The organism is Streptomyces sp. NBC_00122 (assembly GCF_045160845.1).
Classification (GTDB): Bacteria; Actinomycetota; Actinomycetes; order Streptomycetales; family Streptomycetaceae; genus Streptomyces.
Map to the genome: position 1 here is coordinate 2,208,892 of NZ_CP108191.1, position 101,109 is coordinate 2,310,000.

The following is a 101,109-nucleotide window of genomic DNA, read 5'->3' on the forward strand; positions in this document are numbered from 1 at the left end:
ACGCCGCCCGCGCCGGCTTCGCCACCCGCGTACTGCTCGACTTGACGGCCGCCGTGGCCCCGCACACCACCGAGAGGGCGCTGGAGGAGCTCCGGGCGGCCGGAGTGACCCTGATCGGCGGCACGGCCTCCTAGGTACCCAGCAGGGCCCGGATGGGGTGCCACAGCTCCTGCGCGCGGTCGGGTGCGCCGCGCCACAGGAGGCCGTCCGGGTGGTGCAGGACGGCGGTGACCTCGTCGGGGGTCGGCGGCTGCGCGTTGCCGCGCAGGTACACCGCACGCATGCCGAGGTTCCGCAGCCTGGTCAGGGCGCGGGCCCGGTTCGCGGCGTGCACGAGGACGCGGACGTTTCCGCTGTCGTCGCCGTCACCGGGTGACGGCCTCGGCAGTGTGAGCGCGACCACCACACTGCCGCCCGGCAATCTGACGAAACCTCCACCTGGCATGGATGTCATCTCCCCCGTCAATAAGAAACTCGTACCGCGCATCTAAACGCGATCGGCCGCCGCCCGCTAGGGGGCGACGGCCGATCATGCTTTGACCTGCGGTTTTACCGAATTACTTCGAGGAGGAGCCAACCTCGACGGTCATGACCTCACCGTCGTAGGTCTCCTTCAGGATCTTGATCTTGGTGTTGGTGTCAGTGACCTTCACCGATCCGGTCGGGTTCTCGTCGTAGTAGTACTTGCCCTTGTGGTCGTCGAAGACCAGCTGGGCGGGCTTCGGCTTCAGGAACAGCGCCTCACCGTTCTTGTGCAGGGTGAACGCGTCCGTCGAGTACGCGCTGAACGCGGCGTCGTACGGCTGGATCTTGTTCCGCAGCAGGGTGCCGTCCGCCCACTTCATGGGCTTGGCGTTGGCGTCGATCGGAAGGATCAGACCCTGGCCCGGGTGCTGGCTGGTGTTGTTGTCCTTCTGGGAGGTGTCCCACTGCCAGATGAGCAGGCCGTCCTGGTACGGGTAGTGCTCGACCCAGCCCGGCTTGGTGTTGCCGAAGCCGAAGTTGTACGGGCCGACCTGGAGGGTCTTGTCGTACGAGACGTAGCGACGGTTCTCGGCCAGGTAGTACTGCGCGTACTCCTTGGTGAAGCCGGCGCCGATGCGCGAGAAGCCCTTGCCGGTCCAGCCGTTGTCGCCGTTCTCGGCGCCGTCGGTGAACAGCGCGGAGCCGTCCGCGGTCAGGGTGACGGCGTCGGCCGTGAAGCCCTTGCCGCCCGCGCCGCCGTCCGTCTGGTAGCGGAAGCGGAGGTCGACCTTCTTGCCCGCGTAGGCGTCGAGCGGGAAGTTCAGCGACTTCCAGGCGCCGGAGACACCGGTGAGCGACGGGCTGCCGGAGGCGTCGGCCGGGATGGCCGTGCCGTCGGCGGTGCCGGCGAGGGCGGTCCAGGTGGCGCCGCCGTCCGTGGACACCTCGGTGTAGAGGAAGTCGTAGTCGGCCTCGATGTCCCACCAGCCCTTGAGGGACAGCGCGGCGGACGTCTTGCCCGTCAGGTCGACCGACCGGGTGAGGGTGTTCTTGAGGTCGTCACCCATGTTGCTCCACCACTGCGAGGAGCCCTCGGCGGGAGCGACGACGTCGGTCTTGACCTGCTTCTTCGGCAGCTCGACGACCAGCGCCTGCTTGTCCTTGGTGTTGTACTCCGAAACGCCCAGCTTGTGGGTGGACTTCGTCGCGGCCTTGGCCTTGTCGTAGTTCAGCCAGCCCAGCTGGAGCTTGTCCCAGGCGGTCATGTCGCCCGGGAGGTCGCCTATGGAGTCCTTGCCGGAGCCGAGCCAGGAGCCGGCCGACATCAGGGACCAGAAGCCGACCGAGTTCTCGCCGCCACCGGAGGTGTCGTAGAGGTCCGGCAGACCGAGGTCGTGGCCGTACTCGTGCGCGAAGACGCCGAGGCCGCCGTTCTCCGGCTGCATCGTGTAGTCGCCGACCCAGATGCCGGTGTCGCCGATCTGGGTGCCGCCGGCCTTGTTGTTCGCCGGGCCGGTCTTGCCCACGTCGGTGCCGTAGGCGTACCAGCGGTGCGCCCACAGCGCGGTCGTGCCCTGCACGCCGCCGCCGGCCGACTCGTCCTCGCCCGCGTGGACGATCTGGAAGTGGTCGATGTAGCCGTCGGGCTCGTTGAAGTTGCCGTCGCCGTCGAAGTCGTTGCGGTCCCACTGGTCGTACTGGGCCAGCGTGGCCTTGATCTCGGCGTCGGTCTTGCCGGCCTTCTTCTGGGCCGCGGTCCACGCGGTGACGCCGTCCTTGACGGTGTCCCACACGTTGGAGCAGTTGGTCTGGCCGCAGTAGTTCGAGCCGTAACGGCCCTCGTTGTACGGGACCTTGACCCAGTCGGCGACCTCGCCCTCGACCGAGTAACGGCCCGAGGAGGTCTTCTCGTAGTAGGTCTTCAGCGAGTCCTTGCCCTCACCGGTACCGAAGTACAGGTCCTGGAAGTAGTCGCGGCTGAAGTCCTTGCGCCAGGCGGTGCTGTTGTTGTTCGCGCGGTCGGGCTGCGCGATCGTGTTGTGCAGCGGACCGGGGGTGCCGCCGTACTTCGGGACCGCCGGCTTCGGGCCGGGGCCGTCCGGGTCGAACGTGGTCGTGTTGTCGACCTGGTCGCCGAACTCGACGAGGATCGTGAAGATCTTGTCGGTCTTCTCGCGGCCGAGCTCGACGTACTTCTTGTCGTCGAGCTTGACGACCTTGGAGGCGCCGCGCTGCTCGACGTCCTTCTTGCCGCTCAGCACCTGTTCCAGGGCGGCCTTGCGCTGCTGCGCCTGCTGCTCGCTGAACGGGCCCTTCAGGTCATGCTCGACGACCTTGGCAGGAGCGGTCGGGTCCTGCCGGTCGGCCGCGGGCACTGCGGCGGCACCGGGATTGGCCTGGGCCGCGGTGACGGTGAAGAAGGTGGCGCTGGTCGCACAGGCGGCCATGGTCACGGTGACGGCGGCAGCGCGGAGCGCACGCCGACGGGCGGAATTGCTGGTCACTTGATGTCGTTCCCCTCCCGCGGCCGCAACGTAGGTCGGAACGTCTCCATAGGAGCGGGGGGTTCCGCGCGGCGCGCGTCTCAAGTGACGACATTTGACCGGAGAGTCGAGAGAAAAGACAGACCTTGACTTGTTCCTTACAACTGCACTATGCGGTCAGCGAGTTCCGCTATTCGGACGTTCGGCTGCCATTCGGGGCGAAGGGTGCTTCCCGGCCGTCCATCACGTGCTTCCAGGGCGGCATTTCGGGCATGCCGCGGCGCAAGACGTGACCCCCGTGCGCCCCCCGTGCTGCGGCACCGTGGGTTAGGTCACGCTTACCGGCGGTTCCGCTCGGGCATTCCCCCTCGTAGAGTCACTTGACGCGCGACCTAGTTGAGCCGACTCCCCCTCCCCTCCCTGAGGACGGATATCGCCATGCCGCGTCCGACTGTCGCACAGCTCGCCTACGGGTCCGCCACCGTCGTCATGTCGACGATCGCCATGCTGCTGCTCTCACGGACGAGTACGGGGTTCGGGATCGCGGTCATCTCCGCGGCCGCCCTCGGGCTCGGTCTGCTCGTCGCCGTCACCGTGCCCCACCCGAGGCGCCGCGGCCGCCACGCGGCCCGTACGGGCGCTCCCGCGGCCGCCGCGGCCCCTGTCCCGGTCTCCGCCCCGGCCCCGTCGCCGACGCCGGCCCACGTCCCGTACGCGGACGCGGACGCGCCGACGGCCGCCCGGGTACCGGAACCCCGAACGGCCGCCGCGGAACACCCCGTTCACCACTGAGCCCCTGCGGGCGTCAGGCCGTCTGGACGACCACGGTCCTGGCGACCTTGTCGTGCAGGCCCTGCTTGTACGGCTTGTCGACGAGGATGGAGATCATCAGCGCGATCGGCCAGAGGCAGAAGCAGCAGAGCAGCGTCGGCAGCCACAGGACGGCGGCGCGGGAGAGGGCCGCGTTCGACTGCGGGACGCTGCCGTCGTTGAGCATCGCGACGCGCAGGCCCAGCGCCTTCTTGCCGACGGTCTGCCCGCTCTTCTTGGTGAACCACCAGTCGTAGCCGACGTACGCGACGATCGAGATCAGCGTCATGACCAGGCCGCTGCCGCTGTAGGACTTGGTGATGACCTCGGTGACGTCCTCGCCCTTGCTCGTCTCGACGGTGTACCGGTTCGGGCCGAAGGCCAGCTGGATGAGGAACAGCGGCACGGCGATGATCACCACGTCGATGATGCGGGCGGCGAGCCGCTTGCCGAAGTCGGCGAGCGGGGGCATCCCGGCGAGCGGATCGGGCATGCCGTAGCCGCCGCTGCCTCCGTACGGGTCGCGGCCCGCGTCGTACGGGGGCGGAGGTGGCGGATATCCGCCACCTCCGCCCCCGCCTCCGCTGCCGGGTGGCGGTGAGTCGTACGGCGAACCGCCCGACGGAGGCGTCGGTCCCCGGGGCTTCTTGAGGAACGGGTCTTCCTCGGGCGGCTCGCCGGGCGGCGGCTGATCGGTACTCATGGCCCGAGTCGAACCCGGCTCCGTCAACCCCGCAACGTGAGGGCGTCCGATCGGGGGCCCGGGCCGGGCTCAGCCGGGCTCAGCGGGCCACGTACGTCCCGGCCGCCTTGTCGTGCCAGGCCTGGCGCCGCGGGCGGTCCACGAGGCACCAGAGGCTGCCGGGGACGCCGAGAAGGGCGAACACCAGCCAGCGGCGTAGGGCCGCGCCGAAGGTGGGCGGGCGCAGGGTGGCGGCCGCCAGCACCCGGACGCCGAGCAGCTTCTTGCCCGGGGTCCGGCCCCAACGGGCGGTGGGCAGGGCCTCGTAGAAGACGCCGACCAGCAGGACCGCGCCGAGGACCAGGCCGAGCTGGCCGGCGATGGTGCCGTCCAGCAGCCAGACGGTGGTGGTGCGGCCGGTGGTCCGGGCGGCGTCCACCTTGCCCTGGACGTGGGCGGTGGCGGCGGGCAGGAGGGGCCAGGCGGCGGCCGCGGCGACCGCCGCGAGGACGAGGGTGTCCAGGGCGCGGGCCACGGCCCGGCGCACCAGCCCGGCGGGGCGTACGGCCCGGTCGGCCATCCGCTCGAACACGGCTCGGGGCGTACGGGTCCCCTCGGACCGCGGTTCGGACCGGGGCTCGGACCGGGGCTCGGACTGGGGTTCGGGCCGGGGTTCGGCCGGGGCCGCCGTCCCGCTCGCCGGAAGCTTGGGACGGGCTCCGCCGGTCCGGGGCTGCCAGGGTTCGAAGCGGGACTCCTCGGCGGGCGGGGCCTCGGCGGGGCGCCGCCAGGACGGGGAAGGGGCAGGGGCCGGGATCGGGGAGCGGCGTACGGGCGCTTGCCGCGGGGATGGCTCGGCCGGGGCGGCGGGCGCGGCGCCCGCCGTGCGCGGCCGTGCCGGGGCTGCCTCCGCCTCGGGCCAGGAGGAGGTCAGGCCGGAGCCGCCGGAGCCGCTGCCGCCGGGGGCGTCGGGCCATGCCGGAGCCGGGGCGGGCTCGGGGACCGGCTCGGGAGCCGGGGCCGGGACAGGGGCCGGGGCGGAGGCGGGGGTCGGAGCCGGAGACGGGGCCGCCGCCGGGGAGCGCGCCGACAGGATCCCGGCCGCCGACTGGGCCGGGAACCGCGGGGCCGGTGCGGCCGCCGCCGCGGCGGACGGCGTACGGGCCAGGGAGATCCCGGGGCCCGTGGCCGCCGGGGGCTCCGCCGGGCTGCCCCACGAGACGCGGTGGTCGCGCGGCCCGCCGAAGCCGGCCTGGTGAAGGGGATCGGCCTGCCACACCGCCTGCTCGGCCGCCCGCTCGGTGCCACGCTCGGCGAGCGGGACGACCGCCCGGAGCACCGGCTCCGGCTCCCGTGCCGCCTCCGGTTCCGGTTCCGGTTCGGGCTCCGCCAGCGCCTCGGTCACCGAGGTCCGGTCCAGGAACACCGGCCCCGTCTCCTCGACCGGCGCGGCGGGGGCAGGGGCGGGGGCAGGGCGGCTCGTACCCGGAACCCAGGCGGCACCGTTCCAGTACCGGACGTACCCAGGGATGGAGGGATCCGGGTAGTAGCCCTCGCGGGCCGCGTGCTCGCCGTCACCAGGGGAGGCCGTCAATGTCCCCAACTCCGATCGTGGCTTGAGGCATGTGCAGGGGAGGACCATAGCCAAGAACCGCCCCCCGCCAGGTCCGGTAACGGGAGATTGTCAACCTTCGAGCGAAACTGGTGTATGCGGCTATTTCCGGTCACCCGACAGAATTCGGCCAACCTTCGGTTCCTCGCCCGAAGTCGCGTCATACCCGGGTACACCGGAGCTCTCTCCGGTTGTGGGGCGCTATCGGCCCCACGCACCGAACCGAAGTGAGGCCGTCATGCACCACCCCGTCATCGAGCGTGAGCTGGAACTGAAGCTGGTCCTGTCCCCCGAGCGCAGCATCCCCGTACCGGCCCGGCTCCTCTACCTCACCGACGACCCGTACGCCGTCCACATCACCTTCCACACCGGCTCCAGCGCCCCGGTCAACTGGACCTTCGCCCGCGAGCTGCTGGTCGAGGGCGTGTTCCGCCCGTCCGGCAACGGCGACGTCCGGATCTGGCCCACCAAGATCGACAACAAGGCCGTGCTCTGCATGGCCCTCAGCTCACCCGACGGCGACGCCCTGCTGGAGCTCCCCGCCGCCTCCGTGTCGGCCTGGCTGGAGCGCACGCTGCGCATCGTCCCGCCCGGCACCGAGGCCGAGCGGCTCGGCCTGGACGCGGCCCTGGCCGAGCTGCTCGCCCCGACCCCGGCGGACGACCTGTGGCTGCGCGACCCCTGGCCGTCGGACGAATCGGCGGACGGGGAGCTGTGATGCCGTCAGAAGAGCTTGCCGGGATTGAGCAGCCCCAGCGGGTCGAAGGCCTGCTTGACGGCGCGCTGCATCTCCAGGCCCACCGGCCCGAGTTCGCGGGCCAGCCACTCCTTCTTCAGGACCCCGACGCCGTGTTCGCCGGTGATCGTGCCGCCCAGTTCCAGCCCGAGCGCCATGATCTCGTCGAAGGACTCGCGGGCCCGCCGCGTCTCGTCCTCGTCGGCCGGGTCGAAGCAGACCACGGGGTGGGTGTTGCCGTCGCCGGCGTGCGCGCAGACCCCGATGAGCAGGCCGTACGAGCGGGCGACGGCGGCCGTCCCGTCCAGCATCTCGGCGAGCCGGGAGCGCGGTACGCAGACGTCGTCGATCATCGTGGCGGGCCGGAGCGTCTCCAGCGCGGTCAGCGACATCCGGCGGGCCTGGAGCAGCAGTTCGGACTCCGCCTCGTCGTCGGCGGGCACCACGGCGGTGGCCCCGGCGGCCGAGCACAGCTCTCCCACGGCCGCGAGGTCCGCGGGGGCGTCCGGGGTGTCGAAGGCGGCGAGCAGCAGGGCCTCGGTGGTCTCGGGCAGTCCCATCTTGCCGAGCGCGTTGACGGCCCGCACGGTCGTACGGTCCATCAGTTCCAGCAGGGAGGGCGTCAGTCCGGCCTCCATGACGGCGCAGACGGCCGCGCAGGCGGCCGCGGCGGAGGGGAACTCGGCGGCCAGCGCGAGCCGGCGTGGCGGCGCGGGCCGCAGGGCGAGGACGGCCTGGACGACGACGCCGAGGCTGCCTTCGGAGCCGACGAAGAGCCGGGTGAGGTCGTATCCGGCGACGCCCTTGGCGGTACGCCGGCCCGTGCGCAGCAGCCGCCCGTCGGCCAGGACCACGTCGAGGCCGAGGACGTACTCGGCGGTGACCCCGTACTTGACGCAGCACAGCCCGCCGGAGGCGGTGCCTATGTTCCCGCCGATGGTGCACTGCTCCCAGCTGGAGGGGTCGGGCGGGTAGTACAGGCCCTGTTCGGCGACGGTCCGCGAGAGCACGGCGTTGACGACGCCGGGTTCGACGACGGCTATCCGGTCGACGGCGGAGATCTCCAGGATCCGGTCCATCGTGAGGAGCGAGAGCACGATGCAGCCGTCGGAGGCGTTGGCGGCGCCCGACAGGCCCGTTCGGGCGCCCTGCGGGACCACGGGGACCCGTAGGGCGGTGGCGGTGCGCATCACGTGCTGGACCTGTTCGACGGTCCGGGGCAGGACGACGGCGGCCGGGGCGCCGGCGGCGCAGAAGCTGGCCATGTCGGTGGCGTAGGAGGCGGTTACCTGAGGATCGGTGAGCAGGGCCTCGGCGGGGAGTCCTTGCAGCAGGCGTGCGCGCAGACGTGCGAAGAGATCGTCATCCATGGAGCCAGCGTGACAGCGGGGGCCATGCGTGTGAACACGGCCGCGACCGGCTTCGGACATCTCGGCGAGCTCTTCATATTGACGCACAGTGAGCCCATGGACCGTATCGACCGATTCGACGAGGCATCGCAGACCCCGGCACCGCCCGTGACCTTCACCGGCCGAAAGACCCTCGTGGCGGCCGCGATCGCGGTGGTCCTGATCGCGGGGGCCCTGCTGATCCGGCCCGCCCGCGGCGGTGACGACGCCCGCCCGCCGGGACCGAGCGAGCGGGCCGCGGCGGCGGTCGGCATGGGCGCGCCCGCGGCCGCGGTGGACCTGGCGGCGCTGGTCGCGGACCGGGAGAAGTGGGTCGCCGCGCACCCGGACGACGAGGCCTCGTGGGCCGTCCTGGGCGCCGCGTACGTGGAACGGGCGCGGCGCTCGGCGGACTCGGGCTGGTTCCCCAAGGCGGAGAAGGCGCTGAAGCGTTCGCTGGAGGCCCGTCCGGCGGAGAAGGGCAACCTCGACGCGATGACCGGCATGGGCGCGCTGGCCAACGCCCGGCGGGACTTCGGGACCGGGAAGAAGTGGGGCGAGCTCGTACGGGCGCAGTCGCCGAAGCGGTGGGCGGCGTACCCGGTGCTCGTCGACGCGTACACGGGCCTGGGCGACTACAAGGCCGCGCAGAAGGCGATGGAGGAGCTGATGGAGCTCCGGCCGGGCCTGGCGGCGTACGTCAGGGCCTCGCAGATCTACCGGGACCGCGGCTGGCGCGAGGACGCGGCGATGTCGATGGAGCACGCGGCGGGCGCGGCCAAGGCCCCGGCGGAGAAGGCGTACGCGCTGTTCCGGCTCGGGGAGCTGTCCTGGGAGCGGGGCGACCCGGCGGAGGCGCTGGGGCAGTACGAGGGCTCGCTGCGGACGGATCCGGCGCAGGCGGAGGCGCTGGGCGGCCGGGCCAGGGCGCTGGCGGCGCTGGGGCGGACCGGGGAGGCGGTGCGCGACTACCGGCTGGCGCTGGGGCGGACGCCGGCGCCGCAGCTGGCGAGGGAGCTGGGCGAGCTGCTGGAGTCGCTGGGGCGGGATCAGGAAGCGCGCGTGCCGTACGACATGCTGGGCGCGCTGGCGGCGCGGGACAACACCAACGGCGTGGACGACGACGTGGTCCTCGGCCTGTACGAGGCGGACCACGGGAATCCGGCGGCGGCGGTGCGGCGGCTGGAGGAGGAGTGGTCGCGGCACAAGAGCATGCCGGTCGCCGACGCGCTGGGCTGGGCTCTGCACAAGGCGGGCGAGGACGAGGCGGCGCTGGAGTACGCGAAGAAGGCGACGGAACCGGGGCTGCGCAGCGGGGAGTTCGCCTATCACCGGGCGATGATCGAGCGCGGCATCGGCGACGAGGCGGCGACCCGGCGCCATCTGCAGGAGGCGATGCGCACGAACCCGTACTTCTCGCCGCTGCGGGCGCCGCTGGCGAAGGAGGCCCTGGCGGCGATCGGCCAGCCGCCTCCGGGCGGCCCGGAGCACCTGCAGCCGACCGCTCCGTGGGTGGCCCCGGAACTCCCGAAGGCCGCCAAGCCGAAGCCGGCGGCCCCACCGGCCGATCCGAAGCCGAAGCCGTCCGCGTCGGCCGCGTGACGGGCCGGCCCCCGGCGGGAGCCGAGGGGCCGGCCGTGGCGTCCTACAGGTTGCCGCGCTTCTCCTGCTCGCGCTCGATCGCCTCGAACAGGGCCTTGAAGTTGCCCTTGCCGAAGCCCATGGAGCCGTGCCGCTCGATCATCTCGAAGAAGACCGTCGGCCGGTCCTGCACCGGCTTGGTGAAGATCTGCAGCAGGTAGCCGTCCTCGTCTCGGTCGACGAGGATCTTCAGCTCGCGCAGGGTCTCGACGGGGACGCGGGTCTCGCCGGCCCACTCGCCGAGGGTGTCGTAGTACGAGTCGGGGGTGTCCAGGAAGGCCACGCCCGCCGCGCGCATGGAGCGGACGGTCGCGACGATGTCGTTCGTGGCCAGCGCGATGTGCTGGACGCCCGCGCCGCCGTAGAACTCCAGGTACTCGTCGATCTGCGACTTCTTCTTCGCGATCGCCGGCTCGTTGATCGGGAACTTGACCTTGAGGGTGCCGTCCGCGACCACCTTGGACATCAGCGCCGAGTACTCGGTCGCGATGTCGTCGCCCACGAACTCCTTCATGTTCGTGAAGCCCATGACCTTGTTGTAGAAGGCGACCCACTCGTTCATGCGGCCGAGCTCGACGTTGCCGACGCAGTGGTCGATGGCCTGGAAGGTGCGCTTGGCCGGCGGCTCGACGATCGGGTCGGCGGCGACGAAGCCCGGCAGGTACGGGCCGGTGTAGTCCCCGCGCTGGACCAGCGTGTGGCGGGTCTGGCCGTAGGTGGCGATCGCGGCCAGCACGACCGTGCCGTGCTCGTCCTTGACCTCGTACGGCTCGTCCAGGCCGCGCGCGCCGTGCTCCACGGCGTACGCGTAGGCCGCCCGCACGTCGGGGACCTCGATGGCCAGGTCGATCACGCCGTCGCCGTGCTCGGCAACGTGCTCGGCGAGGAAGCGGCCGTGGTCGGTCGTCGCCTTGATGACGGAGGTCAGCACGAAGCGCGCGCCGCCGTTGGTCAGGACGTAGCTGGCGGTCTCGCGGGTGCCGTTCTCCGGTCCGGAGTAGGCCACGAGCTTCATGCCGAAGGCGGTCGAGTAGTAGTGCGCGGCCTGCTTGGCGTTGCCGACGGCGAAGACGACCGCGTCCATGCCCTTCACCGGGAAGGGGTCTGCCTCACGCGCGGTGTGCGGGGTGGTGTCGAGGGTCTCAGTCATGAGCGCAGAGTCCCGCCGATCCACAAGCTGCGCAATAGTTTCCTATTTGACTGTACAAACTGCCCAGCTCCGCCGGAGCATGGTTGAAACATCTGTGCACTATGACCACCTCTGAGGACCCCGGAGCGTACTCATGGGAATCGACGACCTCGACGGCCGGCTGATCGTCCTGCTCGCCCGCGAGCCCCGGATCGGGGTGCTGGAGGCCTCGCGCCGCCTGGGGGTGGCGCGCGGGACCGTGCAGGCCCGTCTGGACCGGCTCCAGTCGAACGGGGTCATCCGCGGTTTCGGCCCGCAGGTCGATCCGACGGCCCTCGGGTACCCGGTGACCGCCTTTGCCACGCTGGAGATCAAACAGGGGCAGGGGGCCGACGTACGGGCCCACCTGGACGGGGTGCCGGAGGTGCTGGAGCTGCACACCACCACGGGGCACGGGGACATGCTGTGCCGGCTCGTGGCCCGGTCCAACGCGGATCTCCAGCGGGTGATCGACCTCGTCGTCGGCTTCGACGGCATCGTGCGAGCCTCGACGGCGATCGTCATGGAAAATCCCGTACCCCTGCGGATCATCCCGCTGGTCGAACAGGCCGCCGAGGACGACAACCGCTAGAAGGCTGATGAAAATGTTGGGTTCTGGCCCCGCCGCGGGAGCGGCGGGGCAGACTCGTTTTCGTGGTTCAAGGGGAGTGGGTCGGGGAGACGGTCGGGCCGGATGTGTGGGCTACGTGCCGGGAGTTAATCCCGGTCGGGAGCGTGTTCGCGTTCCTGGCCGAGCACCGTGGGCAGCTATTTCCCGCGGTGATGTTCGAGGACATGTATCCGTCGGCGAACGGCCGTCCGTCAATGCCTCCGCAGGTTCTGGCCGCGGCGATCACTTTGCAGGCCCTGCATGGGATGTCGGACTTCGAGACGGTCCAGGAATTACGCTGTGACCTGCGGTGGAAGGCCGCGTGTGGGCTCGGCTTGCACGATATGGCGTTCGATCCTTCGCTGCTGGCCTACTTCCGCCGCCGCCTGGCCCGCTCGGCCCGCCCGAACCGGGTCTTCGAGGCGGTGCGCGAGGTCGTGAAGGCCACCGGCGTGCTGAAGGGAAAGCACCGGCGGGCACTGGACTCCACCGTCCTCGACGATGCGGTGGCCACCCAGGACACCGTCACCCAGCTGATTTCCGCCGTGCGGGCAGTGATCCGTGAGGTCCCCGGCGCCGGACCTGTCGCGGCCGTGCAGTGCACCGCCCACGACTACGGCGACCCGGGCAAACCGAGGATCGCCTGGAACGACCAGCAGGCCAGGGCGGATCTGGTGGACGCCCTCGTTGGTGACGCGCTGCGGCTGCTGGGCCACCTGCCCGAACAAGAACTCGGCGAGAAGGCCGCGAACGCGGCCGGCCTGCTGGCCCTGGTCGCAGGCCAGGACGTCGAACCGGCCCAGGAGTCCGACGGCCGTGACGGACGCTGGCGCATCACCCGGGGGACCGCACCCGACCGCGTGGTGTCCACGATTGATCCCGAGGCCCGGCACATCCACAAGAACCGAACCCGCCATCAGGAGGGCTTCCGTGCGCATGCCGTGTTCGAGCCCGAGGCGGGACTGTTCACCGAGGTCGCTCTCACCGCCGGCAGCGGAGCCGACAACCACGAGGCCGCCGTCGCCCCAGACCTCCTCGCCGACGAGGACCAGGAACTGACCGTCCTCGGCGACACGGCCTACGGCACCGGCGACCTCCGCCAGAGCCTCGAAGCCGACGGCCACACCCTGGTGATCAAGCCGCCGCCACTGCGGCAGGCAGTCCCCGGCGGATTCAGCACGGACGATTTCCAGGCCGATACCCAGGCCGGGACCGTCACCTGCCCGGCCGGCCACACCAAGCCCCTCGGCCGCCCCCTCGCAGGAGGCAACCGCCAGGCCCAGTTCAAGAAGCTCTGCCTCGATTGCCCTTTGCGCGACCGCTGCACCAGGTCCAAGACCGGACGCGTCTTCAGTGTCCATCCCCAGTACGACCTCCTCAAAGCCGCCCGGGACCAGGCCGCCACCAGCCAGGAATGGCAGGACGAATACCGCCGCTGGCGACCACCCGTCGAACGCGCCATCGCCTGGCTCGTCGCCAGAGGCAACCGCCGCGTCCCCTACCGCGGCGTCCTCAAGAACAACACCTGGCTCCACAATCGGGCAGCCGCCCTAAACCTCCGCCGCCTCATCAACCTCGGACTCACCCACACCGGCACCACCTGGGCCCTCACCCCCGCCACCACATAGACCCAGGGGCCACCCGGCCTACGGCCGGACAGCCCCACAACAAGATCTTCATCAGCCTTCTAGGGCGGGGCGACCCGGAACCGGAGTTACAAAGAAGACGTTGCAAACAAACCGTTGCAGAGACTTCTTTGCAACTCTAGGCTCGGGGCATGTCCGAGACGAACGCAGCGTCCCCCGACCCCTCCGAACCCAACGCACGGGTACTCGACGCCCGCTCCCTGCGGGGCCTCGCCCACCCGCTGCGCATCCGCATGCTGGCCACCCTGCGCCACGACGGGCCGGCCACCGCCTCCCAACTCGCCCAGCGGCTGGGCGAATCCAGCGGGTCCACCAGCTACCACCTGCGCCAGCTCGCCGCGCACGGGTTCGTCGAGGACGCACCCGAGCACGGCAAGGGCCGCGAGCGGTGGTGGAAGGCCACCCACGACGGCACCGTCTTCGACGAGAAGCTGGTCTACGACGAGGACCCGGCCACGCGGGGCGCGGCCGACCTCTTCCGGCACGAGATCGCGACGATCCACACCCAGGAGGTGAGCACCTGGCTCGGCAACGCCCACACCTGGTCGCAGGAGTGGCGGCGCGGCGCGGACATGAGCGACTTCACCCTGCGCCTGACGGCCGCGCAGAGCCTCGAACTGATCCACAGGATGCACGAGCTGGTCAACAGCTACCGCGATCTGCCGACGGAGGAGGGCACGGAGCAGGTCCGCATCCACACCCACGTCCTCCCGCGCGGGGGCGAGACCGCATGAGCCGTCGGCCCCTGACGGCGGTCCTGGCCGCCAACACGATCTCCATAGCCGGAAGTTCGCTCACCCTCATCGGCGTCCCGTGGTTCGTGCTCCAGACCACGGGCAGCGCCGCGCGGGCCGGGGTCGTCGCCTTCTGCGCCACCCTGCCCGTGATCGTGGCGGCCCTCGCCGGCGGGCCCGTCATCGACCGGATCGGCCGCCGCCGGGTCTCCGCAGCCTCCGACCTGATCTGCGCCCTGTCCGTCGGCGCGATCCCGCTGCTGCACCACGCGGGCGTGCTGGAGTTCTGGATGCTGTGCGCGCTGATGGCCGTCGGCGGCCTCGTCCATACCCCGGGCCTGACCGCACGCGCCGTCCTGCTGCCGCACCTCGCCGAGCACGCCGGCACCACGGTGCTGCGGGCCGCCAGCCTCTACGACGCGGTCTCGCGCGGAGCCCGGATGCTCGGGGCCGCGGTGGCCGGCGTACTGATCGCGGCCTTCGGCGCCGAGACGGTACTGCTGCTGGACGCGGCGACCTTCGGGGCGTCGGCCCTGCTGGTCACCGCCTTCCTGCGCGGCATCGCGGCCGCCGAGCCGCAACGCGCGGCGGGGAAGGTGTCGTTCGCGGCCTACCGGGCCGAACTGGCCGAGGGCTGGGCCTTCTTGAGGCGCACGCCGCTGCTGCTGGGCATCACCCTGATGGTGATGATGACCAACGGGCTGGACCAGGGCTGGTCCTCGGTGCTGCTGCCCGTGCACGGCCGGGAGGCCCTCGGCGGCCCCGCGGCGCTCGGCCTGATGATCTCGCTCTTCGGCGGCTTCGCGCTGCTGGGCGCCCTGCTGTACGGGGCGTGGGGCGAGCGCTTCCCGCGCAGGGCGGTCTTCGCGGCCGCGTTCCTGATCACCGGGGCGCCCCGCTACGTGACGGCCGCCGTCACGGACACGCCGCTGCCGCTCGCGGTGACGATGGCCCTGTCCGGGCTGGGCGCGGGCATGCTCAACCCGGTCCTGACCACGGTGATCTACGAGCACGTACCGGAGGAGCTGCGCACCCGCGTCTCGGGCGTGACCACGGCGGGCTGTGAGCTGACCATGCCGCTGGGCGGGCTCGCGGCGGGCCTGCTCGTCGACGGGTTCGGCGTGTCGAAGGCGCTGCTGCTGTTCGGCGGCACGTACCTGCTGACCACTCTGTCGCCGCTGGTGTTCCCGGCATGGCGCGGCATGGACCGCGCTCCGTCCGTCAGCACGACGGAGCGGGCTCTCCCCGGTTCAGCGCACGAAGGGCGTTCACCGCATCCGTCAGCGAGGTGACGGGGACCAGCCGGAGCCCCTCGGGGAGTTCCGACCGCGCGTCCGAGCACTCGGCCTTCGGTACGAGGAACACGCTCGCCCCGTCGCGCCGCGCGGCCTGGGTCTTCAGGGCCACCCCGCCGACCGCGCCGACCTTGCCGTCCGCGTCGATGGTGCCCGTACCGGCGATGGTGCGTCCGCCGGTGAGGTCGCCGCCGCTGCCGTCGCCGTCGAGCTTGTCGACGATGCCGAGGGAGAAGAGGAGCCCGGCGCTGGGACCGCCGACGTCGGCGAGGTTCAGGTCGACCTTCACGTCCTTGGGGTCCTTGTGGAGGTAGCCGAGCGCGGCCTGCGCGGCCGCCGACTGGGATTTGGCCATCTCCTCCAGGTTGTGCTCCTCGATCTCCTTGTCGGTTCCGCCCGAGGAGTAGACGGCCTCCTTGGGCAGGACGGCCCGGGAGGTGTCGAACCAGTTGTCGAGGAGTTCGGGGAGGTTCACCGTCGCGGAGGGGCCGGTGGCCTGGATCGTGGTCATGCGGAGCTGGCCCGTGGTCTGCCGGGCCGGGGCGCCGGTGACCTCGATGACGGCCTTGCCGTCCCGCTCGCCCAGCACGTCGGCCGTGAGCCCGGGCTGGGCGATCACGAAGGGCAGAGGCGCGAAGACCGCGACGGCGAACAGCGCGACCACGGGCGCGGCGCAGACGGCCAGGGCGGCGGGACGCGGCAGACGTGTGAGACGAGAGAGCACCCGCCCAATCTAGCTGGCCGCCCCGCGGCGCCACTCAGCCCCGCCGGGCAGTGCGGCCCGGCCGGCCCGGGGCAACGGCTCCCGGCAGCGGCTCCCTGCGACGGCTCCCGCAACGGCGACGCACCCGACGCCGCGCCGGCATCGGGTGACCCGGCCGGGCCCGCGGCTCAGCGAAGGGCGTCCGCGACCTCGCGCGCCGCGTCGACCACCCGCGGACCGACCCGCTCGGGCACGGCGTCGGCCAGCATCACGACCCCGACGCTGCCCTCCAGCCCGGTGATCCCCACGAGCGGCGCGGCGGCGCCACTGGCTCCCGCCTCCAGCTCCCCGTGGGTCAGCGTGTACCCCGGCTCGATCAGCGCGCCCTGACGGGCGGCCAGGATGGCCCGCCCGGCGGCCCCGCGGTCCAGCGGGTGGCGGAAGCCGGCCCGGTAGGCCACGTGGTAGTCCGTCCAGGTCGGCTCGACGACGGCGACGGCGAGCGCCTCGGTGCCGTCGACGAGGGTCAGGTGCGCGGTGGCGCCTATGTCCTCGGCGAGGGACCGCAGCGCGGGCAGGGCGGCCTCGCGTACGAGCGGGTGCACCTGCCGGCCCAGCCTCAGCACTCCGAGCCCGACCCGGGCCCGGCCGCCGAGGTCACGGCGGACCAAGGCGTGCTGCTCCAGGGTGGCGAGAAGCCGGTAGACCACGGTGCGGTTGACACCGAGGCGGTTGGAGAGCTCGGTGACGGTCAGACCGTGGTCGGTGTCGGCGAGCAGTTTGAGGACTCTGAGCCCTCTGTCGAGAGTCTGGGAGGTTTCCGCGGTCACGACGCCTCTCCCTCTTTCGGTGAGCGGCGGTGACTCTCTTGGCGGCACGCCGCCGGTCCCACGGCGGCGCACGGAGAGGCCGCCGGTAGCGGCCATTGCACCGGCTGCGCTCCCGCGGCGGCGCTGCCACGGTGCGTTCGATGCGGGGACATTAGCGAGCAGGTCCGCTCAGCGGAAGGGCTCGTCCAGAATCCGGGCGCACACTACCCCTTTATGCCGTTTCCTGACCGCCCTTGGCGTCGTTTCGTGACCTCGGATCTCCGAGGGGGGGCGTACGAAGCTCCGTACGCCCCCCGGCTCACGCCTGTGGGAACAGATCACCGCATACGGGTGGCCCACTCCTGCACCTTCTTGATCCGCTCGCGCAGCTGGCCCGCCGTCGCCTCCGCGCTCGGCGGCCCGCCGCACACCCGGCGCAGCTCCGTGTGGATGACGCCGTGCGGCTTGCCGCTCTGGTGGACGTACGCGCCCACCATCGTGTTCAGCGACTTGCGCAGCTCCAGCAGTTCCTTGTGCGAGACCACGGGCCGCCGGTCGGCCGGCAGCTCCAGCAGGTCCGCGTCCGCGTCGGGCTTGCGCCGGCTGTGCGCGATCTGCCGCGACTGGCGCTTCTGCAGCAGCATCTGCACCTGGTCCGGCTCCAGCAGCCCGGGGATGCCGAGGTAGTCCTGCTCCTCCTCGCTGCCCGGGTGCGCCTGCATGCCGAATTCGGCGCCGTCGTAGAGGACCCGGTCGAAGACCGCGTCGGACTCCAGCGCCTCGAAGGACATCTGCTCGTCCTCGCCGGTGTCCTCGTCCTCCTGCCGGTTCGCCTCGTCCATCTCCTTCTCGGACTCGGCGTACGGGTCCTCCTCGCCCTGCTTCTTCGGCTTGTCGAGGACGTGGTCGCGCTCGACCTCCATCTCGTTCGCGAAGCCAAGGAGGTAGGGGATGGTCGGAAGGAACACGGACGCGGTCTCGCCACGTCTGCGGGATCGCACGAAGCGCCCGACGGCCTGGGCGAAGAACAGCGGGGTCGAAATGGTCGTGGCGTACACCCCGACGGCCAGTCTGGGCACGTCGACGCCCTCGGACACCATCCGGACCGCGACCATCCAGCGGCTGCCGTCCGCGCTGAACTCGTCGATCCGCTTGGACGCGCCGGTGTCGTCGGAGAGCACCACGGTCGCCTTGCTGCCCGTGATCTCCCTCAGCAGCTTGGCGTACGCGCGCGCCGAGTCCTGGTCGGAGGCGATGACGAGGCCGCCCGCGTCCGGGATGCCCTTCCTGACCTCCGTCAGCCGCTGGTCGGCGGCGCGCAGCACGTTCGGCATCCAGTCGCCGCGCGGGTCCAGGGCCGTACGCCAGGCCTGCGAGATGGCGTCCTTGGTCATCGGCTCGCCGAGCCGGGCGGCGATCTCGTCGCCCGCCTTCGTCCGCCAGCGCATGTTCCCGCTGTAGGAGAGGAAGATGACGGGCCGGACGACTCCGTCGCCGAGCGCGTTCCCGTACCCGTAGGTGTAGTCGGCGGACGACCGCCGGATCCCGTCGTTGCCCTCTTCGTAGGTCACGAAGGGAATGGGGTTGGTGTCGGACCGGAAGGGCGTGCCCGTCAGGGCCAGGCGCCGGGTCGCCGGGTCGAAGGCCTCCAGGCAGGCCTCGCCCCAGGACTTCGAGTCGCCGGCGTGGTGGATCTCGTCGAGGATCACCAGGGTCTTGCGCTGCTCGCAGCGGTTGCGGTGCAGCATGGGCCGCACGCCGACACCCGCGTACGTGACGGCGACGCCGTGGTAGTCCTTGCTGAGCGGCCCGGCGGAGTACTCGGGATCCAGCCGGATGCCTATCCGTGCCGCCGCCTCCGCCCACTGCTTCTTCAGGTGCTCGGTCGGTGCGACCACCGTCACCTGCTGGACGACGTGGTGGTGCAGCAGCCAGGACGCGAGGGTCAGCGCGAAGGTGGTCTTTCCGGCGCCGGGCGTGGCGACCGCGAGGAAGTCCCGCGGCTGGGTCTGGATGTAGCGGTCCAGCGCCCCCTGCTGCCAGGCACGCAGCGCGCTGGCGGTACCCCAGGGGGCACGGCCGGGGAAGGCGGGTGAGAGGTGGTGGGAGGCGGTAGTAGTCACGGTCTCCGGTTCGGGCTCTCGGCGTACTCGCGTACTGGTACGGGCAGTCGTACGTAGGACAACCGGGCCACCTTACCGGGACGGGCCCGCCCCTCGCGGAGGGACAGGCCCGTGACCTCGGCGGGTGCGGCGAGCGTCACATCGCTTCGTGGAGTTCCCGCAATCTCCGCGCGATCTGCGCCACGTCCTCCAGGCTGCCGACGGCCACCTCGATCACCAGCTTGTACGACTCGTCCTGATCGACGTCGACCATTTCGGTCCCGTTGAAGTCGAGGAACACGACCGTGCACATCCACGCCATGCGCTTGTTGCCGTCCACCAGCGGATGGTTCACCGCGAGGGACTGGAGCAGCGCGCCGGCCTTCTCGAACAGGTCCGTGTACGCCTCGACGCCGAACATCTGGGACTGCGGCCGGTGCGCGGCGGAGCTGAGCAGGCCCAGATCGCGCACCGCGACCTGCTGTCCGCCCATGGCAAGCTCCGCCAGGTCAAGGGCTTCCTGGACGGTCAGGTACTTCACTTACTCCCCCAGGCGGCGCAGCAGGTCGGCGTGGCTCTTCGCGTACTTCTCACCCAGCCGGCGGACGGTCTCGCGGTCCGCCTCCTGTTCGAGGTAGCGGTCGATCGCCTGGAGCACGATGGCGTGCATGCTGCGACCCTCCTCCTCGGCACGGAGCTTGAGGGCCTCTTGCTGGTCGTCGCGGAGACGCAGGTTCATCGCCATACCAAAACGGTACCACTCGGATGGGGTCACTGTGGTACTACTTTCCGACCGGGCCGTCCAGCCGGGTCGCCACCCACGCCCCCACCAGCGCCACGCAGGCCATCGGCAGGAACACCACCACGAACGCGGCCGGGTGCGAGGCGGCCGCCCCGTCCGCGGCGACAGTGTGCGCCGCCCCCACCGCGCCCCCGCCCAGCGCGGCGAACGCCGCCCCGCCACCGGCCAGCAGCACCACGTTGGCCAGCGCGTCCGAGATCTGCAGCGCGGCGGAGTTCGCCCCCGCCTCCTCCGGCGCCGACAGCTTCAGCAGCAGCACGCTCGTCGAGCCGATGACGAGCCCCATCCCCAGGCACCCCACGGCCCAGGCCAGAGCCAGCGTCCACACCGGCACCGATTCGATCAGCACGGCCGGCGCGGCCGCGATGGCGACGGCCACCATCACCATCCCGCCGACCATCAGCCGCTCCCGGTACGGAGCCATCCGCCCCTTCGACTGCACCCACGAGCCGCCCGCCCAGGTCAGCCCGCCCAGCGCGAGCGAGAAGCCGGCCAGCGTCGGGCTCAGCCCCCTCTGGGTGACCAGCATCAGCGGCACGAAGCTCTCCGCCGCGATGAACGACCCCGCGGCCACCCCGCGCAGCAGCACCACCGACGGCAGCCCGCGCCGCGCCAGGTAGGTGCCGCGCGGCAGCAGTCCCAGCACGGCGGGCACCAGCAGGGCCACGCCCGCCGCGCCCGGGAGCAGCGACAGCCACCGCAGGTCCTGGGCGGCGTACTGCAGCAGCCCGGCGCCGACGGAGATACCGAGGGCCAGCCGGATCCGGCGCCGGTCGAACGCCACCGGCGGCGCGCCCGGGTCCACCGGCCCCGACGCGGTCCGCCGTATCGCGGGCAGCGCGATGACGAGCGGTACGACGACGAGGGCGGGTATCCCGAGGAAGACCCACCGCCACCCGAGGTGTTCGGTGACCGTGCCGGAGGCGAGCGGGCCGACGATGGAGGGGACCACCCAGCTGGCGGCGAAGGCCGCCATGATCGCGGGGCGCAGCTGCTCCTCGTAGGCGCGGCTGACGACCACGTACAGGGCGACGATGACGAGCCCGCCGCCGAAGCCCTGTATCGCCCGGCCGAGGACGAAGACCCACATGGTGCCGGCGGTTCCGGCGACCACGAGCCCCGTGGCGAACGAGGCGATCCCGACGGTCAGCGGCCGCAGCGGCCCCTGACGGTCGGCCCACTGGCCGGACAGGACCATGCCGAAGAGGCTGGTCGTGAAGTAGGCGGAGAAGGCGAAGGCGTAGAGCCCGATCCCGTCCAGCTCCCGCGCGGCGACGGGCATGGCCGTGCCCACGGCGGTGGCCTCGAAGGCGATCAGGAAGATGACGGAGATGATCCCGATGCTGAGCGTCCGGTACGCGGGTCCGAGGATGCCGGCGCGCGACGGTGGCGGGGGGACGGGTGCGGTCTTCTCGGGCACGCGGGGTTCGAGGGCGCTCATCGCCCCAGAGTAAGAGGCGTCCCCCGGTTTGGTCCCTGTCAATTCGGCGGATCCCGCCTCGGCCGCCGGACCTAGGTCCATGAACGCGGCATGGCAGTCGTGTTGCGGCCGCCGCGCAGCCCTTCCGGGGCCCCGCGGCCCCCCGTACGGTCGTGCACATCACCACCCCACAGCCGTGTGCCCGAGTGGTTGAGGGACTCGCCTGCAAAGCGGGTTACGCGGGTTCGATTCCCGCCACGGCTTCGAGGCGAAGGCCGCTCAGGACTCTCCTGAGCGGCCTTCGCGTCTTGTCCGTATGTCAGGACGGGCAGTTGAGCTGTTTGCGGGTGGAGTCCTGGAAGTCCTTGATCAGCTGGGTGTTGAGCGCCTTGGCCTTGGCGCTGTCCATGGACGCCGGGCCGTTGTCGATCCTCAGCTCCAGTTCGAAGGAATCCGTGGGAGTCCGGCACGTGTACAGGAGCGCAGCTCCGCCGTCCCACACCAGGCCCTTGCGCCCCATGTCGAGCTTGTCCGGGTGCAGCGAGTCGTATCCCTGCCAGAACGCGTCGCTGCCCAGCGGTTTGCGCTGGGCAAACGCGGTCATCACCGTCGCCCCGTCCAGCTGAACGCGGCAGGTGATCTTGTCCAGATCGGCTGCCAAGGAGAATGCGTCCCGTGTGTCCTCCGTGATCTTCTTTCCGCTGCCCAACAGGGGAGCCACGGTCTTGGCGTCGAAGGCCCCCCAGCACAACCTCTCCGGCATCTCGGAAGCTGTGGTGGCCTTCTCCTTCTCGTCCGAACAGCCGGCCACCAGGATGCCGGCGGCCAGCACGGCGGCGACGGCTCGCGTCGACCTCGCCACGATCATCAGGACCCCCCCTTCGAGCTGTCCACCAGGCCGCGGCCGACCGAGTGGGCGACCGAGGACTCCTTGGAGGCCGTACCGGCCAGCGTGTCGATGTCCCTCTGGGACAGGCCCGAGCCGATAGCCGCGTTGCGCACCGCGTTCTCTGCCGCGCTGCTGGTGCTGATATCCGCCTTGGAGTACATGGACGCCACGGCCTTCTCGGTGTCGGCGGTCTTCTCCTTGCCCTTCTCCTTGGCGTCCTCGACGAAGTACTCGGTGACGTCCTCCTGGACCCATTCCACGATGTCACCGGCCACCGGCACCAATTCCAGGTACTTTCCGCCGGCGGCGGTGATGCCGCGGTTAATCCACTTCGCCCCGTCCTCGACGCCCTTCACGTACTCCTCGTTCGTGTGGGCGGTCTCGGCGTGCATGCCCTGCGCGCGGGCCTCCGTCATCATGCCCGCGATCTGGCCACCGGGCTGTACGGCGTTCTCCACCGCTTCTCCCAGCAGGGTGTACTGGCCGTGGTGCTGGACGACGTCGTTGACCAGCACCGCCGTGAACGCCTGGTTGGCGTTGGTGATCGCACCGTAGGCGCCGGGGTCCTGGGCGACCGCCCCGAGAAAGCGGGACACCGTCGCCTCCTCGAACTTGGCCATCGTCCCGTTGGCCTTGATCTGGTCCCCGCCGTTCTCGGCGGCGGCCTGGAGGTCCGGGATGTATTCCGCCGCCATGTTGCCGAGGTGCCCGGCCATGGGGCCCAGACGCGGCTTCTTGTCCTCGTCTTCCGGGTCCTGCGCCACCAGCGACGGGTCGTCGCCGACCTTCTGGACGACGTCTTCCATGATCGCCGCCATTTCCTTGGTGTGCGGAACGGGCTTCGCGTCCTCGTCGCCCGGCACCCGGCCCGAGACGGCCGCCTCGAGCGCGCCGCCGAGCGCCTCCTGGGCCGGCAGCGCGTCGCCGTACGGGTGGCCGGGTGCCTGGTCGAAGGCGTCGGCCCACGACTCCTTGTCCAGCATGTAGTCGACCATGCCCCGGGCCTTGCCGTGCTCTCCGTCCACCACCTTGTCGGCCAGGGTGACGATGCCGTCGCCGTTGCTGTCCTGGCGGACCGGCTCGGTGAAGAAGGCCGTCGCCGCGTCCGGGTTGTGGGACATCGCGTCCATCAGGCCCGTCAGCGGGTAGAAGCCCCGGCTGCCGTCCTTGCCCTGGCTGAGCACCGTCTTCGGGTCGTACGGGGACCCGTGCTCCCAGGCCTTGGGGTTCTCGCGGTCGAACGCGACCATGTCCCGGCCGACCGAGGTCAGGAAGTCCTTGTCGTACTTGCCCTCGTGGAGCAGCGCGCCCAGCGCCTGGTAACCGTAGATCTTGCTGGTCAGATCACCGGTGACCTGCATCTCCTTGCGGCCGGCCTTCATCAGGTCGGTCGTCCACGCCGCATCCAGGTGGTTCGGCGAGTCCTTCTGCGTGGCGAGCCCCAGCATCGCGCCCATGTCGTTCTGGATGTTGCCGACCATCGCCAGGCGGTCCTTGCCCGCATCGCCCAGGGTCGACGCGTCGATGGACAGCTTCGCGTACGCCTCAAGCGTGCCTTCGGGGCCGAGCTTGCGGTAGAAGTCCGTCGAGAAGTCGGCGTCGTTGCGGTTGTCGTCGAGCAGGTCCTCCAGCTCGCGCAGCGCCTCGGGGTTGCGGGCCACGCCGCCCGGCTCCTTGCTGAGTTGCTTCATCAGCTCGGCCGCCCGGTCGGCCTGTTCGCCGTCCAGGGTGGTGTACTTCGGCGCGGTGAAGTCGTGGTCGTCCGAGACGTTGGCGCGCAGTGCGCGGGCGAGTGAGTCGTCGGCGTCCGCGCAGTCCTCGACGAGCCGGTCCACCTTCGCCTGCCAGGCCTTCCGGTTCTCCTCCTGCTTGCGCTTGAACTCGGGGTAGTCCGGGTCGTGCCGGGCCGCGAACTCGGTCTTCGGGTCCATCGGAACGGCGGAGACCTTGCCCGCCGCGTCCACCCGGAACCCGGCGGCCGGGGCCTCCTCGTCGGCCGCCTTCTTCAGGGCGTCCCGGGCCGTCTTGATGGTGGTGTGGCCGTCGCTGAGGAGCTGGTGGACGCCCTTGGCCTCCTTGGCCGCGTCCTCGAACTCCTTGGCCGTCTTGTCGACGAACCCCCGCCCCACGCTGGCGGTGACCCCGCTCCACTCGGCCTTGTCGGCCTTGGCCTTCATCCCGTTGCGCGCCGCTTCGGCCAGCTCGTCCAGCTTGTCGACGAGCGCCTTCCAGTCGGTGACTGCCGTGTGGAGCTTGTCCAGCGGGGCGTTCATCACGTTCTCGTACGTCAGCATGCGGGCGCCTACTTGAGGTATTTGTCGAGCGCGGAAACGGTGAAGTCGGCGTGGAGCTCCTGCTCGTCCTTGGCGTGGGAGTTGAGCGAATAGTTCAGCCCGTTGGAGATGTTGGCACAGGCGGACACGAGGGTCTTCACCTGGCTCTCCCAGGTGGTGTTGACCTTGAGCAGTGCCGCCCCGCTCGCGAAGCTCTCCTTCGTGAGCGCGCCCGCGGCCTCGGCGGTGGCGGTGGCGGCGTGCTTGCCGTCGGTCAGCAGACGGGTGTGCAGCTTGTACGCCTCGGAGCCGATGGCGCCGATGTGGTCCTGGTTGAGATCGAGGTCGCCGCCACCACCGCCACCGGGTTCCACGGGTACGTGGTTGAGCCGCATGGAAGCGTTGGCGGCGGCCGTGGCGCGCGCCGCCGACCATTCCTCGTCGAACGACATCGCGTAGAACTCCCCTGTCAGATCCGGTAGTGGTTCAGCGGTCAGCGGCTGTTACGGCGCACCACGACGGCGGTGACGGCTCCGCCGATCAGCAGGCAGGCTCCCAGACCGAGGCCGATCCAGGGAAGCAGGCTGCCGTCCTTCTTCTCCTCGGCCTGCGGCACCGGCTTCGGCGCCGCCGACTCGGGAGCCTTGCCGTCCGGGGAGGCCGAGGGCTTGTTGGACGCGTCCGCCGCCGCGAGGTCGGGCAGCGGGTAGACGTCCGCCGGGCCGGGGTCGCCGGGGGTGGGCACCGCGATGCGGGGGCGGACGACGCCGTAGCCGACGAAGTCGTTGCGCTGCGAGCCGTCGACGGGCTTTCCGGCGGTGTTCAGGAGGACCCGGAGCACCTGGTTGTTGGTCCAGTCGGGGTGGGCGGACCAGAGGAGGGCTGCGGAGGCGGAGGCGAGGGCGGAGGCGTCACTGGTGCCGTGGGTCGTGCACAGTCCCGTCTTGCCTTTGCAGGCCGTCACGACGTCGATGCCGGGGGCTGACATGTCGATGTACGGCCCCTGCTGCGACTCCTTGGTCGGCTCTCCGTTGGCATCCACCGCTCCAATGCCCACCACTCCGGGGGTCGCGGCCGGGTACTTAACTGTCCTGTTCCCGTCATTGCCAGCACCGGCAAAGATCAGCTTCCCCTTGGAAAGCGCATACTTGACGGCGTCAGCCCGGTCTCGATCATCCTCCGGCTTGCCACCGATCGCCTTGGAAATGTTGATGATCTTCGCGTCCGAATCTGCCGCATAACGAATGGCCGCGACCATCGACGGAGCCTTCGCCGGCTCCAGCATGTCGGGCACCCGGATCGGCAAAATCTTGACACCTGGTGCAAGCCCATAGGCGCCGTCACCACTCGGATGCTTTCCGGTAGCCGCGATAATCGCAGAAACGCTGGTGCCGTGACCGTCGTAGTCGTTGTCTCTGCCGCCCTCGGCAGAACCGACAGGGAACGCCGTGCCGGGGAGGACCTGTCCTTCAAGCTCCGGGATGCGGTCGACGCCCGAATCGATAACCGCAACGGTGATGCCCTTGCCCGTGCTGATCTTCCAGATGTCGTCGGCCTTCATCGCGTCGAGATGCCATTGCTGCGATCGAATCGTTTCCGCGTGGGCCGGGGTCGCGGCGACCCCGGCCAGCAGTAGACCCACCAGGGCCGAGGTCGCCTTACGCATGCGCATCCCGTGCAATGTCCGTTCTGCTCAGTCGATCACCGGCGGAACAACACGACGGTTGCCCTGCCAGGTCTCTTCGTCCTCGGCCAGGTAGTCGGGGCGTTCGCCCGCGTGGTCATCGCGTCGGCTGCCCGGAGTGCGCGCACCGGCGCCGATGCCACCGGCGTTGTTCCGCACGAGGCCCGAGCCGCCCTGGGTGAACGGCGTCGAGCGGCCACCCGTCGCAGGCTGACGCCCGCCGACGATACCTCCCGGCTCCGAGGCCAGCCGACGGCCGGTCGGCGAACCAACCTGGCCTCCGTGCGGACCGCCGAGGCCGCCGTGGCCCATACCGCCGCCCATCATGCCGCGGCCGGCCTGTGTGCCTTCGGTACCGATGACCGTGCCGCGCGGGATGCCCGAGCTGGGGCCGGTGGAAGTCACCGGGCGGCCGCCCATGATCCCGGTGTCCCGCGGGGGCAGACCTGGCATGCCGAGCTTGCCGAGAGGACCGCTCGTGCCCGGAACCGGACCGACAGGCGGGAAGCCGACGGGTCCGATGCCAGGGATCGTCTTCATCCCGCCGACCGGCGGCAGGGGCACAGGCGGGACGAGGGTTACGGGATTGGGACCGCTGGGGCCGGTCGGCAGCGGGCCACCGGGAATAGTCGTCGGGGGCAGGGTCGGGTTCGGAAGCGTGGTGACGGTGTCGAGGTCCACGTCCACGTTGCGGTCCGGAGTCACCGGCACGGACGGCATCGTGACCGTCGGAACGGTGTTGTCCGGCTGCGGCGGAGGGCCGGGCACCCAGCCCGGCTCGTTCGAAGAGCCGCCGCCGGGCGCCGACGATGCATACGAGGAGCCACCTGCGTAGCTCCCCTGTTCTGAACTGCCGCCTGGGCGGGCCCTGTCGGCTTCGCCGTGGACCTTGTCCGGCACAAACACGAGCGGCGGCTCCGGAAACGTCGGGATCACCGCCTTGTCCATCTCCCCCGCCGACAAGCTGTACGACTCGGAGAGCTTCTTCAGCGCGTCCACCGCCCGCGTGTGGTCCCCGCTCAGCTTTGACCAAGCCTCCTGGCCCAGCTTCTGCGCATCCGGCTCATTGTGGTACTGCCGCGCGGTCGCGAGATCTTCCTTGAGCTCGGCCTCTGCCCCGGCGTTGTACGTGGGCATGTGGATCTCGGACATGGTCTGGGCAGCCAAGGTCATCCAATGGCCGCCCGTGGCGCTGTAGTCGGCAAGTACCAGCGTTGCGCTGCCCGCGCGGCTCACCCATTCCTGGAACTTGACGGCTGCTTCACCCTCCCAGCCCTCGACCTTGTGGTCCTTGAGCTTCTGCCCGATCTCTTTGATCGCCTTGGAGGCTTCGGTGAGCTGCGTACCCCGCTGCGCCACCGTCTTGGAGTCGAGCGAAGCGACCATCGCGGCCAGCTGCGCGTGCGAGTAACCCTCGAAATCCGTCATCAGATCACGCCGCCGTTCGTCGCACCGCCGTGAGCGCCCGGGCTGTTCGGCGCGTCGCCCTTCTTCTTCGCGTACGGATCACGTTCCGCGCGGTAGTTCTCGCGGGCTTCCTTGGCAATGGCCAACATGCGCCGCTTGGTGTCGTCGTCCACCTGGCCGAAGTCCTTGCCCGCCGTCAGGATCGCGATGCCCAGGGCCTCGATCTGGTCCGCGAGGCCCTTCGAGAGCTTCTGCAGCTCCGCGTGAACGGTGTTGTACGACTTGAAGAGGGCGTCGGCCTCCGGGAAGCCCGTCCCCAGCACACCCGCCGGCAGCGTGCCGTGGGACAGCTTCCCGTGCTCCGCCGGAGACTCCTCCAGCGACGTCAGGAGGCCGTCCACCAGCTTCTTGTAGTCCTTCAGCGAGTCGTACTCGATCCGCAGTGCAGCCGCCTTCGCCTGCGCGTCCGCCTGCTTCCTGATCGAGTCCGCCAGACCTGCCGAAAGGTCCGTCCCAAACAGACCTGGCCCGTTCTCCGCTGCCACGATGGCCTCCCCGACTCCCCGTCTCCCCGCGGTCGCGGCCTGAGTTGGCGCCGCTCCCCGTCCCCGTTCGCACCCGTTCGCACGCGCGCGTGCACAATCTCACCGATCACTCTAGCGACCGGCACCGACACCCCCAAGTCCGGGGTTGCACGTGCAATGCGGGTCACACGGTCACGAGTTGGGCGCCGCGACCGCCGCCGAGGGGCGGATCGGGAGCCTGTTCACCGGGCGGCCCGTGGCCGACCGGACCGCCGAGGCCACCGCCGCCGGAGTCGTCACCACAGGAATCGCGCTCGCCGCCTTCGCGCCGAAGGGGGCCACCACGTCGCGTTCCTCGACCAGTTTGACGATGCGCACCGCCGGGGCGTCCAGCGACGTCGGCAGGGCGTAGCCCGTCAGGTCGGGGTGGCGGACCAGGCCGGAGACCGTGCGGAGGTTCTCCGTCAGGGCCGCGCCCACGCCCTGGGTCACGCCCGCTTCGATACGGGCCGCCAGCTGACGGGGGTTGAGGATGCGGCCCACGTCCTGGGCCACGGCCAGTTCGACCACGCGCACCGAGCCCAGCTCGATGTCCACGTCCACCACCGCGCGGATCGCGCAGAACGCGAGGCCCACGAACGCGTCGCCCTGGCCGTCCCCGTCCAGGGGTTCCGTCGGGTGGGGGCGGCACTGGGCCGTCGCCCAGAGTTCCTTGCCCTCCATCGCCTCCGTGACCGTCGTGGAGAACGCGCCGTCGTACGACGTGATCCGGCCGTCCGCGATCTGGAGGAGTTCCGTGGACATGCCGAGCTTGTGCGCCATCGGCTGGAGGAGCTGCGTGCGGACCATCTTCGCCGCCCGCTCCACCGCGCCGCCCGACACCCACGTGTGGCGGCCGTGCGCCGACGGGCCGGCCGGAGGCTGGTCGGTGTCGACCGGAGCCGTCGTCACCTCGTCGACGCCCAGGACCTCCTGGACGATCTGACGGGCCAGCGTGGCGAAGCCCTGGCCCGTGTCGACCGCCGCGCAGATGACCGTCGCCACGCCGTTGACCACCTTCACGGTGGCCGTGGCGACCTCGTCGGTGCCCTCCGCGCCCAGCATGTGCACCATGCCGACGCCGTAGCCGACCCCGCGCCGCACCGCGCCCGGCTCACCGGCGCCCTCCGGGCCGCCCGGCAGCAGCCACTCGTCCTCCGGGGTGTCCTTCGGGAGGGACGGCAGCTCGAAGTCGCGGACCGCGCGCAGGAGTTCCGCCACCGGAGCCGGGCAGGTCACCGTCTGGCCCGTGGGGAGCAGGTCGCCGGTCGCCAGGACGTTGCGCATGCGGAGTTCCGCGCCGTCGATGCCGAGCGCGGCGGCCAGCTTGTCCATCTGGCCCTCGTACGCCGCGCACACCTGCATGGCGCCCTCGCCGCGTACGTGGCCCGACGGCGGGTTGTTCGTACGGACCGCCCAGCCCTCGACGAAGGCGTGCGGGACGACGTACGGGCCGCAGGCGAAGGCCACCGCCGCCGCGAGGGATTCCGAGGACGAGTCCGCGTACGCGCCCGCGTCCATCAGGATCTGGGCCTCGACCTTGACCAGCCGGCCCTCCGCGTCCGCGTGGTGGCGGTAGCGCAGCAGGGTCGGGTGCCGGTGGGTGTGGCCGAGGAAGGACTCCTCGCGGGTCGCGGCCAGCTTGACGGGGCAGCCCGTGCGCAGGGCGAGGAGGCCGAGGGGGAGCTGGAACGCCGCGTCCTCGCGGTCGGCCGTCGCGCCCGGGACTCCGGTGACCACGACGCGCACGCGGTCCGGTTCGAGGCCGAAGCAGGCCGCCGCCAGGTCGCGGTCGGTGTGCGGGTCGGTGGAGGCGGTGTACAGCTCGACGCCGCCGTCGGGCCGCGGCACGGCCAGCCCGGCCTCGGCGCCGATGGGCGCGGGGTCTTGGCGGCCGATCCGGTACAGGCCCTCGACGACGACCTCGCCGGTGGCCTCCGGGTCGCCGTAGCGGAGCGGGATGTGCCGGATCAGGTTGCCGTCGGGGTGCAGGGCGGGCGCGCCGAAGGCCTGCTCGGGGTCGGTCACCGGGTCCAGCAGCTCGTACTCGACGGCGATCGCGGCCGCGGCGAGCCGTGCCGTGTCCGGGTGGTCGGCGGCGACGGCGGCGATGGGCTCGCCGTGGTGGCGGACGACGTCGTGCGCGAAGACCGGCCGGTCGGCGATGCGGCGGCCGTGCGTGGTGGCGCCGGGGACGTCGGCGTGGGTGACGACGGCGCGCACGCCGGGCATCTCCGCGGCGGCCGAGGTGTCGATGGAGAGGATCCGGGCGTGGGCGTGCGGGGACCGCAGCACGGCGGCCCACAGGAGGCCCTCGGCCCACAGGTCGGCGGCGTAGGGGAAGGTGCCCTCGGTCTTGGCGCGGGTGTCGGCGGCCGGAACGGAGGCTCCGATTCCGCGCGGTACCTGGTGCTCCGGGGCCTCGGGGGCGGCCGAGGCCGTGACCGTGGCGTTCATGGTCGTCGTCGTGGCCGTCGCCGCGTCCTGCGCGCTCACACCGTGCCTCCGTGGTGGATGCCGCCCTCGCCGGGCTGTGCCTGATGCGGAATGCGCGGCTCAGGGAATCCCTGAGCCGGCACCTGACCGGCGTGCTCGGCAGCCGCCGAAGCCGCCGCCGACGCCGCGGCCGACGCCGTCGCCTCGCGCTCGGCCACGACCTCGCGCACGGCGTCGACGACCCCCGCGTAGCCGGAGCAGCGGCACAGGTTGCCGCACAGCGCCTGACGGGTCTCCAGCTCGCTGGGGGCGTGATTGCCCTCCAGCAGGTCGTGGATGGTCATGGCCATGCCCGGCACGCAGAATCCGCACTGCACCGCACCCGACCTGCACAACGCCTGCTGCACGTCCGAGAGTTCCCCGTTGGTCGCGAGACCCTCGACGGTACGGACCTCACTCCCGGCGGCCGTCGCGGCCGGCACCAGGCAGGAGGCGACGAGCCGGCCGTCGACCTTCACCGCGCAGGCGCCGCATTCGCCCTGCGAGCAGCCGTCCTTGGCGCCGGCCAGGCCGAGGCGCTCGCGCAGCACGTAGAGCAGGGACTCGCCGATCCAGGCTCCGGTGACGGGCCGGTCGGCGCCGTTGACGCGCAGGACGTAGGAAGCCTGCGGGTGCTCGTGATGGGCGACGGCCTCGGCCGCCGCTGCGTCTTCTTCGTACGTCGGCCCCCCGGCCGGGAAACCTTCGGCGGTGTCCTCGGTCGGCGGTGCCACAGCGGTGTCGGCGGTGTCGCCGGTCGGCGTGGGCCCGGTCGGGATCCCGGCCGGTGCCGGGTCGGCTCCGGTGAAGCCGTGCCCGTCCGTGTCGGCCGGCTCCGCGCCGGCCCGCTCCCCCTCGGCCTCGGGCCCCGCCTCGGGCCCAGGCCCTGCCTCGGCCTCAACCTCGGCCTCGGCCTCGGGTGCCGCCTGCGGCTCGTGCCCGAATGCCGCGAAGCCCCGCCCATCACTGCCGACGGGCTCAGCGGCCTGCTCGAACGGCACGTGCTCGGCTGCCACGTGCTCGGACGCCGCAGGCTCGAACGGCACGGGCTCGGGCACCACGTGCTCGGACGCGACAGGCTCGAACGGCGCGGGCTCGGACGCCACGGGTTCCGCGGCCGCCGCGGCCCGCGATCCGCCGAAGAGGTCCAGGCCGTCCGCGGCCGCCGGCCGCTCCGCCGCCTCGGCCACCGGGTGCGGCCGCTCCCCCTCGACCGGCATCGCCGCCGCACCGTGCGTGGCCTCGATGTCGTGCGGGGCCGGGCGCACCGGCTCGCCCGCCTCCGGGAGCGGGGTGCCCACACCGGGGCCGCCCAGCACGCGCGGCCCGCGCGGCGGGGCGCCGACCCCGGGCCCGCCGAGCAGCCGCCCGGCGGCCGCCGTGCCAGCGGCCGCCGCGGCCGAAGCAGCGGCCGCCTCGTCCGTACCCGGCAAGGTCCCCTGGTCCTGCTGCAGCGCCGCGAAGTCGGGGTGGTTCGCCCACGGGGCCGGGGCCCCGCCCGGCAGCGTCGCAGGAGCCTGGCTCCAGTCGGCGTCCAGCGCGCTCTGCCGGAAGTCGGCGGGCTGCCCGGCGGAGTCCGCCACGGCCCACTGCCCGGTCGCCGCGTCCTCGTCCGGGAAGCGCCACTCCGCCGTCGCCCCCGGATCGGGCTCCGGCTCCGGCTCCGCGAACGCCGCGGCCACCGACGCCGGGATCGGGATCGACGCCGGGATCGGCCCGCCGACCGGCGCCGGGGCGTGGGCCTGGGCGGGCGCCGAAGCCGGATCCGAGGTCCCGGCCTCCGGCCACTGCACCGGAATCGTCCACGTACCCGTGGCAGCCGGATCCGTGGTGGCCGAGCCCAGCGGCACGATCATCGGCGGCGGCACGTACCCGTGCCCGGGCGCGGCGAGGGGCTCCCCCGTGCCGAGCGCGTCCAGCATGTCCTGTGGCAGCTTGACGAAGGCCGTCGCGTCGGAGTCGTACTCGCCGCCCTGCGGGACCGGTTCCCAGCCCCAGCCCGCCGTACCGTTCCCCTGGGTCACGTTCTCGTTCTCGTTCTCGCTCATGAGGTCAGTGCCCTCCCGAGGGCCCTGCGCGCCAGCACGGCCACCGTCCGCCGCAGATGCAGTACACCGGGGGCCACCGGTTCGCCCTGGTCGGGCACGCAGGCGGCCGCGACGTACTCGCCGAAGGCATCCAGTGCCTCGGGGGCCAGGGTCCGCTCCCCGTCCCAGTCGATCAACGAGGCCACCCACTGTTCGGCCTCCAGCGGCCGAAGCGGCATCGGGGCCACCGCGCCGATCGCGCAGCGCACACCCCGGCGCGCGGGGTCCAGTACGAGCCCCACGGACGCCACCGCGCGCCCCGGCCCGGTACGCCCCGTCGCCTTGAGGAACACCTGGGGCGCGTGCAGCAGCGGCACCCGGACGAAGCCGATCAGGTCGCCGGGGCTCAGCATCTCGCGGCCGGCCAGCAGGTGGGACACGGGGATCTCGCGCGACCCGTCCGGGCCGACGATGACGAGTACGGCCTCCAGCGCGGCCAGCACGGGCAGGGCGTCACCCGTGGGCGCGGCGCTGGCGATGTTCCCGCCGAGGGTGCCCGCGTTGCGGATCTGCGGGGGACCGGCGGCGCGCGCGGCGGCCGCCAGCGCGGGGATCAGAGCGGCGAAATCCGGCCGCCCCATCCGCGCGTGGGTCAGCCCGGCGCCGAGCAGCGCGTGCCCGTCCTGGTACTGCCAGCCGCGGATCTCGTTGATCCGCCCGAGGCCCACCAGCGCGGCGGGTCGCAGCAGTCCGGCGTTGACGGCGGCCATGAGGTCGGTGCCGCCGGCCACGGGCACGGCGGCGGGCATGGCGGTGAGCGCCGCCACGGCCTCGTCGAGCGAGGTCGGCAGCGTCACGGACTGCGCCAACTGCGGCCCCTGAACTGAATGCGGTGCGTGCGTGGTCAACCCAGCTGCCCCTTCCCGATGTCCCGGTCACGGCGCTCACGCCTGTCCGCCGTACGGTACGTCCTCACCGCCGGGACGTGGCAACTCTGGCACATCTTCCCGGCCGCCCCGCGCGAGGGTCGGTCCGGCGCCCCACGGCCGCCCCGCTGCCGAATTCCCTCTCCCGGGCGTGGTCCGGGCCTCCGCCCTCAACTGCCTGTTTTTCCCCGTATCACCAGAAATCCAGCCAGAGTTCCCGTTCTCGTTGTCACACGTTCGGGGGCGCTCCCTCGATCGGCCGCCCGACCACCCCTGGACGCCGCTGCCACGGCAGCGGGCCGCCCGGCGGCCGGTAGCCGACCCCCAGCGCGTCCAGCCGCGCGTAGTGAGCCGCCTCCATCCGGGCCTCGAACCGGGCGAAGTCCCGCTCCCGCGGCTCCGCCAGCCGCGACCACACCACCTCCGCGAAGGCCGCGAGCCGCGGGAACACCTGGTAGTCGACGCGGCCCTGGTCCTCCATCACCTCGGTCCACACGTTGGCCTGCGCGCCGAGCACGTGCGCGGCCGCCTCCGCCGACAACTGCGACGGAACCGGCTCAAACCGGTACACGTCCTCCAGCGAGCGCACGTACGCGATGGGCACAGGCTCCTCGGCGCCGCCCGCCTGACGGTAGTCCAGGTAGACGTGCTGCTCCGGGCACATCACCACGTCGTGCCCGGCCTCGGCGGCGGCGATCCCGCCCTCGTACCCCCGCCACGAGGAGACGGCCGCCCCGGGCGCGAGCCCGCCCTCCAGGATCTCGTCCCACCCGATCAGCCGCCGCCCGCGCTCGGCGAGCCAGGTGTCGAAGTGGCGGATGAACCAGGACTGCAGCCCGTCCTCCCCGTCCACGCCCAGCTCCCGGATGCGCTCCTGGGCGGCCGCGGAAGCCTTCCACTGCGCCTTGGGGCACTCGTCGCCGCCCACGTGGACGAAGGGCGAGACCTCGGCGGGGAACAGCTCCAGCAGTTCCTCGAAGACCCCCTCGTAGAACCGCAGCACGGCCTCGGTTGGCGCGAGCACGTTCTCGCTGATCCCCCAGTCGTCCCAGACCTCCGGCGCCCGGGTGCCGGCCACGTCCGTGTTGCCCAGCTCCGGGTACGCGGCGATCGCGGCCTGCGAGTGCCCCGGTACGTCGATCTCGGGGACCACCCGGACGTGCCGCTCGGCGGCGTACGCGACGATCTCGCGGATGTCGTCCTGCGTGTAGTAGCCGCCGTGCGGGGTCTCGTTCCACAGCGGGGAGGCCCGATGGCCCCGCCGGCTGCGCGCCCGCCACGCGCCGACGCCGGTCAGCCGCGGGTGACGCTTGATCTCGACCCGCCAGCCCTGGTCGTCCGTCAGGTGCAGGTGCAGCACGTTCAGCTTGTGCGCGGCGAGCAGGTCGATGTACCGCAGCACCCCGTCCTTGGGCGTGAAGTGCCGGGCGACGTCGAGCATCATCCCGCGCCACCCGAACCGGGGACCATCCTCGATCCCGGCGTACGGCAGGCTCCACGCACGCCCGGGCAGCGGGGCCTTGCGGTACGCGTCCGGAGCCAGCAGCTGACGCAGCGTCTGGGCGGCCCAGAACAGTCCGGCCCCGCTCGCGCCGACCAGCAGCGCCCCCGCGGCGTCGACGGTGATCCCGTACGACTCGAGCCCCGCGCCCGCCCCGTCCGGCGCCCCGACCCCCGCCCCCTGCTCCGGGTCGACGCGCAGCCGGATGTCCGCGGCCCGGCCGGGCCCGGCGGACGGCAGGCTCCAGCCGGTGGCCGCGCCGAGCTCGCGGCGCAGCCAGCGGGCGACACCCTCGCCACCCGGCCCGGCTTCGAGCGTCGGCTCGGGCCCGAACTCGAAGCGGAGCCCGTCCCCGTGGAAGACGGCGGCCCGGGGTGCGGGAATCAGGTCCATGCGTCAGCCCTTCGCAGCAGTCTGTTGCGCCCTGCGCAACGCCCGTTCCGCAGAGTGCTCGTCGCGCCGACCCTAGTACGACGAAGGCCCCCTGGACACGCCGGTGCGTACCCAGGGGGCCTTCGTACTGCCGCGGAGGGCGGGACTACTTGTCCTTGCCCTTGTCCTTGTCCCCGCCGGGGCCCATGGACTCGTAGATCTCCTTGCACATGGGGCAGACCGGGTACTTCTTCGGGTCCCGGCCCGGTACCCAGACCTTGCCGCAGAGCGCGACGACGGGGGTCCCGTCGAGGGCGCTCGCCATGATCTTGTCCTTCTGGACGTAGTGGGCGAAGCGCTCGTGGTCGCCGTCACCGTGGGACACCTGCGGCGTCGGCTCTACGAGGGTCCCCGTGCCAGTCCCGCGCTCGGGCTCAAGAGTGCTCATGCCACCAGGGTACCGATCCCCGTGCGCGTCAGTTCAGCGACGGGTCGTCCGGATAGGTGGCAACCATCGCGAGTTCGTTGCGCTGGCGGCGCAGCACCGCCCGCCAGAGCCGCTCCGGGTCCGGGAAGGACACGTCACCGGGCTCCGACTCCACCACGTACCAGGCTCCGTCGCCCAGCTCGTCCTCCAGCTGGCCCGGGCCCCAGCCCGAGTAGCCGGCGAAGATGCGCAGGGATCCCAGCGCCGCGGCCAGCAGTTCCGGCGGCGCCTCCAGGTCGACCAGGCCGATCGCCCCGTGCACCCGGCGCCAGCCGAGGGGACCCTCCTCGCCCGGGATGACCGCGATGCCCAGGGCCGAGTCCAGCGCGACGGGCCCGCCCTGGAAGACCACGCCCGGATCGCCCGCCAGGGGCGCCCACGGCAACAGGACGTCACCGACGCCCACCGGGGTCGGCCGGTTGAGGACAACACCGAGCGAGCCCTGCTCGTCGTGGTCGAGCAGCAGCACCACCGCGCGGTCGAAGTTCGGGTCCGCGAGGGCGGGGGTGGCCACGAGCAGCCGCCCTGTGAGGGAGGACACCTGGGTCATGCCGCCATGATCCCCCACATTCGCCATCCGCGGGGAGCGCGCGGGGGGATCGGATCTCACGCAGCTCAGGGCGCACGGCAGCAGGAGGGAGGGCGCGCGGGCGGAGCGACCGGAATGCGACACTCCGCCATGAGGTGGATACGGAGGGTGTTGTACGGAATTGATGACAGTCCTATGGCCGCGTCAGCCATGCGAATAAAGGGGTGATGACCCTTACTCTTTTCTCTGGTCCCCTGCCCACCCCACTCCGGAACGCGAGATTCATGACCGGCACAGTCAGTGACGATGTACTGCTTGTCCACGGCGGTACCCCGCTTGAGGGCGAGATCCGTGTCCGCGGTGCGAAGAACCTCGTGCCCAAGGCCATGGTCGCCGCTCTGCTCGGCAGCGAACCCAGTCGGCTGCGCAACGTTCCCGACATCCGTGACGTCCGGGTCGTGCGCGGTCTGCTCCAGCTGCACGGGGTGACGGTCCGTCCCGGCGAGGAGCCGGGCGAGCTGGTGCTCGACCCCACCCACGTCGAGAGCGCGAACGTCGCCGACATCGACGCCCACGCGGGCTCGTCGCGCATCCCGATCCTGTTCTGCGGCCCCCTGCTGCACCGCCTCGGCCACGCCTTCATCCCGGGCCTGGGCGGCTGCGACATCGGCGGCCGGCCGATCGACTTCCACTTCGACGTGCTCCGCCAGTTCGGCGCGACCATCGAGAAGCGCGAGGGCGGCCAGTACCTGGAGGCCCCGCAGCGCCTCCGCGGCTGCAAGATCCGCCTCCCGTACCCGTCGGTCGGCTCGACCGAGCAGGTGCTGCTGACGGCCGTCCTGGCCGAGGGCGTCACCGAGCTCAGCAACGCCGCAGTGGAGCCGGAGATCGAGGACCTCATCTGCGTACTGCAGAAGATGGGCGCGATCATCTCCGTCGACACCGACCGGACCATCCGGATCACGGGCGTCGACCGCCTCGGCGGCTACAACCACAAGGCGCTCCCGGACCGCCTGGAGGCCGCCTCCTGGGCTTCCGCGGCCCTGGCGACCGGCGGCAACATCTACGTGCGCGGCGCCCAGCAGCGCTCGATGATGACCTTCCTGAACACCTTCCGCCGGGTCGGCGGGGCGTTCGAGATCGACGACGAGGGCATCCGCTTCTGGCACCCCGGCGGCCCTCTGAACGCCATCGCGCTGGAGACGGACGTGCACCCCGGCTTCCAGACCGACTGGCAGCAGCCGCTCGTGGTGGCCCTGACGCAGGCCTCCGGCCTGTCGATCGTGCACGAGACGGTCTACGAGTCCCGGCTCGGATTCACCTCGGCGCTCAACCAGATGGGTGCTCACATCCAGCTGTACCGCGAGTGCCTGGGCGGCTCGGCCTGCCGCTTCGGCCAGCGCAACTTCCTGCACTCGGCGGTCGTCTCCGGCCCCACCAGGCTGCAGGGCGCCGACCTGGTCATCCCCGACCTGCGCGGCGGATTCTCGTACCTGATCGCGGCGCTGGCGGCCGAGGGCACCTCGCGGGTCCACGGCATCGACCTCATCAACCGCGGCTACGAGAACTTCATGGAGAAGCTCGTCGAGCTCGGCGCGAAGGTCGAACTGCCGGGCGGCGACCTCGTCTGAGCCGTAACCGGCCGTCAGAAAGCCCCCCGGGCCCCGCAAGGGCCCCGGGGGGCTTTCTCGTGGCCCCGGGGGCTCACGGCGGCGCACGGGCGGCGCACAGCGTCCCCGGGCGGCCCGGACGGGCCCGACAGCGGCCCAGGACAGGCCGGAGGACGGACCGGGACAGGCCGAAGGGCGGCCACCCCGTCCGGGGTGGCCGCCCTTCGCCGTTCCACGCTTCTACGCGTCTGCGCTGCCGTCCACGTGACCGGCGCGCGTACTACTCACCGTTCCAAAGGCCTTCGCGGCCTTCGGCGCCGGGGGCAGGACTACTTGCCCTTGGCGGCTTCCTTGAGCTTGGAGCCCGCGGAGACCTTCACGCTGTAGCCGGCCGGGATCTGGATGGGGTCGCCGGTCTGCGGGTTGCGCGCGGTGCGAGCGGCACGGTGGGTGCGCTCGAAGGTCAGGAAGCCGGGGATGGTGACCTTCTCGTCGCCCTTGGCGACAATCTCGCCAACGGTCTCGGCGAGCGCGGCCAGAACGGCGTCGGCGTCCTTGCGGGTCACCTCGGCGCGCTCGGACAGAGCGGCCACCAGCTCACTGCGGTTCATGTTGTACTCCCGTGTTCAACTTGCCTTAGAGGCGTGAGATCGAAGCCGATGCTGCCAGGGCCCTTGGACAGTCCCCGGACCCGGGTCTGAACGTCAGACCCTCTCGCCCGGTTACGCATCCTGCCCCCACCAGCGGCGGGAAAGCCAATCCGGCACCCGCCGGGGTCACACGAAAAGCGCCACAGTCACGCCCCGGTGACCCTCCGTCCACGTCCTCGCTCAGACTCTGCTGCGGACCGCGGACCTCGCGGGCATCCCCGCAACCCTAGAGGCGGCCCGGCGGGCCTGCATCCCGCGACGCGCCGGGATCAGACGTCCGTGAGGGCGGTCACAGCGCTGCCGGAGCGCCCCCACGGTGGCGGCCGCGTCGGCGGCCGCGCCGGCCGTCACACCGCCGAGGCCGCCTTGCGGACGGCACCCGCGACCGCACCCGCGACCTTGTCGTTGAACACCGACGGGATGATGTAGTTCGCGTTCAGCTCGTCCTCGCCGACGACGTCCGCCAGGGCGGTCGCGGCGGCCAGCATCATGTCGGTGTTCACCGTCCGCGACTGCGCGTCCAGCAGGCCGCGGAAGACGCCGGGGAAGACCAGCACGTTGTTGATCTGGTTCGGGAAGTCGGAGCGACCCGTGGCGACCACGGCGGCCGTCTGGCGGGCGACAGCCGGGTCCACCTCGGGGTCCGGGTTCGCGAGCGCGAACACGATCGCGCCCTCCGCCATCGCGGCCACGTCCTCGCCGGACAGCACGTTCGGGGCCGAGACGCCGATGAAGACGTCGGCGCCGACCACGGCCTCCTTCAGAGTGCCCGTGTAGCCCTCGGGGTTGGTGTTGTCGGCGATCCAGCGCAGCGGGGAGTCGGGGGCCGCGTCGACGAGGTCGGGGCGGCCCGCGTGCACGACACCGTGGATGTCCGCGCTGACGGCGTTCTTGACGCCGGCCGCGAGGAGCAGCTTGAGGATGGCCGTACCGGCCGCGCCGGCGCCCGACATGACCACCTTTACGTCCCCAACTGCCTTGCCCACGACGCGAAGTGCGTTGGTGAGTGCGGCGAGCACGACGATCGCCGTGCCGTGCTGGTCGTCGTGGAAGACGGGGATGTCGAGGGCCTCGCGCAGCCGCGCCTCGATCTCGAAGCAGCGCGGCGCGGAGATGTCCTCCAGGTTGATGCCCGCGAAGCCGGGGGCGATGGCCTTGACGATCTCGACGATGGCGTCGGAGTCCTGGGTGTCGAGGCAGATCGGCCACGCGTCGATGCCGGCGAAGCGCTTGAAGAGGGCCGCCTTGCCCTCCATGACGGGCAGCGCGGCCATCGGGCCGATGTTGCCCAGGCCCAGCACGGCGGAGCCGTCCGTCACGACTGCGACGGAGTTTCGCTTGATGGTGAGGCGGCGCGCGTCCTCGGGGTTCTCGGCGATGGCCATGCACACGCGGGCCACGCCCGGGGTGTAGATCATCGACAGGTCGTCACGGTTGCGGATGGGGTGCTTGGACGCCATCTCGATCTTGCCGCCGAGGTGCATGAGGAAGGTTCGGTCGGAGACCTTGCCGAGGCTGACGCCCTCGATGCCGCGCAGCTTCTCGACGATCTCGTCCGCGTGCGCGGTGGAGGTCGCGGCGATGGTGACGTCGATCCGGAGCTTCTCGTGGCCGGAGGCGGTCACGTCGAGGCCGGTGACCGAGCCGCCGGAGGACTCCACGGCGGTGGTGAGCTGGGAGACCGCGGTTCCGCTCGCGGGCACTTCCAGACGGACCGTCATCGAATACGAGACGCTGGGCGCCGTTGCCATGGCCGTGTTCCTCTTCTGTCCCTGGTTTTCGCTGTACACACAGGGCCCGGCACACCGCAGGTGTGGCAGGACCTGTTGTCCGATCGTCCCACCTACCCGCCGGTACAAGGTAACCAGCTACAAATTTCGGAAGAACACTTCCACCATACGAGATACCTGAGGGCTGTGGAATGGTGGGTCCATACAAAACAGGTCCGCGCCCCCCACGGAGTGGAGGGCGCGGACCTGGTGATGCACACGTTTAAGACACCGACCCGCCATGCTCGCCTCGCGGCAAGTGGTCGCTCTAAGCGACGAAGGTTGGGCCCGGGGGCTTGGATCGAGTCGGTGCCTTCACCAGGCTAACAAAGGATCGCCGGATACGGTCCCCCTGCAGACGGCTGGTTCTGCGCACCACGCTCCTGGCCGCGGACCATACGGCCGTACGGCCCCGGAGCCCTATGGAAGCAGCAGTTCCGGCACCCCGTCCGCGCCGGGCCTGTCCCGCTCGCCAGAGACCACCGTGAGCTGCTGCGTGGCGCGCGTCAGCGCGACATACAGCACCCGCAGGCCCGCCGGGGACTCGTCCGCGATCTCCGCCGGGGAGACGACCACCGTGGCGTCGTACTCCAGGCCCTTGGCCTCCAGGCTGCCGAGCGCCACCGCCCGCGCCCCGAGGTCGGCGAGCCACCCCGCCGCCTCCGCGCGCCGGTCCATGGCCACGACCACGCCGACGGTGCCGTCCACCTGCTCCAGCAGCCTGCGGGTCTCCTCCCGTACCGAAGCGCCCAGATCGTCCCCGGCGGCCGTGAAACGGGGCTCCAGGCCCGTGGAACGCACGGCCGACGGCGGTTCCATGCCGGGCATCGCCAGGCGCAGCACCCGGGAGGCGACCTCGGCGACCTCGGCCGGGTTGCGGTAGTTCACGGTCAGCGTGAACCGTCGGCGCGGCCGGGTCCCCAGGGCCTCGTCGCGGGCCGCGGCCGCCTCCTCCGGATCGGTCCACGAGGACTGCGCGGGGTCGCCGACCACCGTCCAGGTGCCCATCCGGCCCCGGCGGCCCACCATCCGCCACTGCATCGGCGTCAGGTCCTGGGCCTCGTCCACGATGACGTGCGCGTACTCGGTGCGCTCCGCCGCGAGCCGCTCGGCCCGCTCCCACTGGGTCTCCTCGCGGGTCGGCATCAGCTCCTCCAGCCCGCTGAGCTGGTCCAGCGGGTCCATCTCCCGCCTGCGCCTGGGCCGCGCGGGCGCGCCGAGCAGCTGCTGGAGCTCGTCCAGCAGCGCCACGTCGTGCACGGAGAGCGGGCCCTTGCCGTCCGGGCCCACCCGGCGCAGCGAGCGGGCCAGCTGGCGGGTCTCGCGCGGGTTCAGGTCCCGGCGCGACCAGCGGCCGAGCTTGCGCTCGTCCGCCATGGCGGCGAGCACCCCCCGCGGGGTCAGCTCCGGCCACCAGGCGTTCAGGAAATCGATGAAGGCGTCCTCGGTGGAGATGTCCTCGTCGAAGGCGGAGCGCAGCTCGGCCGCCAGCTCCGGGTCGCTGTGCCGGCCGGCCCCGCCGGACTTCGCGTACAGCGCGTCCAGCAGCAGCTTGCGGGCGCGGGGGCGCAGCAGGTTGACGGGGGCGGTGCCGCCGAGCACGTTCTGCCGGATCCGGTTCAGCTCGTCGGCCTCCAGCTCCTGGCGGCGGCCGAAGGCCACCACGCGCAGCCGGTCCGGAGCGTCACCGAGCTCCAGTGCGCCCCGTACGGCCTTGCGCAGCACCTTCAGCATCCGCGAGGAGCCCTTGATCCGGGCCACGGCCGGATCGTCGTACGTGGTCGCCTCGGCGCCGTCGACCAGCGAGCCGAGCGCCCGGATGGCGACCTGGCCCTCCTCGCCGAGGGAGGGCAGCACGCCCTCGGTGTACGCGACGAGCAGCGGTGTCGGCGAGACGATCAGGATGCCGCCGGAGTAGCGGCGCCGGTCCTGGTAGAGCAGGTACGCGGCGCGGTGCAGGGCGACCGCGGTCTTGCCGGTGCCGGGCCCGCCCGCGACCTCGGCGACCGAGGCGGCGGGGGCCCGGATGACCAGGTCCTGCTCGGCCTGGATGGAGGAGACGATGTCCCGCATGGAGTGCGTACGGGCCCGCCCGAGCGCGGCCATCAGGGCGCCGTCGCCGAGCGCGGGGAGCTCCTGGCCGTCGAGGAAGGCGGTGACCTCGGGGCGCATCAGGTCGTCCTCGACGCCGAGCACCTTGCGTCCCTTGGAGCGGATGACGCGGCGGCGCACGACGCGGCCGGGGTCCTTGGGCGTGGAGCGGTAGAACGGCGCGGCGGCCGGCGCGCGCCAGTCGATGACCAGCGGCGCGTAGTCGGAGTCCAGGACTCCGATGCGGCCGATGTGCAGCGTCTCGGCGATGTCGGCCGTGAGGTCCCCGCGGATCGCGTCGTCGGCCGGCTCGACCGAGGTGTAGGCGCCGTCCGGCCCCTTCTCCCCGTCCTTCCCCAGCACCAGGTCGATGCGGCCGAAGAGGAAGTCCTCGAACTCGTTGTTGAGCCGGTTCAGGTGGATGCCCGCCCGGAAGACCTGCGCGTCGCGCTCGGCGAGGGCCCCGGGGGTGCCCACCTGACCGCGTTTGGCGGCGTCGTTCATCAGGAACTCGGCCTCGTGGATCTTCTCCTCGAGGCGTCGGTACACCTGGTCGAGATGCGTCTGCTCGACCGCGATCTCCCGATCGCGGACGGAATCCGCCGTGCTGTCGACAGCGGCATTCTGCGCGGCCACCAAAGCCCCCTTCTGACGTGCATGGGCGACCGTCAACCGTACGCGAATCGGCACCCTGTCCGCACGCCCGTTCCGGAACCGGCGGGGCGGGAGCTACACAGACCCCGCTGCCAGGGCCCGGCGGCGGTGCCGGGCGACGCGCTCCCGGTTGCCGCACACCTCGCTGGAGCACCAGCGACGCCGGTGCCCGCGGGAAGTGTCCAGGTAGACCCTGGTGCAGCCGTCACCTTCGCAGGCCCGCAGCAGTGCCAGGTCGCCGGGGTCGGTCAGCAGCTCGACGGCGTCCCGGGCGACGGCCGCGAGCAGCGCCCCGCATTCCACGCCGCCGCACAGCTCCCGTACGAGGTGGCCTTCCTGGTCCCGTACGGCACACAGGCCCGGGGGTGGTCCGGCGGCCAGCGCGTTGACCCGGGCGAGCGCCTGTTCGTCGGGGCCGGTCCCGTCCAGCTCCGCCCGTACGAGGGTCTCCACATCGCCGCGCAGGTCCCGGAAGGCGGCGGCCCAGTCGGGGCCCACCCGCGCGAGCGGCGTCCGGTCGGGCACCAGCCCGGCCCCGGCGAGCCACTGCCGCAGCTCGTCGCCGTCCCGGATCTCCTCGGCCACCAGGTCCAGGCAGACCCGCCCGGCGTCGAACCGCATGCCCGTCACCGCCTCGCGTCTCGGGGGCGCCCCACCAGAGTGCCCCTCGCCGCCGCACAGCGGAACCCCCCGTGCGGGTGCGGCGCGGCGGCTAAGACGCCGGCGGGTCGTCGTGCAGCAGCCGCTGGAAGAGGCGGTGGTCCCGCCAGGCCCCGTTGATGTGGGCGTACCGCGGCGCGACGCCGTACGGCTCGAAGCCCGCCTTCGCCAGCACCCGCTGCGAGGCCGCGTTGTCGAGCAGGGTCTGGGCCTCCACCCGGTGCAGGCCCAGGTCGTCGCGGGCGGCCCGGCACACCTCCTGCAGGGCCGCGGTGGCCAGGCCCTTGCCGTGCCAGGCCGGGTCGACCCAGTAGCCGACGCCTCCGCTGCACAGCGGGCCGAGCGCGATGGAGCCCAGGTTGATCGCGCCGACCGGCGCGCCCGTGGCCGCGTCGGCCAGCACGTACGGAACCACCCGCCCCGCGTCGCGCTCGGCGAGAAGGCCCTCGATCCGGACCCGCTGCCCCTGCTCGGTGTAGTAGTCCTCCGGCCGGACCGGCTCGAAGGGCGCCATGTACGCGCGGCCCCGTGCGAACGCCTCGGCCAGCCCGGCGGCGTCGCCGAGCGCGAGGCCCCTCATCTCCACCCCGTCAACAACCATCCGGGCACGCTAACCCAGGCCGCCGCCGACGGGCACCCCACGGCGCTCACGCGGGCGGAGCGTCCCCGTACTTGACCTCCCCGCCCGCGTCCAGCGAAAGCCGGTACCCCCGCTTGACCACGGTCTGGATCAGCTTCGGCGCCCCCAGCGCCGCCCTCAGCCGGGCCATCGCCGTCTCCACGGCGTGCTCGTCTCGCCCCGCCCCCGGCAGTACCCGCAGCAGCTCCGCGCGGCCCACCACCCATCCGGGCCGCCGGGCCAGCGCCCGCAGCAGGGCCATCCCGGCGGGCGGCACGGGCCGCAGCTCGTCGTCGACCAGGACCGCGTGCCCGCGGATCTCCACCCGGTGCCCGGCCAACGGCAGCACCCGCGCCCGGCCCGGCAGCTCCTTGCAGAGCAACTGCACCAGCGGGCCCAGCCGGAACCGCTCCGGCTGCACCGTGTCCACCCCGTGCGCCTGCAGCGGCAGCGCGGTCACCGGCCCCACGCACGCCGACACCACCGTGCCCCGCAGGGCCTCCAGCACGGCCTCCCGTACGCCCCGCTCCTCGGCCCGGGACAGCAGCGAGGCCGCCGCCGGGGCGGAGGTGAAGCTGACCGCGTCCACCCCGCCGGAGACCACCGCGTCCAGCAGCCGGTCCAGCGGCGCGAGGTCCTCCGGCGCCATCCACCGGTACACCGGGACCACCACCACCTCGGCCCCGCCGGCCCGCAGCGCCTCGACGAAGCCGGGCAGCGGCTCCCCGTGCAACTGGAGCGCGATCCGCCGCCCGGCCACCCCGGCCGACAGCATCCGTTCCAGTACCTCGGCGAGCGATTCCGACTCCGGCGACCAGGCCTCCACCAGCCCGGCGGCCCGGATGGCGCCCTTCACCTTCGGTCCGCGCGCGAGCAGTTCGGCGGCCCGCAGCCGCGCGAGCAGCTCCTCGCCGATCCCCCAGCCGTCGGCGGCCTCGATCCACCCGCGGAACCCGATGGCGGTGGTGGCGACCACCGCGTCCGGGGCGCAGGCGATCAGCTCCTTGGTGGCGGCGAGCAGTTCGCTGTCGTCGGCCAGCGGCACGATCCGCAGAGCGGGCGCGTGCACCACGGCCGCCCCGCGCCGGCGCAGCAGGGCGATCAGCTCGTCGGCCCGCCGCGCGGCGGTCACCCCGACCGTGAAGCCCGCGAGCGGACCGGTGTTCCTGTCATCGTCCATGGTGACCTGCCTTGCCCAGTGGGTCGGTATCGCGTCGCGGGAGCGGAACCGAGACTGCCAAGTCGGCGTGTCAGACTCGGTTCCGCCGTATTTCACCGCGGTAAAGCCCGGTTACACCGATGTGAGCTGCGGCTTCGCCGCGACCCCGGCGTCCGGGACGGCCACCACGGCCGGCCGGCGAAGGTATACCGCCCACGTGACGGCGCAGCACACCGCGTAGAAGCCGAGGAAGGTCACGAAGGCGGCCGTCCCCGACCCGGAGCTGAGGAACGCCTCCCGGAAGACCAGGTTGATGCCGAGCCCGCCGAGCGCTCCCACCGCGCCGATCAGGCCCATGGCGGCCCCGGACAGCCGCCGGCCGTACGCGGCCGCGTCCTCGCCGCTCATGCCCCGGGCCAGCGCCTTGGCCTGGAAGATCCCGGGGATCATCTTGTACGTCGACCCGTTGCCGAGGCCGCTCAGCGCGAACAGCGCCACGAATCCGACCAGGAACACCGGCAGTGACTCCCGTACCGAGGCCAGGATCACGACCCCGGTCGCGGCGGCCATCGCCACGAGGGTGGCCAGGGTGATCCGCGCGCCGCCGAACCGGTCCGCCAGCGCCCCGCCCACCGGCCTGATCAGGGAGCCGAGCAGCGGCCCGATGAAGGTCAGCGAGGCCGCCTGGAGCGGGGTGCGGCCGAACTGCGTCTGGAGCACCAGCCCGAAGGCGAAGCTGTAGCCGATGAAGGACCCGAAGGTGCCGACGTAGAGGAAGGCCATGATCCAGGTGTGCGGTTCGCGGACGGCCTCCCGCACGGCGCCGGTGTCGTTGCGTACGGGCGCCAGGTTGTCCATCCGCAGCGCCGCGAGCGCCGCGGCGGCCACGATCAGCGGGATGTACGCGCCGAGCAGCAGCCGCGGGTGCCCGGCCCCGGCGGTGGCGATGACCAGCAGCGCGGACAGCTGCACGACGGGGACGCCGATGTTCCCGCCGCCCGCGTTCAGCCCGAGCGCCCAGCCCTTCTTGCGCAGCGGGAAGAAGGCGTTGATGTTCGTCATCGACGAGGCGAAGTTGCCGCCGCCGACGCCGGTGAGTGCCGCCACGGCGAGGAAGGTGCCGTACGAGGTCCCGGGCTCCATGACCACCAGCGCGGCCACGGTCGGCGCGAGCAGGAGCAGGGCGCTGACGACGGTCCAGTTCCGGCCGCCGAAGCGGGCGACGGCGAAGGTGTAGGGGATCCGCACCAGGGCGCCGACCAGGGTCGCGGTCGCGATGAGGAAGAACTTCCCCGCCGGGTCGATCCCGTACTGCGGGCCCATGAAGAGGACCATCACGGACCACAGCGACCAGATGGAGAACCCGATGTGCTCGGAGAGCACGGAGTAGAGGAGGTTGCGGCGGGCGGTCCGCTCTCCCGTCTCCTTCCAGAACGTCTCGTCCTCGGGATCCCACCGCTCGATCCAGCGGCCCCCCTTGCGCGGTGCGGTCGTACTGGTCATCACACGCCTCCACAGCTGTCGCGTCCGTGGTGACGACCGTAGGAACGGCGCGTTTCGGCCCCGGTCCCCGCCGGATGACCGCCGGGAAACCTTGCTCTCACCCGCCGCCGGGGCTGTGTGTGAGCCGTGCCGGGGTCCAGCTGCCCGGGGGCGGTTCCAGCCAGTCCCCCTCCGCCGCCAGCTCGGCGGCCGCGGCGCGCAGGGCGTCCAGCCCGGGGTGGGCGAAGCCCCTGCGCCACACCATGGACAGCGGCGACAGCGGGACGGGGTCGGTCAGCGGCCGCTTCACGCAGCCGGGCATGTCGAGGAAGTCCACCGTCGCCAGCACCGGGTTGCCGGTCTTGGCCATCACCCGGCCGAACTCCTCCTTGCCCATGGCCACGGGGGCGGGCGGCGCCATCTCGATCCCGCGCCCGGCGAACAGCTCGCGCGCGAGCCCGGTCCACTCCGCGGTCCGCGGGTTCCCGGCTCCCGCGTACACGGTCTCCCCGGCCAGCGCGTCCAGGCGTACGGCGGCCCGCGCGGCCAGGGCGTGCCCCTCGGGCAACAGCACGGCGAGCGGCTCGTACCGTACGGGCGACTGCGCGAGCCGCGCCCGCAGCGCCGGGGCCAGCCCGTCGGCGTACCCGAAGGCGACGTCGAGGCGGCCTGCCGCGATCTCGGCGGCGGCGTGGGTGAGCCCGCTCTCGAAACGGGCCATCAGCTCGCAGTCCGGGGCGAGTTCGCGGGCCCGTTCCAGCACCGCGCGCCCGGTGCTGGGCCCGTCGGTGTTCAGGTCGACGAGCAGCGCCCTGGGGGCGGTGAAGGCGGCGGCCAGCTCCTCGTGCGCGCGCAGCACCCGCCGGGCCAGCGGCAGCAGCCGCTCCCCGTCGGGGGTCAGCTCCACCTGTCGGGTGGTCCGTACGAACAGGGTCACGCCCAGGGCCTGTTCGAGCCGCCGGACGTCACGGCTGAGGGCCTGCTGGGCGAGATAGAGGCGGGCGGCGGCGCGGGTGAAGTGCAACTCCTCGGCGGCCGCGACGAACCCGCGCAGGAGCCGGGGGTCCACATCACGGGGCATCACCCCCGGAGACTAACAACAGAAGGGCGTGAATGGGGTCCGAACAGGTGTTGGACCGCGGACCGGGTCCCGACCGAGAGTGGTCGTCATGCCCCTCATGACCGTCACCGGCACCACGCTCGTCCTCACCGCCCCGGCCGCGGCCCCCGCCCGGGGCCGCACCCCCGGCCCGTACCGCCGCCTGTTCGCCCTGCCCGGCACCCGCGCCTTCACCGCCGGGAACCTCCTCGCCCGGCTCCCCATGGGCATGTTCGGGATCAGCGCGGTCATGATGATCGCCGGGCAGCGCGGCTCGTACGCCCTCGCCGGCGCGGTCACCGCGACCGGGCTGGCCGCCACGGCGCTGGTGGCACCCTGGACGGCCCGGCTGGTCGACCGTCACGGCCAGGCCCGGATCGCCCTCCCGGCCACCTTGATCGCGGTCCTCGGCTCCCTCTCCCTCATCGTGTGCGTCCGTACGCAGGCCCCGGCCTGGACCCTCTTCGCCTCGTACGCCGCGACCGCCACCACCCCCAACGTCGGCGGCATGTCCCGAGCCCGCTGGACCCACCTGCTGCGCGACTCCCCGGCCTCGCACCACACGGCGATGTCCTTCGAGCAGGCCGCCGACGAGCTGTGCTTCATGCTCGGCCCGGTGCTGGCGGCCTTCCTCTGCTCGGCCGTCCTCCCCGAGGCCGGCACCCTCACGGCGGCCGCCCTCCTCCTCGGCGGCATGCTGCTCTTCACGTCCCAGCGGGCCACGCAGCCCCCGGTGTCGGCGCCGCACCCCGGCCACTCCCCGCTGCGCGCGCTCCGCCCGGTGCTGTACCTCTTCCTCCCGCTGGGCGTGCTGTTCGGCTCGATGGAGGTCACCTCGATCGCCCACCTCGACGCCCGCGGCCTGGGCGCCGCCTCCGGCCTGGTCCTGGCCCTGCAGGCGGCGGGCTCCTGCGCGGCCGGGCTGCTGTACGGCACCCTGCGCCCGCGCGGCCTGCGGACCTGCCTGACCACCCTGAGCATCGCGATGGCCCTGCCCTGGGCGGCGGCGGCCACGGGCTCCGTCCCGCTGCTGGCCCTCGCCCTGCTCCTGGCGGGCATGGCCACCGCCCCGACGATGGTCACGGCGATGTCCCGGGTCCATGCCCTCACCCCCGAGGGCCGTCTCAACGAGGGCATGACCCTCGCGGTCACCGCCATCTTCGCGGGCATCTCCCTGGGCTCGGCGACGGCCGGCACCCTGATCGACCACCTGGGCCCCACCATCCCCTACGCCCTCCCCGCGGTGGCGGCCCTCGCCGCCCTGGCCATCGGCGGCACGAGTCGTACGAGTTTCCGGTACTGATCCCGTACCAGAAACTCATACCAGCGTCAGTCCGAGAGGGGCGAACCATGTCCATAAGCGCCAGCGAAGCCAGGGCGACCCTGTTCCCCCTGATCGAGCGCGTCAACACCGACCACGACCCGGTGCGCATCACATCCAAGAACGGCGACGCCGTCCTCAAGCGCTCCAGGGGCACCCCGCACACTGGCGACTGAGGATCGGCGACTACCGCGCCGTGTACACGGTCGAGGAGGGTCCGGACCGCGAGCTCGTCGTCACGGTGTGGGTCGTGGCCGTCGGCCACCGCCACGAGATCTATCGCGCCCTCTAGTGGTACGACCGGCATGACAAAGGCCCCGCAGCCGTGAGGCTGCGGGGCCTTTGCCCACATGGGATGAGTGGAGATGGCGGGAATCGAACCCGCGTCCAACGGTGCAGAAGCAGGGCTTCTCCGAGCGCAGTCCGCTGCGCTTTTCTCAGCCCCGGAGATCACACGGACAAGTCTCCGACGGGCTCAGTCACTGTTTGATTTCCCTCCAACCCCCGTGACCGGGGCTAGAGGTTTAGATCCCTAATTGACGCCAGGATCCGGACCGGGACCACTTCCGGGCTGACGCTCCTCACAGAGGCTTCAGCTCACTGTTATTAGGCAGCGAGGGTGAAGCGGGAGTTATCGCTCTTGGAGTTGGCGATTATTGTTTGCGACATATGGTTAGCGAGATCATTGCCGCTTCCTCGGCTCGCTTCCCCTGCATCGACATCCGCTGTCGAAACCGATCATCCCCATGTTTCACGCTATTCAATTAGATGCTGCACAAAGTGCTCCGCCCCCGAGGGGGTGGTGCTGACGCCATGGTACGCGAAGTGGACCACCGCGTGCCAGGAGGTTAAACGGTGCCGCGCTGCTTGCGGCGGACCGCCGAGATCGCACGGTTCGTCTCGCGGGTGTCCTGCTTCTCCCGAAGCGTCTGCCGCTTGTCGTACTCCTTCTTGCCCTTCGCCAGCGCGATCTCGACCTTAGCCCGGCCGTCCTTGAAGTACAGGGACAGGGGCACGATCGTGTGACCCGACTCGTCCGCCTTCCGCTCCAGCTTGTCGATCTCCTCCCGGTGCATGAGGAGCTTGCGCTTGCGGCGGGCGCTGTGGTTCGTCCAGGTGCCCTGGCTGTACTCCGGCACGTGCACGTTGTACAGCCAGGCCTCGCGGCCCTCCACCGACACGAAGCCGTCCACCAGCGAGGCCCGGCCCTGGCGCATCGACTTGACCTCGGTGCCCGTGAGCACGAGACCGCACTCGTAGGTGTCGAGGATCGCGTAGTCGTGCCGCGCCTTCTTGTTCTGGGCGATCAGCTTGCGCCCTTTTTCCTTAGCCATAGTGCGGCCATTTTCGCACTACGGACCCACCCCGCGGCCACCCAATACCTTGGCGGCCCGCTCCTCGGCCCCGTCACCCGCCGCCAGGTCCGGGGTGATGCCCCTGCCGTCCAGGCTGCGGCCCGCCGGCGTGCGGTACGTGCCCACCGTCAGCTCGGCCACCGAGCCGTCCGGGAGCTCGGTGGGCATCTGCACCGAGCCCTTGCCGAAGGTCCGGCTGCCCACGGCCACGGCCCGGCCGCGGTCCTGGAGGGCGCCCGTCACCAGCTCGGCCGCGCTCATCGTGCCGCCGTCGACCAGCGTCACCAGCGGCCGGACCGTGTCGCCGCCCGGCTCCGCGTACAGGGCGCGCTGGTCGCCCCGCACGTCGTACGTCGCCACCAGCCCCCCGTCCAGGAAGGCGGAGGCGGCCGCCACCGCCTCGACGACCAGTCCGCCCGGATTGCCGCGCAGGTCGAGCATGACCCCGCCGCCGGGCGGGGCATCGCGGACGGCGGCCTTGACGCGTTCACCCGAACCCCGGGTGAAGGAAGCCACCTTGATGACGGTGATCCCGCCCGCGAGCTGCCGTACCGTCACCGGCTCGGTCCGCAGCTGCTCGCGGCGGACGGTCTCGGTGAGGCCGACGCCGTCGCGGCTCAGGTTCAGCACCACGGGGGTGCCGGCCTCGCCGCGCAGCAGGGCGATCACCTCGGTGACGGGCAGGCCGGTGACGGCGTGCCCGTCGACGTTCAGCAGCCGGTCCCCGGCGCGCAGGCCCGCCCGGGCCGCGGGGCTGGCGGGCTGGACCTTGTCGACCTCGATCAGGCCGTCACGGCCGCGCTCGGCCCAGAGTCCGACGCCGGTCCAGCGGCCGTCGAGGCCCTCGGCGAAGGCGGCGTACTCCCTCTGGTCGTAGACGGTGCCCCAGCGGTCGCCGCTGCGGCTGACCACCTCCTGGGCGGCCTTCTTGCCGGACTTCCCCTCGGCGACCGCCTCGGCGGCGGCGCGGGCCACGGCCTCACGGTCGGCGGTGCCCGTCGCGCGGGGCTCCTCGGGCGCGGCGGCCCCCGCACGGGCGGCGAGGGCGGCAGTGGCGTCCTCGCGGTCCCAGCAGCCGGTGCTCGCGGCGGTGCCGACGGCCACGAGGAAGGCCAACGTCAAGACGGCCCCGCGACGCAGGTCGCGGGGCCGGAGACAGAAGGCGGGAGGACCCGGCATGGCGCCGAGTCTAGGACAAGCCCCGCGCTGGCACGGATGGTTGACCGGACCACTCGCGGGGCGCTTGTCACACCTTCAGGTACTTGCGCAACGCCAGGAAGGCCGCCATGGAGGGCATCAGGAGCCCGATGAAGAGCACGTACGGCAGCTTGCCGATCATCGCTCCCCAGCCCAGGAAGTCGATCAGTTCCATCCGGTCCCGCAGCGCGAAGCCGTGGTCGATCACGAAGTACTGGCCGGAGACGAGCATGCCGCAGGCGAGGACCGCGCCGATGAGGCCGGCGACGGCCGCCTCCATGATGAAGGGGAACTGGATGTAGAAGCTGGAGGCACCCACCAGCCGCATGATCCCCGTTTCCCGCCTCCGGCTGAACGCCGAGACGCGCACGGTGTTGACGATCAGCAGCAGCGCCACGATCAGCATGATCAGCATGATGCCGAGCGCGGCGATGTTGACGGAGTTGAGGAGCCCGAAGAGGGCCTCCAGCGACTGGCGCTGGTCGTCGACGGTGTGGATGCCGTCGCGGCCGACGAAGGCCGAGGTGACGACCTTGTACTTCTCCGGGTCGCTGAGCTTGACCCGGAAGGACTCCTGCATCTGGTCGGGCGTGATGGAGGAGGCCAGCGCCGTGTGCCCGTACTGCTCCTGGTAGTGCTTGTACGCCTCGTCCGCCGACTCGTAGGCGACGGACTTGACCAGGGACATCTGCTTGAGCTCGGACTCGATCTGCTTCTTCTGCTCGTCGGTCACCGCACCCTTGCGGCAGGTGGCGACACCCAGGTCGCCCGCCGACCCGGCCGCCTTGTTGGCGGCCTCGGTCGCCTGCTCGGCGTCCTGCTTGTTGCAGAGGTAGATCGAGACGTTGGCCTTGTCGTACCAGTAGCCCTTCATGCTGCTGACCTGCTCGCGCATGAGCAGGGAGCCACCGAACAGGGCCAGCGACAGGGCCACGGAGATGATGACCGCGAAGGTCATGGTGAGATTGCGACGGAGACCGACGCCGATCTCCGACATGACGAACTGGGCGCGCATTGCGTCTCAGGGACCTTTCAGTGCTGGTAGCCGTAGACGCCGCGCGACTGGTCGCGCACGAGTCGGCCCTGTTCGAGTTCGATGACGCGCTTGCGCATCTGGTCGACGATCTGCTGGTCGTGTGTCGCCATGATCACGGTGGTGCCGGTCCGGTTGATCCGGTCCAGCAGCTTCATGATCCCGACGGAGGTCTGCGGGTCGAGGTTGCCGGTGGGCTCGTCCGCGATCAGCAGGGCGGGGCGGTTGACGAAGGCGCGGGCGATGGCCACGCGCTGCTGCTCACCGCCGGAGAGCTCGCCGGGCATCCGCTCCTCCTTGCCGCCGAGGCCCACGAGCTCCAGGACCTGCGGGACGGCCTTGCGGATCTCGCCTCGCGGCTTGCCGATGACCTCCTGGGCGAAGGCGACGTTCTCGGCCACCGTCTTGTTGGGCAGCAGGCGGAAGTCCTGGAACACGGTCCCCAGCTGGCGCCGCATCTGCGGGACCTTCCAGTTGGAGAGTTTGGCCAGGTCCTTGCCCAGCACGTGCACCTGACCGTGGCTCGCCCGCTCCTCGCGGAGGATGAGCCGCAGGAAGGTGGACTTGCCGGAGCCGGAGGAGCCGACCAGGAAGACGAACTCGCCCTTGGCGATGTCGAGGGAGACGTCCCTGAGTGCGGGACGGCTCTGCTTCGGGTAGGACTTGGAGACGCTGTCGAATCGGATCACGGGTGCACCACGGTCGCCGGGAGTAGGTGTGCGTGACCATACGCGAACGGGCGCGCGGTGTGGACCCGGCATCCCGATTTGTCCCTTTTATCCCCTGGTCCGGAAGGACAGGGCCGCGATTGCCCGGACGGGCCGCGCCGAATGTCGGCGGAGCTGGCACAGTGGTAGAGGGAACGGTCTCGTTCCCCCTGGCGTTGTACGAGGGGACGAGAGGAGGAGCGCATGACATATGACCGGCTCGTGTGCGCGAACTGCGCGGCACCCGTCAGCCAGGGCCGCTGCCCTGTGTGCCGGGCGAACCGGGAGCGCCTCCAGCAGGAGGGCCCCTTCTCCGGACTGAACCCCGTGGCCCTCATCGTCCTCATGGTGGTCCTCGTGGCCGCTCTGGTACTGGTGGCTCAGCAGACCGCGTAGGCGTACCGATCATGACGGATGCCTGACGGAGCATGACGAAGGGCCCGGACACCAGGGGTGTCCGGGCCCTTCGTCATGCGTCGTGACGCTTACGCGGTCTGCTCCTGCTGCTTGCGCCAGCGGATACCGGCCTCCAGGAAGCCGTCGATCTCGCCGTCGAGCACCGCCTGCGGGTTGCCGACCTCGAACTCCGTCCGCAGGTCCTTGACCATCTGGTACGGGTGCAGGACGTAGGACCGCATCTGGTTGCCCCAGGAGCTGCCGCCGTCCTTGAGGGCGTCCATCTTGGCCTGCTCCTCCTGGCGGCGCCGCTCCAGCAGCTTGGCCTGGAGGACGTTCATGGCGCTGGCCTTGTTCTGGATCTGCGAGCGCTCGTTCTGGCAGGAGACCACGATGCCGGTCGGCAGGTGCGTGATGCGCACAGCCGAGTCGGTCGTGTTGACGCCCTGGCCGCCGGGGCCGGAGGCGCGGTACACGTCGATGCGCAGCTCGCCCTCGTCGATCTCGACGTGGTCGCTGGACTCGACGACCGGCAGCACCTCGACGCCCGCGAAGGACGTCTGGCGGCGGCCCTGGTTGTCGAAGGGCGAGATCCGGACAAGGCGGTGGGTGCCCTGCTCGACGGAGAGGGTGCCGTAGGCGTACGGGGCCTTGACGACGAAGGTGGTCGACTTGATGCCGGCCTCCTCCGCGTACGAGGTCTCGTAGACCTCGGTCGAGTAGCCGTGGCGCTCGGCCCAGCGCAGGTACATGCGCTGGAGGCGCTCGGCGAAGTCGGAGGCGTCGACGCCGCCGGCCTCGGCGCGGATGTTGACCAGGGCCTCGCGCTCGGCGTACTCGCCGGAGAGCAGGGTCCGGACCTCCATCTCGTCCAGCGCCTTGCGGACGGCGACCAGCTCGGTCTCCGCCTCGGCGAGGGTGTCCGCGTCCTCCATCTCCTGGGCCAGCTCGAAGAGGACCGCGAGGTCGTCGATGCGGCCGCGCAGACTCTCGGTCTTGCGGACCTCGGCCTGGAGGTGCGAAAGCTTGCTCGTGATCTTCTGAGCGGCGTCCGGGTCGTCCCACAGGGACGGCGCGGCGGCCTGCTCCTCGAGCACGGCGATATCTGCCCTCAGCTTGTCGAGGTCCAGGACGGCCTCGATCGACCCCATGGTCGAGGAGAGGGACTTCAGCTCTTCGGAAACATCGACGACTGCCACGGGTCCAGCGTAGCCGGTCATCGGAGCGTGCCGTCCGGGCAGGCCAAATCACCCGTACTGGTGAACGTGGGTACAGGCGTACGCTCACCGTATGACCGTTCTTCTCGTCAAGCGCCGCCATGTGGACCACATGCGTGTCACGACGACCAGCTGTCTGCCGCCGGACCACCTCCAAGCCTGATCCACGCCGATCCGACTTGGTCCTGTTCGCGGCCCTGCGGCCCCGGCGCCATCCCTGCCGGCGGCCCACTCCCTCCCGCGACCCCCGCCACCTCAAGGGGAACAGGACCCCGTGACATCCGAAACGGAGCCGTCATGCCGTCCGCGCACTCCTCCCTCCCCGTCCTGGACCTCTCCCAGGCGGACGACCCGGCCCAGCGGGCCGACTTCCTGAAGCAGCTGCACGCAGCGGCCAGGGACACCGGATTCCTGCACCTCACCGGGCACGGCGTCACGGACGCCGAGACCGCCCGCATCCTGGACCTGACCAAGGCCTTCTTCGCGCTCCCGGAGGCCGACCGGCTCGCCGTGAGCAATCTGGAATCCCCGCACTTCCGCGGCTACACCCGGATCGGCCACGAGCTGACCGGCGGGGCCTCCGACTGGCGGGACCAGTTGGACGTCGGGGCCGAGCGGCCCGCGCCGGTGGTGGGGCCGGACGACCCGCCCTACCTGTGGCTGGAGGGCCCGAACCTGTGGCCGCAGGCCCTCCCTGAGCTCCGTACGGCGGTGCTGGAGTGGCAGTCCCGCCTTGCCGCGGTGGCCCACCGGCTCCTCCAGGAGCTGCTGGTCTCGATCGGCGCCCCGGCGGACTTCTTCGACGAGGCCTTCGCGGACCGCCCCCACCTGCACACCAAGCTGATCCGCTACCCGGGATCCGCCCCGACGGGCGCGGACCAGGGCGTGGGGGCGCACAAGGACTACGGCTTCCTGACCCTCCTCCTCCAGGACTCGGTGGGCGGGCTCCAGGTGGTCCGGGACGGGGGCTACCTGAACGTGCCGCCCCTGCCGGGTGCGTTCGTCGTCAACCTGGGCGAGCTGCTGGAGATCGCGACCGAGGGCTATCTGACGGCGACCGACCACCGGGTGGTCAGCCCGCCGGGGGCGGTGGAGCGGTACTCGGTGCCGTTCTTCTACAACCCGCGGCTGGACGCGGTCATCGAAACCGTCCCGGGCGCCTACCTCGCGTCGGCCCCCGGGGTCGCGCACGACGCGTCGAACCCGCTGCACGCGGAGTACGGCCGCAACGAGCTGAAGGGCTGGGTTCGCGCCCACCCGGCCGTCGCACGCCGCTGGCACCCGGAACTGGTCGGGGCGTAGCCCCCGTCACCGGGCGGGCCGGCTGCCCGGGCGGGCGGGCAGCCGGCCCGCCCGGGGCGCTACGGCTTCTTCGGGCCCGACTGCTTGGTGTCCTGCCGGGAGACCGGCTCGTCGTCGCCCGAGACGGCGAGCCAGGTCCCGAGCCCGACCGCCGCGGCCAGCAGGGCGGCCGCGGCCGACAGGGCGAGGCGCCGCTTGCGGGCGGCCTCGGCCCGGTGCCGCGCGGAGCCCGGTCGGTGGCCGCCGGCCGGCCTGGGCACCCGCGCGGTGCCCAGCGCGCCGCCCGCCAGCTCGTCCGGCCCCGGCACCCGCATCGAGGTGTGGGTGTCCCGGTTGGAGTCCGTCGCGGAGCCCGGCACCAGCGGGACCACGCCCCGGCGGCGTACCGGATCGGCGGCAGGCTCCTCCGAGGGGCCGGGCTCCGGCTCCGCGTCGTCCGGCTCGTCCACGTCCAGCGGCGGCATCCCGGCCAGCAGCGGCAGCAGGTCCCGGAGGCGCACGGAGAGCTCCGAGGCGCGCAGCCGCGACGCGGGCGCCTTGGCCAGGCACTGCACGATCAGCTGCCACAGCTCGTCGGGGATCCCCGGCAGCGGGACGACGGTCTCCGTCACGTGCCGGCGCAGCACCGCGCCCGGGTGGCCCCCGCCGAAGGGGGTGAAGCCGGCCAGCAGCTCGTACAGGACGGTGGCCAGCGCGTATATGTCCACGGCCGCGCGCGGGGGCAGGCCCTCGACGATCTCCGGCGCCAGATAGTCCGGAGTGCCGATGATCCGGGTGGTCGGGGCCGAGGCCCGGCCCGCGGAGGCGCGGCGCGGGGTGTCGATCAGCTTGGCCACGCCGAAGTCGGTCAGCAGCGCCGGGTGCGAGCCGCCCGGGCCGAGCGGGCCCTGCATGTCCAGCAGGACGTTCTCGGGCTTGACGTCCCGGTGGACGACCCCGGCCGCGTGCGCGGCCGCCAGCGCGTCCGCGACGTCCGCGACGATCGCCACGGCCGCCTCGGGGGCGAGCCGGCGCTCGCGGTCGAGGCGCGTGCGCAGGTCCGTACCGCGGACGAGGTCCATGACGAGGGCGAGGTCGTTGCCGTCGACGACGAGGTCGCGGACGGACACGACGTGCGGATGCTCCAGGCCGAGCAGCGCGCTGCGCTCCTGGACGAAGCGTCCGACCAGCTCCTGGTCGGACGCGAGGTCCTCGCGCAGGAGTTTGACGGCGACGGGGCCGTCAGGCCCCTCGCCCAGCCACACCGTGCCCGCGCTGCCGCGCCCCAGGATCTGGTGCGCGGTGTACCGGCTGCCGATCTTCCGTGCCACGACTGCTCCCTCAGCGGCTGGCGTACGCACCAAAGCTACGCGGCCGGGTGGGCGTTGGAGGCACGCAGGGGCCCGGATTTGCGGCGACCTTCACTTCTGCGGGCGAAATCACGTCCCAGAAGTCGACAAATCCACGAACTCAGCGCTACAGGGTTCCGTTTCAGGGCGCGGAGGGTCCCGTGGAGCCCGTCGCGTCCCCGATGGCGCTGACCCAGTCGACGATGCCGGTGCCCCAGCTCCACACCTGGTCCCACCATCCCTTGCCGGTGCCGACCCATTCCTGGAGCGGGGTCAGCTCCCAGATCAGCCAGCCGCCGACGAACAGCAGCAGGATCATGACCAGGCAGCCCTTCAGGCAGCCGAGGCCGGGGATCCGCACCGGGTTGGCGCTGCGGCGGCGCGGCTCTCGCGGCTCACGCGGGGCCTGCGGAGGCTGCTGCCGGGGCGGCGGGCTCTGCGGGGGCTGCTGCTGCGGCGGCTGCTGGGGCTGCGGCTGGCGGTACTGGGGCTGCTGCGGCTGCTGGTACTGCTGAGGCTGGCGCTGCTGCTGCGGCTGGTAGTGCTGCGGGGGCGGCGGCGCGTACTGCTGCTGCGGCGGCTGCTGGTACTGCTGCTGCGGCGGGCCCTGCTGGTACTGCTGCTGCGGCTGGTGCTGCGGCGGCGGAGGCGCCTGCCGCTGGGGGCGGCGCCGCAGCGGGTCCTCGCTCGGGTCGAGGTAGTGGACCTGCGTCTGCTCGTTGCGGTCGCGGGCGGCGCGCATCTGCGACTCCCACGGGTGCGGCTGGTCCGGCCGCTGCACCGGCGGCATGACGGAGGTGGCGTCGGCCGCGCTGACCGGCGGCATGACGCTGGTCATCGCGTTCGGGTCGTAGGCCCCGGCCGGCATCGCCCCGGCGCCGCTGGGCAGCACCTGGGTGGCGTCCGCGGCGCCCGGGGCCTCGGGGACCGGCGCCGGCGAGGGGTCGGGCGCGAGCAGCGCACCGACGCCGAGCGCGGCCTCCACCTCGGCGGCCGTGGAGTGCACGCCGATGCCGGAGGCGACCACGCGCAGCCCGCGGGCCAGGCTCTCGGCGCTGGGGCGCTCGGTCGGCTCCTTGCGCAGGCATCGCTCGATGACGGTCCACAGCGGCTCGGGGACCGTCGAGGGGCGCTGCGGATCCTCGCTCAGGTGGCGGTGCAGCACTTCGAGCGCCGTGCCGCCCGCGAACGGCGGACGGCCGGTGAGGAGCTCGTAGAGCAGGATGCCGGCGCCGTAGATGTCGACGGCGGAGGTCTGCGGGCGGCCCTCCGCGGACTCGGGGGCGACGTAGGCCGGGGTGCCGACGAACTCGTGCGTGCGGGTCAGGCCCGGGGAGTCCGCGAGGCGGGCGATGCCGAAGTCGGTGAGCATCGGCTTCATCTGCCCGCCGCGCTCGTCGAGGAGCACGTTGGCGGGCTTCAGGTCGCGGTGGACCACGCCGTCGGCGTGGCTGGCCGCGAGCGCGTCCGCGATCTGGGCGGTCAGCAGGCTCGCCGCGACGGGGGTGAAGGGGCCGTTCTGGCGGAGGTACTTGTGCAGGTCCGGGCCGTCGATCAGGTCCATGACGAGCGCGAGCAGATCGCCCTCGACGACGAGGTCGCGGGTGCGCACGATGTTGGGGTGCGTCAGGCGCAGCAGGACGGAGCGCTCGCGCAGGAAGCGCATGACGATGTCCGCGTCCTGGGCCAGCTCCTCCTTGAGGACCTTGATGGCCACCGTCTCGCCGGGCTGTCCGGCGACGGCCGCCTCGGCGCCCGCGGTCTCACGCTGGCGAGCACGCCAGACAGTGCCCGTGGCGCCGCGCCCGAGCGGCTCCTCGAGCAGGTATTTGCTGCCGACTGGCCGCACGTCTCGCGCTCCCCTGCTGTCGTCTGCTGTGGTCTGCAGTAGTCGATGGGTTGACTGGTTTTTTCCGGCCCACTCTAGGGGGTGTCCCCGTGGAAGACGCCGGGCGCCGAAGGTTGGTTGCCGCACATATGTACGAAGGGTGATGTTTGCGGGGTATGCCGGAGGCGATTTTCCCCCGCTCGTTGTCCGATAAGCGTGAGGTCCGCGCCCCGCCGCGACCGATCAAGATCAATTGTCGGTGGGCGCCGGGCGTGTTGTGGGCGACAGGTGCGAGGATGCACACGTACGGAACGGCACGGGACGGGAGCCCCGCCTTCCGGCAGACCTGACCGGACGACGCGTCCGTGCCGGGTGGGGGGCGATCGGGCGGCCATGTCCCGGAATTCCCCTGCCGGGCGCACGCACCGCGCACCGCGCAGAAGGGACCGCTGACGGCGATGCAGATCCGGCTGACCGTCCTCGGGTCGCGCAGCGGCCACCAGCCCGCGACCGCCCCGGTGAGCTGTGACGTGCTCGTCACCGCACCCGCAGGCACCGTGCTGGCCGCGGTCGCCTCGGGGCTCGCGGCGACCGTCGGCGGGCCGGACACCGGGGGCACGGTCGTGCTCTACGCCGGCGCCGAGCGGCTCGACCTGCAGCGGCGCGTGCTGGGCGAACCGCCGCTGGTGGACGGGGCGGTGGTGGCGCTGCACGGCCCGGTGCCGGACGTCCTGCCGGAGGAGAGCCTCGGCGCGCCCCAGCTGCACGTGGTGGCCGGGCCCGACGCGGGCGGGGTGCACCTGCTGCACAGCGGGCAGATCCGGGTGGGCCGCTCCGCCGACGCCGATGTCCCGCTGGACGACCCGGACGTCTCCCGGCTGCACTGCGCGGTCACGGTGATGCGGGACGGCCGCGTGGCCGTGGCCGACCTGGACTCGACGAACGGCACCACCCTCGACGGTTCCCCGGTGGGGCCGCAGCCGGTGGCCCTGCCGCCGGGCGCGCTGCTGCGGGTGGGCGAGTCCACGCTGCGGCTGGCGCCCGCGAGTGCGGACGGCGCCGCCGCCCTGCCGGTGGTACCGGACCTGGAGGGCCACCTCTCGCTCCCCGGCCGCGCCGCGTCCGCGGAGCCCCTCCCCGCGGGCGCCGCCGCCGGACCTCAGGCCGCCGAGAGCCCCGCCCCCGACCCCCTGCCGGGTGCGCGCCCCGCGTCCGGCACCTCCGGTACGTCCGGTACGTCCGGCACCTCCGGTACGGAGCACGCGGGCGCCCCCGCCCCGGGCCCGGGCCCGTACGGCGCCCCCGGCCCGGATCTGGGCTCCGCCGCCGGCCCCGCGCCGGCAGGCCGCCGCAAGGGGCTCGGGGCCTGGGCCCGGAAGTGGGTGCGGGGAGAGGAGGTCCCCGAGCCCGAGGCCGCGCCGGAGACCGCCTCGGCCGCGCCCGACCCCGACGATCCCGCCGCACTGCTGCTGGCCGCGCTGGGGCCCACCGAACGGTTGTGGTCGCGGCGCCCGGGGCACCCCAGGGTCCTGGAGGTGGGCCTCGGCGCCGGGAGCCGGGTGCCACTGCGTACGGCCGGCGCGCTCGGCATCGCCGGTCCGCGGGCCAGGCTGGCCGGGGTCGCCCGCTGCGTGATCGCCCAGCTCGCGGGCCTGCACGCGCCCGGACAGCTGGAGATCGTGCTCGTCTCCACCGACCGGGCGCGCCCGCTCGCCGAGCGCCGCCGCGACTGGGGCTGGCTCGGCTGGCTGCCCCACGTACGGCCCGCGCACGGCCAGGACTGCCGCCTGCTCCTCGCGTACGACCGCGACCAGGCCGCCGCCCGTACCGGTGAGCTGACCCGGCGCCTCGACGACGGTCCGCTCGGCGCGCACTGGGCCGCCGCCGATGCCGAGCAGGTACGGCAGGCCGCCGACGCCTACGAAGGCCCGTACACGCTCGTCGTCCTCGACGGCGACCCCGGCGCCGGCCCGCTGCGCGACATCACCGGGCGGCTCGCCTCGCACGGCCCGGCCGCCGGGATCCACGTGCTGGCGCTGGCCGAGGCTCCGGCGGCGACGCCCGCCTCCCCGGTCGCCGATACGTACGAGGCCGCCTGCGCGAGCACCCCGGCCTTCCGGGACTGCGGCGCGGTCGCCCTGCTCAGCGGCGATGTGGCCACGGCCGTACGGACCTTCGCGGTCAGCGGCGGCCGGCCGGTCCCGAGCGGCGACACCGCCACCGCCGACGCCGTTTCCGCGGCCTGGGCCGAGCGCTTCGCCCGGGCGCTGGCGCCGCTCCGCGGCGACAGCGGGACGGTCGAGCCGTACCGGCCCGCCGCCGCCACCCTGCCGGCCACCGCGCGGCTGCTGGACGAGCTGGGGCTGGCCCGGGCCACCCCGGCCTCGCTGATGGCCCGTTGGGCCGCCGCCACCGAGCAGGGGCAGGCAGTGGGCGGCCTGGCCGAGATCGTGCTGGGCAGCGGGCGCCAGGGCGTCGTCGGCGCCGAGCTGGTCCACGACGGCCCGCACCTGCTCGTCGAAGGGCCCGCCGGAAGCGGGCGGACCGAGCTGCTGCGGTCCGTGGCAGCGTCCCTGTCGGCGGCCGCCCGGCCCGACCGGCTGGGGCTGGTCCTCCTCGACGGGGCGGGCGGCGAGCGCGGCGACGGACTGCAGCCCTGCACCGAACTGCCGCACGTCTCGGCCCATCTGGTGGCCTCCGATCCGCTGCGGATGCGGGAGTTCGCCCAGGCGCTGGGAGCGGAGCTCAAGCGCCGCGACGAGCTACTGGACGGGATGGCGTTCGCCGAGTGGCACGCACGCCGTGAGGTCTCCGACCGGATGGTCTCGCCGCGCCAGCCCACCCCCGGTGAGCTGCGCGGCGACCTGGACAGCCAGCGCACGGGCACGCTCCGGCTGCGCGCCTCGGCCATCCGTACCGATCCCGCGGTGCCGAGCCCGCTGCCCCGCCTGGTCGTACTGGTCGACGACTTCGACGCGCTGGTCGCGCCGGGGCTCGGCGCCACGGGCCGCCCCGCCGCCGGTTCGGTGGTCCGGGTCCTGGAGGCGGTGGCCCGCGAGGGCGCCAGGCTCGGCGTGCACCTGGTGGCCACCAGCGCCCGCCCGGACCGTACGGCCGACACCGGGCTGGCCCGGCTGACGACCCTGCGCGTGGAACTCGACGCCCCCGACCAGCCGGGCCCCGGCCGCGGCCTGCTCCGGTACGCCGACGGCCGGACGGTCCCGTTCCAGGCGGGCCGGGTCACCGGCCGGATCCCCCGCACGGCCACCCTGCGGCCGACCGTGGTCCCGGTGGAGTGGGATCGTATGGGTGATCCGCCGGCCCGTCGCCCGGTGCGTGAACTGGGCAACGGACCGACCGACCTCGCGCTGCTGGCCAGTGCCCTGGACCGGGCCTCGCACCTGGTCTCGGCGATACCCGTGCTGTTCCCGGCGGCCCCCTGACGGCTCCCCGAGCGCCCCGGAGGGGGTGCCCGGATGGCGGGACGCGGTATTGCGGGGGCGCACGGCTCGGCGTAGACCTGTGGTCCGGGACACATCGAACCTCGGGGGCAGAGCCATGCGCAAGCACGGAACGAGCCGTACGACGTATCGCTGGGCAGCCCTGGCCGCGGCCGGAGCGCTCGCGCTCACCGCGTGCGGGGGCGACCCGGACTCGAAGGCGGATCCGCCGCAGGCCGGGACCACGGCCGGGCCCACGGTGGAATTACCGCAGCTGAAGGGTGAGAAGCTCTCGGTCGCCGCCGTCTGGACGGGCCCGGAGCAGGAGAACTTCACCAAGGTCCTGAAGGAGTTCGAGAAGCGGACGGGCGCCTCCGTCACCTTCGTCCCGGCCCAGGACCCGATCGTCACCTTCCTCGGCTCGAAGATCGCGGGCGGCGCCCCGCCGGACGTCGCGCTGCTCCCGCAGGTCGGGGCGCTGGTCTCGGCGGTCCAGAACAAGTGGGCGCAGCCGGTCGGCCCGGAGGCCCAGGCGCAGCTCGACAAGAACTACTCACCGGGCTGGAAGGCGCTCGGCGCCGTCGACGGCGTCCAGTACGGCGTGTACTACAAGGCCGCCAACAAGTCGTTGATCTGGTACAACGCGAAGGCCTTCGAGGCGGCGGGCGTCAAGCCCCCGAAGACCTGGAAGGAACTGATCAGCGCGGCCGACACGCTCTCCGCCTCCGGTACGCCGGCGGTCTCGGTGGCCGGCGCGGACGGCTGGACGCTCACGGACTGGTTCGAGAACGTGTACCTGTCCCAGGCCGGTCCGCAGAAGTACGACCAGCTGGCCAAGCACCAGATCAAGTGGACGGACGACAGCGTCAAGCAGGCGCTGACCACGCTGGGCGAGCTGTTCGGCCGCAAGGACTTCCTGGCGGGCGGCCCGAGCGGGGCCCTGGCCACCGAGTTCCCGAAGTCGGTGACGCAGACCTTCACCGGCGGCGACCGCCCGGCGGCCGCGATGGTCTTCGAGGGCGACTTCGTGGCGGTGAACATCGCGCAGACCGACGCGAAGGTGGGCAAGGACGCCCTCGTCTTCCCCTTCCCGGCGGTCGGCGGCAAGGCGCCGGTGGTCTCGGGCGGTGACGTGGCAGTCGCGCTGAAGCCGACGAAGGGCGCGCAGGCGCTGCTGACGTTCCTGGCGTCGCCGGACGCGGCGGAGATCCAGGCCCGCGAGGGCGGTTTCCTCTCCCCGAACAAGGGGGTCGATCCGGCCGCCTACCCCAACGACATCCAGCGGGGCATCGCGAAGTCACTGATCGCGGCGGGCGACGACTTCCGCTTCGACATGTCGGACCAGGCTCCGGCGGCCTTCGGCGGGACCCCGGGCGCCGGTGAGTGGAAGGCGCTCCAGGACTTCCTGGCGAACCCGTCGGACGTGGCGGGCACCCAGGCCAGACTGGAGGCGGACGCGGCCAAGGCCTACGGGAACTGATCCCGGTGACGGCCAAGGTCACCGGAGCCGCGAAGAACACCGTGAGGAACACCGCCCGCGACGCCGAGGCCAGGCGCCGCCGCCTGGTCGCGGCGGCGTTCCTCCTGCCGGCTCTCGTCCTGCTCGGGGCGCTGGTCGTGCACCCGATCGGCTACTCGGTCTACCGCAGCTTCTTCGACCGCTCCGGGTCCGCCTTCGTCGGCGGCGACAACTACCGGGAGATCGTGCACGACCCCACGATCCGCACCGCGCTGAAGAACACGGCACTGTGGGTGGTGCTCGCCCCGACCACGGCGACCGCCCTCGGCCTGATCTTCGCGGTGCTCACCGAACGGGTGCGCTGGGGGACGGCGTTCAAGCTGCTGGTGTTCATGCCGATGGCGATCTCGATGCTGGCGGCGGGCATCATCTTCCGTCTCGTCTACGACCACGACCCCGACCGGGGCGTCGCGAACGCGATCTGGGTCGGGGTCCACGACACCTTCGCGGAGTCCTCGGCCTTCCCCAAGGCCCGCCCGGGCCGGGACTCCCCGCTGACGGACGCCGGCGCAGGCGCCTTCGTGACCCGGGATCCCGTACGGGCGGGCACCCCGGTGCTGCTCCCGCTGGTCGGTGTGGCCCCGGAGGCGCTGCCCGAGGGGACCCGTACGGCCAAGGCGGCTCCCGCCGAGCCCGGCAAGGTCACCGGGACCGCCTGGCAGGACTTCACCCGCGGCGGGGGCGGCCGTACGAACGCGGTCGACCCCACCGAGCAGGCCTTCGCCGGGATGCGGATCGAGGCGGTCAAGGACGGCAAGGTGGTCGATACGGCGACTACCCGCGCCGACGGCACCTTCACCCTGTCCGCGAAGGCCGACGGCGCGCTGCTGCGCCTGCCCGCGGTGAACTTCCAGGAGGCGTACGGGGGAGTCGAATGGCTCGGTCCGGCACTCGTCACCCCGGCGATCATCGGGGCGTACGTGTGGATGTGGGCCGGGTTCGCGATGGTGCTGATCGGGGCCGGGCTGGCCTCCGTACCGCGGGAGCTGCTGGAGGCGGCGCGCGTGGACGGGGCGAACGAGTGGCAGGTGTTCCGCCGGATCACCGTCCCGCTGCTGGGGCCCGTCCTGGTGGTCGTGCTCGTCACCCTCGTCATCAACGTCATGAAGATCTTCGACCTGGTCTTCGTGATCGCGCCGGGAGCGGTCCAGGACGACGCGAACGTGCTCGCGCTCCAGCTGTACCGGACCTCCTTCGGCACGGACGCCGATCCGGGCCTGGGCAGCGCGATCGCCGTCCTCCTGCTGGTGCTGGTGGTCCCGGTGATGCTGGTGAACATCCGTAGGCTGCGCAAGGAGGGGTCCCGATGAGCGGTTCCCACCGGACGCCGGACCCGATGGCGGCGGCCATACCGACGGTGGTGTCACCGGCGGCGGCCGCGCCCGCGGCCCGCCGGCGGGCCGCGGGCCGGACCGGCTTGGCCAAACTCGCCGCGAGCGGCCTGGTGCGCGTCTTCCTGGTCGCGGCCGCGCTCTTCTGGCTGCTGCCCACCCTCGGCCTGCTCCTCTCCTCCTTCCTCTCCCCCACCGACCTCAACAAGGGCGGCTGGTGGCAGGTGCTGACCGCGCCGTCACGGCTGACGGCCGACAACTACGAGCGGCTGCTGGCCAACGACACGATCACCGGCTCGCTGCTGAGCACGGTCGCGATCGCCGTCCCGGCGACCCTGCTCGTCCTCGTACTGGGCGCGCTCGCCGGATACGCCTTCGCCTGGCTGGAGTTCCCCGGACGGGACTGGCTCTTCCTGGTCGTCGTCGGGCTGCTGGTCGTCCCCGTACAGGTGGCGCTGATCCCGGTCTCCGAACTCTTCGGCGCCATCGGGCTGTTCGAGACCACCGCGGGTGTGGTCCTGTTCCACACCGCCTTCGGGCTGCCCTTCGCCGTGTTCCTGCTGCGGAACTTCTTCGCGGAGATCCCGCGGGAGCTGCTGGAGGCGGCGCGCCTGGACGGCGCGGGCGAACTGCGGCTGTTCACACGGGTGGTGCTTCCGCTGGGCGGTCCGGCGATCGCCTCGCTCGGCATCTTCCAGTTCCTGTGGGTGTGGAACGACATGCTGGTCGCGCTCGTCTTCGCGGACTCGGCGCACCCGCCGGTCACGGTCGCGCTCCAGCAGCAGGTCCGGCAGTTCGGGAACAACATCGACGTGCTGGCGCCCGGCGCGTTCCTGTCGATGGTGGTGCCGCTCGTCGTCTTCTTCGCCTTCCAGCGGCAGTTCGTCTCGGGGGTGATGGCGGGCGCGATCAAGTGACCGACGTGCGGTGTTGACGCTGCGTAACCCGATTGCCGCACACCGCGTAACCCGATCGCCACGCGGGGGGTTCCTTGGGGCACTCCCCCAGCCTCCGGCGGGGGGGACCCCCACCCAGCGGTAGCTGGGGGAGCCAGATGCCTGCCCGCCGACCCCTGGATGTGCCGTGCCCCGGTTCAGCGTCATCGTGCCCGCGTACAAGGTCCAGGCGTACCTCCAGGAGAGTCTGGACTCGGTCCTGACGCAGTCGTACCCGGATCTGGAGCTGATCGCGGTCGACGACGCCTCCCCGGACGCCTGCGGCTCGATCATCGACGAGTACGCGGCCCGCGACCCCCGGGTCACCGCGGTGCACCTGGCGCACAACCTCGGGCTGGGCCCGGCCCGGGGCGCGGGCCTGGCCCGGGCCACGGGCGACTACCTGGTCTTCCTCGACGGCGACGACACCCTGGCCCCGGGCGCCCTGCAGGCCATCACCGACCGGCTGAAGGCCACCGGCTCCCCCGACGTCCTGATCTACGACTACGCGCGCACCTTCTGGACCGGCGAACTGGTGCGCAACCGCCTCTCGCACCGGTTGTCCGAGGAAGGCCCGGCCAGCTTCCGCCTCGCCGACCGCCCGGCCCTGCTCGGCATGCTGATGGTGGTGTGGAACAAGGCCTACCGCCGCGAGTACGTGGAGCGCGAGGGCTTCACGTTCCCGCCCGGCTTCTACGAGGACACCCCCTGGACCTACCCGGCGCTGCTGGCCGCGGAGTCCGTCGCCGTCCTGGACCGGGTCTGCGTGCACTACCGCCAGCGGCGCACGGGGTCGATCCTGACCACCTCCAGCCGCCGCCACCTCGACATCTTCGACCAGTACGACCGGGTCTTCGGCTACCTCGCGGGCCGTCCCGAGCTGGAGCGCTGGCGCCCCGCCGTGCACCGGCGGATGGCCGAGCACTTCTGCGCCCTGTACGCCGACCCGCGCCGCCTCCCGCGCGCGAGCCGGCCCGAGTTCTTCGGCCGGGCCTGCGCCCTGCTGCGCCGCCACCGGGCCCCGGGCGGCGCGGGCCCCCTGCCGCTGCCCCTGTCCCGGACCGACCGCGTGCGGCACACCCTGATGCGGCTGGGCACCCGGCGCACGTACCGGCTGCTGTCGGTCCTGCGCTCGGCGGCGCTGGCGGCGGGGCGCGGCGGCTCGGCCCTGTGGCGGGGGCTGCGCGAGACCGCTCTGCGCCTGCACTACCGGATCCAGCGGCTCCTGCCCCTGCGCCCGGAGCTGGCGGTCTTCTCCGCGTACTGGCACGGCGGCTACGCCTGCAACCCGGCGGCGATCGAGGCGAAGCTGCGGGAGCTGGCGCCCCGGATGCGGACGGCGTGGATCTGCGACCCTGCGCACGCGCCGACCCTGCCCCGGGAGACGGCGGCGCTGCGCCCGGGATCGGCGGCCTACTGGTCGGCCCTCGCCAGGGCCACGTACCTGGTCACGAACGTCAACTTCGAGCGCAGCCTGGTCAAGCGCCCAGGCCAGATCCTGGTCCAGACCCAGCACGGGACCCCGCTCAAGCGGGTCGGCCTCGATCTCCAGGACCGGCCGGCGGCCACCCCGACCACGGACTTCGCGGGCCTGCTGCGGGGCGCCGACCAGTGGGACTACCTGCTCTCCGCGAACCGGCACTCCACGCTGGTCTGGGAGAAGGCCGTCCCGTCCGCCTACTCCACGCTCGAATACGGTTACCCGCGCAACGACGTGTTCCACCGCGCCACCCAGGCGGACGTCCTCGACCTCCGCGAGCGGCTCGGCATCGCGCCGGGCTCGACGGCGGTCCTGTACGCGCCCACGCACCGCGACTACCGGCGCAGCCGGCCGGACCACCTGGACTTCGAGCGGGTGCTGCGCGATCTCGGGCCGCGGTTCACGCTGCTGGTGCGCACGCACCTGACGTACGCGGGCGCCCCGGCGGCCGCCCGCGACCCGCACCCCCGCCTGATCGACGTCTCCTCGTACCCCTCGGTGGAGGAACTCTGCCTGGCCTCGGACGCGTTGGTGACGGACTACTCGTCCCTGATGTTCGACTACGCGGCGCTGGACCGGCCGATCGTGATCCACGCGGACGACTGGGAGGCGTACGAGGCCGCCCGCGGCACCTACTTCGACCTCCGCTCCTGCCCGCCGGGGGCGATCGCCCGCACGGAGGACGAGCTCGTGGACATCTTCGCCACCGGCCACTGGCGGGGCTCGCGCTCCGCCCAGCTGCGGTCCGCCTTCCGCACGCGCTTCTGCCCGTACGACGACGGGCACGCGGCCGAGCGCGTCGTGCGCCGCGTCTTCCTGGGCCAGTCCGCCCCGCTCCCGCCGGTCGTCCCGCTGGAGGACCGCCGGCCCACCCCCGCGGCGCCGGCCCTTGCCCCGGCTCTGTCCCCGGTCCGGCCGTAGCGGCCGCGGGCGGCTGGCGGGGCGACTGCCGGAGCGCCCGCCGGGGCCCAGGCGTCAGGCGGCCCGCAGGCCCGCGACGACCGAGCGGGCCAGCTCGTCCAGGTAGCCGGCGGGGACGGCGTCGCGGACGACCACCTGCCGCCAGTACAGCGGCCCGATCGCCAGATCGAGCGCCCGCCCCGGGTCGGTGCCCTCCGGCAGCTCGCCCCGCGCGACCGCGCCGGAGACGATCCCCTCCGCCATCCGCCGCTGCCCGTCCAGCAGCGCACCGCGCACCGCGTCCGCGATCTCGGGATTGCGCGCCGCCTCGACCAGCAGGTCTGGGATCACCGCCGAGGCCACCGGGTGCCGCATCACGTGCGACATGACCTCCAGCAGGGCTCGTACGTCCCCGTACAGCGACCCCGTCTCCGGCACCGGCAGGCCGTCGGCCGCGAAAGCGCCCACCAGGTCCAGGACCAGGTGCAGCTTCGACTTCCACCGCCGGTAGACCGCGGTCTTCCCGACGCCCGCGCGCCGGGCGATGCCCTCGATGGACATCCGAGAGAAGCCGACCGCGGCCAGTTCCTCGACGACCGCGTCGCGGATCGCCTCGGTCACGTCCTCGCGCAGGACGGCGGCCCCGGCGGGGGCACGGCGGGCGGGGGTGGCGGCGGCAGGCTCCGTGGTCATGCACACAGCATAGCTTCGCGCGTCACGACGATACGGTTGCGTTCCGACGCGTCGCGCCCTAACCTCACCGTAGCGACGATACGGACCCGTCCCATCGCCACCGGCCCCCGACTCCGGCGAAAGCGACCCTTGTGACCACCGCGACCGCACCCAAGACCCCACCCGCTCCCGCGACCCCCGCGGAGCTGGCCGCCGCCCACGGCCTGACGCTCAGCGGCGCCCGCCCCACGCTCCCCCGCTACATCGCGGAGCTCTGGGGCCGCCGCCACTTCGTCACCGCCTACGCGACGGCCCGCATGCAGGCCACGTACAGCACGGCGAAGCTCGGCCAGGTCTGGCACCTGGTGACCCCGCTGCTCAACGCGACGGTGTACTACTTCATCTTCGGCATCGTCATGCGCGCCAGCCACGGCGTGCCGGACTACGTGCCGTTCCTGATCACCGGCGTCTTCGTCTGGGACTTCATCGGCAGCTCCATCAACGCCGGAACCCGCGCCGTCCACAGCAACCTCGGCCTGGTCCGCGCCCTGCACTTCCCCCGCGCGAGCCTGCCCATCTCCACCGTCATCCAGCTCTTCCAGCAGCTGCTCGTCACCATGGGCGCCCTGGTCATCCTGCTGCTCGCCTTCGGCCAGGCACCCGCCCTGTCCTGGTTCCTGGCCGTCCCGGCCCTGCTGCTGACGGCCTTCTTCGCCGCCGGCTGCGCGATGGTGCTGGCCCGCATCGGCAGCAAGAGCCCGGACGTCAGCCAGCTGATGCCGTTCATCCTGCGCACCTGGATGTACTCCTCGGGCGTCATGTGGTCCATCGACTCGATGCTCAAGACGGACCACCTGCCGCACTGGGTGTCGATGCTGCTGGGGCTCAACCCGGCGGCCGTCTACATCGACCTGATGCGCTTCGCGCTGATCGACAGCTTCCAGGCGCACTCGCTCCCGCACCACGTGTGGCCGATCGCCATCGGCTGGGCCCTGCTCGCCGGCGTCGGCGGATTCATCTACTTCTGGAAGGCTGAGGAGGAGTACGGCCGTGGCTGACACCGCAACGAAGACCCGCGTCCCCACGGTGATCGCGGACGAGGTCCACGTCGTCTACAAGGTCCACGCGGGCGGCCGCAGGGGCGGCGCCACCGCCGCGCTCAGCCGGATCTTCTCCCGCAAGCCCGCCCCCGGCGTGCGCGAGGTGCACGCCGTCAAGGGCGTCAGCTTCACCGCGTACAAGGGCGAGGCCATCGGCCTCATCGGCTCCAACGGCTCGGGCAAGTCCACCCTGCTCAAAGCCATCGCCGGCCTCCAGCCGGTGGCCTCCGGCGCGGTCTACTCGCACGGCCAGCCGTCGCTCCTCGGCGTGAACGCGGCCCTGATGAACGACCTGACCGGCGAACGCAACGTCATCCTCGGCGGCCTCGCGATGGGCATGTCCAGGCAGCAGGTCCACGAGCGCTACCAGGACATCGTCGACTTCTCCGGCATCAACGAGAAGGGTGACTTCATCTCCCTGCCCATGCGTACGTACTCCTCCGGCATGGGCGCCCGGCTGCGGTTCTCCATCGCCGCCGCCAAGGACCACGACGTGCTGATGATCGACGAGGCCCTGGCCACGGGCGACGCCGCCTTCCAGCGGCGCAGCCAGGCCCGCATCGAGGAACTCCGCGAGCACGCGGGCACCGTCTTCCTCGTCAGCCACGGCATCAACACGGTCCGCGAGACCTGCGACCGCGCGATCTGGCTGGAGTCGGGCGTCCTGCGCATGGACGGCCCCTCCGCCGAGGTCTGCGACGCGTACGAGGCCTTCACCAGGGGCTGAGCGGCCTCGTCCACGCAACGCGGCCGCGCAAGCCGAAGGCCCCGGCCCCCGGAGTTGTTCCGGGGGCCGGGGCCTTGTGCTCAGCGGGTTCAGGTGTGCGCGCGCAGCAGGCTGCGCATCGTCCGCATCGCCACCGACAGGTTCGCCAGGTCGAAGTCGTCCGAGCCCCGGATCTCGTCCAGGGTCGTCCGGGCCCGCCCGATGATCGCCGCGTTCTTCTCCTCCCAGGCCTGGAAGCGCTCCTCGGGAGTCGAGCTGCCGTTGCCCACCGACAGCACGTCGGCGGTCAGGGCCCCGTGCGCCGCGAACAGGTCCTCGCGGATGGAGGCGCGGGCCATGGACTGCCAGCGGTCGGCCCGCGGCAGCTCGATGATCCGGTCCATCAGCTGGGTGATGTCGAGCCGGTCGGCGAGGTCGTAGTAGACCTCGGCGACGTCCAGCGGAGCCACACCGGTGCGGTCCGCGATCGCGACGACGTCGAGCGTCGGGAAGGCCGAGGAGAAGCCGGCGACCTTGGCCGCCAGTTCCTCCGGGACACCCTCGCCCGTCAGCTCGTCCATGATCGACTGGTACCACTCCAGGTCCGCGCCGCGCACCAGCTTCGGCAGCTCGGCCCAGACGTGCGCGACCCGCTCCGCGAAGAAGTCGATGGTCTCGGTGATCTGGAGCGGCTGCGGCCGGTTGTTCAGCAGCCAGCGCGTACCGCGCTCGACCAGGCGCCGCGAGTGCAGCCGGATCCGGGTCTGGACGGCGGCCGCGACCTTGTTGTCGAGGGCCTCGACCGAGTCCCACACCTCGGCCAGGCCGAAGATCTCGCGGGCCGCGAGCTGCGCCCGGACGATCTCCTCCGTGGAGGCGCCGGTCTCCTCGCGCAGGCGGTGCAGGAAGGTCGAACCACCCGTGTTGACCGTGTCGTTGACCAGGAGCGTGGTGATGATCTCCCGGCGCAGTGCGTGCCCGTCGACCTGCTCGGGGAACTTCTCGCGCAGGGCGGCCGGGAAGTAGGCGAAGAGCAGGCGGCGCAGGTACGGGTCGTCCGGCAGCCCGGTGGCGATGAGCTCGTCCGCCACCGTGATCTTGGTGTAGGCGAACAGGACGGCCAGCTCCGGCTGGGTCAGGCCCCTGCCGTTGCCGAGCAGTTCACGGATCTGCCGGTCGGCGGGCAGGAACTCCAGCTCCCGGTTGAGCAGCCCCGCGCCCTCCAGGCGGCGCATGAAGCGCTGCTGCGCGTGGAGCAGGCTGGGGGCCTGCGCCGCGCCGTTGGCGAGCGCCGTGTTCTGCGCGTAGTTGTTGCGCAGCACCAGACCGCCGACCTCGTCGGTCATCTCGGCGAGCAGCTTGTTGCGCTGCTTGACGGTCATGTCGCCGTCCGCGACGACCGCGTTGAGCAGGATCTTGATGTTCACCTCGTGGTCGGAGGTGTCCACGCCGGCGCTGTTGTCGATGGCGTCGGTGTTGATCTTGCCGCCCTCGCCGTCGGCGCCGGAGCGGGCGAACTCGATCCGGCCGAGCTGGGTCAGACCCAGGTTGCCGCCCTCGCCGATGACCTTGGCCCGGACGTCGGAGCCGTTGACGCGGATGGCGTCGTTGGCCTTGTCGCCGACGTCCGCGTGCGTCTCGGCCGTGGCCTTGACGTACGTACCGATGCCGCCGTTCCACACCAGGTCCACGGGGGCCTTGAGGATCGCCTGCATCAGCTCGGCCGGGGTCATCTTGGTGATGCCCGCCTCGATGCCGAGGGCCGCGCGCATCGGCGCGGTGACCGGGACGGCCTTCGCGGAACGCGGGTGGATGCCGCCGCCCGCCGAGATCAGCGAGGTGTCGTAGTCGGCCCACGAGGAACGCGGCAGCTCGAACAGGCGGCGGCGCTCGGCGTAGGAGGTGGCCGCGTCCGGCTCCGGGTCGATGAAGATGTGCCGGTGGTCGAAGGCCGCGACCAGGCGGATGTGCTCGGAGAGCAGCATGCCGTTGCCGAAGACGTCGCCGGACATGTCGCCGACGCCGACGACGGTGAAGTCCTGCGTCTGGGTGTCGTGGCCCAGCTCGCGGAAGTGCCGCTTGACGGACTCCCACGCGCCGCGGGCGGTGATGCCCATGCCCTTGTGGTCGTAACCGGCCGAGCCGCCGGAGGCGAAGGCGTCGCCGAGCCAGAAGTTGTACGAGACGGCGACCTCGTTGGCGATGTCCGAGAACGTCGCGGTGCCCTTGTCGGCGGCGACGACGAGGTACGTGTCGTCCTCGTCGTGGCGGACCACGTCCTGCGGCGGCACGACCTCGCCCGCCACCAGGTTGTCGGTGATGTCGAGCAGCGCCGAGATGAAGGTGCGGTAGCAGGCGACGCCCTCGGCGAGCCATGCGTCACGGTCCACGGACGGGTCCGGGAGCTGCTTGGCGACGAAGCCGCCCTTGGCGCCGACCGGCACGATCACCGTGTTCTTCACCATCTGCGCCTTGACCAGGCCGAGGATCTCCGTACGGAAGTCCTCACGCCGGTCGGACCAGCGCAGACCACCGCGCGCGACCTTGCCGAAGCGCAGGTGCACGCCCTCGACCCGCGGCGAGTACACCCAGATCTCGTACGCCGGGCGGGGCGCCGGCAGGTCCGGGATGGCCTGGGGATCGAACTTCATCGACACGTAGTCGTGCCACTCGAAGCCCCGGGCCTCCTGGAAGAAGTTGGTCCGCAGCGTCGCCTTGATCAGGGTGAGGAAGGCCCGCAGGATGCGGTCCTCGTCGAGCGAGGCGACCTGGTCCAGGGCCCCGTCCAGCTCCTCCAGCATGGCGTCGATGAGCTCGGTGCCGGCGGTCTGCCGTGCGGGCGACATCCGGGCCTCGAACAGCGAGACCAGCAGCCGGGTGGTGTGGACGTTGTTGCGGAGGGTGTCCTCCATGTAGTCCTGGCTGAAGGTGGAGCCCGCCTGGCGCAGGTACTTGGCGTACGCGCGCAGGACGACGGCCTGCCGCCAGGTCAGCCCGGCGCTCAGCACCAGGGTGTTGAAGTTGTCGTTCTCCGCCTTGCCGGTCCATACGGCCGCGAAGGCCTCCTGGAAGCGCTCGCGGGCGTCGTCGCCGGCGTAGTTCGACGCCGCCGCGCCGTCGCCGGTACCGGCGGCGGGCATCCGCAGACCGAAGTCGTAGATCCAGGCGCTGACCCGGTCGGTGCGGCGCAGCTCGTACGGGCGCTCGTCGGTGACCTCGACGCCCAGGCGCTGCAGCACCGGCAGGACCGCGGAGAGCGAGACCTGCTCGCCGGTGCGGTAGATCTTGAAGCGGCGCTCGCCGGGGGCCGCGCCGACCGGCTCGTACAGCGAGAGCGCGAACGGCCGTTCGCTGGCGGAGAGCCGCTCCAGGTGGCAGAGGTCGGCGACGGCGGCGCGCGGCGAGTGGTCGGCCTTGTAGCCCTCGGGGAACGAGGTGCCGTACTTGCGCAGCAGCTCGGCGGCGCGCTCCTCTCCGAGCTCGGCGACCAGGGCCTCGCCGAAGCCGTCGGCCCAGGAGCGGGCGGCGTCGACCAGGCGGCCCTCGATGCGCTCGACGTCGGCGTCGGTGAGGACGGGCAGTTCCTTGCCCTGCGGGACGCGGACGACGAAGTGGATGCGCGAGAGGATCGACTCGGTGTTCCAGGCCGTGAAGTCGACGCTGATGCCGCCGAGCTCCTCCTTCAGGATGTCCATCAGGCGCAGCCGGACGCCGGTGGTGAACCGGTCACGCGGCAGGTAGACGAGGGCCGAGTAGTAGCGGCCGTACTCGTCCTGACGCAGGTACAGCCGCAGCCGGCGGCGTTCCTGGAGGTACAGGACGGAGGTGACGATCGACTGGAGCTGGTCGACGGGCGTCTGGAACAGCTCGTCGCGCGGGTACGTCTCCAGGATCTGCAGCAGGTCGCGGCCGTCGTGGCTGGACGGCGCGAAACCGGCCCGCTCCAGGACCTCGGCGACCTTGCGGCGGACGACCGGGACGCGGCGCACCGACTCGGTGTACGCGGCGGAGGAGAACAGGCCGAGGAAGCGGCGCTCGCCGACGACGTTGCCGTCGGCGTCGAACTTCTTGACGCCCACGTAGTCGAGGTACGAGGGGCGGTGCACGGTGGAGCGGCTGTTGGCCTTGGTCAGCACCAGCAGGCGGTGCTCGCGGGCCTTGGCGCGCGCGTCGGCGGGCAGCCGGTTGAAGGACGGCGAGACGGGGTGGCCGTCGTCCTTGCCGCTGTGGTGCGGGTCGGAGCGCAGGATGCCGAGGCCGGTACCGGGGACGGCGGCGAGGGCGTCGCCGTCGACGAGGTTGTACTCGCGGTAGCCGAGGAAGGTGAAGTGGTCGTCCGAGAGCCAGCGCAGCAGCTCGCGGGCCTCTTCGAGCTCGTACTCGCGCAGGTCCGGGGCGGTCGGCTCGTCGGGCAGGCCTTCGGCGATGCGCAGCGCCGCGTCGCGCATCTTCTCCCAGTCCTCGACGGACTCACGCACGTCGGACAGGATGCGCAGCAGATCGCCGTTGATCTGCTTGAGGTCGGCGCGGTCGGTCTCGCGGTCGATCTCGACGTGGATCCAGGACTCGACGAGGGAGTCGTGGGGGCGCGCGGTGCGGGGACCGTGCGCGTCGCAGTCGGGACCGAGGATCTCGATCAGCTTGCCGGTGACGTCACGGCGGACGACGACCTGCGGGTGGATCACGACGTGGATGCCGCGGCCCTGCCGGGACAGCTCGTTGGTCACGGAGTCGACGAGGAAGGGCATGTCGTCCGTGACGACCTCGACGACGGAGTGGCTGGAGGTCCAGCCGTTCTCCTCGACGGTGGGCGTGTGCACGCGCACGCTCGCGGTGCCCTGCGGGCGGTTCTCCGCCAGCCGGTAGTGCGAGAGCGCCGCACCGAACACGTCGACCGGGTCCCGGTCCAACAGGTCCTCGGGGGCGGTGTGCAGGTAGTAGCGCTGGAGGTAGGAGAGCACTGTGTCCCGGTCGGGATGCTCCCCCTGCTCGGACCCAGTCGGAAGTAGCCCCCCGGCCGGGCTGTTCTCAGCTACCCGGGCCGCCCGCGCGAGCAGCTCGGCCTTTGCTTCGTCCAGCTTGGTCTGCATGTCCTCTGGCTCCTGTCGCGCGCCATTGCGTGACGTAGGTGAAGGAAGGAATGGCGTAGCGCCGCGAGGCGGGATGTCCGTCCGGGATCGACGCTATGCCGTCGAGAAGGCCTGCCGGGAGGGAATCGGCCATGATCGGCGAGAGGTCCCGGCGGCGGAAATCAGCGAAGGCCCGGGCACGGTTGTGCGCCGGGCGCAGGCCGGAGGCTCCAGTGCCCCCGATGACTATCGCGCTGATCACGGGTACAAGGCTATCTCGCCCCACCCCCAGGTCGTCATGCACTGCTTCTGTACAAATCTTGGGGTAGAACTTTGACACTCTGGCCAGCGACGGGACGAGCAGTCCGTGCACTGGCGTGTCCAGCCCTTATTCGGACAGCTCGCGAGCTGTCCGAACGGCGTCTGCCAGGGTGTCGACGACGGGGACACCGGCCGATTCGAGACTGGCGCGGCTGTGCGAGCCGCCCGTGTAGAGCACGGCCCGGGCGCCGACGTGGGCCGCGGCGAGCGCGTCGTCCACGGCGTCTCCGATGAGGACCGTACGTTCCGCGGTCACGCCCGTCCCGTCCAGGGCGGTCAGGTGGCGTACGAGATGCCCTGCCTTGCTGGTGTGGGAGGGACCGATCCGCCCGTCGACGCGCAGGAAGTGCCCGTCGATGCCGTGGAACCGTACCAGCGGCACGAGCTTGTCGTGGGGCGCCAGCGAGAGCAGCGACTGGGTGAGCCCGTCCCGCTGCCAGTCCCGGAGCAGCTCCCGGGCCCCTTCGGTGAGCCCGGCGTCCTCGGCGGCGGCCCAGTAGTGCCGGTGGAACGTGTCGTCCATGACCAGCCACTCGTCCTCGGTGGGCAGCCGGCCCATGAGGCGCTCGTAGAACTTGGGCACCGGTACGACGTACAGCTCGCGGTAGGTCTCCAGGGTGATCGGCGCGAAGCCGAACTCGGCGAAGGAGGCATTGGTCGCGGCGATCACGGCGTCGATGTCGTGGAGGAGGGTGCCGTTCCAGTCCCAGACTATGTGTGTCACTTGAGCAGCCCCGGGATCTCCTGCACGCCGAACCACAGCAGCTCGTGGTCCTCGGCGCCGTCGACGGTGAACTGCGCGTCGTCGTCCCCGGCGTCGGCGGCGTCGACGGCCGCCGCGGCGGCGGCCACGGTCTCCTCGGCGTCGTCGGCGTCGACGTGCACGGCGGCGGCCACGGTGAGGCGTACGGCGTCGGCCAGGGCGACCTGGCCGAGGGCGGCCTCGTCGACCCCGGGCGTGGCGGTGGCGGCCTTGTCGGCGACGTCCAGGGCGACGACGACCCGCCTGCGCGGGGCCGCCGGGTCGGCGGCGATCAGCCGCAGGGAGGCGGCCGCGGCGCGGCTGAGGGCCGCGTACTCCAGCTCCTCGATGTCGTCCGACACGTACCACTCGCGCAGCCCGGGCGTGACGGCGTACGCACGCAGCGGGGCGGGGCCCAGCTCACCCGCCTTGTGCGCCTCGGCGAGCCCGGGGAGGGTCAGGGGGACGTACACGCGCATGGCCGGCTGCTTTCGGTAGTCGGAAACGTCCTCAGGATACGACCGCGCCCGCCGCCACCGGGAGACGGACGGCCGGGCCCCCTGTGGGTGACGGCCGTCGTCCCCCTTCGGGGTGCCCCGGCGGGACCCGCGGCCGTCCACCCCGGTCCCTTCGCGCCCGCCGCCGAGGCCCCGGCCGGGCAGGCCGGGCACTCGGATAGGTGAACCGTGCCCCGGGCGGGGCGGGGGTGCCCGGACGGTTGCGGAGCGTGTTCGCCGGCCGTAGAAGATCCCCATCAAGTTACCGCCCGGTACCGCTCCGGGCCCGGCCTGTTCGGGGGCAGATCGCGATGGACACCACGATGCGCGGCACGATCGGCGGCGAGGCGGCCCGCCGCCGGACCGGCGGCCAGTCGTCCCGGACCCGGCCGGCCGGGCGGCGCGACACCCGGCGCCCGGCGGCCCCGCCGCGGGCCCTGCGGCTCGGCCCGCACCACTGGTTCGCCGAACGCCTCCTGGCGGTCGTCAGCGGCCTCAGGCCGGTCCACTCGCTCCTCGGCCACACCGTCGGCCCGGCCTACCAGCAGCTGGTCACCCTCGCTCCTTCGGGCTGGGGAGGGACCGGGCTCGGCCGCCCGCGCCCGGTCGTGCGCCAGTGCGGCCGCTTCACCCCGGGCCCCGGTGTCATCGAGGCCTTCGCCCGCATCGCCACGGGCGACCGCATGACGGCGATGGCCTTCCGCCTGGAGCAGGGCCCGGACCTGCGCTGGCGCTGCGCGGCGATCGAGATCCAGGGCCCGCGCCCCTGATCCGCAAGAGGCGGCCCTCAACGGCCCCAGCGGCCCGCGCGGCCCACCCCGAACCGAGGCCGGGACACCGGGGCCGGGACACCGGCACAACGCGGCCGGGGCCGGACACCACGTACGGTGTCCGGCCCCGGCCGGTGACTCGACCCCAGCGGGGCTACTTCTTGCGACGACGCCCGCCGGCGGCCTTCTGCGCCTTGCGGCGCTCCGCCCGCGTCATCCCGTCACCGTCACCGGCGCCGTCGGACTCGAAGTCGCCCTCGACCACACCGCCCTCACCGTCGACGGTCGGCGCCGAGAAGTGCAGCCGGTCCGGCCGCTGCGGAGCGTCCAGCCCCTTCGCCCGGATCTCCGGACGGGCCATCGCACCCGCCGGCTCCTTCGTCAGCGACGGCGCCGCCTCCTGCACCGGAACCTCCTCGACCTGCTGCTCGACCTGGACCTCCAGGTTGAACAGGTAGCCGACGGACTCCTCCTTGATGCCGTCCTGCATGGCGTTGAACATGTCGAAGCCCTCGCGCTGGTACTCGACCAGCGGGTCCTTCTGGGCCATCGCCCGCAGGCCGATGCCCTCCTGCAGGTAGTCCATCTCGTACAGGTGCTCACGCCACTTGCGGTCCAGCACCGACAGCACCACGCGGCGCTCCAGCTCGCGCATGATGTCGGAACCGAGCGTCTTCTCGCGCGCCGAGTACTGCTCGTGGATGTCGTCCTTGATGGACTCCGCGATGAACTCGGCGGTGATGCCCGCCCGGTCGCCCGCGGCGTCCTCCAGCTCCTCGATGGTGACCTTCACCGGGTAGAGCTGCTTGAAGGCGCCCCACAGGCGCTCCAGGTCCCACTCCTCGGCGAAGCCCTCGACCGTCTCGGCCGCGATGTACGCGTCGATCGTGTCGTCCATCATGAAGCGGACCTGCTCCTGGAGGTCCTCGCCCTCAAGGACGCGGCGGCGCTCGCGGTAGATGACCTCACGCTGGCTGTTGAGGACCTCGTCGTACTTCAGGACGTTCTTGCGCGTCTCGAAGTTCTGGGTCTCCACCTGCGACTGGGCCGACGCGATCGCGCGCGTCACCATCTTGTTCTCGATCGGCACGTCGTCCGGCACGTTGGCCATGGCCATGACGCGCTCGACCATCTGCGCCTTGAACAGGCGCATCAGGTCGTCGCCCAGCGACAGGTAGAAGCGGGACTCGCCCGGGTCGCCCTGACGGCCGGAACGGCCGCGCAGCTGGTTGTCGATACGGCGCGACTCGTGGCGCTCGGTGCCCAGCACATACAGCCCGCCGAGCTCCTTGACCTCCTCGAACTCGGCCTTCACGGCCGCCTCGGCCCTGGTGAGCGCCTCGGGCAGGGCGTGCGCCCACTCCTCGATGTGCTCCTCCGGGTCCAGGCCGCGCTGGCGCAGCTCGGCCTCGGCGAGGTCGTCCGGGTTGCCGCCGAGCTTGATGTCGGTACCGCGGCCGGCCATGTTCGTGGCGACGGTGACGGCGCCCCGGCGGCCGGCCTGGGCGACGATCGTGGCCTCACGGTCGTGCTGCTTGGCGTTGAGCACCTCGTGCGGGATGCCGCGCTTGGAGAGCTGCTGGGAGAGGTACTCGGACTTCTCGACCGACGTCGTACCGACGAGGATCGGCTGGCCCTTCTCGTGCTTCTCCGCGATGTCGTCGACGACGGCGGCGAACTTCGCGACCTCGGTCCGGTAGATCAGGTCCGGCTGGTCCCTGCGGACCATGTCGCGGTTGGTCGGGATCGGGACGACACCGAGCTTGTAGATCTGGTGGAACTCGGCGGCCTCGGTCATGGCCGTACCGGTCATGCCCGACAGCTTCGAGTAGAGGCGGAAGAAGTTCTGCAGGGTGATCGTCGCAAGGGTCTGGTTCTCGTCCTTGATGTCCACCCCTTCCTTCGCCTCGATCGCCTGGTGCATGCCCTCGTTGTAGCGGCGGCCGGCGAGGATACGGCCGGTGTGCTCGTCGACGATCATGACTTCGCCGTCGAGGACGACGTAGTCCTTGTCCTTCTTGAACAGTTCCTTCGCCTTGATGGCGTTGTTCAGGTAGCCGACGAGCGGGGTGTTCACCGACTCGTAGAGGTTCTCGATGCCGAGCCAGTCCTCGACCTTGGCGACACCGACCTCGTGGATGGCGACGGTGCGCTTCTTCTCGTCGACCTCGTAGTCGCCGGTCTCCTCGATGCCCTTCAGCGGCTGGCCGGGCTCGCCCTTCTTCAGGCGGGTGACCAGCTTCGCGAAGTCGCCGTACCACTTCGTGGCCTGGTCGGCCGGACCGGAGATGATCAGCGGGGTACGGGCCTCGTCGACGAGGATCGAGTCGACCTCGTCGACCACGGCGAAGTTGTGGCCGCGCTGGACGAGCTCGTCCTGGGACCACGCCATGTTGTCGCGCAGGTAGTCGAAGCCGAACTCGTTGTTCGTGCCGTACGTGATGTCGCAGCTGTACTGCTCGCGACGCTGCGCCGGCGACATGTTCGCCAGGATGCAGCCGACCTCCAGGCCGAGGAACTTGTGCACCCGGCCCATCAGCTCGGAGTCGCGCTCGGCGAGGTAGTCGTTCACCGTGATCAGGTGGACGCCCTTGCCGGACAGCGCGTTCAGGTACGCGGGCAGGGTGCCGACGAGGGTCTTGCCCTCACCGGTCTTCATCTCGGCCACGTAGCCGAGGTGCAGCGCGGCACCGCCCATGATCTGGACGTCGTAGTGCCGCTGGCCGAGGACGCGCTTGGCGGACTCGCGCACCGTCGCGAAGGCCTCGGGCAGCAGGTCGTCCAGGCTCTCGCCGTCCTGGAAACGCTGCTTGTACTCGTCCGTGAGCGCACGCAACTCGGCGTCGGAGAGGTTGACGAAGTCCTCTTCGATGGAGTTGACCTGGTCCGCGATGCGGTGCAGTTTGCGCAGGATCTTGCCTTCGCCTGCACGCATGAGCTTGTTGAAGACGGACACCGAGGTTTGTCTCCTTGCCGGTCGGGCCTGGGCACTGTACGTACACGGGCACGGCAGGTGGGCCCCACCGTAACGGCCATCGTAAGCGAGGACGTGGTCGCGCCGGGAGGTCCGCCGTAGCCGCGAGGGCGCGGGTGCCCGTATTGAGAACGTACGGGTGACACGGAAGGTGCCGCTTCCTCCCCGAGATTCCCGAAAAGTGTTCGCCCGGGAACCGGCGGCGGCAGCAGAATCCGTTCATGGAGCCCACCACACTGACCACCGACCGGCTCGTGCTGAGGCCGTTCGCCCCCTCCGACGAGGACGAGGTGTACGCGGCCGCCCAGGACCCGGACATCCAGCGCTGGACGATGGTCCCCTCCCCCTACGAGCGCGAACACGCCCGCAGCTTCGTCGGCGAGCTGGTGCCGGGCGGCTGGCGAGACGACACCGGCTACTCCTTCGCCGTCCGCCTCGGCCCCGGCGGCCCGCTGGTCGCCGCCGTCGGCGTCCACGTACACGAGGTCTTCGGGACGAACTCGTACGAGATCGGCTACTGGGCGACCAAGGAGTACCGCGGGCACGGCTACATGACCGAGGCCGTCACCGCCGTCGCCCGCTGGGCCTTCACCGAGCTGGGCGCCGTACGCCTGGAGTGGCGCGCCGAGGCCGGCAACGCCGGCTCGCGGGCCGTCGCCGAGAAGGCGGGCTTCCGGGTGGAAGGGCTCCTGCGGGCCTCCCTGTACCGCGCGGGCTCCGTGCGCGATTCCTGGGTGGGCGCTCTGCTGCCCTCGGACCTCGGCCTGACCTCCGCGGTGCCCTACCTGCCGTCGGCCGCCGACTAGCCGATCGGCAGAATCCGGTCATGGAGCCGATCACACTGACCACCGAGCGCCTCGTGCTGCGTCCCCACACGCCCGGGGACGCGGCCGAGGTGCACGCCGCCTGCCAGGACCCCGAGATCCAGCGCTGGATCTCGGTGCCGGTCCCGTACGAGCCCGCGCACGCGGAGAAGTACGTGACGCAGAGCGTCCCGGCCGGGTGGCGCGAGGACACCGCGTACAACTTCGCCGTGCGGCTCGGGGCCGACGGCCCCCTCGTCGCCACGCTCGCCGTGCACCGGACGGGCGCGCACACCCACGAGATCGGGTACTGGACCGTCGCCGGTCACCGCGGCCGCGGCTACATGACCGAAGCCCTGCGGGCCGCCGTCCGCTGGGCGTTCACCGAGGCGGGCGTCGTACGGCTGGTCTGGCGCGCCGGGGTCGGCAACGACGGCTCCCGCGCCGTCGCCGAGCGGGCGGGCTTCCTGATCGAGGGCGTCCAGCGCGCCGGCATGGAACACGGCGGCGCGCTGCTGGACTGCTGTGCGGGCGCGCTGCTCCCGTCCGACCTGGGCCTGCCCTCCCGCCTCCCGTACGAGCCCGCCGTCAGTGGCGCCGCCTAGGCTTCGGCGCATGACCAGCCTGCCGCCGCCGACCGTGTCCCTCTCCGCCGACGAGGCCCGCCGGATCGCCCTGCGCGCGCAGGGCCTCCTCGGGGCGCCCGACCGCCGCGGCGGGGTCCGCGGCGTCCTGCGCCACCTGGGCGCCGTACAGCTGGACACGATCTCGGTCCTGGCCCGCTCGCACGAACTGATCCCGTACGCCCGCCTGGGCGCCGTCGGCCGCGGCACGGTGGAGCGGGCCTACTGGTCCGGCCATCACGCCTTCGAGTACTGGTCGCACGCGGCCTGCATCCTCCCCATCGAGGAATGGCCGCATTTCGCCTTCCGGCGCCGCGCCCGCCGGGCCCGCGGCCACCGCTGGCACGTCCTCCAGGACAAGGAACGCTCGACGAAGGCGGTCCTCGACCGGCTCCGGGCCGACGGCCCGCTGACCTCGACCGAGCTGGGCGGCGCCAAGAACGGCGGCGAGTGGTTCGAGTGGTCCGAGACCAAGATCGCGGTGGAGTGGCTGCTCGACACCGGTGAGGTGGTGTGCTGCGAGCGCCGCGGCTGGAAGCGGGTGTACGACCTGCCCGAGCGCGCCGTCCCCGACGCACTGCTCCACGACGACCTGGACGACCGCGAGTGCGTGCGCCGCCTGGTCGCCCTCGCCGGCCGGTCACTGGGCCTGGGCACCCGCGCCGACATCGCGGACTACCACCGGCTGGGGGGCGAGCAGGTCGACGCGGTGATCGCGGACTCCGGGCTGGTACCGGTCACGGTGGAGGGCTGGGCGAAGCAGGCGTGGGCGGACCCTGCGGCCCTCGCGACGGCCCCCAGGGGCCGCCACCGCACGACGCTGCTCTCCCCCTTCGACTCGCTGGTCTGGGACCGCCCCCGCACGGAGCGGATCTTCGGCTTCACGCACCGCCTCGAGGCGTACGTCCCCAAGCCGAAGCGGATACACGGGTACTTCGCCATGCCGCTGCTCGCGGGCGGCCTGCTCCAGGGCCGCGTCGATCCGGGCCGCGAGGGCAAGACCCTGGTCGCCCGCCAGCTCTCCCTGACGTCGCCGAAGGCTGCCCGCCCGATGGCGCAGGCCCTGCGGGAGGCGGCGGAGTGGGTCGGCTGCGACGCGGTCCGCGTCGAGCGCGCCCAGAGCCCCCAGGAGGCCGCCGCCGTCGTGGCGGAGCTGGCCGTGCTGCCGGGGTAGGCCGGGCTGGCGGGCCAGGCCGGGCCGGCGGGCTGACCCGGTCCGGCCGACCTGCCACGGAGGCGGCTAGCGGATTTCGAGGATCTTCTCGCGCATCGCGTAGACCACGGCTTCCATCCGGGAGTGCAGCTGCAGCTTCTCCAGGATGTTGCGGACGTGGTTCTTCACCGTGTTCTCGGAGATGAACAACTGCTTGGCGATGTCACGGTTGTTCATGCCGGTGGCCACCAGCTTCAGGACCTCCAGCTCCCGGTCCGTCAGCCTCGGCGCCGGCACCAGCCGCCGCTCGTCGGTCCGCTGGATCATCGACTTGAACTCGGTGAGCAGCTTCGACGCCATCGACGGGCTGATCTGCGACTGGCCGTCCGCCACCGCCCGGATCGCCGTGGCCACCTCGTCCGTCGAGATCTCCTTCAGGAGGTACCCGGTCGCACCCGCCTTGATCGCGTCGTAGAGGTCCGCCTCCTCGTCGCTGATCGTCAGCATGATGATCTTCGCGGAGGGGGCCACCTCCTTGATCGAGGTGCACGCCTCGATCCCGCCGCGCCGGGGCATCCGTACGTCCATCAGCACGATGTCCGGCAGCAGGTCGGCCGCCTTGTCCACGGCCTCCGCCCCGTCCCCCGCCTCACCGACGACCTGGATGTCCTCTTCCTGCGCGAGGACGATTTCCAGCCCTCGCCGGAACAGCGCGTGGTCGTCGACCACGAGTACCCGGATGGGCTCCCCGGCCGGCGAGCCGGCGAGCTCCGCCGCCGCGTCCGCCGCACGGCAGCCCGCACCGTCGTCACCGCGCACCGGCCCGAAGCTGTCCGCCATCGTTCCTCCCCCTGCCCCTGCCCCTGCATGTGCCGAACCGCTGGGCCAACCGGACGGGCTCCGCCGCCGGTTGACTGCCCGCCATGATTCCATGCCCGCGGCACGGCGCGGGGGCCGACGATGACTGCCCGGCGCATACTCGCCACACAGGAGGCCCGCACAAGAGGCCCCCGCGGGGCGCCGGAGCGTCCCGCGGGGGGCGGTGAATGATGTGCTCAGCCGCCGAGCGCGCCCCCGGCACCGCCGCGGGGCTGCTCCGAGCTGGAAGCCCCGTCGGGGTTCACGTGGATCACGCCGTAGTCGTACGCGTGACGTCGGTAGACGACGCTGGGCAGCTTCGTCTCGGAGTCGACGAACAGATAGAAGTCGTGGCCGACCAGTTCCATTTCGTAGAGTGCCTGGTCGAGCGACATGGGTGCGGCCGAGTGGGTCTTCTCGCGGACGATGAGCGGGCCTTCGCCCTGGACTTCCAGCGATCCGATCCGGGTGGTCGGGATCGCGTCCGCCTTCTCCGCGGTGACCGGCTCGCCGTTCCCGTTCAGGGTGGCGGCGTCCGGTACCACGTCGGCGACCTCCGCCGCCGAGATCCGGCCGCTGCCGCGGCGGGTGTGGCGCTTGTCGTGCTGCTTGCGCAGCCGGGCCTCCAGCTTGTCCTGAGCCAGGTCCAACGCCGCGTACGCGTCTGCGGCGGCGGCCTCGGCACGGATCACCGGGCCCCGCGAACGCAAAGTGATCTCCACGCGGTCGGAACGGTCGGCCTGGCGCGGGTTGTGCTCCTTGGACACCTCGACGTCCAAGCTGATCACCTTGGCGTCGAGCTTCTGGATCCGCTCCGGATTCAGCTTCTCGGCCACGTGCTTGCGGAACCGGTCGGGCACCTCGGTCTTGCGGCCCTTGACGACGATGTCCACGCAGAACTCCGTTCCCGGATAGCTCCGCCCGACAGGGCGAAGCGTCTCCCTTTCGCACCAGACTCCGGTGAAGGCCGGAGCCTCGGACTTGGCGACTTTCACCTCCTCCTCCCCCATCGGCAAGATCTACACCCCACCGACTTCGGAGTCGAGAGACAGCGATGCGTGGGGCCTTAAGGCTCGCCAGTCCTCACAACCGAACATATCCCTCTATGACGGTTGTCGGCACCCGCTACCGGAACGTACTTCCGTTCAGGTGGCCGTTCCCTCTTACTACCTGCAACGATGGGCCTTCCCCGGCAGTTCCAAATCTATTCACGGGATTTTTGGTCTGTCTGAGTTGCGGCCACCACCGCCGCCCGCAGGCCCGCCACGCCCTGCGGATCCGCGGCACGCACCGCCCTGGCCGCCTCCGCCAGCGTCGCCCCGGTGGTGATCAGGTCGTCCACGAGCACGACCGCCGCCCCGCCGGTCAGCCGCGCCCCGCCCCGGCACACCTCCAGGGCCCCGGAGAGGTTCTCCCGGCGCTGCCGGGCCCCCAGCCCCGCCTGGTCCGCCACCGCCCGCCGCAGCCGCAGTACGGGCGCCACGCGCGCGGGCACACCGGCCCGCCGCAGCCGGCCCGCCGCGGCGAAGGCGATCCTGCGCGCCGGGTCGTGCCCGCGCGCCCGGACCTGCCGCCGCGCCGACGGGACCGGCACCAGAGCCACCTCCCCCGCCCCACCCGCCCGCACCGCCGCCGCCAGGGCGGCGCCGAGCGCCCCGGCCAGGGGCAGCGCCCCGCGCTCCTTGTGCGCCAGCAGGACAGCCCGTACGGGCCCCTCGTACACGGCGGCCGCATGGACCACCGGCAGCCCCTCAGGCCGCGGAAACGGCCTCGCCCGCGCCGCGACGGCTCCGCTCAGCGCCTCCCGGCAGCCGACGCACAGCAGTACCCGGGACGCTCCGCAGCCCGCGCAGTCGACCGGCAGGACCAGCCCGGCCAGCTCCTGCCACAACCCCCGCATGCGTCCACTCTGCCGACCGCCCACGGGCGCCCGCCACCCCTGTGGACAACGGGCGCGGAAGCAGGTCAGCCCGGATACACCGGAGCCCGGCCGCCCGCCATCACCGTGCGCCACTGCGCCCCCGGCGGCAGCCACACGATCCCGTCGTCCTCGGAGAAGGCCACCACCGGCTTCGGCTTCGACTCGTCCTCCGTGGCGGCCACCGCGACCTCGATCAGCCCCGTGGCCCCCGGCAGACCCGCCGCGACCAGCGAGCCGTCCGCGAGCATGTAGCGGGCCTGCACGATCCCACCGCTCTCCCGGCCCACGACCAGCAGCCGGCCCCTCGGCGCCCAGCTCATCGCCGTCACGTCCGCCATCTGCGGAGCCGCCGGGCGCAGCTCGCGCACCGACACCGCCGAGACGTCACCCTTGCCGTCGGGCCGCTCGATCCGCCCGACGTACAGGTTCTTGCGGGCGCCGTCCCGCTGCACGAGCAGCGCGATCCGCACCCCGTCCGAGGACGCCTTCAGCGAGGTGATCCGCCCGCCGTCCAACCCGGCCACCTGGACCTTCTCCGGAACCCCGGTACCGCCGGGCACCCGCCACAGCCCCAGGTGCTGCGGATCCTGGTCGGCGAACCACAGGTCGCCCGCCGCGTCCCAGCTGGGCGCGGTCAGCGTGTTCGGCTTGTTCGGCTTGCCCGGGTACACCGGCTGCGGCATGGGACCGGACCCGGACATCGACACGACGTACAGCCCGTGCCCGTCCTGCGAGACCACGGCCGCGCGCCGCTCGTCGTACGACACGGCGGCCGAGAGGACCTTGAACCCCGGCGGGGTGGCCAGCGGCCCCGGCACCGGCTCGGGCTTGTTCTGCTGGACCTCGCTCGAAATGTCGAGCTTCAGCCGGACCAGCCGGTCCGCGTCGTCGACGAAGTACTGGTACTCGGGGATCTTCGGCCGGTTGGCGATCGCCGCGGCGCTCACCTCGGTCACCGAACACAGCGAGGACGACTTGCCGTCGGAGCGCAGCAGTTCGACCTGTTCGAGCCGGGAACCCGTCAGATCCTTGACCGTGTAGAGGAGTTGGGTGGCCATCTTCCGGCACTGCGGCTGCGCGACGTTGTCGGCCTTGTCGTTGAGCGGCACGCGCAGCGTGTTCTGGCCGTCGTACGAAAGGGACTTGGTGCCCGGCCGCAGTTCCGTGCCGCTCGGGAAACTGGACTCGACGACCGGGCTGAGCCACCTGGACGGCCCGGCCAGCAGCGACTGCACCGTCTGCGTGGTGGGGTCCATCCGCGAGTCGGGGTCGCTGCGCTGGCGCACGTACACGGGGTCGGCGACCAGGCTGTCGCCCGCGAAGTAGTACTTGTTGACCGGCATGTAGATCCGCTGGAAGTCGGACTCGCTCAGCACGAGGCTGCGCGGCGGAGTCGCGATCCGCCACTGCTTGTCCTCCTGGACCAGCTGGAGGAACTCCTCGAACGCCCCGCCGCCGGTCTCCGGCTGGTACGCGCTGCGCTCGTCCACGGTCGCCAGCTTCTTGCCGGTCACCTTCCAACGCGGCCCGTCGGGGTCCTTCTCGCCGCGGACCGGGGACCGGTCGAGGCCGCCCCTGAGCACGGTGACGGCGGAGCCGGGCTTCCAGCTCTTGGCCTGCTCCTGCGTGAGGTACTTGCGAGCCGTCTCCAGCTGCGGGTCGTCGCTGGTCATCGCCTCCAGGAAGCCGTCGACGATCTCGGCCGCACTGGCCTTGTCGGCGGGCGGTACGCCGAACACCCGGACCTGGGAGTCGACGCCCTGCGAGCCCTGCACCGAGCGGATCTCACCGTGGTCGGGCATCGAGGCGCACCCCGCCAGCAGCAGCCCGGCGACACCGAGGGCGTACGCCCGCACGGTGCGCCACCGCCTGCCCCGTGTCCGGGCGCGTGCGGCCCTGGCCTCAGCGTCCACGGGCATCGCCATCGGCGTCGGCATCGGTTCGATCCTCCTGTGGTGCCTGCTCGGCCGGCCGGGCCACGACCCTGGCTCCGTTGCCCGGCAGGGCCGTCGGGTCGGCGGGTACGGGCAGCGCGCCGGCGACCGGCGACCGCGGCGGTATCGGCGACCGGTCGCCGCCGTCCGCCGGCTGCCGGTCCGCCGGACTGCCCGCGGCATCGGCGGCGGCCCTGGCCCGGTTGGCCCGGGAGTCCTCGGGTTCCAGCGGGATGGGCGAGCCCCGCAGCGGCTCGTCGGCCGTGCGCGGCAGGGTCAGGCGGAACTGTGAGCCGCCGCCCGGCTCGCCCCACGCCTGGAGCCAGCCGCCGTGCAGCCGGGCGTCCTCGACGGCGATGGACAGACCGAGGCCGGTGCCGCCCGTCGTACGGGCCCGCGCCGGGTCGGCCCGCCAGAAGCGGTTGAAGACGCGGGTGGCCTCGCCGGGCTTGAGCCCGACGCCGTAGTCCCGAACGGCGACCGCGACGGCCCCGCCCGCGGACGCCAGCCGGACCACCACATCACGTCCCTCGCCGTGCTCCACGGCGTTGACGACCAGATTGCGCAGCACCCGCTCCACCCGCCGGGCATCCGCCTCGGCGATGACCGGCTGGGTGTCGCCGAGGACCCGGATCCGGGTCCCCTTGTGCTCGGCGAGCGGCTCGGCACCGTCGATGACCCGGCGTACGACGTCGCGCAGGTCGATCGGCTCGGCCTCCAGCGCCGCCGCGCCCGCGTCGAACCGGCTGATCTCCAGCAGGTCGGCGAGGAGCGACTCGAACCGGTCGAGCTGCCCGGCGAGCAGTTCGGCGGAGCGCGCGGTGACCGGGTCGAAGTCGACCCGGGCGTCGTGGATGACGTCCGCGGCCATCCGTACGGTCGTCAGCGGGGTGCGCAGCTCGTGCGAGACGTCCGAGACGAACCGGCGCTGCATCCGCGACAGCTCCTCCAGCTGCTGGATCTTGAGCTGCAGGTTCTGCGCCATCTTGTTGAAGGCCTCACCCAGGCGGGCGATGTCGTCCTCGCCGGTGACCTTCATCCGCTCCTGGAGACGGCCCGCCGAAAGCCGCTCGGCGATCCCGGCGGCCATCCGTACGGGGGTCACGACCTGGCGCACGACGAGCCAGGCGATGCCGCAGAGCAGGACGACGACGAACAGGCCCGCGGTCACGATGGTGACCTTGATCAGGTTGAGGGACTCCTCCTCCTGCGTGAGCGGGAAGAGGTAGTACAGGTCGTACGGGTCCCCGTTGATGTCGGTGAGCCGCTTGCCCACGACCAGCGCGGCCTCGGGCGTCTTCTCCCCGGCCCCGGCGGTGTACCGGATCTCGGAGAAGGTCTTGAAGGTACCGGCGGAGTGGTTGACGGCCCGGCGCAGCGCGATCGGCACGCTGGCGGCCGGATCCACGTTGCCCGAGGCGCGGGCGCCCTTGACCCCCTGCGTGCCGGGCATGACCTGCTCGCCGGTGCCCGCGCCGAGCGCGACCACCTCGAAGGCGGACTGGCCGCCACTGGCGAGCTGCTTGACCAGCGAGTTCATCCACGTACTGGCATCGAGCCCGACCTTGTTGTCGGCGGCGTCGGGCCCGTCCACGCTCGCGGGGGCGTTGGCCTTCTCCTGTGCGACCGCGAACCCGCCCGCGGCCTGGCTCTGCGCCGCCTCCTCCTTGACGTCGAGGAGGCCCTTGCTGACCTGGGCTATGACGACGAAGCCCAGGGCGAGGACCACGGCGAGCGAGATCAGCAGCGTGGCGGCGACGACCCGGAGCTGGATGTTGCGACGCCACAGCCGGACAGCCGGAAGCAGCGGCCGGCGCAGAAGACGCACGAACAGCCGCAGCACAGGGCCGCCGGGCGCTCCGTCCTGGAGCAGCCGGCCGCCCCTCAGCGCTCCCCAGCGGGAACCGGCCCGGTCCCTGCCGGACTGCACGTCAGCTGGGTCCGGCCTTGTAGCCGACACCGCGCACCGTCACGACGATCTCGGGGCGCTCCGGGTCCTTCTCGACCTTGGAGCGCAGGCGCTGCACGTGCACGTTGACCAGCCGGGTGTCCGCCGCGTGCCGGTAGCCCCAGACCTGCTCCAGCAGCACCTCACGGGTGAAGACCTGCCAGGGCTTGCGCGCGAGCGCGACCAGCAGGTCGAACTCGAGCGGGGTCAGGGCGATGGAGGCGCCGTCCCGCTTGACCGAGTGCCCGGCCACGTCGATGACGAGGTCACCGATGGTCAGCTGCTCGGGAGCGGGCTCCTCCGACCGGCGCAGGCGGGCCCGGATGCGGGCCACCAGCTCCTTCGGCTTGAACGGCTTGACGATGTAGTCGTCGGCGCCGGACTCCAGGCCTACGACGACGTCGACCGTGTCGCTCTTCGCCGTGAGCATCACGATCGGCACGCCCGACTCGGCCCTGATCAGCCTGCACACCTCTATGCCGTCCCGTCCGGGCAGCATGAGGTCGAGCAGTACCAGATCGGGCTTCGCCTCCCGGAAGGCAGCCAGCGCCTTGTCACCGTCCGCTACGAACGACGGCTCAAAACCTTCTCCACGCAGCACAATGCCGAGCATCTCGGCCAGCGCGGTGTCGTCGTCGACGACAAGGACTCGTCCCTTCATGCTTGACATCATCCCATTAGCTAATCGTTACCTGGCGGTGAGCTGTCCCACAGCCAAAAGGGCTGGAAATCGCCCCTCGGACCTGCGTGGAGATCAGGTCAACCAGTCTGCCCCGGATCCGGGTGACAATTGAAGGTACGGGCTGTCGAGGATCCGGGGGGACGGCTGGTCCGTTCGTGGAGCTCACGTGGCACGATGGCAGCGACCAGCGCCCCCGCCGCAGCAGGTGCACGTGAAGGAGCGACGATGAACGACTCTCCGGGCTGGGCTTCGCCCGGATCCTCTCCGTCCGACGGCGAGCGACCAGGGGCACCCTCCGATCAGCAGGCTTCCGGCGACTCCAAGTGGTCCGCCGAGCAGCCGCCGCCGGGAGACTGGTCCAGCCCGGCCGCCGGCCCGACACCGCCTCCGCAGGCACCGCCGCAGCAGGGCCAGGGCTGGGGACCGTACGGCGGCCAGCAGCACGCAGGCCAGTACGGAAGCCCGTACGGCGGCCAGTACGGCTACCCGGGCGGCCCCGGCCAGTGGGGCAAGCCCCCGGCCGCCAAGCCCGGCGTGATCCCGCTGCGCCCGCTGGACATGGGCGAGATCCTCGACGGCGCGGTCGCCACCATGCGTGCCCACTGGCGCTCGGTGCTGCCGATCACGCTGGTCGTGGCCACGGTGGTGCAGGTGATGAGCGTGCTCCTGCAGAAGTACGTGATGTCCGACCTGGCCCTCGCCGCGGACCCCGCGGCGGACATCGAGCAGACGATCAACACCCTGGGCACCGCCTCGGCGGTCTCGTTCGGAGCCGTTTTCATCCAGGCCCTCGGGGGCATCGTGGCCACCGCGATGCTCACGATGATCTTCAGCCGGGCGGTCCTCGGCAACACCTCCACGGTCTCCGCCGCCTGGCGCGAGGCCCGTCCGCAGCTGCTGCGCCTGTTCGGACTGACGCTGCTGATGGGATTCGGCTTCGCCCTCCTCGTCGTCGTGCTGATCGTGCCCGGCATCCTCGCCCGGAGTGTGGGACTGGCCGTCCTCGGCGGCTTCGCCGCGCTCCCGCTGGCCATCTGGCTGTGGACCAAGTACAGCCTGGCCTCGCCCGCCCTGATGCTGGAGAAGGGCACCGTCTTCAAGTCCCTCGGCCGCTCCTCCAAGCTCGTCAAGGGCGCGTGGTGGCGCATCTTCGGCATCACGCTCCTCACCAGCATCATCACCGGCATCATCGCGGCGATCATCGTCTGGCCGCTGACGTTCCTCGGCGTCGCCCTCTTCGGCGGCGGCATGGGCGGCCTGCAGGCCGGCACGGCCTCCACCGCCTGGGGAGCGCTCATCCTCTCCGGCATCGGCGCGATCATCGCGCAGACCATCGTGATGCCCATGCAGTCGGGCGTCACCGTCCTCCTCTACGTGGACCAGCGCATCCGCCGCGAGGGGCTCGACCTGGAGCTCGCCCGGGCCGCAGGCGTCGAGAACTACGGCACGACCGGAGGCTGACACACCGATGATGAGTACGGGGGGCCTCATCACCCGCGCCACGGCGCTCCTGCCGGGCACGGCGACACCACCGGTGACGACACCGCGCGAGCCCGCCCAGGAGGCGGCCGAGCGCGAACTGTCCAAGCCCATCTACCACCAGAACGACCCGGGGCTGCTGGACCGCGCCCTGCGCAAGTTCTTCGCGTGGCTCGACGACCTGTTCGGCGCCGCCTCCGGGGCGACCCCCGGCGGCGGGCTCGGCGTCGTCGTGATCGTCCTCCTGGTCGTCCTGGCCGTCGGCGCCCTGTGGTGGCGGCTCGGCTCCCCCAGCCGGGCCGTCTCCGGCGCGGGCGTCCTCTTCGACGAGGGCATCCGCAGCGCCGCCGACCACCGCACGGCCGCCGAGGCCCACGCCGCCGCGGGCCGCTGGACCGAAGCCGTCCAGGAGCGCATGCGCGCCGTCGTCCGCTCCCTGGAGGAGCGGACCCTGCTCGACCCCCGGCCGGGCCGCACCGCCGACGAGGCCGCGGCCGAAGCCGCCGTCTGCCTCCCGGACCACGCCGGGGACCTCCGCGCGGCCGCCCGTACCTTCGACGACGTCACCTACGGCGGCCGCACCGCCGACGCCGACGCGTACGCCCGCATGCGCGCCCTCGACCTCACCCTGGACCGCGCCAAGCCGCTCCTGACGGGACCCACCGCATGACCGGCCCCATCCCCGGCCCGACCACGCCCAGCACCGGTGCCGGCGGAAGCGTCGCCCCTGCCGCGACCGCGGCCCCCCGCGCCGGCCGGGCGCAGCGGATACGGCGGACGCGGCGCGTCCTGGCCTTCCTCGCCGTGCTCGCCGTCGGCGGACTCGCCCTCGCCGCCCTCGACTCCGGCACCCGCCACGGCACGCTCGACCCCCGCTCCGCCGACCCCTACGGCAGCCGGGCCGTCGCCGAGCTCCTGGGGGACCGCGGTGTCACCACCCGCGTCGTGACCACCGCCCGCGAGGCCGCCGACGCGGCCGGCCCCCGCACCACCCTCCTGGTCACCGACCCCGATCTCCTCGGCACCACCCAGCGCGGCGTCCTGCGCTCGGCCATGGACCTCTCCGGGGGCCGAACCGTCCTCCTCTCCCCGGGCGGCCACAGCCTCACCGACCTCGCCCCCGGCGTGCACACGAAGGGCGACGCCGCGTCGGACACCCTCGCCCCGGCCTGCACCCTGCCCGCCGCCGCCTCCGCAGGCCGCGCGGGCACCGGCGGCGGCCTCCGCTACACCACCACCCTCCCCCGGGCCACCGCCTGCTACCCCAGCGACGGCCACCCCACCCTCCTCGTCCTCCCCACCGGCACCCCCGGCGGCGACACCGTCCTCCTTGGCGCCGGGACGATCCTGCTCAACGAGAGCCTCGCCGAGGAGGGCAACGCCTCCCTCGCCCTCCAACTCCTCGGCTCCCGCCCGGACCTCGTCTGGTACATGCCGTCCCTCGCGGACTCCGACCCCGACCCCGCGACCCGCTCCGGCGAGGACAAGTCCCTCTTCGACCTCATCCCGGCCGGCTGGTCCTGGGCCCTGCTCCAGCTCTTCGTGGCCGCCGTCCTCGCCGCCCTCTGGCGCGCCCGCCGCCTCGGCCCCCTCGTCACCGAGAAGCTGCCGGTCGTCATCCGCGCCTCCGAGGCCACCGAGGGCCGCGCCCGCCTCTACCGAAAGGCCGGGGCCCGCGACCGCGCCGCCACCGTGCTGCGCGCCGCCACCCGCGAACGCCTGGCCGCACTGCTCGGCGTACCGCACACCCAGGCCCACGACCCGTCCGCGCTGACGCCCGCCGTCTCCGCCCGACTCACCGGCGAGCCGCAGACCAGGGACGTTTCCGCCCTGCTCTTCGGCCCCACCCCCTCCGACGACGCGGCACTCGTCGCGCTCGCCGACCACCTCGACGCCCTCGAAAGAGAGGTCCGTACGTCATGACGTACCCGGCCACCGAGTCCACGGCTGCGACCGCGGACAGCGCCCGCGCTTCCCTCGAAGCGCTCCGCACCGAGATCGGCAAGGCCGTGGTCGGTCAGGACTCCGCCGTCACCGGCCTCGTCGTCGCGCTCCTGTGCCGCGGCCACGTGCTCCTCGAAGGCGTCCCCGGCGTCGCCAAGACCCTCCTCGTACGGGCCCTCGCCGCGTCCCTCGAACTCGACACCAAGCGCGTCCAGTTCACCCCGGACCTGATGCCCAGTGATGTCACCGGCTCCCTCGTCTACGACGCGCGCACCGCCGAGTTCTCCTTCCAGAACGGCCCGGTCTTCACCAACCTCCTCCTCGCGGACGAGATCAACCGGACCCCGCCCAAGACCCAGTCCTCCCTCCTCGAAGCGATGGAGGAACGCCAGGTCACGGTCGACGGCACGGCGCGCCCGCTCCCGGAGCCCTTCCTCGTCGCCGCCACCATGAACCCCCTCGAGTACGAGGGCACGTACCCGCTCCCGGAAGCCCAGTTGGACCGCTTCCTCCTCAAGCTCACCGTGCCCCTCCCCTCCCGCGCGGACGAGATCGGCGTCCTGACCCGGCACGCCGCCGGCTTCAACCCCCGCGACCTGCACGCCGCGGGCATCCGCCCGGTGGCCGGACCCGCGCAGCTCGAAGCCGCCCGCGAGGCCGTCTCCAAGGTCTCGGTCTCCCCCGAGATCGCCGGCTACGTCGTCGACATCTGCCGCGCCACCCGCGAATCGCCGTCCCTCACCCTCGGCGTCTCCCCGCGCGGTGCGACCGCCCTTCTGGGCACCGCCCGCGCCTGGGCCTGGCTCACCGGCCGCGACTACGTCACCCCGGACGACGTCAAGGCCCTCGCCCTGCCGACGCTCCGCCACCGCGTCCAGCTGCGCCCGGAAGCGGAGATGGAGGGAGTCACCGCCGACGCCGTCATCACGGCGATCCTCTCCCACGTCCCCGTCCCGCGCTGATGGCCCTCACCGGACGCGCCGCCCTGCTGGCGGCCCTCGGCAGCATCCCCGTCGGCATCCTCGAACCGAGCTGGACGGGGATGCTCGCGGTCAACGGCCCGCTCGCGCTGGCCTGCGCGGTCGACTACGCCCTGGCGGCGCCCGTCCGCTCCCTCGGCCTGACCCGCTCGGGCGACACCTCGGTCCGCCTCGGCGAACGGGCGGACGTCCACCTCACCGTCACCAACCCGAGCCGCCGCACGCTGCGGGCCCACGTCCGCGACGCCTGGCCCCCCAGCAGCTGGGTCCCGGGCACGGAGACGGCCGCCTCCCGCCACGAGGTCGTGGTCCCCGCGGGCGAACGCCGCCGACTGACCACCCGCCTCCTGCCCACCCGGCGCGGCGACCGCCAGGCCGACCGGGTCACGATCCGCTCGTACGGCCCACTGGGCCTGCTCTCCCGGCAGGGCGCCCACGTCGTCCCGTGGACGGTCCGTGTCCTGCCGCCCTTCACGAGCCGCAAGCACCTGCCGTCCCGGCTGGCCCGCCTGCGCGAACTGGACGGCCGTACGAGCGTCCTGACCCGCGGTGAGGGCACCGAGTTCGACAGCCTCCGCGACTACGTACCCGGCGACGACACCCGCTCCATCGACTGGCGCGCCACGGCCCGCCAGAACAAGGTGGCCGTCCGCACCTGGCGCCCCGAACGCGACCGGCACATCCTGATCTGCCTGGACACCGGCCGCACCTCGGCGGGCCGCGTCGGTGACGCCCCGCGCCTGGACTCGGCGATGGACGCGGCCCTGCTCCTCGCCGCCCTGGCCACCCGCGCCGGCGACCGCGTGGACCTGCTGGCCCACGACCGCCGTCCCCGCGCCCAGGTCCAGGGCCGTCCGGCGGCGGACGTCCTTCCGTCCTTCGTGAACGCGATGGCCCCGCTGGAACCGGAGCTGGTCGAGACCGACTCCCGCACCCTGGTCTCCACCATCCTGCGCAGCGCCCCGCGCCGCTCCCTGGTGGTCCTCCTGACGAGCCTGGACGCGGCCCCGGTAGAAGAGGGCCTCCTGCCCCTCCTGCCGCGCCTCACCCAGCGCCACACGGTCCTCCTGGCCTCGGTGGCCGACCCCCACGTCGCGGAGATGACGACATCCCGCGGCGGCGTGGAGGAGGTCTACGAGGCCGCGGCGGGCACCCAGTCCCAGTCCCAGCGCCGCCGCACCGCCGACCAGCTCGCCCGCCACGGCGTCCACGTGGTCGACGCCACCCCGGACACCCTGGCCCCCGCCCTCGCGGACGCGTACCTGGCCCTGAAGTCCGCCGGCCGTCTCTAGGCTTCACAGCGACGGGGCTGGATACCTCGGTCGGGCACCCCCTGGAGGACACCATGGCCGACTTCACCCCCGAGCAGATGCGCCGCATGCACATCTCCCTCACGATGGTGAGCCCCACGGCTCCCCACAGGCTCAACGTGGTGCGGCTGCGCCGCCAGATCGAGTCCCAGACCCCATCAACTCCCGTGATGTCCTGATGGTGGTGGAGGTCGTCTCACGCACGAACTCGCTCACCGACATCCGCGACAAGCTGCACGATTACCCAAGGATGGGGGTCCCGCTGTACGTCGTCGTAGACCCCCGCAAGGACAAGAAAACCGTCACCGTGCACAGCGACCCCTCAGCGGGGCCCGACGGCATCCGCTTCCGCAAGGCGGTCCCCTACGCCTTTGGGGACACCGTCATTGCCGGCCGCTGGACGCTCGACACGAGCAGCCTCAAAAGCTATCCCGCCGACTGGTGAAGCGCAGGGTCGCGCCAAGCTGCGCGGCCGGTAAACGCAGAAAAGCCCCGCACCGGACCCGTAAAGGTCTGGTGCGGGGCTTCCGCAATGATTGTTCGGCGGCGTCCTACTCTCCCACAGGGTCCCCCCTGCAGTACCATCGGCGCTGAAAGGCTTAGCTTCCGGGTTCGGAATGTAACCGGGCGTTTCCCTAACGCTATGACCACCGAAACACTATGAAATTTGAACGCTGGTGTTTTCACAGCCGTTCGTTATTTCAGAACTAACACAGTGGACGCGAGCAACTGAGGACAAGCCCTCGGCCTATTAGTACCAGTCAGCTTCACCCGTTACCGGGCTTCCACATCTGGCCTATCAACCCAGTCGTCTACTGGGAGCCTTACCCTCTCAAGGAGGTGGGAATACTCATCTTGAAGCAGGCTTCCCGCTTAGATGCTTTCAGCGGTTATCCCTCCCGAACGTAGCCAACCAGCCATGCCCTTGGCAGGACAACTGGCACACCAGAGGTTCGTCCGTCCCGGTCCTCTCGTACTAGGGACAGCCCTTCTCAATATTCCTACGCGCACAGCGGATAGGGACCGAACTGTCTCACGACGTTCTAAACCCAGCTCGCGTACCGCTTTAATGGGCGAACAGCCCAACCCTTGGGACCGACTCCAGCCCCAGGATGCGACGAGCCGACATCGAGGTGCCAAACCATCCCGTCGATATGGACTCTTGGGGAAGATCAGCCTGTTATCCCCGGGGTACCTTTTATCCGTTGAGCGACGGCGCTTCCACAAGCCACCGCCGGATCACTAGTCCCGACTTTCGTCCCTGCTCGACCCGTCGGTCTCACAGTCAAGCTCCCTTGTGCACTTACACTCAACACCTGATTGCCAACCAGGCTGAGGGAACCTTTGGGCGCCTCCGTTACCCTTTGGGAGGCAACCGCCCCAGTTAAACTACCCATCAGACACTGTCCCTGATCCGGATCACGGACCGAGGTTAGACATCCAGCACGACCAGAGTGGTATTTCAACGGCGACTCCACAACCACTGGCGTGGCTGCTTCAAAGTCTCCCACCTATCCTACACAAGCCGAACCGAACACCAATATCAAACTGTAGTAAAGGTCCCGGGGTCTTTCCGTCCTGCTGCGCGAAACGAGCATCTTTACTCGTAGTGCAATTTCACCGGGCCTATGGTTGAGACAGTCGAGAAGTCGTTACGCCATTCGTGCAGGTCGGAACTTACCCGACAAGGAATTTCGCTACCTTAGGATGGTTATAGTTACCACCGCCGTTTACTGGCGCTTAAGTTCTCAGCTTCGCACACCCGAAAGTGCACTAACCGGTCCCCTTAACGTTCCAGCACCGGGCAGGCGTCAGTCCGTATACATCGCCTTACGGCTTCGCACGGACCTGTGTTTTTAGTAAACAGTCGCTTCTCGCTGGTCTCTGCGGCCACCCCCAGCTCACGGAGCAAGTCCGATCACCAGTGATGGCCCCCCTTCTCCCGAAGTTACGGGGGCATTTTGCCGAGTTCCTTAACCATAGTTCACCCGAACGCCTCGGTATTCTCTACCTGACCACCTGAGTCGGTTTAGGGTACGGGCCGCCATGAAACTCGCTAGAGGCTTTTCTCGACAGCATAGGATCATCCACTTCACCACAATCGGCTCGGCATCAGGTCTCAGCCTTAATGAGGGACGGATTTGCCTACCCCTCGGCCTACACCCTTACCCCGGGACAACCACCGCCCGGGCTGGACTACCTTCCTGCGTCACCCCATCGCTTACCTACTACAAGTCTGGTTCGTCGGCTCCACCACTTTCCTTTCCCCGAAGGGTCCGGAACGGCTTCACGGACTTAGCATCGCCTGATTCGATATTGGGCGTTTCAAAGCGGGTACCGGAATATCAACCGGTTGTCCATCGACTACGCCTGTCGGCCTCGCCTTAGGTCCCGACTTACCCTGGGCAGATCAGCTTGACCCAGGAACCCTTAGTCAATCGGCGCACACGTTTCTCACGTGTGTATCGCTACTCATGCCTGCATTCTCACTCGTGAACCGTCCACAACTAGCTTCCGCTGCTGCTTCACCCGGCACACGACGCTCCCCTACCCATCACAGCGGGCGTTGGCCCTATTGCTGCAATGACACGACTTCGGCGGTACGCTTGAGCCCCGCTACATTGTCGGCGCGGAATCACTTGACCAGTGAGCTATTACGCACTCTTTCAAGGGTGGCTGCTTCTAAGCCAACCTCCTGGTTGTCTCTGCGACTCCACATCCTTTCCCACTTAGCGTACGCTTAGGGGCCTTAGTCGATGCTCTGGGCTGTTTCCCTCTCGACCATGGAGCTTATCCCCCACAGTCTCACTGCCGTGCTCTCACTTACCGGCATTCGGAGTTTGGCTAAGGTCAGTAACCCGGTAGGGCCCATCGCCTATCCAGTGCTCTACCTCCGGCAAGAAACACACGACGCTGCACCTAAATGCATTTCGGGGAGAACCAGCTATCACGGAGTTTGATTGGCCTTTCACCCCTAACCACAGGTCATCCCCCAGGTTTTCAACCCTGGTGGGTTCGGTCCTCCACGAAGTCTTACCTCCGCTTCAACCTGCCCATGGCTAGATCACTCCGCTTCGGGTCTAGAGCGTGCAACTCAATCGCCCTATTCGGACTCGCTTTCGCTACGGCTTCCCCACACGGGTTAACCTCGCTACACACCGCTAACTCGCAGGCTCATTCTTCAAAAGGCACGCAGTCACGACCGTTGTTCCGAAGAACAACGGCGACGCTCCCACGGCTTGTAGGCACACGGTTTCAGGTACTATTTCACTCCGCTCCCGCGGTACTTTTCACCATTCCCT

At 71.6% G+C, this 101,109-nt stretch carries 81 protein-coding genes, 1 tRNA gene, 2 rRNA genes, 1 other RNA gene and 1 pseudogene (2 of these 86 cut by a window edge); 33 read left to right on the top strand and 53 right to left on the bottom strand.

Features of this window, described 5'->3' with window-relative positions; all coding sequences use genetic code 11:
• Window positions 1–134, top strand: partial view of an isochorismatase family protein gene (locus OG737_RS10450; protein ID WP_328925929.1) — the end only. The gene continues 460 nt to the left of window position 1, outside the view; the window shows 134 of its 594 coding nt (coding positions 461–594); its start codon lies beyond the left edge, outside the window; it ends in the stop codon at window positions 132–134.
• Here OG737_RS10450 and OG737_RS10455 read toward each other — a convergent pair.
• Window positions 131–445, bottom strand: coding sequence for a hypothetical protein (locus OG737_RS10455; RefSeq protein WP_328925930.1), 315 nt, complete (start codon window positions 443–445; stop codon window positions 131–133). The two genes, OG737_RS10450 and OG737_RS10455, sit on opposite strands and share 4 nt — an antisense overlap.
• A gap of 112 nt (window positions 446–557) precedes the next feature.
• Window positions 558–2,912: an immune inhibitor A domain-containing protein gene (locus OG737_RS10460; protein WP_328930280.1), complete on the bottom strand. Its 2,355-nt coding sequence runs from the start codon at window positions 2,910–2,912 to the stop codon at window positions 558–560.
• A 474-nt stretch (window positions 2,913–3,386) separates the two neighbouring features.
• On the opposite strand from OG737_RS10460, the gene OG737_RS10465 reads away from it, so the two are divergent.
• Window positions 3,387–3,740 carry a hypothetical protein gene (locus tag OG737_RS10465; protein ID WP_405921452.1) on the top strand — a complete coding sequence of 118 codons (354 nt, stop codon included), beginning with the start codon at window positions 3,387–3,389 and terminating at the stop codon, window positions 3,738–3,740.
• A 13-nt stretch (window positions 3,741–3,753) separates the two neighbouring features.
• Here the strand turns inward: OG737_RS10465 and OG737_RS10470 are convergent, their stop codons facing one another.
• Both OG737_RS10470 and OG737_RS10475 read right to left on the bottom strand, forming a co-directional pair.
• A complete protein-coding gene (locus tag OG737_RS10470) occupies window positions 3,754–4,461 on the bottom strand; it encodes an RDD family protein (protein WP_405921453.1) in 708 nt (235 codons plus the stop codon).
• A gap of 79 nt (window positions 4,462–4,540) precedes the next feature.
• Complete coding sequence (locus OG737_RS10475) at window positions 4,541–6,034, bottom strand: RDD family protein (RefSeq protein ID WP_405679887.1); 1,494 nt, start codon at window positions 6,032–6,034, stop codon at window positions 4,541–4,543.
• A 256-nt stretch (window positions 6,035–6,290) separates the two neighbouring features.
• Between OG737_RS10475 and OG737_RS10480 the strand changes: the two genes are divergently transcribed.
• On the top strand, window positions 6,291–6,770 hold the full coding sequence (locus OG737_RS10480; RefSeq protein WP_328925934.1) for an SsgA family sporulation/cell division regulator: 480 nt from the start codon (window positions 6,291–6,293) through the stop codon (window positions 6,768–6,770).
• A gap of 5 nt (window positions 6,771–6,775) precedes the next feature.
• On the opposite strand, the gene OG737_RS10485 is transcribed toward OG737_RS10480, so the two are convergent.
• Window positions 6,776–8,158, bottom strand: coding sequence for an FAD-linked oxidase C-terminal domain-containing protein (locus OG737_RS10485; protein ID WP_328925935.1), 1,383 nt, complete (start codon window positions 8,156–8,158; stop codon window positions 6,776–6,778).
• A gap of 96 nt (window positions 8,159–8,254) precedes the next feature.
• Here OG737_RS10485 and OG737_RS10490 point away from each other — a divergent pair, with 96 nt between their 5' ends.
• Complete coding sequence (locus OG737_RS10490) at window positions 8,255–9,778, top strand: tetratricopeptide repeat protein (protein ID WP_405679886.1); 1,524 nt, start codon at window positions 8,255–8,257, stop codon at window positions 9,776–9,778.
• A 43-nt stretch (window positions 9,779–9,821) separates the two neighbouring features.
• On the opposite strand, the gene hppD is transcribed toward OG737_RS10490, so the two are convergent.
• Window positions 9,822–10,967 (bottom strand): 4-hydroxyphenylpyruvate dioxygenase, encoded by a 1,146-nt coding sequence (gene hppD, locus OG737_RS10495; RefSeq protein WP_328925937.1) that lies wholly within the window; start codon window positions 10,965–10,967, stop codon window positions 9,822–9,824.
• A 133-nt stretch (window positions 10,968–11,100) separates the two neighbouring features.
• On the opposite strand from hppD, the gene OG737_RS10500 reads away from it, so the two are divergent.
• The 4 genes from OG737_RS10500 to OG737_RS10515 all read left to right on the top strand — a co-directional run bounded on the left by OG737_RS10500 (window position 11,101) and on the right by OG737_RS10515 (window position 15,267).
• A complete protein-coding gene (locus OG737_RS10500) occupies window positions 11,101–11,577 on the top strand; it encodes an Lrp/AsnC family transcriptional regulator (RefSeq protein ID WP_328925938.1) in 477 nt (158 codons plus the stop codon).
• A gap of 104 nt (window positions 11,578–11,681) precedes the next feature.
• Window positions 11,682–13,223, top strand: coding sequence for an IS1182 family transposase (locus tag OG737_RS10505; RefSeq protein WP_405681290.1), 1,542 nt, complete (start codon window positions 11,682–11,684; stop codon window positions 13,221–13,223).
• 149 nt (window positions 13,224–13,372) lie between these two features.
• Window positions 13,373–13,975 (top strand): winged helix-turn-helix domain-containing protein, encoded by a 603-nt coding sequence (locus OG737_RS10510; RefSeq protein ID WP_328925939.1) that lies wholly within the window; start codon window positions 13,373–13,375, stop codon window positions 13,973–13,975.
• Window positions 13,972–15,267, top strand: a complete 1,296-nt coding sequence (locus OG737_RS10515; protein ID WP_405921454.1) for an MFS transporter — start codon at window positions 13,972–13,974, stop codon at window positions 15,265–15,267. Before OG737_RS10510 ends, OG737_RS10515 begins: the two co-directional genes overlap by 4 nt.
• On the opposite strand, the gene OG737_RS10520 is transcribed toward OG737_RS10515, so the two are convergent.
• The 6 genes from OG737_RS10520 to OG737_RS10545 all read right to left on the bottom strand — a co-directional run bounded on the left by OG737_RS10520 (window position 15,197) and on the right by OG737_RS10545 (window position 21,127).
• Window positions 15,197–15,994 carry a S16 family serine protease gene (locus OG737_RS10520; protein ID WP_328925941.1) on the bottom strand — a complete coding sequence of 266 codons (798 nt, stop codon included), beginning with the start codon at window positions 15,992–15,994 and terminating at the stop codon, window positions 15,197–15,199. The genes OG737_RS10515 and OG737_RS10520 overlap by 71 nt on opposite strands.
• A 167-nt stretch (window positions 15,995–16,161) precedes the next feature.
• The gene (locus tag OG737_RS10525) at window positions 16,162–16,803 is read right to left on the bottom strand and encodes an IclR family transcriptional regulator (protein ID WP_069920456.1); all 642 of its coding nucleotides are present in this window, start codon (window positions 16,801–16,803) and stop codon (window positions 16,162–16,164) included.
• A gap of 317 nt (window positions 16,804–17,120) precedes the next feature.
• Window positions 17,121–18,905, bottom strand: coding sequence for a DEAD/DEAH box helicase (locus OG737_RS10530; protein ID WP_328925942.1), 1,785 nt, complete (start codon window positions 18,903–18,905; stop codon window positions 17,121–17,123).
• Between the two features lie 136 nt (window positions 18,906–19,041).
• Entirely contained in the window at window positions 19,042–19,425 is a 384-nt protein-coding gene (locus OG737_RS10535; RefSeq protein ID WP_328925943.1) for a type II toxin-antitoxin system death-on-curing family toxin, read from the bottom strand.
• Entirely contained in the window at window positions 19,426–19,623 is a 198-nt protein-coding gene (locus OG737_RS10540) for an Arc family DNA-binding protein (protein ID WP_215018414.1), read from the bottom strand.
• A 43-nt stretch (window positions 19,624–19,666) separates the two neighbouring features.
• On the bottom strand, window positions 19,667–21,127 hold the full coding sequence (locus tag OG737_RS10545) for an MFS transporter (protein ID WP_328925944.1): 1,461 nt from the start codon (window positions 21,125–21,127) through the stop codon (window positions 19,667–19,669).
• A gap of 171 nt (window positions 21,128–21,298) precedes the next feature.
• Here OG737_RS10545 and OG737_RS10550 point away from each other — a divergent pair.
• Window positions 21,299–21,370, top strand: a tRNA-Cys gene (locus OG737_RS10550).
• Between the two features lie 55 nt (window positions 21,371–21,425).
• Here the strand turns inward: OG737_RS10550 and OG737_RS10555 are convergent.
• The 12 genes from OG737_RS10555 to OG737_RS10610 all read right to left on the bottom strand — a co-directional run bounded on the left by OG737_RS10555 (window position 21,426) and on the right by OG737_RS10610 (window position 36,260).
• Window positions 21,426–21,974, bottom strand: a complete 549-nt coding sequence (locus tag OG737_RS10555; protein ID WP_405679885.1) for a hypothetical protein — start codon at window positions 21,972–21,974, stop codon at window positions 21,426–21,428.
• Complete coding sequence (locus OG737_RS10560) at window positions 21,974–24,289, bottom strand: hypothetical protein (protein ID WP_405921455.1); 2,316 nt, start codon at window positions 24,287–24,289, stop codon at window positions 21,974–21,976. The genes OG737_RS10555 and OG737_RS10560 overlap by 1 nt, the downstream gene beginning before the upstream one ends.
• An 8-nt stretch (window positions 24,290–24,297) precedes the next feature.
• Complete coding sequence (locus OG737_RS10565) at window positions 24,298–24,720, bottom strand: hypothetical protein (protein WP_328925947.1); 423 nt, start codon at window positions 24,718–24,720, stop codon at window positions 24,298–24,300.
• Between the two features lie 41 nt (window positions 24,721–24,761).
• On the bottom strand, window positions 24,762–25,940 hold the full coding sequence (gene mycP, locus OG737_RS10570) for a type VII secretion-associated serine protease mycosin (RefSeq protein WP_405921456.1): 1,179 nt from the start codon (window positions 25,938–25,940) through the stop codon (window positions 24,762–24,764).
• A 21-nt stretch (window positions 25,941–25,961) separates the two neighbouring features.
• The gene (locus OG737_RS10575; RefSeq protein WP_405921457.1) at window positions 25,962–27,380 is read right to left on the bottom strand and encodes a hypothetical protein; all 1,419 of its coding nucleotides are present in this window, start codon (window positions 27,378–27,380) and stop codon (window positions 25,962–25,964) included.
• Window positions 27,380–27,904, bottom strand: a complete 525-nt coding sequence (locus tag OG737_RS10580) for a hypothetical protein (RefSeq protein WP_388563962.1) — start codon at window positions 27,902–27,904, stop codon at window positions 27,380–27,382. Before OG737_RS10580 ends, OG737_RS10575 begins: the two co-directional genes overlap by 1 nt.
• A 171-nt stretch (window positions 27,905–28,075) precedes the next feature.
• Window positions 28,076–30,379: a xanthine dehydrogenase family protein molybdopterin-binding subunit gene (locus OG737_RS10585; protein WP_328930281.1), complete on the bottom strand. Its 2,304-nt coding sequence runs from the start codon at window positions 30,377–30,379 to the stop codon at window positions 28,076–28,078.
• A gap of 35 nt (window positions 30,380–30,414) precedes the next feature.
• On the bottom strand, window positions 30,415–32,445 hold the full coding sequence (locus OG737_RS10590; protein WP_405921458.1) for a 2Fe-2S iron-sulfur cluster-binding protein: 2,031 nt from the start codon (window positions 32,443–32,445) through the stop codon (window positions 30,415–30,417).
• Window positions 32,442–33,332: an FAD binding domain-containing protein gene (locus tag OG737_RS10595; RefSeq protein WP_405921459.1), complete on the bottom strand. Its 891-nt coding sequence runs from the start codon at window positions 33,330–33,332 to the stop codon at window positions 32,442–32,444. The genes OG737_RS10590 and OG737_RS10595 overlap by 4 nt, the downstream gene beginning before the upstream one ends.
• A 247-nt stretch (window positions 33,333–33,579) precedes the next feature.
• On the bottom strand, window positions 33,580–35,244 hold the full coding sequence (locus OG737_RS10600) for a beta-N-acetylhexosaminidase (protein ID WP_405921460.1): 1,665 nt from the start codon (window positions 35,242–35,244) through the stop codon (window positions 33,580–33,582).
• Between the two features lie 145 nt (window positions 35,245–35,389).
• On the bottom strand, window positions 35,390–35,671 hold the full coding sequence (locus tag OG737_RS10605; RefSeq protein WP_328925954.1) for a DUF3039 domain-containing protein: 282 nt from the start codon (window positions 35,669–35,671) through the stop codon (window positions 35,390–35,392).
• Between the two features lie 28 nt (window positions 35,672–35,699).
• On the bottom strand, window positions 35,700–36,260 hold the full coding sequence (locus tag OG737_RS10610) for a YqgE/AlgH family protein (protein WP_328925955.1): 561 nt from the start codon (window positions 36,258–36,260) through the stop codon (window positions 35,700–35,702).
• 263 nt (window positions 36,261–36,523) lie between these two features.
• Here OG737_RS10610 and murA point away from each other — a divergent pair, with 263 nt between their 5' ends.
• Window positions 36,524–37,870: a UDP-N-acetylglucosamine 1-carboxyvinyltransferase gene (murA, locus tag OG737_RS10615; RefSeq protein ID WP_328925956.1), complete on the top strand. Its 1,347-nt coding sequence runs from the start codon at window positions 36,524–36,526 to the stop codon at window positions 37,868–37,870.
• Window positions 37,871–38,178: 308 nt separating this feature from the next.
• Here the strand turns inward: murA and OG737_RS10620 are convergent, their stop codons facing one another.
• The 8 genes from OG737_RS10620 to OG737_RS10655 all read right to left on the bottom strand — a co-directional run bounded on the left by OG737_RS10620 (window position 38,179) and on the right by OG737_RS10655 (window position 48,014).
• The gene (locus OG737_RS10620; RefSeq protein WP_007264399.1) at window positions 38,179–38,460 is read right to left on the bottom strand and encodes an HU family DNA-binding protein; all 282 of its coding nucleotides are present in this window, start codon (window positions 38,458–38,460) and stop codon (window positions 38,179–38,181) included.
• A 386-nt stretch (window positions 38,461–38,846) separates the two neighbouring features.
• Window positions 38,847–40,250 carry an NAD-dependent malic enzyme gene (locus tag OG737_RS10625; protein WP_328925957.1) on the bottom strand — a complete coding sequence of 468 codons (1,404 nt, stop codon included), beginning with the start codon at window positions 40,248–40,250 and terminating at the stop codon, window positions 38,847–38,849.
• A 438-nt stretch (window positions 40,251–40,688) separates the two neighbouring features.
• On the bottom strand, window positions 40,689–42,995 hold the full coding sequence (locus tag OG737_RS10630; RefSeq protein ID WP_328925958.1) for a UvrD-helicase domain-containing protein: 2,307 nt from the start codon (window positions 42,993–42,995) through the stop codon (window positions 40,689–40,691).
• A gap of 93 nt (window positions 42,996–43,088) precedes the next feature.
• On the bottom strand, window positions 43,089–43,634 hold the full coding sequence (locus tag OG737_RS10635) for an ABATE domain-containing protein (protein ID WP_328925959.1): 546 nt from the start codon (window positions 43,632–43,634) through the stop codon (window positions 43,089–43,091).
• Between the two features lie 91 nt (window positions 43,635–43,725).
• Window positions 43,726–44,274 carry a GNAT family N-acetyltransferase gene (locus OG737_RS10640; RefSeq protein ID WP_405679876.1) on the bottom strand — a complete coding sequence of 183 codons (549 nt, stop codon included), beginning with the start codon at window positions 44,272–44,274 and terminating at the stop codon, window positions 43,726–43,728.
• A 46-nt stretch (window positions 44,275–44,320) separates the two neighbouring features.
• Complete coding sequence (locus tag OG737_RS10645) at window positions 44,321–45,472, bottom strand: uroporphyrinogen-III synthase (protein ID WP_328925961.1); 1,152 nt, start codon at window positions 45,470–45,472, stop codon at window positions 44,321–44,323.
• A 111-nt stretch (window positions 45,473–45,583) separates the two neighbouring features.
• A complete protein-coding gene (locus OG737_RS10650; protein WP_328925962.1) occupies window positions 45,584–46,954 on the bottom strand; it encodes a nitrate/nitrite transporter in 1,371 nt (456 codons plus the stop codon).
• 97 nt (window positions 46,955–47,051) lie between these two features.
• Window positions 47,052–48,014 carry a LysR family transcriptional regulator gene (locus tag OG737_RS10655; RefSeq protein ID WP_328925963.1) on the bottom strand — a complete coding sequence of 321 codons (963 nt, stop codon included), beginning with the start codon at window positions 48,012–48,014 and terminating at the stop codon, window positions 47,052–47,054.
• A 97-nt stretch (window positions 48,015–48,111) separates the two neighbouring features.
• Between OG737_RS10655 and OG737_RS10660 the strand changes: the two genes are divergently transcribed.
• The 3 genes and pseudogenes from OG737_RS10660 to OG737_RS10670 form a co-directional block, all read left to right on the top strand.
• Complete coding sequence (locus OG737_RS10660; RefSeq protein WP_405922409.1) at window positions 48,112–49,335, top strand: MFS transporter; 1,224 nt, start codon at window positions 48,112–48,114, stop codon at window positions 49,333–49,335.
• Window positions 49,336–49,382: 47 nt separating this feature from the next.
• Window positions 49,383–49,529 (top strand): type II toxin-antitoxin system prevent-host-death family antitoxin, encoded by a 147-nt coding sequence (locus OG737_RS10665; RefSeq protein ID WP_328925964.1) that lies wholly within the window; start codon window positions 49,383–49,385, stop codon window positions 49,527–49,529.
• A pseudogene (locus tag OG737_RS10670) lies at window positions 49,496–49,645 on the top strand (type II toxin-antitoxin system RelE/ParE family toxin); the annotation flags it as partial. The gene OG737_RS10665 and the pseudogene OG737_RS10670, both read left to right, overlap by 34 nt.
• A 65-nt stretch (window positions 49,646–49,710) precedes the next feature.
• On the opposite strand, the gene ssrA reads toward OG737_RS10670, so the two are convergent.
• The 5 genes from ssrA to ftsE form a co-directional block, all read right to left on the bottom strand.
• Window positions 49,711–50,099, bottom strand: a transfer-messenger RNA (tmRNA) gene (ssrA, locus tag OG737_RS10675).
• A gap of 102 nt (window positions 50,100–50,201) precedes the next feature.
• Window positions 50,202–50,687, bottom strand: coding sequence for an SsrA-binding protein SmpB (smpB, locus tag OG737_RS10680; RefSeq protein ID WP_328925965.1), 486 nt, complete (start codon window positions 50,685–50,687; stop codon window positions 50,202–50,204).
• A gap of 18 nt (window positions 50,688–50,705) precedes the next feature.
• On the bottom strand, window positions 50,706–51,887 hold the full coding sequence (locus OG737_RS10685) for a S41 family peptidase (RefSeq protein WP_405921461.1): 1,182 nt from the start codon (window positions 51,885–51,887) through the stop codon (window positions 50,706–50,708).
• 67 nt (window positions 51,888–51,954) lie between these two features.
• Complete coding sequence (gene ftsX / locus OG737_RS10690) at window positions 51,955–52,920, bottom strand: permease-like cell division protein FtsX (protein WP_328925967.1); 966 nt, start codon at window positions 52,918–52,920, stop codon at window positions 51,955–51,957.
• A 17-nt stretch (window positions 52,921–52,937) separates the two neighbouring features.
• Window positions 52,938–53,627, bottom strand: coding sequence for a cell division ATP-binding protein FtsE (gene ftsE, locus OG737_RS10695; RefSeq protein ID WP_328925968.1), 690 nt, complete (start codon window positions 53,625–53,627; stop codon window positions 52,938–52,940).
• Window positions 53,628–53,849: 222 nt separating this feature from the next.
• Here ftsE and OG737_RS10700 point away from each other — a divergent pair, with 222 nt between their 5' ends.
• A complete protein-coding gene (locus tag OG737_RS10700) occupies window positions 53,850–54,041 on the top strand; it encodes a hypothetical protein (protein WP_030662818.1) in 192 nt (63 codons plus the stop codon).
• Window positions 54,042–54,130: 89 nt separating this feature from the next.
• On the opposite strand, the gene prfB is transcribed toward OG737_RS10700, so the two are convergent.
• Complete coding sequence (prfB, locus tag OG737_RS10705; protein ID WP_328925969.1) at window positions 54,131–55,240, bottom strand: peptide chain release factor 2; 1,110 nt, start codon at window positions 55,238–55,240, stop codon at window positions 54,131–54,133.
• A gap of 315 nt (window positions 55,241–55,555) precedes the next feature.
• On the opposite strand from prfB, the gene OG737_RS10710 reads away from it, so the two are divergent.
• Window positions 55,556–56,560: a 2-oxoglutarate and iron-dependent oxygenase domain-containing protein gene (locus OG737_RS10710; protein WP_328925970.1), complete on the top strand. Its 1,005-nt coding sequence runs from the start codon at window positions 55,556–55,558 to the stop codon at window positions 56,558–56,560.
• Between the two features lie 59 nt (window positions 56,561–56,619).
• Here OG737_RS10710 and OG737_RS10715 read toward each other — a convergent pair whose 3' ends face one another.
• Together OG737_RS10715 and OG737_RS10720 are read right to left on the bottom strand one after the other, a co-directional pair.
• Window positions 56,620–57,870 (bottom strand): serine/threonine-protein kinase, encoded by a 1,251-nt coding sequence (locus tag OG737_RS10715; protein ID WP_328925971.1) that lies wholly within the window; start codon window positions 57,868–57,870, stop codon window positions 56,620–56,622.
• A gap of 160 nt (window positions 57,871–58,030) precedes the next feature.
• Window positions 58,031–59,737 carry a serine/threonine-protein kinase gene (locus OG737_RS10720; protein ID WP_405921462.1) on the bottom strand — a complete coding sequence of 569 codons (1,707 nt, stop codon included), beginning with the start codon at window positions 59,735–59,737 and terminating at the stop codon, window positions 58,031–58,033.
• A 437-nt stretch (window positions 59,738–60,174) separates the two neighbouring features.
• Between OG737_RS10720 and OG737_RS10725 the strand changes: the two genes are divergently transcribed.
• The 5 genes from OG737_RS10725 (at window position 60,175) to OG737_RS10745 (ending at window position 69,342) form a co-directional block, all read left to right on the top strand.
• Window positions 60,175–63,159: an FHA domain-containing protein gene (locus OG737_RS10725; protein WP_405921463.1), complete on the top strand. Its 2,985-nt coding sequence runs from the start codon at window positions 60,175–60,177 to the stop codon at window positions 63,157–63,159.
• Between the two features lie 115 nt (window positions 63,160–63,274).
• On the top strand, window positions 63,275–64,636 hold the full coding sequence (locus OG737_RS10730) for an ABC transporter substrate-binding protein (RefSeq protein ID WP_328925974.1): 1,362 nt from the start codon (window positions 63,275–63,277) through the stop codon (window positions 64,634–64,636).
• A 41-nt stretch (window positions 64,637–64,677) separates the two neighbouring features.
• Window positions 64,678–65,985 carry a carbohydrate ABC transporter permease gene (locus OG737_RS10735; RefSeq protein WP_405922410.1) on the top strand — a complete coding sequence of 436 codons (1,308 nt, stop codon included), beginning with the start codon at window positions 64,678–64,680 and terminating at the stop codon, window positions 65,983–65,985.
• Window positions 65,986–66,011: 26 nt separating this feature from the next.
• Entirely contained in the window at window positions 66,012–66,923 is a 912-nt protein-coding gene (locus tag OG737_RS10740) for a carbohydrate ABC transporter permease (RefSeq protein ID WP_405681413.1), read from the top strand.
• Window positions 66,924–67,089: 166 nt separating this feature from the next.
• The gene (locus OG737_RS10745; protein WP_405921464.1) at window positions 67,090–69,342 is read left to right on the top strand and encodes a CDP-glycerol glycerophosphotransferase family protein; all 2,253 of its coding nucleotides are present in this window, start codon (window positions 67,090–67,092) and stop codon (window positions 69,340–69,342) included.
• 54 nt (window positions 69,343–69,396) lie between these two features.
• On the opposite strand, the gene OG737_RS10750 is transcribed toward OG737_RS10745, so the two are convergent.
• The gene (locus OG737_RS10750) at window positions 69,397–70,014 is read right to left on the bottom strand and encodes a TetR/AcrR family transcriptional regulator (protein ID WP_328925977.1); all 618 of its coding nucleotides are present in this window, start codon (window positions 70,012–70,014) and stop codon (window positions 69,397–69,399) included.
• Window positions 70,015–70,145: 131 nt separating this feature from the next.
• On the opposite strand from OG737_RS10750, the gene OG737_RS10755 reads away from it, so the two are divergent.
• Together OG737_RS10755 and OG737_RS10760 are read left to right on the top strand one after the other, a co-directional pair.
• Window positions 70,146–71,051, top strand: a complete 906-nt coding sequence (locus tag OG737_RS10755; protein ID WP_328925978.1) for an ABC transporter permease — start codon at window positions 70,146–70,148, stop codon at window positions 71,049–71,051.
• Window positions 71,044–71,820, top strand: coding sequence for an ABC transporter ATP-binding protein (locus OG737_RS10760; protein ID WP_405921465.1), 777 nt, complete (start codon window positions 71,044–71,046; stop codon window positions 71,818–71,820). The genes OG737_RS10755 and OG737_RS10760 overlap by 8 nt, the downstream gene beginning before the upstream one ends.
• An 89-nt stretch (window positions 71,821–71,909) precedes the next feature.
• On the opposite strand, the gene OG737_RS10765 is transcribed toward OG737_RS10760, so the two are convergent.
• The 3 genes from OG737_RS10765 to OG737_RS10775 form a co-directional block, all read right to left on the bottom strand.
• Window positions 71,910–76,889, bottom strand: coding sequence for an NAD-glutamate dehydrogenase (locus tag OG737_RS10765; RefSeq protein WP_328925980.1), 4,980 nt, complete (start codon window positions 76,887–76,889; stop codon window positions 71,910–71,912).
• A gap of 367 nt (window positions 76,890–77,256) precedes the next feature.
• On the bottom strand, window positions 77,257–77,913 hold the full coding sequence (locus tag OG737_RS10770; protein WP_328925981.1) for an HAD family hydrolase: 657 nt from the start codon (window positions 77,911–77,913) through the stop codon (window positions 77,257–77,259).
• Entirely contained in the window at window positions 77,910–78,410 is a 501-nt protein-coding gene (locus OG737_RS10775; RefSeq protein ID WP_328925982.1) for a DUF6912 family protein, read from the bottom strand. Before OG737_RS10775 ends, OG737_RS10770 begins: the two co-directional genes overlap by 4 nt.
• Before the next feature lie 341 nt (window positions 78,411–78,751).
• Here OG737_RS10775 and OG737_RS10780 point away from each other — a divergent pair, with 341 nt between their 5' ends.
• Window positions 78,752–79,198, top strand: a complete 447-nt coding sequence (locus OG737_RS10780; protein ID WP_405922411.1) for an Rv3235 family protein — start codon at window positions 78,752–78,754, stop codon at window positions 79,196–79,198.
• A 154-nt stretch (window positions 79,199–79,352) separates the two neighbouring features.
• On the opposite strand, the gene secA is transcribed toward OG737_RS10780, so the two are convergent.
• Entirely contained in the window at window positions 79,353–82,154 is a 2,802-nt protein-coding gene (secA, locus tag OG737_RS10785; protein ID WP_328925983.1) for a preprotein translocase subunit SecA, read from the bottom strand.
• A gap of 239 nt (window positions 82,155–82,393) precedes the next feature.
• On the opposite strand from secA, the gene OG737_RS10790 reads away from it, so the two are divergent.
• The 3 genes from OG737_RS10790 to OG737_RS10800 are packed head-to-tail and all read left to right on the top strand — an operon-like array spanning window position 82,394 to window position 84,772.
• Window positions 82,394–82,978, top strand: coding sequence for a GNAT family N-acetyltransferase (locus tag OG737_RS10790; RefSeq protein ID WP_328925984.1), 585 nt, complete (start codon window positions 82,394–82,396; stop codon window positions 82,976–82,978).
• 20 nt (window positions 82,979–82,998) lie between these two features.
• Entirely contained in the window at window positions 82,999–83,580 is a 582-nt protein-coding gene (locus OG737_RS10795; RefSeq protein WP_405921466.1) for a GNAT family N-acetyltransferase, read from the top strand.
• A 10-nt stretch (window positions 83,581–83,590) separates the two neighbouring features.
• Window positions 83,591–84,772: a winged helix-turn-helix domain-containing protein gene (locus tag OG737_RS10800; protein ID WP_405921467.1), complete on the top strand. Its 1,182-nt coding sequence runs from the start codon at window positions 83,591–83,593 to the stop codon at window positions 84,770–84,772.
• A 66-nt stretch (window positions 84,773–84,838) separates the two neighbouring features.
• Here the strand turns inward: OG737_RS10800 and OG737_RS10805 are convergent, their stop codons facing one another.
• From OG737_RS10805 to mtrA, 6 genes are all read right to left on the bottom strand, one after another.
• On the bottom strand, window positions 84,839–85,591 hold the full coding sequence (locus tag OG737_RS10805; protein WP_328925987.1) for a response regulator transcription factor: 753 nt from the start codon (window positions 85,589–85,591) through the stop codon (window positions 84,839–84,841).
• A 215-nt stretch (window positions 85,592–85,806) separates the two neighbouring features.
• Window positions 85,807–86,502, bottom strand: coding sequence for a ribosome hibernation-promoting factor, HPF/YfiA family (gene hpf, locus OG737_RS10810; RefSeq protein WP_328925988.1), 696 nt, complete (start codon window positions 86,500–86,502; stop codon window positions 85,807–85,809).
• A 311-nt stretch (window positions 86,503–86,813) separates the two neighbouring features.
• A complete protein-coding gene (locus OG737_RS10815; RefSeq protein WP_328925989.1) occupies window positions 86,814–87,509 on the bottom strand; it encodes a phosphoribosyltransferase family protein in 696 nt (231 codons plus the stop codon).
• Between the two features lie 65 nt (window positions 87,510–87,574).
• Window positions 87,575–89,467 (bottom strand): LpqB family beta-propeller domain-containing protein, encoded by a 1,893-nt coding sequence (locus tag OG737_RS10820; RefSeq protein WP_405679865.1) that lies wholly within the window; start codon window positions 89,465–89,467, stop codon window positions 87,575–87,577.
• Window positions 89,433–91,394 (bottom strand): MtrAB system histidine kinase MtrB, encoded by a 1,962-nt coding sequence (gene mtrB, locus OG737_RS10825; protein WP_405679863.1) that lies wholly within the window; start codon window positions 91,392–91,394, stop codon window positions 89,433–89,435. The genes OG737_RS10820 and mtrB overlap by 35 nt, the downstream gene beginning before the upstream one ends.
• Window position 91,395: 1 nt before the next feature.
• The gene (mtrA, locus tag OG737_RS10830; protein WP_200904315.1) at window positions 91,396–92,085 is read right to left on the bottom strand and encodes a two-component system response regulator MtrA; all 690 of its coding nucleotides are present in this window, start codon (window positions 92,083–92,085) and stop codon (window positions 91,396–91,398) included.
• 234 nt (window positions 92,086–92,319) lie between these two features.
• On the opposite strand from mtrA, the gene OG737_RS10835 reads away from it, so the two are divergent.
• Genes OG737_RS10835 through OG737_RS10865 form a run of 7 tightly spaced genes read left to right on the top strand, consistent with a single transcriptional unit; the run spans window position 92,320 to window position 98,252 of the window.
• The gene (locus OG737_RS10835) at window positions 92,320–93,555 is read left to right on the top strand and encodes a hypothetical protein (RefSeq protein WP_405921468.1); all 1,236 of its coding nucleotides are present in this window, start codon (window positions 92,320–92,322) and stop codon (window positions 93,553–93,555) included.
• 7 nt (window positions 93,556–93,562) lie between these two features.
• Window positions 93,563–94,243 carry a DUF4129 domain-containing protein gene (locus OG737_RS10840; RefSeq protein WP_405921469.1) on the top strand — a complete coding sequence of 227 codons (681 nt, stop codon included), beginning with the start codon at window positions 93,563–93,565 and terminating at the stop codon, window positions 94,241–94,243.
• On the top strand, window positions 94,240–95,496 hold the full coding sequence (locus tag OG737_RS10845) for a DUF4350 domain-containing protein (protein WP_405921470.1): 1,257 nt from the start codon (window positions 94,240–94,242) through the stop codon (window positions 95,494–95,496). The genes OG737_RS10840 and OG737_RS10845 overlap by 4 nt, the downstream gene beginning before the upstream one ends.
• The gene (locus tag OG737_RS10850; protein WP_328925995.1) at window positions 95,493–96,479 is read left to right on the top strand and encodes a MoxR family ATPase; all 987 of its coding nucleotides are present in this window, start codon (window positions 95,493–95,495) and stop codon (window positions 96,477–96,479) included. The genes OG737_RS10845 and OG737_RS10850 overlap by 4 nt, the downstream gene beginning before the upstream one ends.
• Complete coding sequence (locus OG737_RS10855) at window positions 96,479–97,789, top strand: DUF58 domain-containing protein (RefSeq protein WP_405921471.1); 1,311 nt, start codon at window positions 96,479–96,481, stop codon at window positions 97,787–97,789. Before OG737_RS10850 ends, OG737_RS10855 begins: the two co-directional genes overlap by 1 nt.
• Before the next feature lie 53 nt (window positions 97,790–97,842).
• Entirely contained in the window at window positions 97,843–97,986 is a 144-nt protein-coding gene (locus OG737_RS10860; protein ID WP_328925997.1) for a hypothetical protein, read from the top strand.
• A complete protein-coding gene (locus OG737_RS10865) occupies window positions 97,986–98,252 on the top strand; it encodes a Uma2 family endonuclease (RefSeq protein ID WP_405921472.1) in 267 nt (88 codons plus the stop codon). Before OG737_RS10860 ends, OG737_RS10865 begins: the two co-directional genes overlap by 1 nt.
• Window positions 98,253–98,345: 93 nt before the next feature.
• On the opposite strand, the gene rrf is transcribed toward OG737_RS10865, so the two are convergent.
• A 5S ribosomal RNA gene (rrf, locus tag OG737_RS10870) occupies window positions 98,346–98,462 on the bottom strand.
• Window positions 98,463–98,538: 76 nt separating this feature from the next.
• Window positions 98,539–101,109: ribosomal RNA gene (locus tag OG737_RS10875) — 23S ribosomal RNA — on the bottom strand (it continues 552 nt past the right edge of the window).

What these genes read in the sequence shown, in the direction of transcription:
- OG737_RS10455 (WP_328925930.1), bottom strand. Translation starts at nt 445, where the DNA reads ATGCCAGGTGGAGGTTTCGTCAGATTGCCGGGCGGCAGTGTGGTGGTC.
- OG737_RS10460 (WP_328930280.1), bottom strand. Translation starts at nt 2,912, where the DNA reads ATGGCCGCCTGTGCGACCAGCGCCACCTTCTTCACCGTCACCGCGGCC.
- OG737_RS10465 (WP_405921452.1), top strand. Translation starts at nt 3,387, where the DNA reads ATGCCGCGTCCGACTGTCGCACAGCTCGCCTACGGGTCCGCCACCGTC.
- OG737_RS10470 (WP_405921453.1), bottom strand. Translation starts at nt 4,461, where the DNA reads ATGAGTACCGATCAGCCGCCGCCCGGCGAGCCGCCCGAGGAAGACCCG.
- OG737_RS10480 (WP_328925934.1), top strand. Translation starts at nt 6,291, where the DNA reads ATGCACCACCCCGTCATCGAGCGTGAGCTGGAACTGAAGCTGGTCCTG.
- OG737_RS10485 (WP_328925935.1), bottom strand. Translation starts at nt 8,158, where the DNA reads ATGGATGACGATCTCTTCGCACGTCTGCGCGCACGCCTGCTGCAAGGA.
- OG737_RS10490 (WP_405679886.1), top strand. Translation starts at nt 8,255, where the DNA reads ATGGACCGTATCGACCGATTCGACGAGGCATCGCAGACCCCGGCACCG.
- hppD (WP_328925937.1), bottom strand. Translation starts at nt 10,967, where the DNA reads ATGACTGAGACCCTCGACACCACCCCGCACACCGCGCGTGAGGCAGAC.
- OG737_RS10500 (WP_328925938.1), top strand. Translation starts at nt 11,101, where the DNA reads ATGGGAATCGACGACCTCGACGGCCGGCTGATCGTCCTGCTCGCCCGC.
- OG737_RS10510 (WP_328925939.1), top strand. Translation starts at nt 13,373, where the DNA reads ATGTCCGAGACGAACGCAGCGTCCCCCGACCCCTCCGAACCCAACGCA.
- OG737_RS10515 (WP_405921454.1), top strand. Translation starts at nt 13,972, where the DNA reads ATGAGCCGTCGGCCCCTGACGGCGGTCCTGGCCGCCAACACGATCTCC.
- OG737_RS10540 (WP_215018414.1), bottom strand. Translation starts at nt 19,623, where the DNA reads ATGAACCTGCGTCTCCGCGACGACCAGCAAGAGGCCCTCAAGCTCCGT.
- OG737_RS10545 (WP_328925944.1), bottom strand. Translation starts at nt 21,127, where the DNA reads ATGAGCGCCCTCGAACCCCGCGTGCCCGAGAAGACCGCACCCGTCCCC.
- OG737_RS10555 (WP_405679885.1), bottom strand. Translation starts at nt 21,974, where the DNA reads ATGATCGTGGCGAGGTCGACGCGAGCCGTCGCCGCCGTGCTGGCCGCC.
- OG737_RS10560 (WP_405921455.1), bottom strand. Translation starts at nt 24,289, where the DNA reads ATGCTGACGTACGAGAACGTGATGAACGCCCCGCTGGACAAGCTCCAC.
- OG737_RS10565 (WP_328925947.1), bottom strand. Translation starts at nt 24,720, where the DNA reads ATGTCGTTCGACGAGGAATGGTCGGCGGCGCGCGCCACGGCCGCCGCC.
- mycP (WP_405921456.1), bottom strand. Translation starts at nt 25,940, where the DNA reads ATGCGCATGCGTAAGGCGACCTCGGCCCTGGTGGGTCTACTGCTGGCC.
- OG737_RS10575 (WP_405921457.1), bottom strand. Translation starts at nt 27,380, where the DNA reads ATGACGGATTTCGAGGGTTACTCGCACGCGCAGCTGGCCGCGATGGTC.
- OG737_RS10585 (WP_328930281.1), bottom strand. Translation starts at nt 30,379, where the DNA reads ATGAACGCCACGGTCACGGCCTCGGCCGCCCCCGAGGCCCCGGAGCAC.
- OG737_RS10590 (WP_405921458.1), bottom strand. Translation starts at nt 32,445, where the DNA reads ATGAGCGAGAACGAGAACGAGAACGTGACCCAGGGGAACGGTACGGCG.
- OG737_RS10600 (WP_405921460.1), bottom strand. Translation starts at nt 35,244, where the DNA reads ATGGACCTGATTCCCGCACCCCGGGCCGCCGTCTTCCACGGGGACGGG.
- OG737_RS10605 (WP_328925954.1), bottom strand. Translation starts at nt 35,671, where the DNA reads ATGAGCACTCTTGAGCCCGAGCGCGGGACTGGCACGGGGACCCTCGTA.
- OG737_RS10610 (WP_328925955.1), bottom strand. Translation starts at nt 36,260, where the DNA reads ATGACCCAGGTGTCCTCCCTCACAGGGCGGCTGCTCGTGGCCACCCCC.
- murA (WP_328925956.1), top strand. Translation starts at nt 36,524, where the DNA reads ATGACCGGCACAGTCAGTGACGATGTACTGCTTGTCCACGGCGGTACC.
- OG737_RS10620 (WP_007264399.1), bottom strand. Translation starts at nt 38,460, where the DNA reads ATGAACCGCAGTGAGCTGGTGGCCGCTCTGTCCGAGCGCGCCGAGGTG.
- OG737_RS10625 (WP_328925957.1), bottom strand. Translation starts at nt 40,250, where the DNA reads ATGGCAACGGCGCCCAGCGTCTCGTATTCGATGACGGTCCGTCTGGAA.
- OG737_RS10635 (WP_328925959.1), bottom strand. Translation starts at nt 43,634, where the DNA reads ATGCGGTTCGACGCCGGGCGGGTCTGCCTGGACCTGGTGGCCGAGGAG.
- OG737_RS10640 (WP_405679876.1), bottom strand. Translation starts at nt 44,274, where the DNA reads ATGGTTGTTGACGGGGTGGAGATGAGGGGCCTCGCGCTCGGCGACGCC.
- OG737_RS10645 (WP_328925961.1), bottom strand. Translation starts at nt 45,472, where the DNA reads ATGGACGATGACAGGAACACCGGTCCGCTCGCGGGCTTCACGGTCGGG.
- OG737_RS10650 (WP_328925962.1), bottom strand. Translation starts at nt 46,954, where the DNA reads ATGACCAGTACGACCGCACCGCGCAAGGGGGGCCGCTGGATCGAGCGG.
- OG737_RS10655 (WP_328925963.1), bottom strand. Translation starts at nt 48,014, where the DNA reads ATGCCCCGTGATGTGGACCCCCGGCTCCTGCGCGGGTTCGTCGCGGCC.
- OG737_RS10660 (WP_405922409.1), top strand. Translation starts at nt 48,112, where the DNA reads ATGACCGTCACCGGCACCACGCTCGTCCTCACCGCCCCGGCCGCGGCC.
- OG737_RS10665 (WP_328925964.1), top strand. Translation starts at nt 49,383, where the DNA reads ATGTCCATAAGCGCCAGCGAAGCCAGGGCGACCCTGTTCCCCCTGATC.
- smpB (WP_328925965.1), bottom strand. Translation starts at nt 50,687, where the DNA reads ATGGCTAAGGAAAAAGGGCGCAAGCTGATCGCCCAGAACAAGAAGGCG.
- OG737_RS10685 (WP_405921461.1), bottom strand. Translation starts at nt 51,887, where the DNA reads ATGCCGGGTCCTCCCGCCTTCTGTCTCCGGCCCCGCGACCTGCGTCGC.
- ftsX (WP_328925967.1), bottom strand. Translation starts at nt 52,920, where the DNA reads ATGCGCGCCCAGTTCGTCATGTCGGAGATCGGCGTCGGTCTCCGTCGC.
- OG737_RS10700 (WP_030662818.1), top strand. Translation starts at nt 53,850, where the DNA reads ATGACATATGACCGGCTCGTGTGCGCGAACTGCGCGGCACCCGTCAGC.
- OG737_RS10710 (WP_328925970.1), top strand. Translation starts at nt 55,556, where the DNA reads ATGCCGTCCGCGCACTCCTCCCTCCCCGTCCTGGACCTCTCCCAGGCG.
- OG737_RS10725 (WP_405921463.1), top strand. Translation starts at nt 60,175, where the DNA reads ATGCAGATCCGGCTGACCGTCCTCGGGTCGCGCAGCGGCCACCAGCCC.
- OG737_RS10730 (WP_328925974.1), top strand. Translation starts at nt 63,275, where the DNA reads ATGCGCAAGCACGGAACGAGCCGTACGACGTATCGCTGGGCAGCCCTG.
- OG737_RS10740 (WP_405681413.1), top strand. Translation starts at nt 66,012, where the DNA reads ATGGCGGCGGCCATACCGACGGTGGTGTCACCGGCGGCGGCCGCGCCC.
- OG737_RS10750 (WP_328925977.1), bottom strand. Translation starts at nt 70,014, where the DNA reads ATGACCACGGAGCCTGCCGCCGCCACCCCCGCCCGCCGTGCCCCCGCC.
- OG737_RS10765 (WP_328925980.1), bottom strand. Translation starts at nt 76,889, where the DNA reads ATGCAGACCAAGCTGGACGAAGCAAAGGCCGAGCTGCTCGCGCGGGCG.
- OG737_RS10775 (WP_328925982.1), bottom strand. Translation starts at nt 78,410, where the DNA reads ATGCGCGTGTACGTCCCCCTGACCCTCCCCGGGCTCGCCGAGGCGCAC.
- OG737_RS10780 (WP_405922411.1), top strand. Translation starts at nt 78,752, where the DNA reads ATGCGCGGCACGATCGGCGGCGAGGCGGCCCGCCGCCGGACCGGCGGC.
- OG737_RS10790 (WP_328925984.1), top strand. Translation starts at nt 82,394, where the DNA reads ATGGAGCCCACCACACTGACCACCGACCGGCTCGTGCTGAGGCCGTTC.
- OG737_RS10795 (WP_405921466.1), top strand. Translation starts at nt 82,999, where the DNA reads ATGGAGCCGATCACACTGACCACCGAGCGCCTCGTGCTGCGTCCCCAC.
- OG737_RS10800 (WP_405921467.1), top strand. Translation starts at nt 83,591, where the DNA reads ATGACCAGCCTGCCGCCGCCGACCGTGTCCCTCTCCGCCGACGAGGCC.
- OG737_RS10805 (WP_328925987.1), bottom strand. Translation starts at nt 85,591, where the DNA reads ATGGCGGACAGCTTCGGGCCGGTGCGCGGTGACGACGGTGCGGGCTGC.
- OG737_RS10815 (WP_328925989.1), bottom strand. Translation starts at nt 87,509, where the DNA reads ATGCGGGGGTTGTGGCAGGAGCTGGCCGGGCTGGTCCTGCCGGTCGAC.
- OG737_RS10820 (WP_405679865.1), bottom strand. Translation starts at nt 89,467, where the DNA reads ATGCCGACGCCGATGGCGATGCCCGTGGACGCTGAGGCCAGGGCCGCA.
- mtrA (WP_200904315.1), bottom strand. Translation starts at nt 92,085, where the DNA reads ATGATGTCAAGCATGAAGGGACGAGTCCTTGTCGTCGACGACGACACC.
- OG737_RS10835 (WP_405921468.1), top strand. Translation starts at nt 92,320, where the DNA reads ATGAACGACTCTCCGGGCTGGGCTTCGCCCGGATCCTCTCCGTCCGAC.
- OG737_RS10840 (WP_405921469.1), top strand. Translation starts at nt 93,563, where the DNA reads ATGATGAGTACGGGGGGCCTCATCACCCGCGCCACGGCGCTCCTGCCG.
- OG737_RS10845 (WP_405921470.1), top strand. Translation starts at nt 94,240, where the DNA reads ATGACCGGCCCCATCCCCGGCCCGACCACGCCCAGCACCGGTGCCGGC.
- OG737_RS10850 (WP_328925995.1), top strand. Translation starts at nt 95,493, where the DNA reads ATGACGTACCCGGCCACCGAGTCCACGGCTGCGACCGCGGACAGCGCC.
- OG737_RS10855 (WP_405921471.1), top strand. Translation starts at nt 96,479, where the DNA reads ATGGCCCTCACCGGACGCGCCGCCCTGCTGGCGGCCCTCGGCAGCATC.
- OG737_RS10860 (WP_328925997.1), top strand. Translation starts at nt 97,843, where the DNA reads ATGGCCGACTTCACCCCCGAGCAGATGCGCCGCATGCACATCTCCCTC.
- OG737_RS10865 (WP_405921472.1), top strand. Translation starts at nt 97,986, where the DNA reads ATGGTGGTGGAGGTCGTCTCACGCACGAACTCGCTCACCGACATCCGC.